The 92959-nt window shown below is 33.7% G+C and carries 110 protein-coding genes and 3 pseudogenes; 51 read left to right on the forward strand and 62 right to left on the reverse strand.

Annotation, left to right across the window (positions count from 1 at the left end):
- Positions 1-212: 212 nt before the first annotated feature.
- The 7 genes and pseudogenes from Bccel_RS28050 to Bccel_RS29395 form a co-directional block, all read right to left on the reverse strand.
- On the reverse strand, positions 213-830 hold the full coding sequence (locus Bccel_RS28050) for a hypothetical protein (protein ID WP_036946065.1): 618 nt from the start codon (positions 828-830) through the stop codon (positions 213-215).
- A pseudogene (locus Bccel_RS28055) lies at positions 808-1635 on the reverse strand (RHS repeat-associated core domain-containing protein); the annotation flags it as partial. The pseudogene Bccel_RS28055 and the gene Bccel_RS28050, both read right to left, overlap by 23 nt.
- Positions 1636-1715: 80 nt before the next feature.
- Positions 1716-2306 carry a cytochrome c family protein gene (locus Bccel_RS28060; protein ID WP_050753984.1) on the reverse strand — a complete coding sequence of 197 codons (591 nt, stop codon included), beginning with the start codon at positions 2304-2306 and terminating at the stop codon, positions 1716-1718.
- Positions 2307-2384: 78 nt separating this feature from the next.
- Entirely contained in the window at positions 2385-3623 is a 1239-nt protein-coding gene (locus tag Bccel_RS28065; RefSeq protein ID WP_050753985.1) for an IS110 family RNA-guided transposase, read from the reverse strand.
- Positions 3624-3868: 245 nt separating this feature from the next.
- Positions 3869-4213, reverse strand: coding sequence for a DUF2493 domain-containing protein (locus Bccel_RS28070; RefSeq protein ID WP_050753986.1), 345 nt, complete (start codon positions 4211-4213; stop codon positions 3869-3871).
- A 17-nt stretch (positions 4214-4230) separates the two neighbouring features.
- The gene (locus tag Bccel_RS30590) at positions 4231-4395 is read right to left on the reverse strand and encodes a hypothetical protein (RefSeq protein ID WP_160317771.1); all 165 of its coding nucleotides are present in this window, start codon (positions 4393-4395) and stop codon (positions 4231-4233) included.
- A gap of 6 nt (positions 4396-4401) precedes the next feature.
- On the reverse strand, positions 4402-4572 hold the full coding sequence (locus Bccel_RS29395) for a SymE family type I addiction module toxin (protein WP_082225177.1): 171 nt from the start codon (positions 4570-4572) through the stop codon (positions 4402-4404).
- A 1035-nt stretch (positions 4573-5607) separates the two neighbouring features.
- Between Bccel_RS29395 and Bccel_RS29400 the strand changes: the two genes are divergently transcribed.
- The 7 genes from Bccel_RS29400 (at position 5608) to Bccel_RS28095 (ending at position 9837) form a co-directional block, all read left to right on the forward strand.
- Positions 5608-5778, forward strand: coding sequence for a SymE family type I addiction module toxin (locus tag Bccel_RS29400; RefSeq protein ID WP_160317772.1), 171 nt, complete (start codon positions 5608-5610; stop codon positions 5776-5778).
- Positions 5779-5784: 6 nt separating this feature from the next.
- Entirely contained in the window at positions 5785-5949 is a 165-nt protein-coding gene (locus Bccel_RS30595) for a hypothetical protein (RefSeq protein ID WP_160317771.1), read from the forward strand.
- A 17-nt stretch (positions 5950-5966) separates the two neighbouring features.
- Positions 5967-6311, forward strand: a complete 345-nt coding sequence (locus Bccel_RS28075) for a DUF2493 domain-containing protein (RefSeq protein ID WP_050753986.1) — start codon at positions 5967-5969, stop codon at positions 6309-6311.
- Positions 6312-6554: 243 nt separating this feature from the next.
- Positions 6555-7793 carry an IS110 family RNA-guided transposase gene (locus Bccel_RS28080; protein WP_050753987.1) on the forward strand — a complete coding sequence of 413 codons (1239 nt, stop codon included), beginning with the start codon at positions 6555-6557 and terminating at the stop codon, positions 7791-7793.
- A gap of 78 nt (positions 7794-7871) precedes the next feature.
- Positions 7872-8462 carry a cytochrome c family protein gene (locus tag Bccel_RS28085; protein ID WP_050753984.1) on the forward strand — a complete coding sequence of 197 codons (591 nt, stop codon included), beginning with the start codon at positions 7872-7874 and terminating at the stop codon, positions 8460-8462.
- A gap of 74 nt (positions 8463-8536) precedes the next feature.
- The gene (locus tag Bccel_RS28090; protein WP_050753988.1) at positions 8537-9388 is read left to right on the forward strand and encodes an RHS repeat-associated core domain-containing protein; all 852 of its coding nucleotides are present in this window, start codon (positions 8537-8539) and stop codon (positions 9386-9388) included.
- A gap of 14 nt (positions 9389-9402) precedes the next feature.
- A complete protein-coding gene (locus tag Bccel_RS28095; protein ID WP_036945939.1) occupies positions 9403-9837 on the forward strand; it encodes a hypothetical protein in 435 nt (144 codons plus the stop codon).
- Between the two features lie 105 nt (positions 9838-9942).
- On the opposite strand, the gene Bccel_RS28100 is transcribed toward Bccel_RS28095, so the two are convergent.
- From Bccel_RS28100 to Bccel_RS28120, 5 genes are all read right to left on the reverse strand, one after another.
- Entirely contained in the window at positions 9943-11448 is a 1506-nt protein-coding gene (locus Bccel_RS28100; RefSeq protein WP_036945941.1) for a P-loop ATPase, Sll1717 family, read from the reverse strand.
- 372 nt (positions 11449-11820) lie between these two features.
- Positions 11821-12198, reverse strand: coding sequence for a hypothetical protein (locus Bccel_RS29955; RefSeq protein ID WP_152966117.1), 378 nt, complete (start codon positions 12196-12198; stop codon positions 11821-11823).
- Positions 12199-12334: 136 nt separating this feature from the next.
- Positions 12335-14755 carry an ATP-binding protein gene (locus tag Bccel_RS28110; RefSeq protein WP_036945805.1) on the reverse strand — a complete coding sequence of 807 codons (2421 nt, stop codon included), beginning with the start codon at positions 14753-14755 and terminating at the stop codon, positions 12335-12337.
- A complete protein-coding gene (locus Bccel_RS28115; RefSeq protein WP_036945803.1) occupies positions 14755-15552 on the reverse strand; it encodes an ABC-three component system middle component 1 in 798 nt (265 codons plus the stop codon). The genes Bccel_RS28110 and Bccel_RS28115 overlap by 1 nt, the downstream gene beginning before the upstream one ends.
- Positions 15549-17093 (reverse strand): ABC-three component system protein, encoded by a 1545-nt coding sequence (locus Bccel_RS28120; RefSeq protein ID WP_036945801.1) that lies wholly within the window; start codon positions 17091-17093, stop codon positions 15549-15551. Before Bccel_RS28120 ends, Bccel_RS28115 begins: the two co-directional genes overlap by 4 nt.
- Positions 17094-17800: 707 nt before the next feature.
- Between Bccel_RS28120 and Bccel_RS28125 the strand changes: the two genes are divergently transcribed.
- The gene (locus Bccel_RS28125; RefSeq protein WP_036945941.1) at positions 17801-19306 is read left to right on the forward strand and encodes a P-loop ATPase, Sll1717 family; all 1506 of its coding nucleotides are present in this window, start codon (positions 17801-17803) and stop codon (positions 19304-19306) included.
- Positions 19307-19411: 105 nt separating this feature from the next.
- On the opposite strand, the gene Bccel_RS28130 is transcribed toward Bccel_RS28125, so the two are convergent.
- The 7 genes from Bccel_RS28130 to Bccel_RS29405 all read right to left on the reverse strand — a co-directional run bounded on the left by Bccel_RS28130 (position 19412) and on the right by Bccel_RS29405 (position 23460).
- Positions 19412-19846 carry a hypothetical protein gene (locus tag Bccel_RS28130; RefSeq protein ID WP_036945939.1) on the reverse strand — a complete coding sequence of 145 codons (435 nt, stop codon included), beginning with the start codon at positions 19844-19846 and terminating at the stop codon, positions 19412-19414.
- 14 nt (positions 19847-19860) lie between these two features.
- Positions 19861-20712, reverse strand: coding sequence for an RHS repeat-associated core domain-containing protein (locus tag Bccel_RS28135; RefSeq protein WP_050753988.1), 852 nt, complete (start codon positions 20710-20712; stop codon positions 19861-19863).
- A gap of 106 nt (positions 20713-20818) precedes the next feature.
- Complete coding sequence (locus tag Bccel_RS28140) at positions 20819-21211, reverse strand: hypothetical protein (RefSeq protein ID WP_050753989.1); 393 nt, start codon at positions 21209-21211, stop codon at positions 20819-20821.
- 72 nt (positions 21212-21283) lie between these two features.
- Positions 21284-22522, reverse strand: coding sequence for an IS110 family RNA-guided transposase (locus Bccel_RS28145; RefSeq protein ID WP_050753990.1), 1239 nt, complete (start codon positions 22520-22522; stop codon positions 21284-21286).
- Between the two features lie 244 nt (positions 22523-22766).
- A complete protein-coding gene (locus tag Bccel_RS28150) occupies positions 22767-23111 on the reverse strand; it encodes a DUF2493 domain-containing protein (protein WP_050753991.1) in 345 nt (114 codons plus the stop codon).
- Positions 23077-23283, reverse strand: coding sequence for a hypothetical protein (locus Bccel_RS28155; protein ID WP_050753992.1), 207 nt, complete (start codon positions 23281-23283; stop codon positions 23077-23079). Before Bccel_RS28155 ends, Bccel_RS28150 begins: the two co-directional genes overlap by 35 nt.
- Before the next feature lie 6 nt (positions 23284-23289).
- A complete protein-coding gene (locus Bccel_RS29405; RefSeq protein ID WP_082225179.1) occupies positions 23290-23460 on the reverse strand; it encodes a SymE family type I addiction module toxin in 171 nt (56 codons plus the stop codon).
- Between the two features lie 1035 nt (positions 23461-24495).
- Here Bccel_RS29405 and Bccel_RS29410 point away from each other — a divergent pair.
- The 10 genes from Bccel_RS29410 (at position 24496) to Bccel_RS28195 (ending at position 30441) form a co-directional block, all read left to right on the forward strand.
- Complete coding sequence (locus tag Bccel_RS29410) at positions 24496-24666, forward strand: SymE family type I addiction module toxin (protein WP_160317773.1); 171 nt, start codon at positions 24496-24498, stop codon at positions 24664-24666.
- A gap of 6 nt (positions 24667-24672) precedes the next feature.
- On the forward strand, positions 24673-24879 hold the full coding sequence (locus Bccel_RS28160) for a hypothetical protein (RefSeq protein ID WP_050753992.1): 207 nt from the start codon (positions 24673-24675) through the stop codon (positions 24877-24879).
- The gene (locus Bccel_RS28165) at positions 24845-25189 is read left to right on the forward strand and encodes a DUF2493 domain-containing protein (protein WP_050753991.1); all 345 of its coding nucleotides are present in this window, start codon (positions 24845-24847) and stop codon (positions 25187-25189) included. The genes Bccel_RS28160 and Bccel_RS28165 overlap by 35 nt, the downstream gene beginning before the upstream one ends.
- A gap of 244 nt (positions 25190-25433) precedes the next feature.
- Positions 25434-26672 carry an IS110 family RNA-guided transposase gene (locus tag Bccel_RS28170; RefSeq protein ID WP_050753990.1) on the forward strand — a complete coding sequence of 413 codons (1239 nt, stop codon included), beginning with the start codon at positions 25434-25436 and terminating at the stop codon, positions 26670-26672.
- Positions 26673-26744: 72 nt separating this feature from the next.
- The gene (locus tag Bccel_RS28175; RefSeq protein WP_050753989.1) at positions 26745-27137 is read left to right on the forward strand and encodes a hypothetical protein; all 393 of its coding nucleotides are present in this window, start codon (positions 26745-26747) and stop codon (positions 27135-27137) included.
- 139 nt (positions 27138-27276) lie between these two features.
- Positions 27277-28068 carry an RHS repeat-associated core domain-containing protein gene (locus tag Bccel_RS32925; RefSeq protein WP_050753993.1) on the forward strand — a complete coding sequence of 264 codons (792 nt, stop codon included), beginning with the start codon at positions 27277-27279 and terminating at the stop codon, positions 28066-28068.
- A gap of 26 nt (positions 28069-28094) precedes the next feature.
- Positions 28095-28382: a hypothetical protein gene (locus Bccel_RS28185; RefSeq protein WP_036945861.1), complete on the forward strand. Its 288-nt coding sequence runs from the start codon at positions 28095-28097 to the stop codon at positions 28380-28382.
- 390 nt (positions 28383-28772) lie between these two features.
- On the forward strand, positions 28773-28937 hold the full coding sequence (locus tag Bccel_RS30600) for a hypothetical protein (protein WP_160317774.1): 165 nt from the start codon (positions 28773-28775) through the stop codon (positions 28935-28937).
- A 106-nt stretch (positions 28938-29043) separates the two neighbouring features.
- The gene (locus Bccel_RS28190) at positions 29044-29625 is read left to right on the forward strand and encodes an RDD family protein (RefSeq protein WP_050753994.1); all 582 of its coding nucleotides are present in this window, start codon (positions 29044-29046) and stop codon (positions 29623-29625) included.
- A gap of 432 nt (positions 29626-30057) precedes the next feature.
- Positions 30058-30441: a hypothetical protein gene (locus tag Bccel_RS28195; protein WP_036945863.1), complete on the forward strand. Its 384-nt coding sequence runs from the start codon at positions 30058-30060 to the stop codon at positions 30439-30441.
- 382 nt (positions 30442-30823) lie between these two features.
- Here Bccel_RS28195 and Bccel_RS28200 read toward each other — a convergent pair whose 3' ends face one another.
- On the reverse strand, positions 30824-31486 hold the full coding sequence (locus Bccel_RS28200) for a phosphoribosylanthranilate isomerase (RefSeq protein WP_036945865.1): 663 nt from the start codon (positions 31484-31486) through the stop codon (positions 30824-30826).
- The gene (locus Bccel_RS28205; protein ID WP_160317775.1) at positions 31458-31748 is read right to left on the reverse strand and encodes a hypothetical protein; all 291 of its coding nucleotides are present in this window, start codon (positions 31746-31748) and stop codon (positions 31458-31460) included. The genes Bccel_RS28200 and Bccel_RS28205 overlap by 29 nt, the downstream gene beginning before the upstream one ends.
- Before the next feature lie 314 nt (positions 31749-32062).
- On the opposite strand from Bccel_RS28205, the gene Bccel_RS28210 reads away from it, so the two are divergent.
- The 7 genes from Bccel_RS28210 (at position 32063) to Bccel_RS28240 (ending at position 39745) form a co-directional block, all read left to right on the forward strand.
- The gene (locus Bccel_RS28210; RefSeq protein WP_050753996.1) at positions 32063-32884 is read left to right on the forward strand and encodes a hypothetical protein; all 822 of its coding nucleotides are present in this window, start codon (positions 32063-32065) and stop codon (positions 32882-32884) included.
- A 3-nt stretch (positions 32885-32887) separates the two neighbouring features.
- Complete coding sequence (locus tag Bccel_RS28215) at positions 32888-35395, forward strand: DEAD/DEAH box helicase (RefSeq protein WP_036945729.1); 2508 nt, start codon at positions 32888-32890, stop codon at positions 35393-35395.
- A gap of 164 nt (positions 35396-35559) precedes the next feature.
- On the forward strand, positions 35560-36132 hold the full coding sequence (locus tag Bccel_RS28220; protein WP_036945730.1) for a hypothetical protein: 573 nt from the start codon (positions 35560-35562) through the stop codon (positions 36130-36132).
- A 9-nt stretch (positions 36133-36141) separates the two neighbouring features.
- Positions 36142-36963: an HAD family hydrolase gene (locus Bccel_RS28225; protein WP_036945731.1), complete on the forward strand. Its 822-nt coding sequence runs from the start codon at positions 36142-36144 to the stop codon at positions 36961-36963.
- A 46-nt stretch (positions 36964-37009) separates the two neighbouring features.
- The gene (locus Bccel_RS28230) at positions 37010-38032 is read left to right on the forward strand and encodes a phosphoribosyltransferase-like protein (RefSeq protein ID WP_036945733.1); all 1023 of its coding nucleotides are present in this window, start codon (positions 37010-37012) and stop codon (positions 38030-38032) included.
- Positions 38026-39111: a hypothetical protein gene (locus Bccel_RS28235; RefSeq protein ID WP_050753997.1), complete on the forward strand. Its 1086-nt coding sequence runs from the start codon at positions 38026-38028 to the stop codon at positions 39109-39111. The genes Bccel_RS28230 and Bccel_RS28235 overlap by 7 nt, the downstream gene beginning before the upstream one ends.
- Positions 39083-39745, forward strand: a complete 663-nt coding sequence (locus Bccel_RS28240) for a phosphoribosylanthranilate isomerase (protein WP_036945865.1) — start codon at positions 39083-39085, stop codon at positions 39743-39745. Before Bccel_RS28235 ends, Bccel_RS28240 begins: the two co-directional genes overlap by 29 nt.
- 382 nt (positions 39746-40127) lie before the next feature.
- On the opposite strand, the gene Bccel_RS28245 is transcribed toward Bccel_RS28240, so the two are convergent.
- The 12 genes from Bccel_RS28245 to Bccel_RS29420 all read right to left on the reverse strand — a co-directional run bounded on the left by Bccel_RS28245 (position 40128) and on the right by Bccel_RS29420 (position 46717).
- Positions 40128-40511, reverse strand: coding sequence for a hypothetical protein (locus tag Bccel_RS28245; RefSeq protein WP_036945863.1), 384 nt, complete (start codon positions 40509-40511; stop codon positions 40128-40130).
- Positions 40512-40943: 432 nt separating this feature from the next.
- Positions 40944-41342: an RDD family protein gene (locus tag Bccel_RS28250; protein WP_050753998.1), complete on the reverse strand. Its 399-nt coding sequence runs from the start codon at positions 41340-41342 to the stop codon at positions 40944-40946.
- Between the two features lie 11 nt (positions 41343-41353).
- Positions 41354-41524: a hypothetical protein gene (locus tag Bccel_RS30605; RefSeq protein ID WP_160317777.1), complete on the reverse strand. Its 171-nt coding sequence runs from the start codon at positions 41522-41524 to the stop codon at positions 41354-41356.
- Positions 41525-41630: 106 nt separating this feature from the next.
- Positions 41631-41795: a hypothetical protein gene (locus tag Bccel_RS30610; RefSeq protein ID WP_160317774.1), complete on the reverse strand. Its 165-nt coding sequence runs from the start codon at positions 41793-41795 to the stop codon at positions 41631-41633.
- Positions 41796-42185: 390 nt separating this feature from the next.
- Positions 42186-42473, reverse strand: a complete 288-nt coding sequence (locus Bccel_RS28255; protein ID WP_036945861.1) for a hypothetical protein — start codon at positions 42471-42473, stop codon at positions 42186-42188.
- A 26-nt stretch (positions 42474-42499) separates the two neighbouring features.
- Positions 42500-43291 (reverse strand): RHS repeat-associated core domain-containing protein, encoded by a 792-nt coding sequence (locus Bccel_RS32930; protein ID WP_050753993.1) that lies wholly within the window; start codon positions 43289-43291, stop codon positions 42500-42502.
- Positions 43292-43395: 104 nt separating this feature from the next.
- The gene (locus Bccel_RS28265; RefSeq protein ID WP_036946102.1) at positions 43396-43848 is read right to left on the reverse strand and encodes a DUF6210 family protein; all 453 of its coding nucleotides are present in this window, start codon (positions 43846-43848) and stop codon (positions 43396-43398) included.
- A gap of 68 nt (positions 43849-43916) precedes the next feature.
- Positions 43917-44363, reverse strand: coding sequence for a hypothetical protein (locus Bccel_RS28270; protein WP_036946104.1), 447 nt, complete (start codon positions 44361-44363; stop codon positions 43917-43919).
- A 93-nt stretch (positions 44364-44456) separates the two neighbouring features.
- Entirely contained in the window at positions 44457-45695 is a 1239-nt protein-coding gene (locus Bccel_RS28275) for an IS110 family RNA-guided transposase (RefSeq protein WP_050753999.1), read from the reverse strand.
- A 328-nt stretch (positions 45696-46023) separates the two neighbouring features.
- A complete protein-coding gene (locus tag Bccel_RS28280) occupies positions 46024-46368 on the reverse strand; it encodes a DUF2493 domain-containing protein (RefSeq protein WP_050754000.1) in 345 nt (114 codons plus the stop codon).
- Positions 46334-46540 carry a hypothetical protein gene (locus Bccel_RS28285; protein ID WP_050753992.1) on the reverse strand — a complete coding sequence of 69 codons (207 nt, stop codon included), beginning with the start codon at positions 46538-46540 and terminating at the stop codon, positions 46334-46336. Before Bccel_RS28285 ends, Bccel_RS28280 begins: the two co-directional genes overlap by 35 nt.
- A gap of 6 nt (positions 46541-46546) precedes the next feature.
- Positions 46547-46717, reverse strand: coding sequence for a SymE family type I addiction module toxin (locus Bccel_RS29420; RefSeq protein ID WP_082225181.1), 171 nt, complete (start codon positions 46715-46717; stop codon positions 46547-46549).
- A gap of 987 nt (positions 46718-47704) precedes the next feature.
- Here Bccel_RS29420 and Bccel_RS29425 point away from each other — a divergent pair.
- From Bccel_RS29425 to Bccel_RS28320, 8 genes are all read left to right on the forward strand, one after another.
- The gene (locus Bccel_RS29425) at positions 47705-47875 is read left to right on the forward strand and encodes a SymE family type I addiction module toxin (protein ID WP_081927302.1); all 171 of its coding nucleotides are present in this window, start codon (positions 47705-47707) and stop codon (positions 47873-47875) included.
- A 6-nt stretch (positions 47876-47881) separates the two neighbouring features.
- Positions 47882-48046: a hypothetical protein gene (locus Bccel_RS30615; RefSeq protein WP_160317778.1), complete on the forward strand. Its 165-nt coding sequence runs from the start codon at positions 47882-47884 to the stop codon at positions 48044-48046.
- Between the two features lie 115 nt (positions 48047-48161).
- The gene (locus Bccel_RS28295) at positions 48162-48407 is read left to right on the forward strand and encodes a hypothetical protein (RefSeq protein ID WP_050754002.1); all 246 of its coding nucleotides are present in this window, start codon (positions 48162-48164) and stop codon (positions 48405-48407) included.
- A 328-nt stretch (positions 48408-48735) separates the two neighbouring features.
- Positions 48736-49974: an IS110 family RNA-guided transposase gene (locus tag Bccel_RS28300; RefSeq protein WP_050753999.1), complete on the forward strand. Its 1239-nt coding sequence runs from the start codon at positions 48736-48738 to the stop codon at positions 49972-49974.
- 93 nt (positions 49975-50067) lie between these two features.
- A complete protein-coding gene (locus Bccel_RS28305) occupies positions 50068-50514 on the forward strand; it encodes a hypothetical protein (RefSeq protein WP_036946104.1) in 447 nt (148 codons plus the stop codon).
- 68 nt (positions 50515-50582) lie between these two features.
- The gene (locus Bccel_RS28310) at positions 50583-51035 is read left to right on the forward strand and encodes a DUF6210 family protein (RefSeq protein ID WP_036946102.1); all 453 of its coding nucleotides are present in this window, start codon (positions 50583-50585) and stop codon (positions 51033-51035) included.
- Positions 51036-51104: 69 nt separating this feature from the next.
- Entirely contained in the window at positions 51105-51842 is a 738-nt protein-coding gene (locus tag Bccel_RS28315) for a DUF4329 domain-containing protein (protein ID WP_050754003.1), read from the forward strand.
- A gap of 43 nt (positions 51843-51885) precedes the next feature.
- Positions 51886-52299 (forward strand): NTF2 fold immunity protein, encoded by a 414-nt coding sequence (locus Bccel_RS28320; protein WP_050754004.1) that lies wholly within the window; start codon positions 51886-51888, stop codon positions 52297-52299.
- Positions 52300-52722: 423 nt separating this feature from the next.
- Here the strand turns inward: Bccel_RS28320 and Bccel_RS28325 are convergent, their stop codons facing one another.
- The 3 genes from Bccel_RS28325 to Bccel_RS30620 all read right to left on the reverse strand — a co-directional run bounded on the left by Bccel_RS28325 (position 52723) and on the right by Bccel_RS30620 (position 54379).
- Positions 52723-53274, reverse strand: a complete 552-nt coding sequence (locus tag Bccel_RS28325; RefSeq protein WP_036945910.1) for a hypothetical protein — start codon at positions 53272-53274, stop codon at positions 52723-52725.
- A gap of 93 nt (positions 53275-53367) precedes the next feature.
- On the reverse strand, positions 53368-54042 hold the full coding sequence (locus tag Bccel_RS28330) for a hypothetical protein (RefSeq protein WP_036945912.1): 675 nt from the start codon (positions 54040-54042) through the stop codon (positions 53368-53370).
- A 163-nt stretch (positions 54043-54205) separates the two neighbouring features.
- A complete protein-coding gene (locus Bccel_RS30620) occupies positions 54206-54379 on the reverse strand; it encodes a hypothetical protein (protein ID WP_160317779.1) in 174 nt (57 codons plus the stop codon).
- 115 nt (positions 54380-54494) lie between these two features.
- Here Bccel_RS30620 and Bccel_RS30625 point away from each other — a divergent pair, with 115 nt between their 5' ends.
- The gene (locus Bccel_RS30625) at positions 54495-54641 is read left to right on the forward strand and encodes a hypothetical protein (protein ID WP_154673526.1); all 147 of its coding nucleotides are present in this window, start codon (positions 54495-54497) and stop codon (positions 54639-54641) included.
- Positions 54642-54921: 280 nt separating this feature from the next.
- Here the strand turns inward: Bccel_RS30625 and Bccel_RS28340 are convergent, their stop codons facing one another.
- The 4 genes from Bccel_RS28340 to Bccel_RS30630 all read right to left on the reverse strand — a co-directional run bounded on the left by Bccel_RS28340 (position 54922) and on the right by Bccel_RS30630 (position 60052).
- On the reverse strand, positions 54922-55821 hold the full coding sequence (locus Bccel_RS28340) for a nucleotidyltransferase family protein (RefSeq protein WP_050754006.1): 900 nt from the start codon (positions 55819-55821) through the stop codon (positions 54922-54924).
- A complete protein-coding gene (locus Bccel_RS28345) occupies positions 55811-57937 on the reverse strand; it encodes a pentapeptide repeat-containing protein (RefSeq protein ID WP_050754007.1) in 2127 nt (708 codons plus the stop codon). The genes Bccel_RS28340 and Bccel_RS28345 overlap by 11 nt, the downstream gene beginning before the upstream one ends.
- Before the next feature lie 139 nt (positions 57938-58076).
- Positions 58077-59375: a hypothetical protein gene (locus Bccel_RS28350; RefSeq protein ID WP_036945840.1), complete on the reverse strand. Its 1299-nt coding sequence runs from the start codon at positions 59373-59375 to the stop codon at positions 58077-58079.
- A gap of 530 nt (positions 59376-59905) precedes the next feature.
- Entirely contained in the window at positions 59906-60052 is a 147-nt protein-coding gene (locus tag Bccel_RS30630) for a hypothetical protein (RefSeq protein WP_154673526.1), read from the reverse strand.
- A gap of 115 nt (positions 60053-60167) precedes the next feature.
- Between Bccel_RS30630 and Bccel_RS30635 the strand changes: the two genes are divergently transcribed.
- The 3 genes from Bccel_RS30635 to Bccel_RS28365 all read left to right on the forward strand — a co-directional run bounded on the left by Bccel_RS30635 (position 60168) and on the right by Bccel_RS28365 (position 61824).
- The gene (locus tag Bccel_RS30635; RefSeq protein ID WP_160317779.1) at positions 60168-60341 is read left to right on the forward strand and encodes a hypothetical protein; all 174 of its coding nucleotides are present in this window, start codon (positions 60168-60170) and stop codon (positions 60339-60341) included.
- A 163-nt stretch (positions 60342-60504) separates the two neighbouring features.
- A complete protein-coding gene (locus Bccel_RS28360; protein ID WP_036945912.1) occupies positions 60505-61179 on the forward strand; it encodes a hypothetical protein in 675 nt (224 codons plus the stop codon).
- A gap of 93 nt (positions 61180-61272) precedes the next feature.
- Positions 61273-61824 carry a hypothetical protein gene (locus tag Bccel_RS28365; RefSeq protein ID WP_036945910.1) on the forward strand — a complete coding sequence of 184 codons (552 nt, stop codon included), beginning with the start codon at positions 61273-61275 and terminating at the stop codon, positions 61822-61824.
- A gap of 423 nt (positions 61825-62247) precedes the next feature.
- Here the strand turns inward: Bccel_RS28365 and Bccel_RS28370 are convergent, their stop codons facing one another.
- The 7 genes from Bccel_RS28370 to Bccel_RS29430 all read right to left on the reverse strand — a co-directional run bounded on the left by Bccel_RS28370 (position 62248) and on the right by Bccel_RS29430 (position 66447).
- Positions 62248-62661, reverse strand: a complete 414-nt coding sequence (locus Bccel_RS28370) for an NTF2 fold immunity protein (RefSeq protein ID WP_050754004.1) — start codon at positions 62659-62661, stop codon at positions 62248-62250.
- 43 nt (positions 62662-62704) lie between these two features.
- Positions 62705-63442, reverse strand: coding sequence for a DUF4329 domain-containing protein (locus Bccel_RS32935; RefSeq protein ID WP_050754003.1), 738 nt, complete (start codon positions 63440-63442; stop codon positions 62705-62707).
- A 98-nt stretch (positions 63443-63540) separates the two neighbouring features.
- Positions 63541-64158 carry a hypothetical protein gene (locus Bccel_RS28380; protein WP_036945738.1) on the reverse strand — a complete coding sequence of 206 codons (618 nt, stop codon included), beginning with the start codon at positions 64156-64158 and terminating at the stop codon, positions 63541-63543.
- Positions 64159-64256: 98 nt separating this feature from the next.
- Positions 64257-65495, reverse strand: coding sequence for an IS110 family RNA-guided transposase (locus tag Bccel_RS28385; RefSeq protein ID WP_050754009.1), 1239 nt, complete (start codon positions 65493-65495; stop codon positions 64257-64259).
- A gap of 248 nt (positions 65496-65743) precedes the next feature.
- The gene (locus Bccel_RS28390; RefSeq protein WP_050754010.1) at positions 65744-66088 is read right to left on the reverse strand and encodes an SLOG family protein; all 345 of its coding nucleotides are present in this window, start codon (positions 66086-66088) and stop codon (positions 65744-65746) included.
- Between the two features lie 17 nt (positions 66089-66105).
- The gene (locus Bccel_RS30640; protein WP_154673531.1) at positions 66106-66270 is read right to left on the reverse strand and encodes a hypothetical protein; all 165 of its coding nucleotides are present in this window, start codon (positions 66268-66270) and stop codon (positions 66106-66108) included.
- Between the two features lie 6 nt (positions 66271-66276).
- Complete coding sequence (locus Bccel_RS29430) at positions 66277-66447, reverse strand: SymE family type I addiction module toxin (protein ID WP_160317780.1); 171 nt, start codon at positions 66445-66447, stop codon at positions 66277-66279.
- A gap of 1025 nt (positions 66448-67472) precedes the next feature.
- Between Bccel_RS29430 and Bccel_RS29435 the strand changes: the two genes are divergently transcribed.
- The 6 genes from Bccel_RS29435 (at position 67473) to Bccel_RS28415 (ending at position 71573) form a co-directional block, all read left to right on the forward strand.
- The gene (locus Bccel_RS29435) at positions 67473-67643 is read left to right on the forward strand and encodes a SymE family type I addiction module toxin (protein ID WP_160317781.1); all 171 of its coding nucleotides are present in this window, start codon (positions 67473-67475) and stop codon (positions 67641-67643) included.
- A gap of 188 nt (positions 67644-67831) precedes the next feature.
- On the forward strand, positions 67832-68176 hold the full coding sequence (locus Bccel_RS28395; protein WP_050754011.1) for a DUF2493 domain-containing protein: 345 nt from the start codon (positions 67832-67834) through the stop codon (positions 68174-68176).
- Between the two features lie 248 nt (positions 68177-68424).
- Positions 68425-69663, forward strand: a complete 1239-nt coding sequence (locus Bccel_RS28400; protein ID WP_050754009.1) for an IS110 family RNA-guided transposase — start codon at positions 68425-68427, stop codon at positions 69661-69663.
- A 98-nt stretch (positions 69664-69761) separates the two neighbouring features.
- On the forward strand, positions 69762-70379 hold the full coding sequence (locus Bccel_RS28405; RefSeq protein ID WP_036945738.1) for a hypothetical protein: 618 nt from the start codon (positions 69762-69764) through the stop codon (positions 70377-70379).
- 98 nt (positions 70380-70477) lie between these two features.
- Complete coding sequence (locus tag Bccel_RS31085) at positions 70478-71278, forward strand: RHS repeat-associated core domain-containing protein (RefSeq protein ID WP_082225183.1); 801 nt, start codon at positions 70478-70480, stop codon at positions 71276-71278.
- Between the two features lie 16 nt (positions 71279-71294).
- Entirely contained in the window at positions 71295-71573 is a 279-nt protein-coding gene (locus Bccel_RS28415) for a hypothetical protein (protein ID WP_036945739.1), read from the forward strand.
- 119 nt (positions 71574-71692) lie between these two features.
- Here Bccel_RS28415 and Bccel_RS28420 read toward each other — a convergent pair whose 3' ends face one another.
- The 3 genes from Bccel_RS28420 to Bccel_RS28430 form a co-directional block, all read right to left on the reverse strand.
- On the reverse strand, positions 71693-72262 hold the full coding sequence (locus Bccel_RS28420) for a hypothetical protein (RefSeq protein ID WP_036945740.1): 570 nt from the start codon (positions 72260-72262) through the stop codon (positions 71693-71695).
- 14 nt (positions 72263-72276) lie between these two features.
- Entirely contained in the window at positions 72277-72921 is a 645-nt protein-coding gene (locus Bccel_RS28425) for a zinc metalloprotease (RefSeq protein WP_036945741.1), read from the reverse strand.
- A 563-nt stretch (positions 72922-73484) separates the two neighbouring features.
- Positions 73485-75008 carry an extracellular solute-binding protein gene (locus Bccel_RS28430; RefSeq protein WP_036945742.1) on the reverse strand — a complete coding sequence of 508 codons (1524 nt, stop codon included), beginning with the start codon at positions 75006-75008 and terminating at the stop codon, positions 73485-73487.
- Between the two features lie 795 nt (positions 75009-75803).
- On the opposite strand from Bccel_RS28430, the gene Bccel_RS28435 reads away from it, so the two are divergent.
- The 4 genes from Bccel_RS28435 (at position 75804) to Bccel_RS28440 (ending at position 80999) form a co-directional block, all read left to right on the forward strand.
- Positions 75804-78875, forward strand: coding sequence for a stalk domain-containing protein (locus tag Bccel_RS28435; RefSeq protein ID WP_050754012.1), 3072 nt, complete (start codon positions 75804-75806; stop codon positions 78873-78875).
- Between the two features lie 552 nt (positions 78876-79427).
- Positions 79428-79598, forward strand: a complete 171-nt coding sequence (locus Bccel_RS30645; protein ID WP_160317782.1) for a hypothetical protein — start codon at positions 79428-79430, stop codon at positions 79596-79598.
- A complete protein-coding gene (locus Bccel_RS32250) occupies positions 79585-79713 on the forward strand; it encodes a hypothetical protein (protein WP_276326232.1) in 129 nt (42 codons plus the stop codon). Before Bccel_RS30645 ends, Bccel_RS32250 begins: the two co-directional genes overlap by 14 nt.
- A 212-nt stretch (positions 79714-79925) precedes the next feature.
- The gene (locus Bccel_RS28440) at positions 79926-80999 is read left to right on the forward strand and encodes a hypothetical protein (protein ID WP_036946004.1); all 1074 of its coding nucleotides are present in this window, start codon (positions 79926-79928) and stop codon (positions 80997-80999) included.
- A 177-nt stretch (positions 81000-81176) separates the two neighbouring features.
- Here Bccel_RS28440 and Bccel_RS28445 read toward each other — a convergent pair whose 3' ends face one another.
- Complete coding sequence (locus tag Bccel_RS28445) at positions 81177-81527, reverse strand: hypothetical protein (protein WP_036946002.1); 351 nt, start codon at positions 81525-81527, stop codon at positions 81177-81179.
- A 117-nt stretch (positions 81528-81644) separates the two neighbouring features.
- Here Bccel_RS28445 and Bccel_RS28450 point away from each other — a divergent pair.
- Positions 81645-82715 (forward strand): annotated as a pseudogene (locus Bccel_RS28450) (IS256 family transposase); the annotation flags it as partial.
- Between the two features lie 24 nt (positions 82716-82739).
- Here the strand turns inward: Bccel_RS28450 and Bccel_RS28455 are convergent.
- From Bccel_RS28455 to Bccel_RS30650, 7 genes and pseudogenes are all read right to left on the reverse strand, one after another.
- Positions 82740-83771 (reverse strand): tyrosine-type recombinase/integrase, encoded by a 1032-nt coding sequence (locus Bccel_RS28455; protein ID WP_081927292.1) that lies wholly within the window; start codon positions 83769-83771, stop codon positions 82740-82742.
- Positions 83764-84720 (reverse strand): tyrosine-type recombinase/integrase, encoded by a 957-nt coding sequence (locus Bccel_RS28460; protein ID WP_050754013.1) that lies wholly within the window; start codon positions 84718-84720, stop codon positions 83764-83766. Before Bccel_RS28460 ends, Bccel_RS28455 begins: the two co-directional genes overlap by 8 nt.
- Positions 84717-85946 carry a tyrosine-type recombinase/integrase gene (locus Bccel_RS28465; protein ID WP_050754014.1) on the reverse strand — a complete coding sequence of 410 codons (1230 nt, stop codon included), beginning with the start codon at positions 85944-85946 and terminating at the stop codon, positions 84717-84719. Before Bccel_RS28465 ends, Bccel_RS28460 begins: the two co-directional genes overlap by 4 nt.
- Positions 85947-86012: 66 nt before the next feature.
- Positions 86013-87083 (reverse strand): annotated as a pseudogene (locus tag Bccel_RS28470) (IS256 family transposase); the annotation flags it as partial.
- A gap of 218 nt (positions 87084-87301) precedes the next feature.
- Positions 87302-89647, reverse strand: a complete 2346-nt coding sequence (locus Bccel_RS28475) for an HD domain-containing phosphohydrolase (protein ID WP_050754015.1) — start codon at positions 89645-89647, stop codon at positions 87302-87304.
- Positions 89648-89742: 95 nt separating this feature from the next.
- Positions 89743-90018 (reverse strand): hypothetical protein, encoded by a 276-nt coding sequence (locus Bccel_RS28480; protein ID WP_050754016.1) that lies wholly within the window; start codon positions 90016-90018, stop codon positions 89743-89745.
- A 409-nt stretch (positions 90019-90427) separates the two neighbouring features.
- The gene (locus Bccel_RS30650) at positions 90428-90565 is read right to left on the reverse strand and encodes a hypothetical protein (protein WP_154673522.1); all 138 of its coding nucleotides are present in this window, start codon (positions 90563-90565) and stop codon (positions 90428-90430) included.
- 236 nt (positions 90566-90801) lie between these two features.
- Between Bccel_RS30650 and Bccel_RS32940 the strand changes: the two genes are divergently transcribed.
- Both Bccel_RS32940 and Bccel_RS32945 read left to right on the forward strand, forming a co-directional pair.
- Positions 90802-91074 carry an RHS repeat-associated core domain-containing protein gene (locus Bccel_RS32940; RefSeq protein WP_050753818.1) on the forward strand — a complete coding sequence of 91 codons (273 nt, stop codon included), beginning with the start codon at positions 90802-90804 and terminating at the stop codon, positions 91072-91074.
- Positions 91046-91144 carry a hypothetical protein gene (locus Bccel_RS32945; RefSeq protein WP_276326233.1) on the forward strand — a complete coding sequence of 33 codons (99 nt, stop codon included), beginning with the start codon at positions 91046-91048 and terminating at the stop codon, positions 91142-91144. The genes Bccel_RS32940 and Bccel_RS32945 overlap by 29 nt, the downstream gene beginning before the upstream one ends.
- A 354-nt stretch (positions 91145-91498) precedes the next feature.
- Here the strand turns inward: Bccel_RS32945 and Bccel_RS31090 are convergent, their stop codons facing one another.
- The 4 genes from Bccel_RS31090 to Bccel_RS28500 are packed head-to-tail and all read right to left on the reverse strand — an operon-like array spanning position 91499 to position 92701.
- Positions 91499-91735 carry a glycine betaine ABC transporter substrate-binding protein gene (locus Bccel_RS31090; protein WP_201781989.1) on the reverse strand — a complete coding sequence of 79 codons (237 nt, stop codon included), beginning with the start codon at positions 91733-91735 and terminating at the stop codon, positions 91499-91501.
- Complete coding sequence (locus Bccel_RS32260; RefSeq protein WP_050754017.1) at positions 91663-91935, reverse strand: glycine betaine ABC transporter substrate-binding protein; 273 nt, start codon at positions 91933-91935, stop codon at positions 91663-91665. The genes Bccel_RS31090 and Bccel_RS32260 overlap by 73 nt, the downstream gene beginning before the upstream one ends.
- Before the next feature lie 2 nt (positions 91936-91937).
- Positions 91938-92120, reverse strand: a complete 183-nt coding sequence (locus Bccel_RS31100) for a hypothetical protein (protein WP_050754018.1) — start codon at positions 92118-92120, stop codon at positions 91938-91940.
- A gap of 20 nt (positions 92121-92140) precedes the next feature.
- A complete protein-coding gene (locus Bccel_RS28500) occupies positions 92141-92701 on the reverse strand; it encodes an ABC transporter permease (RefSeq protein WP_242857057.1) in 561 nt (186 codons plus the stop codon).
- Between the two features lie 43 nt (positions 92702-92744).
- Between Bccel_RS28500 and Bccel_RS32950 the strand changes: the two genes are divergently transcribed.
- On the forward strand, positions 92745-92959 hold a 215-nt coding region (locus Bccel_RS32950; RefSeq protein ID WP_242857058.1), incomplete at its 3' end, for a hypothetical protein.

Raw genomic sequence — 92959 nt, forward strand, 5'->3', positions numbered from 1 at the left:
TTTTATCGTATACTTTCCCTGCTCTGATGCTTAAGCCCACTCCGCAGCGACCAATCAGTTGCTTATAAGTGGCTAAAAAAGCTCTAAAGTAAGGCTACGTTAGCTTTTCTAAAGAATGGGGGCCCTTTGCCCGGGCTTCACTTCGTTAGCGACCTCAGAGAGGTTCCGAAAGAAAGGATGGGAAAAGCCCCAGCCTAGAAGTTGTTTCTATTTTATTTTAATTTTTCATCTCTTAATGCGTTAATATTTTTTTGACGTTCTTGCACCTTGTCGTCAGTCAATAATTTTTTTAATGTTGTCTTTTGCATTACTTCCATGATATTAAAAGGATTTTTTATGTGTCCCTTACAATACAGTAACCCTGTTGCTGCTGTAGATCTTGCAATTTTAGATAGATCATTAAGACAACTATTTCCAAATATTTCAAATATTTTATCGCTCGGACTAAATTCCATTAATTTTGTTAAAACTGTAATCCTGTGGCTTTCATCATTCGATTGTAAATTAGCAACAAAGATATCTAAATATTTTTCATCCTTTGAATAGGTGTATAAAGCTCTTGCTAATTCAATACTTCTACCGCTAGGGATGATACATTTAAGTAAAGAATTTTCAAGTTCATCTATTCCATTATATTTTCTGAGTTTAGGCAGGAATATGGAAACTCCGCTATCACCATCCTGAAAAGCTTTCCATATTATATCCTCAGCACTATCTCTTTCGTTATCATATATTTCATCTAAAGTATCGGGATTATATCCATCCATTTTCTGCATACCTGTAGCATTAACCTGATTTATTAAGTCATTATATGCTTGGCTTTGGGACATTGCAAAATACCTCCTCTACTTCAGTTACTAATCCTTCTTCTTGTCTTAGAGATACTATTGGTGCCTCTGTATTTTTCCATACATCACCAATCCCTTTTCCGTCTGGAAGATCAGGATGAACATATGCTACTTTTCCAGTAACACCATTAGCATATGCTGATGATACACTTTTCCACAGTGGTTGCTGATCGGTATCTAATCCTTTATCCCAAGTTGTAAATTTTTCTCCTAGCCACGTCCAGCCATTCAGTACTTTTCCACCTTGGGTATTTTCCATTATTGTCCCACCAATCATTTCTGCGTATCTTTCTGCAGCACCAATGTTTTTACTCCAGAAAACTGCACCATCTTTTGGTGATGAGAAATCAAAACATTTAGCAAAGCTATTAAAGTCTCGATCAAGTAATTTTTGAAAAGCTTTCTGTGCATCGGTTTCTGAAGCAAATATTCCTTTTGTTCTATCAAGGAACTGATCATATCCTTTCGCATCAAGTTCACTTAAGCTATCTCTATATGGATTGCTCTTTTCAGCACAATATCCGCTTGGGTCAGCATATTTTATAGGATTGTTGCTTACATATGCATATAGATTTAATCCGTCGCCTCTGTAAGTATCTTCTTGCGTGAACCTTCCAACAACTGGGTTGTAGAATCTCGCACGCAAATAATACTGCCCTGTAACCTGATCGTACTGTTCTCCGGCATACCTGAATCTATTCTGCACCTTCTCAACAGCCTCAACTGTATTACCAAATGCATCATACTGATACCGATTGACCACTGCACCAGTGCCGTCAACCAATGCAGTAACATCACCGTGGCCCTAATTAGGTAATATGTACTCTGTTATTGTGCTATTATCATAGAAGAAATTCATTAAGCTTATTAGTCTTCTTTTGTATCTTTCATTTTTGTAACCAATTCATCGAGGAGAATATCATTCTCAATATCTTTTGTTTTTGCTGCATCTGGGGCTGTTTGTTTAACTTTATTATCTTTTTCTATCTTAAATTTACCTTGGTAACAACCAAGTGCTTGGTAGTTTGTCTCTGTAACGACTGGCCCAATATATTTATATAAGAATAGCAAATAATGTTCAGAGGGCTTAATTACACTTACTCCATCTTGTGAAATTTCAAATCCATCTTTACTGATTCCACCTGATTCTAAAATATTCAAGATATCACTTTCTTTGACATTGCCTTTATGAACTTTTAAGACTTTTACCTTGGATGAAGTAAAAGTTACATGCTCATACTCGAAACTCTTTTGATCATTTGTAACTTCAGCTTCTATAATAATTTCTGATGCCTTTTTCAAATCTTTCAAATTATCGTATGATCGTACTAATGAAGAGCTATTATTGGCACTAATATTAGTTTGGCTTTTGGTTGTATCTGAATGGTTGGAACAAGCAATGAAAGTGAAGCATAAAACTGCTACTACTGATATTAAAACAACAATCTTTTTCTTCATTTAAATACACCCCTTGAATAATTTTCTCACGATAGCATATATAAAAGCCCTGTAAAAACAAGGCTCATATATATACTATCATGCATTTTCTGTTTTGGAAACTGTTGGTTTTATGTACTCTCTTTGATGAATCATCATTGAATAGATAACCTTTGCAATCTGCCTCATTACTGCGATTAAAGCCTGGCGCTTTGTTTTACCTTGTGATATCTTCTTATTATAATACTCCAGAAAGGTTTCATTTATCGGGCTTTTCTTATCCCTACCCCTACAGATATTCCTTGATGCTATGTCTCTAAATATCTCATAAAGCCTTCTATTACCTTGTTTATTCCTAAAGTTCTTGTCCTTATCGCCTGATGAACAGGCCACCGGACTAATTCCGCTATACCTACACATTTTATCGCTACTGGAAAACCTTCTAATATCACCTATTTCACTGATTAGCATTGCAGCAGTAATAGTATTAATTCCAGGCATTGTTTCAAGCCTGTAGGGAAATTGCTTCATATGCTTTTTTATCTCTGCCTCTATTACTTCCAGTTCCTCATTACAGTGCTTAATTTCCTTTATACAATGAGACACAATAAAATCCCGTGTTTCCTGATATTCCGTTGATGTATCTCCATCTTTTGCAACAAGCATCAATATCCTTTCTGCATGTTCAATTCCAAAAAATCCGCTGCTATGGATGGAGAGAAATTCCGCAAGCTCTTCTTTGGTAATGCCTCTAAGCTTTGACGGTGAGGGAAAGTTTTGAAAAAATTCCATTCCGGCCTTACAGTAAGTTACCGTAAAGAATTTAGGATAGCTTGGATAATGATGCGAAATGTAGCTGTGGACCTGATTTTTAGATGCAGCCCGTACCTTGACTATTGAATTACGCCGAGATACTAAAAGCTGCAAGGTCCAGCTATCATCATGAATTGATGCATCTGGAAGGGTATCCAATTGATTTAATAGAACCTTGGCAACACAGAACGCATCATGCCCGTCCGTTTTATGGGCTATAGCCTGATTACGCCTTTCTGTATAGGTTAGAGAAGCATCAACAGACTTTACAGTATAGCCGAGATTTAAAAGGAATATGGCAAAGTTCCTGCCGTTGCCTGAGGTGTCCTCTAGGCCGAAACATGGAGAAACACCACGTTTTAAATGGGATTTGACAAATTCAATAAGCTTTTCAAAGCCCTTTCTATTGTTCTCAAACCTGAGTTCTCCGAGCTTTTCAGTAAAGCAGTTGATAATGACTGCTACATGGGTACGCTTATGAATATCCACCCCAATAAAGAGTTTTCGCATTTTTGGATGTAACATTTTACATTCCCCCCTGTATTAAAATTTCAAGGTACAAACCTTGGCACAAAAGCACCCTTAATATCAGCGATAAGCCCCTAAAACAGAGACTCCGCAAACCCACGCCAACTATTTGCAAGGTACAAGCCCTATAAAATAAGAGCTTTTAACCTGGGAAAAACGGCAGCATTGTTATAACGAAATATGTAAAAATACATATCGCATGACCACGAACAGCCACATTATTCCCAGCTTAAAAACCCTTATCATCCGTATATCTTAAAGGGTATACCAGCATGTGAAGCCCTAATAATCATGTCACGAGTACCTTTGCTATTTGCCAAATCCTCATGAAATACCAAAAGTAAATCAGGCTTTTCCATCTTAAGCATCTGGGCGTTCCTGATAGGCCCGGCACTTTTGCCAAACCTCTGCCAGTCTGCCGGATACTCAATAAACCTGATGCCGCACTGACGAGCAGCACGGACAGCAAGAGTATCAGCACCCCGACACCCTCCGGCAATAAGCAAATCAATATCAAGACTTTTGACAACAGCTAGAATCTTCTGGTAATCCCTATAATAACGGCTTCCAGATACTAAAACCTTCATATGTAAAACCTCCAGATTTACTGAAAAAGCCTGTAAAAAATACAAGCCTTTGCACTAAAACCGAAAGCTGTAAACACAGCTATATCAATGCTTCCTGGAAATATACAGGATAAAAAATACCAATCGAAACTGGAAAACTGAGCTGCCATAATCTCTGGCAGCCCTATGTAAAAACCTCTCAAAATCCCTCATGCATCATCCTCACAATCTACAGGACGAATGGTAATAATACCCTGTGACACATCAATAACAACCCTGCATCCAACCTCAAAACCGTATGTAGCAAGCCACTCAGCCGAAACCACGATAGCAGGTGAATCATCCAGCCAATGACTCCTGACAGACGATAAAGCCACCATAAAAAAACACCTCCCAAATACTACTCATAGGCCTATGTAAGGAATATACCCTGCATAAGTCGGGGCAAATGCTACCGCTATATCAGCAACTATGTCAATGGGACTTTGATAAAAAAATAAATGAAAAAATGCTTTCTTCAGAGGGGCTTTAGAGAAGCTTTTTAAGAAGCTTCGTAGACTTCATCCGATATGACAGAAAAGACTGTTATCAGTCCTTTCTGTCATATCTCAAGTGTAAATTTCAAATAAATATATTTGAAATCTACACTTGATGAGTCTTAAAAGCCACTTCAAGAAACCTTGAAGAGTTCTTGCAGTTCTGCTGATCTCATGAGCTTCTGCAAAGACCGCCTGTAAGTACCAATAATGTCACATACGGATTGGCAAAAAAGACAACCTAAATGTCTTTTTGCCAATCCTAAAGCGATAAAAAATATAAACTGGAAATATTTTTTATCGCTTGTTGTCGCTTGCAAGAGTATCTGAACGCCACTACATAGCGGCTTACGGGTTATGCTTACACTACGAAGAGGCGTTGCTGTTGCTATAGAGAATCTTTTTTGACTCATACGGTTGCTGGAAAAACTTTTTATTGGTTTTTCCAGCAACCTAACGAAAAGCAGCAAATCTATGATTTGATACTTTTCGTGTATGTCTGTGTAAGCTGCTTACAAAGAGACTTTGAATGTGCTTATAAGATAAGCTTGAACCCGTAAGTCCCTCAAAAGCTTCTCCGACAGAGGCTTTTAAGTATCATTCAACTCCAGGTATGGCATTTATATTTGCCATACCTGGAGTTTCAGGAGAATGGGGTGACAAATAAAAAAGTCACTCCATTCTCCTGATGCGGGCTGCAAAGACCCTGATTAGTGCAGTATTAGGGACTTCGGAGAATTGCAGGGATAAGCATTTTTTCATTTATTTTTTTTCAAAGCCCATTGACATAGTTGCTGATATAGCGGTATCTTTTGCTCCAGCTTATGCAGGGGTATCTTCCTTCATAGGCTTATGAGTAGTATTTGGGAGGTGTTTTTTATGGTAGCTTTATCATCTGTCAAGAGTCATTGGCTTGATGATTCACCTGCTATCGTGGTTTCGGCTGAGTGGCTTGCTACATACGGTTTTGAGGTTGGATGCAGGGTTGTTATTGATGTGTCACAGGGTATTATTACCATTCGTCCTGTAGATTGTGAGGATGATGCATGAGGGATTTTGAGAGGTTTTTACATAGGGCTGCCAGAGATTATGGCAGCTCAGTTTTCCAGTTTCGATTGGTATTTTTTATCCTGTATATTTCCAGGAAGCATTGATATAGCTGTGTTTACAGCTTTCGGTTTTAGTGCAAAGGCTTGTATTTTTTACAGGCTTTTTCAGTAAATCTGGAGGTTTTACATATGAAGGTTTTAGTATCTGGAAGCCGTTATTATAGGGATTACCAGAAGATTCTAGCTGTTGTCAAAAGTCTTGATATTGATTTGCTTATTGCCGGAGGGTGTCGGGGTGCTGATACTCTTGCTGTCCGTGCTGCTCGTCAGTGCGGCATCAGGTTTATTGAGTATCCGGCAGACTGGCAGAGGTTTGGCAAAAGTGCCGGGCCTATCAGGAACGCCCAGATGCTTAAGATGGAAAAGCCTGATTTACTTTTGGTATTTCATGAGGATTTGGCAAATAGCAAAGGTACTCGTGACATGATTATTAGGGCTTCACATGCTGGTATACCCTTTAAGATATACGGATGATAAGGGTTTTTAAGCTGGGAATAATGTGGCTGTTCGTGGTCATGCGATATGTATTTACATATTTCGTTATAACAATGCTGCCGTTTTTCCCAGGTTAAAAGCTCTTATTTTATAGGGCTTGTACCTTGCAAATAGTTGGCGTGGGTTTGCGGAGTCTCTATTTTAGGGGCTTATCGCTGATATTAAGGGTGCTTTTGTGCCAAGGTTTGTACCTTGAAATTTTAATACAGGGGGGAATGTAAAGTGTTACATCCAAAAATGCGTAAACTCTTTATCGGGGTGGATATTCATAAGCGTACCCATGTGGCAGTGATAATTAACTGCTTTACTGAAAAGCTCGGAGAACTCAGGTTTGAGAATAACCGGAAGGGCTTTGAAAAGCTTATTGAATTTGTTAAATCCCATTTAAAACGTGGTATTTCTCCATGTTTCGGCCTAGAGGACACCTCAGGCAACGGCAGGAACTTTGCCAGATTCCTTTTAAATCTCGGTTATACTGTTAAATCTGTTGATGCTTCTCTAACCTATACAGAAAGGCGTAACCAGGCCATAGCTCACAAAACTGACGGGCATGATGCGTTTTGTGTTGCCAAGGTTCTATTAAATCAATTGGATACCCTTCCAGATGCATCAATTCATGATGATAGCTGGACTTTGCAGCTTTTAGTATCTCGGCGTAATTCAATCGTCAAGGTACGTGCTGCCTCTAAAAATCAGGTTCACAGCTACATTTCGCATCATTATCCAAGCTATCCTAAATTCTTTACGGTAACTTACTGTAAGGCTGGAATGGAATTTTTTCAAAACTTTCCCTCACCGTCAAAGCTTAAAGGCATTACCAAAGAAGAGCTTGCGGAATTTCTGTCCATTCATAGCAGTGGATTTTTTGGAATTGAACATGCAGAAAGGATATTGATGCTTGTTGCAAAGGATGGTGATACATTAACGGAATATCAGGAAACAAGGGACTTTATTGTATCTCATTGTATAAAGGAAATTAAGCACTGCAATGAAGAGCTGGAAGTAATAGAGGCTGAGATAAAAAAGCACATGAAGCAGTTTCCCTACCGGCTTGAAACCATGCCTGGAATTAATACAATAACTGCTGCAATGCTGATTAGTGAAATAGGTGATATCAGAAGGTTTTCCAGTAGCGATAAAATGTGTCGGTATAGTGGAATTAGTCCGGTTTCCTGTTCATCAGGTGATAAGGACAAAAACTTCAGGAATAAGCAGGGCAACAGGCGATTGTATGAGATATTCAGAGATATTGCATCAAGGAATATCTGTAGGGGTAGGGATAAGAAAAGCCCGATAAATGAAACTTTTCTGGAATATTATAATAAGAAGATATCACAGGGAAAAACTAAGCGACAGGCCTTAATCGCAGTAATGAGACAGATTGCAAAGGTTATCTATTCAATGATGATTCACCAAAGGGAGTACATAAAACCAACCATTTCCAAAACAGAAAATACATGATAGTATATATATGAGCCTTGTTTTTGCAGGGCTTTTATATATGCTATCGTGAGAAAATTATTCAAGGGGTGTATTTAAATGAAGAAAAAGATTGTTGTTTTAATATCAGTAGTAGCAGTTTTATGCTTCACTTTCATTGCTTGTTCCAACCATTCAGATACAACCAAAAGCCAAACTAATATTAGTGCCAATAATAGCTCTTCATTAGTACGATCATACGATAATTTGAAAGATTTGAAAAAGGCATCAGAAATTATTATAGAAGCTGAAGTTACAAATGATCAAAAGAGTTTCGAGTATGAGCATGTAACTTTTACTTCATCCAAGGTAAAAGTCTTAAAAGTTCATAAAGGCAATGTCAAAGAAAGTGATATCTTGAATATTTTAGAATCAGGTGGAATCAGTAAAGATGGATTTGAAATTTCACAAGATGGAGTAAGTGTAATTAAGCCCTCTGAACATTATTTGCTATTCTTATATAAATATATTGGGCCAGTCGTTACAGAGACAAACTACCAAGCACTTGGTTGTTACCAAGGTAAATTTAAGATAGAAAAAGATAATAAAGTTAAACAAACAGCCCCAGATGCAGCAAAAACAAAAGATATTGAGAATGATATTCTCCTCGATGAATTGGTTACAAAAATGAAAGATACAAAAGAAGACTAATAAGCTTAATGAATTTCTTCTATGATAATAGCACAATAACAGAGTACATATTACCTAATTAGGGCCACGGTGATGTGGTAGGTCTTACAGACGCAAGCGGTTCGCTTATTAACAAGTACCAGTATGATGCATTTGGTAATACAGTTGAAGCTGTTGAGAAGGTGCAGAATAGATTCCGGTATGCTGGAGAGCAGTATGATCAGGTTACAGGTCAGTACTATTTGCGTGCGAGATTCTATAACCCAGTGGTAGGAAGGTTTACACAAGAAGATACATATCGTGGAGATGGATTAAACCTCTACAGTTATGTTCAGAATAACCCTGTAAATTACTATGACCCAAGCGGATATTGTGCTGATAAGAGCAATCCTTTTGATAGATCAATGACCCGTGAACAATACAAAGCAAAAAAGAGCTACGAAAGGCTCTTGAAAAGGCATGGAATTGATTCACCTACAAAAAGAGCACAATTTTGGCAAGGTAAAGATAACTATCCAGGTATTGATAATTACAAGGATATTACATTGAAAAGGGGAAAAATAATATATGCAGGAGACCCAAGACCTACTGGGTATGGAACAACAGAATCTGCATTAAGGCGTACAGGAAACGATTCCCAAAAAATATTTGAAGGTTTGCAAGTTGGACCGTGGGATCCACCTGAAGACTTCATTCATTTATCTGGATATAAACAAACTCTGATGCCTTATGAAATGGTTGAAGATATTCCAGCAGCGTTTGGTATAACTAAAGCTAATCCGCATTTTGGAGATGGTGGATTACCTCAAGTTTACATAGCAAATTTTAATGAGTTGGTTGCAAGCGGAAAGATAAGACCAATTCCGGCTAAGAAAATACCTTTGAAAAATTGGTATATGAAGCCAGAAGATGTTAAGAAAGTTTATAGCAAAGTACCAAAACCCTAAATAGGAGGTTAATTATGCTGGATATAAATAATGGAGATTTAAAGTTATTGACCAATACAACTATAAATAAAAGCTTTACAGAACAAAAATTAAAATCAGATAATATAATAAATATGGTTCAAAGAACTTATGCCATTAATGGTTGGAACTATTATACTTTTAAACTTATCAATATAAATGGTTTGGATTTGATGTTAAAACTTACATTTAAAGATGATGTATTGGAATTTTGTTCACTCAAGCATTATGGCAGCTTTGAGGAAATTCCATTCGATACAGATAATGAAATAAAAAGATTACAAATCCATAATCAATGGTTAGAGAATATGCTGGGAAAACCTAGTGAAGGTGGAGAGTGGAGAGTACAATACAATTTTAAATGGGGAGAAGTTTCATCAGGATATAGTCCACAAACGCCTGAAAGTGCCATATATATTAAATGGATATAGAATGTAAGGCTGGGTTTTTCCCAGTCTTATTGTTTATCTGGAAACCGGCAGAGAATATCAGTGGGCCAGGAAGTTTTATCACCAATGTTGCCATCACATTATTATTTATGCAATATCTCGAAGCATTTTGATATTATTTTTAATTAAGAATACTATTTTAGGATCAATTACAATAAATTCCTTAGCACCACCAACTACTTGATCATTATCAATGATTAATCCATAATCCTTCATAATCTTAATATAGTTATTGGCAGACTGTGTGCTAAATTTAAATTCAGACACTAAATCTGTACTTTTAAAATGTACCTTACCTACTCGTAAGATTTTATTAATTATACTGATTATATCTTCTTTAGTACCTCTCTTAGATGGAAAAAGAGAATAATAATCATATTCTTTACAAAACTTAATTTTTGCTTTAATAATATTAGCTGAATCAAATTTATATGAGTTACTATTAGCAATCGACTGTTCATCATATACAGTAGAGAATAGTCTTATAAGGTCTCTAGGCGACTTATGTGCTAAATCAATTAAATAATTAATATCATTATTGTCTTCAATCAAATTATTTATATTAAAAGGCTTTACTAAAGAAAAATAATCTAACCTTTTTTGTAATATTGTTGATATATCACTATCAGTCCATGATATGTCTATAGGTTTAAACTTATCAAATCTTACTCCTTTTTCGTTTAGCTTTAACTTAACTTCTGTCCATATACTAAATACTATTGATAATTCCTTGAAATAAAGCAAATCAGTATCCTTTAATATTTGCTCAGTAAAATCTGCTATACGATTTATCCTTCCGTCTAAAGCTCTAAATTCATCAATTCTGTCGAAAAAAACGACTGTATTTTTAAAACCTGACTTTTTCACTAATGTTACAAGTTCAAGTAAAATGTCTTTTAGCAATGTATAATTTTCAAGGAATTGCTTTTCTTTTTCACATTGTGATAACTCCTCGATGCCCAGCTTTGGTAAGTAATTTTTATAAAAATCTTGGGAATAATTTTTGGGTAAATTTAAAGCCTTACATATTGCATCTGAGCCTATTTCCAAGCTTGAAGAAATTGCAATATTTATTGGTTTATTTAAAAAATTATTAAAAATATTTTTTAGAAAATTCTTGCTTTTATATCGAGTAACTTTATTATATGCGTTTTCAAATTCTCTTTTACTAATACTATTATAAAAATCCTTAATAAAAATAGCTAATTTTTCCTTATCGTATTTATCTAGAACTTTAAGTAATTGGGGATTTTTTGATAATGATACAACATAATTTTTAATTATATTCTTAATTATTAAAAGTATTAAGTATCTATCATTTTTATCTAAGGGGACACTATCGTAATTATCAATAATAATTGATAAAACATTTTTATTTGAAAGCTCTCTTTGAAGTTCTAAGATAAGAGCAGATTTTCCGCTGCCGCGTTCTCCGAAAATAAACCTGCTACTTCCGTTTGCTAAGTCTGTTACTAAAGTTTGAAAATATCTTGGTGGTAAATAAATCTCAGATAAATAATCAACTTCCTCTTCAGCTGAAAACCTTGAGAAAGGATTTTCCCTAAATCCTAAATTCTTATAAAGTTCTGGCATGATAAAATACCTCTTTAGTCTTTAGATTTATTAAATAAATCAAGTATAGTTTATATTATAATACAAATTGAGAATAATTGCATTTATTATTAACTATTAACATTCAATATCATCTAATTTAGAAATCTCCGAAGCTGCTTTAAAGCTACTCATGAAGTGAATCCCAGGTCTTTTGCCCCTCATTCTTTAGAAACGCTGATGGAGCCATACTTTAAGAATCCTCGAAGATGGCTTTTAAGTGTCTTGTAAAGTGTCTTCGAAAGGACTTGTAGAGCCAGAGCCGGAAGGGAATACGATTATAGTCATTATCGTATTTCTCTTCCGGCCCTGTAAGTAATTTTTTAGAACCGATAAAGTAGAAGTAACAATGTATCATTTTCCTACCGATTCTGTATTGCTACGTTTGCTATGGATAATAAGAAAAATAATAATTCCTGCTATAAACAAACCTGCAATTGTAAGCGATATCCAGAGTGGTACTGTGATGATAAACCTGATTACCCGTAATATAATGCTTACGAATGAGAACAAAACAACAAAGGTAATCAACCTTATCATCCAGTGTAATATAGAGCCGCTTGTTTTTCCACTAATTATATCATTCCTGTATAAAGATCCCACAATATTCCACGCCACGGAAAAAGCTATAAAGCCTACAATAGATATAGTTATATAGTTGTATAGAACATTGTCAAAGAGAGTATATCCATCTGTTAACCATTCAAAAATTGGCTTTAGTATTGTTTTCATTATTCTCATCAATCCTTTATAAGTATAATTCATCTTGTTTTACGGATAATGGGAAGTTGATATAAAGGTCATTTCCCAAAAATGATAAAACATTTATATCTATATAATGCTACCAGTTTATAGGTTGCATTTTAAATTAAAGATAAAGTTTTTCTTTTACATTAAATGATTGCCCTCTTAAATTATATTTCAAAAACTTATAGAGGATATAGTTTTCTTTATCCGTTTCATGAGTAGATAAAATTATTTGCTTATTAGAAAAGTCGTTACGCAAAACTTCTATAAGCGAAGAGATATTGATATCATCCATTGTTTGTACTGGATCATCTACAAGGATAAATCCAATATCATCTGTTGACTTCATTATATATTGTTTATTCATTGCAAAAAGAAACGCTAATACGAATCCAGAAAGTTGTCCAGAGCTAAATGTGTTGAGAATATCATGTTTTGCGTCGCCATTTGAAACAAAACGCATTTCATCTTTGCTAACAAAGACTCCCAGTCCATTTTGATAATCTTGCAATATTTTTCCTGAATATATTAACAATGGAACTCTCAGTTTTTTAAGTATTTGATTTTTATACTCATTTGTGGAATTTTGATATAAATCTTGAAGTTTTTCAAAATTTTCTCGAACAACTTCAAGCTGATGCTTTTTTAATATTTCTCTTTTAATTTCCTCTTTTAATACGTTTATTTCTGAGCTTTGTGAAAGTGAATATAAGTATTTAAGATATTTAATTTTGTTATCTACATACTCCTTGTTAATAATTCTTGTCTGTGAAATTGAGAATATATCTCTGTATTTTTGAGAAATATTATTAAATTCAAATTTGTCCATAACATTGATAAAGTCAGAATTAACGTAAGTCTTAAGATTTTTTTGTAGAATACGTCTGATTTCAAGTGATTTTTCGCTGTTTCCAAGATGAACCCAGGAATCCGTATTGTTCAGAAAAAAAGAGACTTTTTCTACAAATTTAACTCTTTCTTCATTTTGAATAAACTGATTGCTATTTGACAATAGTGTGTTTAGTTCGCGGATTTTTTCCTCATCAAAACTCTGTACAATTGATAGAATAACAGTTAAATCATTTTCTAGTTTATTGTGCAAAGAATTAATTAATGATTTTAGTTTTTGATATTCTGTATTTTTTTCTCCTGATAAACCATTGGAAAGATTTAAAAAGGCTTGATCTAAATCCTCTACATTTTCGTATTTATGATTGCAAAAAGGGCAATTAGGAGACACTTTATCAATCTCTTTTTTTATTTGATATAACTTTAATCTTGCTTTATCTAAACTGTTTAACATGTTTTCACGATTAGATAAGGTCTTCTTTGCATTATTAATAGAACCAACTATTTCTGTTACTTCTCCGATATCAGAGGATATCAAACTATCGTCAATAGTTTTCAGTTTAACTAAATCTTCCTCTTTATAAAAAGTTACATCTAATGAGTTTCTAAAAAAACTACTATGGTTGTATATATCGATTGTTTTGTTCCACTCAGAAATTAAGTGCGTAACTTTAGTTCTGTTTATTAGTCCATTTTCTATATATTGATGATAATTGACAAAATCAATAATAATTGCTTTACTATCGATTATTCTATTGATTTTTTCATTTTCTAAATAAGTGTCATAATCCGCTTTATTAATAGCAAAGTTATGTAGTGCTTGTATTTCTGAAATTGCGTAATGAAGATTTACAGACAATTCTCTAGATTCAAAATTTGGATTTTCTACATCCCAGCTTAACGGATCAGCATCAATGTTATAGTCTAATAATTGAGTGTACTCTACTTTTTCTGTTACTGAATCGATTTTTTGAATCTTAGATTTCAATTCTTTTACCTTTTTATTAATGCTTTCTGTACTTTCAGTAATTGCATCATTAACAAGGACATCTTTTTTTGATTTGCTTCCTCCGATTAATTTTTTTGTAATGTATTCTATATTTTTGTCAATATTTATAGTGTTTAATAGAACGTTCATGCTATCTTTACGATTACTTACAGAATTTTTTAAAAAATGGACGGATTCTGCTTGAGATACATAGTAATAGACATTAAAATGTTCCATTGAATACCTTAATTTTTCACATTTTTGCAACGAGGTTTTCCATTTATTTGAATTATTCAGGAAGGTATCGATTTCATCATCTGAATCTAATAAATCGTCGGTTACGCCATATTTTATTGAGTCTCCTATGGATAGTTTTTGGTTTTGATGGTCGATAACTGCCACAATTGTAAGGTTATTATTATTTTCATCAGTTAAAGTCAGAATTAGATTTCCATCTTTATTGGCTTCATTTAGCAAAATGTTTTTTCCTAAATTTATTCTGCCATCCTCGATGCTTGTTTGTAATCGTGTTATCTTTTTTGTAAAAATTAACTCTACAGCGTCAAAAAAAGTTGTTTTTCCAAACCCATTTGGTCCTGATAAGATAGTGGGGTTTTGACCTTGGTAGAAGATAAATTCATAGAATTTCTTGTTATCAAAACATTTAAAATTTCTTACTTTCAGTCGATTAATTGCATATGGCATTACATATTACCTCCAATTAAACGATTCAACTCATCATCCAGCTGTTTATCACTTAAAGTTGTGGCACACTCTAAATTCAATAGTTCTTCCAGAGAACAAACTTGATTTTGTATTGCTAAATGATAGTCCTTCAAGCCACTTTTGACTTTTTGGTGAATATCTTCTTCAATTGATAATGGTATTGGGTTGGCTTTAAAGCGATACTGCAAGAAAGGGAGTTTTGAAAAAAGACGAATAACTAATTCATAAACACTTCCAACGTTTTTTCTCTCTAATAGTTTATAATACTCATCTTCATTATCAGAAATATCACTTAATATAGTATTAATTTCACTTCCATAATTGTCGCTTATGATTTTATTTAAGGCATCAACTTGTGGTTTAGTGTATGGTATAATATATCTTTTAAAATAATTTGGTGATTCTTCTATCGCGTATACTAAGTTCCGATACCTCTCTAAATTTTCTAGATTATTAAATTGAAGCAAATAAATTGCTGAGGTGTTTTTATCTATCTGACTCGCTTCTTGGTTGTTATCAAAAGTGGCTTGAATTTTTGATTTTAAAGATTCATTTCTGCCCTTATCAACATTAGAATACTCTATTTCAAGAGTTTCTAAAGCTGTTTTCATAGCATCTTCATTTTTTTCAAATTCCTTGCAATCTATATTATATATTAAAAAATAACTTGCAATTTTTTTATCAGAATGCTTATAAAATCTTATATTCTTTGACTTAATCTTTTCTTCAGGAACATATTTATATTGGTTCAAGATAATTTCTATGGTTTCAGTCATTGACTTAACTCCTCCTTGGCTTTTTTTCTATCAATCAGCCGTAAGACTTTTGGTTTATTATAGTTTTTTTTAATTTTTTCAATAGAGTCTGTGGTTATACTTTCCAATTCTTTGTATTCGTTTTCACCAAACACCATGGTTTTTATACCATTGTACATAAAAGATTCTTCGTTTAATTGGTCAGTAATTAAAACATCATTTTCAAATATAAGAAGTTTATCTTCCAAAGAATTATTTATTTCTTTATCAAGTTGTTCTTGTAGCTCATAAGATTCTCCGCTAGAGTTAAGAGTTAACCTAAAAAACAAACCATTTTTTTGTGCTTGAATTAAATTGTTGCCTTCAAAAGATAAAAGTTCTATTTCTTTTAGTAAGTTGGTAAATAACCTGTTAATTAAATTATCGTCAGGCAAATTGTTTGGCTTTCCAACTTTAGGTTCTTTCAACATAAGCTTATATAAAAAGTTATGAATCTGATTATCTTTTATGATAGATATCGTATCCATCTGCCTGTACAAATTACATTTAAAGTTGTTCGCACAGTCGGAACATGATTCACATTGACATACGTTCTTGTTTTTGGTTGGAAATTTATCATAAGATTCAAGTATATTTTTCCAAAGCAAAAAGTACTGGTACTTTATAGAATTTGAATTAGTATGAAAGTCTTCCATCAGTATATTAAATATAGTTTCAAACTCAACATGGCAAACTTTATTAATATGAGTTTTCTCAATATAATCTTGTGATATTTTATTTTTTAATGCCAAAAGAACTTGGCCATATAAGAACTCCAAATATGCATCATCAATAAGCAAATTCCATTCAGGCTTCTTTATATTTAAAATTTCTTTAATGATTACATATGATGATTTTTTTATCTCTAAATCATTGTTAAACGATTCATCAAATTTTGACATAAGCTTATCATCTTTAATCAGTTTTCCTGTATCTTTTAATTTTTCACTATAAATAGAAAGTTCGGATTTTATATGCTCAACTGCTTTTCGAACGTTTTCTTCACAAACATCATATTTTTCCAGTTCGCAAACATATTTAATTATACTATATTTACTGCCTTTCGTTGATATTGGTAATATTTTTTCCAATATGATATATTTACTGTAGTCTTCTTCATTTATTCCGTCTTTACTTTTAATTTCTTTATCTAGATCACTCTGCAATGAATCTATCCAGTCAGAGGTGCTTTGTATAAAGTCATTTGGTAATTGTTTACTTGGCAAAATGTGAAAATATCCGTGTTCTGCTTCATATTGCAACAGTGAAATAATAAAAGAAAATTTATCACCTTTATCTAAATCAATGGCTCCACTTTTAACCTGATGTAGAGTTAAATACCTGTATCCATTCTTAATAGAGAAATCCTCAGCTCCCTCAATTTCCAGTATAAAGTTGTTAAGTGCTATATCATTATTATATAAAATTAAGTCTCTAATTTTTCGTAACACAACAAAAAGAGCAATATGTCCTTGATATTCATAACCTTCCCAAGAAGGAATAGCACTGAATGGGGAAATCAACAAATAAATCACCTACTATACCAAAAAATATTTTTTAATGCTTTCTAGGTTAAACGGACAGTTTGCATTAACTGCTATTTATTTTAGCACTACTAATTCTAAAGGGGTTGAGAAATTTCCTAATTATAGATAAAATGCACTTAAATATAAGTGCTATTAATTATTTCTAATATTAATTTTACATAAATAATCTTACTAAGTCTACATTTTTTTACATTAAACATAATACATTTTAGATAAATATAATATTCAAACGGCTCTAGGGTCTAAAAAAATGGGCAGAATTATACAAAGATTGTTCAGGTTGCATTTTCGCAGACACCTTAATCTTTACCTGTATAACATGTAATTTCTTCGAAGGTTCTAAAAATTACTTACAGGGCCGGAAGAGAAATACGATAATGACTATAATCGTATTCCCTTCCGGCTCTGGCTCTACAAGTCCTTTCGAAGACACTTTACAAGACACTTAAAAGCCATCTTCGAGGATTCTTAAAGTATGGCTCCATCAGCGTTTCTAAAGAATGAGGGGCAAAAGACCTGGGATTCACTTCATGAGTAGCTTTAAAGCAGCTTCGGAGATTTCTAAATTAGATGATATTGAATGTTAATAGTTAATAATAAATGCAATTATTCTCAATTTGTATTATAATATAAACTATACTTGATTTATTTAATAAATCTAAAGACTAAAGAGGTATTTTATCATGCCAGAACTTTATAAGAATTTAGGATTTAGGGAAAATCCTTTCTCAAGGTTTTCAGCTGAAGAGGAAGTTGATTATTTATCTGAGATTTATTTACCACCAAGATATTTTCAAACTTTAGTAACAGACTTAGCAAACGGAAGTAGCAGGTTTATTTTCGGAGAACGCGGCAGCGGAAAATCTGCTCTTATCTTAGAACTTCAAAGAGAGCTTTCAAATAAAAATGTTTTATCAATTATTATTGATAATTACGATAGTGTCCCCTTAGATAAAAATGATAGATACTTAATACTTTTAATAATTAAGAATATAATTAAAAATTATGTTGTATCATTATCAAAAAATCCCCAATTACTTAAAGTTCTAGATAAATACGATAAGGAAAAATTAGCTATTTTTATTAAGGATTTTTATAATAGTATTAGTAAAAGAGAATTTGAAAACGCATATAATAAAGTTACTCGATATAAAAGCAAGAATTTTCTAAAAAATATTTTTAATAATTTTTTAAATAAACCAATAAATATTGCAATTTCTTCAAGCTTGGAAATAGGCTCAGATGCAATATGTAAGGCTTTAAATTTACCCAAAAATTATTCCCAAGATTTTTATAAAAATTACTTACCAAAGCTGGGCATCGAGGAGTTATCACAATGTGAAAAAGAAAAGCAATTCCTTGAAAATTATACATTGCTAAAAGACATTTTACTTGAACTTGTAACATTAGTGAAAAAGTCAGGTTTTAAAAATACAGTCGTTTTTTTCGACAGAATTGATGAATTTAGAGCTTTAGACGGAAGGATAAATCGTATAGCAGATTTTACTGAGCAAATATTAAAGGATACTGATTTGCTTTATTTCAAGGAATTATCAATAGTATTTAGTATATGGACAGAAGTTAAGTTAAAGCTAAACGAAAAAGGAGTAAGATTTGATAAGTTTAAACCTATAGACATATCATGGACTGATAGTGATATATCAACAATATTACAAAAAAGGTTAGATTATTTTTCTTTAGTAAAGCCTTTTAATATAAATAATTTGATTGAAGACAATAATGATATTAATTATTTAATTGATTTAGCACATAAGTCGCCTAGAGACCTTATAAGACTATTCTCTACTGTATATGATGAACAGTCGATTGCTAATAGTAACTCATATAAATTTGATTCAGCTAATATTATTAAAGCAAAAATTAAGTTTTGTAAAGAATATGATTATTATTCTCTTTTTCCATCTAAGAGAGGTACTAAAGAAGATATAATCAGTATAATTAATAAAATCTTACGAGTAGGTAAGGTACATTTTAAAAGTACAGATTTAGTGTCTGAATTTAAATTTAGCACACAGTCTGCCAATAACTATATTAAGATTATGAAGGATTATGGATTAATCATTGATAATGATCAAGTAGTTGGTGGTGCTAAGGAATTTATTGTAATTGATCCTAAAATAGTATTCTTAATTAAAAATAATATCAAAATGCTTCGAGATATTGCATAAATAATAATGTGATGGCAACATTGGTGATAAAACTTCCTGGCCCACTGATATTCTCTGCCGGTTTCCAGATAAACAATAAGACTGGGAAAAACCCAGCCTTACATTCTATATCCATTTAATATATATGGCACTTTCAGGCGTTTGTGGACTATATCCTGATGAAACTTCTCCCCATTTAAAATTGTATTGTACTCTCCACTCTCCACCTTCACTAGGTTTTCCCAGCATATTCTCTAACCATTGATTATGGATTTGTAATCTTTTTATTTCATTATCTGTATCGAATGGAATTTCCTCAAAGCTGCCATAATGCTTGAGTGAACAAAATTCCAATACATCATCTTTAAATGTAAGTTTTAACATCAAATCCAAACCATTTATATTGATAAGTTTAAAAGTATAATAGTTCCAACCATTAATGGCATAAGTTCTTTGAACCATATTTATTATATTATCTGATTTTAATTTTTGTTCTGTAAAGCTTTTATTTATAGTTGTATTGGTCAATAACTTTAAATCTCCATTATTTATATCCAGCATAATTAACCTCCTATTTAGGGTTTTGGTACTTTGCTATAAACTTTCTTAACATCTTCTGGCTTCATATACCAATTTTTCAAAGGTATTTTCTTAGCCGGAATTGGTCTTATCTTTCCGCTTGCAACCAACTCATTAAAATTTGCTATGTAAACTTGAGGTAATCCACCATCTCCAAAATGCGGATTAGCTTTAGTTATACCAAACGCTGCTGGAATATCTTCAACCATTTCATAAGGCATCAGAGTTTGTTTATATCCAGATAAATGAATGAAGTCTTCAGGTGGATCCCACGGTCCAACTTGCAAACCTTCAAATATTTTTTGGGAATCGTTTCCTGTACGCCTTAATGCAGATTCTGTTGTTCCATACCCAGTAGGTCTTGGGTCTCCTGCATATATTATTTTTCCCCTTTTCAATGTAATATCCTTGTAATTATCAATACCTGGATAGTTATCTTTACCTTGCCAAAATTGTGCTCTTTTTGTAGGTGAATCAATTCCATGCCTTTTCAAGAGCCTTTCGTAGCTCTTTTTTGCTTTGTATTGTTCACGGGTCATTGATCTATCAAAAGGATTGCTCTTATCAGCACAATATCCGCTTGGGTCATAGTAATTTACAGGGTTATTCTGAACATAACTGTAGAGGTTTAATCCATCTCCACGATATGTATCTTCTTGTGTAAACCTTCCTACCACTGGGTTATAGAATCTCGCACGCAAATAGTACTGACCTGTAACCTGATCATACTGCTCTCCAGCATACCGGAATCTATTCTGCACCTTCTCAACAGCTTCAACTGTATTACCAAATGCATCATACTGGTACTTGTTAATAAGCGAACCGCTTGCGTCTGTAAGACCTACCACATCACCGTGGCCTTAATTAGGTAATATTTAGCTATATTTTTTATAGCACTTCTTTATGGTGCTATTTCTTCTATAATATAATGACTTTCTATTCTCTTTTAATTCTTTAAAATTCTCTCTTTCTAAAAGATGTAATGAAAAAATCAACCAAGAATAATCCATATGTAGCAAAAAAACTAATTCCTAAAAATCTTACAATAATGACTTCCATGCTTTGTGAAGAAATATCTAATATCTTATAAATTAAAATGGCAACAATTAAAGCAATATAGTTTATTAGCTGCAAAATAACCATCCATATTGTTACTTTAACTTTAATAACATGCAAAAATAGAAATGTTGATAACCAACGATTTAATCTAATTATGCAAGTGGTTCTTGCACTATCATATTTGCAAGAACTTCTCCAAGCACCTAGTATTGATAGCACAAATATACTAACAAATATACTCAAAATTAATTCAAAACCATGTAAGTTGTGCAAATGTGTCTTATCCATAAGGAACCTCGTTTTAATTCTCACGATAGCATATATAAAAGCCCTGTAATAACAAGGCTCATATATATACTATCATGCATTTTCTGTTTTGGAAATGGTTGGTTTTATGTACTCCCTTTGGTTAATCATCATTGAATAGATAACCTTTGCAATCTGCCTCATTACTGCGATTAAGGCCTGGCGTTTTGTTTTCCCTTGTGATATCTTCTTATTATAATACTCAAGAAAGGTTTCATTTATAGGGCTTTTCTTATCCCTTCCCCTGCAAATATTCCTTGATGCAATATCTCTAAATATCTCATACAATCGCCTGTTGCCCTGCTTATTCCTAAAGTTCTTGTCCTTATCTCCTGATGAACAGGCCACCGGACTAATTCCAGAATACCGACACATTTTATCGCTACTGGAAAACCTTCTGATATCACCTATTTCACTAATCAGCATTGCAGCAGTTATAGTATTAATTCCAGGCATTGTTTCAAGCTTATACGGAAATTGCTTCATGTGCTTTTTAATCTCAGCCTCTATTACTTCCAGCTCTTCATTACAATGCTTAATTTCCTTTATGCAATGAGATACAATAAAATCCCTTGTTTCCTGATATTCCGTTGATGTATCGCCATCTTTTGCAACAAGCATCAATATCCTTTCTGCATGTTCAATTCCAAAAAATCCGCTGCTATGGATGGAGAGAAATTCCGCAAGCTCTTCTTTTGTAATGCCTTTTAACTTTGACGGTGAGGGAAAGTTTTGAAAGAATTCCATTCCGGCTTTACAGTAAGTTACCGTAAAGTATTTGGTATAGCTTGGATAATGATGCGAAATGTAGCTGTGAACCTGATTTTTAGAGGCAGCCCGTACCTTGACTATTGAATTACGCCGAGATACTAAAAGCTGCAAAGTCCAGCTATCATCATGAATTGATGCATCTGGAAGGGTATCCAATTGATTTAATAGAACCTTGGCAACACAAAAGGCATCATGCCCATCCGTTTTGTGAGCTATGGCCTGATTACGCCTTTCTGTATAGGTTAGAGAAGCATCAACAGATTTTACAGTATAACCGAGATTTAAAAGGAATATGGCAAAGTTCCTGCCGTTGCCTGAGGTGTCCTCTAGGCCGAAACATGGAGTAATACCACGTTTTAAATGGGATTTAACAAATTCAATAAGCTTTTCAAAGCCCTTTTTGTTGTTCTCAAACCTGAGTTCTCCGAGCTTTTCAGTAAAGCAGTTAATGATTACTGCCACATGGGTACGCTTATGAATATCCACTCCCACGAACAATTTACGCATTTTTGGATGTAACATTTTACATTCCCCCTATATTAAAATTTCAAGGTACAAACCTTGGCACAAAAGCACCCTTAATATCAGCGATAAGTCCCTAAAACAGGGACTCCGCAAACCCACGCCAACTATTTGCAAGGTACAAGCCCTATAAGATAAGAGCTTTTAACCTGGGAAAAACGGCAGCATTGTTATAACGAAATATGTAAAAATACATATCGCATGACCACGAACAGCCACATTATTCCCAGCTTAAAAACCCTTATCATCCGTATATCTTAAAGGGTATACCAGCATGTGAAGCCCTAATAATCATGTCACGAGTACCTTTGCTTTTTGCCAAATCCTCATGAAATACCAAAAGTAAATCAGGCTTTTCCATCTTAAGCATCTGTGCGTTCCTGATAGGCCCGGCACTTTTGCCAAACCTCTGCCAGTCTGCCGGATACTCAATAAACCTGACACCGCACTGACGAGCAGCACGAACAGCAAGCGTATCAGCACCCCTACACCCTCCGGCAATAAGCAAATCAATATTAAGACTTTTGACAACAGCTAAAATCTTCTGGTAATCCCTATAATAACGGCTTCCAGATACTAAAACCTTCATATGTAAAACCTCCAGATTTACTGAAAAAGCCTGTAAAAATACAAGCCTTTGCACTAAAGCCGGAAGCTGCTATATCAATGCTTCCTGAAAATATACAGGATAAAAAACACCAATCGAAACTGGTAAACAGAGCTGCCATAATCTCTGGCAGCCCTATGTAAGAACCTCTCAAAATCCCTCATGCTTCATCCTCACAATCTACAGGACGAATGGTAATAATACCCTGTGACACATCAATAACAACCCTGCACCCAACCTCAAAACCGAATGTAGCAAGCCACTCAGCCGAAACCACAATAGCAGGCGAATCATCAAGCCAATGACTCTTGACAGATGATAAAGCCACCATAAAAAACACCTCCACAAATACTACTCATAGGCCTATGTAAGGAAGATACCCCTGCATAAGCTGGAGCAAAAGATACCGCTATATCAGCAACTATGTCAATGGCTTTGAAAAAAAAATAAATGAAAAAATGCTTATCCCTGCAATTCTCCGAAGTCCCTAATACTGAACTAATCAGGGTCTTTGCAGCCCGCATCAGGAGAATGGGGTGACTTTTTTATTTGTCACCCTATTCTCCTGAAACTCCAGGTATGGCAAATATAAATGCCATACCTGGAGTTGAATGATACTTAAAAGCCTCTGTCGGAGAAGCTTTTGAGCAGCTTACTGGTTCAAACTAATCTTATAAGCACCTTCAAAGATTCTTTCTAAGCAGCTTACACAGACACATACACGAAAAGTATCAAATCATAGATTTGCTGCTTTTCGTTAGGCTGCTGGAAAAACTAATAAAAAGTTTTTCCAGCAGCCGTATGAGTCTTAAAAGTTTCTTGAAGTATCTGCAACGCCCCTCCGTAGTAAGATCATAACCCGTAAGCTACCCTGTAGCTGCACTCAGAGACTCTTGTAAGTGACAACAAGCGATAAAAAATATCATTAAATTATATTTTTTATCGCTTTAGGATTGGCAAAAAGACATGCAGCTGTCTTTTTTGCCAATCCGTATGTGACATTATTGGTACTTACAGGGGGCTTTGTAGAAGCTCATGAGATCAGCAGAACTGCAAGAACTCTTCAAGGCTTCTTGAAGTGGCTTTTAAGACTCATCAAGTGTAGATTTCAAATATATTTATTTGAAATCTACACTTGAGATATGACAGAAAGGACTGATAACAGTCTTTTCTGTCATATCGGATGAAATCTACGAAGCCTCTTAAAAAGCTTCTCTAAAGCCCCTCTGAAGAAAGCATTTTTTCATTTATTTTTTTATCAAAGTCCCATTGACATAGTTGCTGATATAGCGGTAGTATTTGCCCCGACTTATGCAGGGTATATTCCTTACATAGGCCTATGAGTAGTATTTGGGAGGTGTTTTTTATGGTAGCTTTATCATCTGTCAGGAGTCATTGGCTTGATGATTCACCTGCTATTGTGGTGTCAGCTGAGTGGCTTGCTACATTCGGTTTTGAGGTTGGGTGCAGGGTTGTTATTGATGTGTCACAGGGTATTATTACCATTCGTCCTGTAGATTGTGAGGATGAAGCATGAGGGATTTTGAGAGGTTCTTACATAGGGCTGCCAGAGATTATGGCAGCTCTGTTTACCAGTTTCGATTGGTGTTTTTTATCCTGTATATTTTCAGGAAGCATTGATATAGCAGCTTCCGGCTTTAGTGCAAAGGCTTGTATTTTTACAGGCTTTTTCAGTAAATCTGGAGGTTTTACATATGAAGGTTTTAGTATCTGGAAGCCGTTATTATAGGGATTACCAGAAGATTTTAGCTGTTGTCAAAAGTCTTAATATTGATTTGCTTATTGCCGGAGGGTGTAGGGGTGCTGATACGCTTGCTGTTCGTGCTGCTCGTCAGTGCGGTGTCAGGTTTATTGAGTATCCGGCAGACTGGCAGAGGTTTGGCAAAAGTGCCGGGCCTATCAGGAACGCACAGATGCTTAAGATGGAAAAGCCTGATTTACTTTTGGTATTTCATGAGGATTTGGCAAAAAGCAAAGGTACTCGTGACATGATTATTAGGGCTTCACATGCTGGTATACCCTTTAAGATATACGGATGATAAGGGTTTTTAAGCTGGGAATAATGTGGCTGTTCGTGGTCATGCGATATGTATTTTTACATATTTCGTTATAACAATGCTGCCGTTTTTCCCAGGTTAAAAGCTCTTATCTTATAGGGCTTGTACCTTGCAAATAGTTGGCGTGGGTTTGCGGAGTCCCTGTTTTAGGGACTTATCGCTGATATTAAGGGTGCTTTTGTGCCAAGGTTTGTACCTTGAAATTTTAATATAGGGGGAATGTAAAATGTTACATCCAAAAATGCGTAAATTGTTCGTGGGAGTGGATATTCATAAGCGTACCCATGTGGCAGTAATCATTAACTGCTTTACTGAAAAGCTCGGAGAACTCAGGTTTGAGAACAACAAAAAGGGCTTTGAAAAGCTTATTGAATTTGTTAAATCCCATTTAAAACGTGGTATTACTCCATGTTTCGGCCTAGAGGACACCTCAGGCAACGGCAGGAACTTTGCCATATTCCTTTTAAATCTCGGTTATACTGTAAAATCTGTTGATGCTTCTCTAACCTATACAGAAAGGCGTAATCAGGCCATAGCTCACAAAACGGATGGGCATGATGCCTTTTGTGTTGCCAAGGTTCTATTAAATCAATTGGATACCCTTCCAGATGCATCAATTCATGATGATAGCTGGACTTTGCAGCTTTTAGTATCTCGGCGTAATTCAATAGTCAAGGTACGGGCTGCCTCTAAAAATCAGGTTCACAGCTACATTTCGCATCATTATCCAAGCTATACCAAATACTTTACGGTAACTTACTGTAAAGCCGGAATGGAATTCTTTCAAAACTTTCCCTCACCGTCAAAGTTAAAAGGCATTACAAAAGAAGAGCTTGCGGAATTTCTCTCCATCCATAGCAGCGGATTTTTTGGAATTGAACATGCAGAAAGGATATTGATGCTTGTTGCAAAAGATGGCGATACATCAACGGAATATCAGGAAACAAGGGATTTTATTGTATCTCATTGCATAAAGGAAATTAAGCATTGTAATGAAGAGCTGGAAGTAATAGAGGCTGAGATTAAAAAGCACATGAAGCAATTTCCGTATAAGCTTGAAACAATGCCTGGAATTAATACTATAACTGCTGCAATGCTGATTAGTGAAATAGGTGATATCAGAAGGTTTTCCAGTAGCGATAAAATGTGTCGGTATTCTGGAATTAGTCCGGTGGCCTGTTCATCAGGAGATAAGGACAAGAACTTTAGGAATAAGCAGGGCAACAGGCGATTGTATGAGATATTTAGAGATATTGCATCAAGGAATATTTGCAGGGGAAGGGATAAGAAAAGCCCTATAAATGAAACCTTTCTTGAGTATTATAATAAGAAGATATCACAAGGGAAAACAAAACGCCAGGCCTTAATCGCAGTAATGAGGCAGATTGCAAAGGTTATCTATTCAATGATGATTAACCAAAGGGAGTACATAAAACCAACCATTTCCAAAACAGAAAATGCATGATAGTATATATATGAGCCTTGTTATTACAGGGCTTTTATATATGCTATCGTGAGAATTAAAACGAGGTTCCTTATGGATAAGACACATTTGCACAACTTACATGGTTTTGAATTAATTTTGAGTATATTTGTTAGTATATTTGTGCTATCAATACTAGGTGCTTGGAGAAGTTCTTGCAAATATGATAGTGCAAGAACCACTTGCATAATTAGATTAAATCGTTGGTTATCAACATTTCTATTTTTGCATGTTATTAAAGTTAAAGTAACAATATGGATGGTTATTTTGCAGCTAATAAACTATATTGCTTTAATTGTTGCCATTTTAATTTATAAGATATTAGATATTTCTTCACAAAGCATGGAAGTCATTATTGTAAGATTTTTAGGAATTAGTTTTTTTGCTACATATGGATTATTCTTGGTTGATTTTTTCATTACATCTTTTAGAAAGAGAGAATTTTAAAGAATTAAAAGAGAATAGAAAGTCATTATATTATAGAAGAAATAGCACCATAAAGAAGTGCTATAAAAAATATAGCTAAATATTACCTAATTAAGGCCACGGTGATGTAGTAGGGCTTGTTGATGCAGCAGGAAGTGTAGTGAATAAGTATCAATATGATGCATTTGGTAATACAGTTGAAGCTGTTGAGAAAGTACATAATAGATTCCGTTATGCCGGAGAGCAGTATGATCAGGTTACCGGACAGTATTATTTGCGTGCCAGGTTCTACAACCCAGTTGTGGGAAGGTTCACACAAGAGGACACATACAGAGGCGATGGATTAAACCTTTATGCATATGTAAGTAACAACCCTGTAAATTATATTGACCCAAGTGGATATTGTGCGGCAAAGAGTAATCTTTTTGAAAGAGGCTATAATCCTAAACCTGGCGAAAGGTCCATGACTAAAGCTCAATGGAAAGAGCAGTATCGTAAACAACGATTAGAAAAGCCAAAAGCATTTGGAAAATACTCTACTGCTATTGATGATAAGGTAACTGTTATTGAGAAGCAAAGCTTACCTGAGTGGATGAAACCCACATTTACAGATAGTGAATATAGAACAGTAGTTACCAATGAGGATATTATACTTTACAGGGTATATGGTGGAAAAGCTAAAGACACAGGAGCTTTTGTTACTACTGCACCTGCTGGAAATAGAATTCAAGCTAAAATTGATAGTGCATTATTACCGGAATGGGGCGGTTCAAAAGAATTCGAAGCAAAAATATTAGTTCCCAAAGGTACAGTATTGAATATTGGTAAAATTGCTCCGCAAACTATTAAATCTACAGGTACGGTCTTAAAAGGTGGAGATGATCAAATTCTATTACCGCAAAATTGGCCTAAAGATTGGATCATAGGCTCTAGGTCAGTACCGAGTGCATAAAATTATGAAAATGGAAGTGTATTATAATGAAACCAGAGAAAATTAATGATTTAATAGATCAAATAAACAAAGTAATTCTGATACTTGAAGAGGATTTCAAAAAAAATAATGAACCTATGGTTGAACTGATTATAAAACGATATAAAAATGCCAAAGATATGCTGGAAAATACCCCGCAAGAAAGCCTAAAAAGAGTATTATTCAAAATTGATGGTGGAGTAAGAGCATATCTGGAAGTTTCAAGTGATTATATGAATCCGTTACTGGATGAATTGCACAAGGCAGAAAAGCTATTAGACGAATTTTTTAGTTGAAATTAAGGCTGGGTTTTCCCAGCCTTTTTAATCGCTGGAAATCAGCAGAGAATATCAGCGGTGCAGAACAACTTTTGCGATGTAAAAAGTGAATACAGGGGGTAAAAGTCATAAATGAATTTCACATATGGTTAATTTTTAGAGAAAAATTGAAACCTTGACTCACACCTTAATATTGTGTCACCGCATATCCGGCTTTTCTTATAAAATAATAAGCTCTGAGTTTGGACTGATAACCTTATGTCCATTTTCGCCTAACCGTTGTGATACTAACATTTAATTACTGTATATCATCCGTTGAAAAAATTATTAGGATGATATATGCTTTAATAGATAATGTTAGTTTTTTACTAATAACATGGTCTATATTGCTACTATGGGGAAACAATTATGAATACTGTTTATTTTATTGGAGCACTTATATTTGCTGTAGTTGTATGGATGATAATTATAAGATTGTTTATGACATTTATGAACTTTATAGGTGAAAATATAGGGTTATGGGAATTTTTTAAATATTTATTTCTAAAAATTAAAAAAATAATTAAGAAATAAAATCATTTCTGGAAACCAGCAGAGAATATCAGGGGTGCAAAAGACCTATTTTTCTATAGAGTTATATAATTTATAATATGATTAAGTAAAATTTGGGAGGTTTTCTATGAATGAATCAAAAAAGTGTCCTATCTGTAAATTGATCAATCCAGAAGAAGCTGTATTATGTGATTGTGGTTATAATTTTGAGCTTAATAAAGTAGATAGAAATAGTAATTTAGGCTCATTAAAGACTAAATATGCAGGTTTTTTTCTTAGAGTACTTGCATATTTTATAGATGTTATTCCTATGATGGTTTTATTAATTTTGTTTTTCCTTATATTCACTGATATTAAGGATGCTTTTATTAAATACTTAGATAACCCGCGTGACTTTCAAGCAAGACAAGATTTTTTATTTAACTATCGTAACAAAATTAGAGATATTTCAACTTTGATTTTTATAGTTTATTCTATAATATTTGAAGCATCGCCATTTCAAGGAACATTAGGTAAAGTACTATTGAAAATTAAAGTTTCAAATATTGATGGCAGTAGAATAACAATTGGAAAGTCTGTCATAAGAAATATATTTAAGCTTGTATCAGGATTTATTATTTGTATTGGCTTAATTATGGTTGCAATAACCAAGAATAAACAAGGCTTACATGATATTGTGGCAAAAACTGTAGTCTTAAAAAATAAATAAGTTCATTTTACAGTTTGATGTGGAGAAAAGAATATTAGTGATCTGGAAACCAGCAGAGAATATCAGGGGTGCAACCTGATCCGTCAGAATATATTTGAGTGACAAAACAAGGTATTGATAAAAGCAAAAAGAAATGATATTATGAAAAAAATGTAAAATTTATGGTAAAATCGTTGCACCAATTAATACTACTGATTCAAAATACAATTTAATATTTATATGAATGCATCTTTTACCATAAAGATTTATGGTTTAGGTGGTGAATAATGACCATTTCAAGTGACGGAGCAACCTCAGCTAAAAATTCCATGATATTTATAGTTTTACAAAGGCTTTTTCCAAATGTTGAATATTGACATTTTATGTCGTATAATAGAATCGTGCTTAAATAAATTAATAATTGATTAGCAAATTCAAAATGGGGGAGCATCAATGGAGTCAAGTGTTTCTAAGGGAAGAAATCTGGTGTTTGCAGCTATGGGCATAATCATTGGGATTTCTATGGTTACAATTTTTTTCAATCTAATAACGGGAGTGCATCAGAGTTTTGTAGTTCAGTTTATAAGGTTCGTCCTAACATGTGGATTATGTTATCTGGTGTATAGTGGAGTAAGTTGGGCAAGATGGGTATGCGTAATATTGATGGGAATTGCATGTTTTTTAGGTCTTTCCGGAGTGCCGTCAATAATTGACAATCCGTTGCTTGGATTAGTGTCATTTCTGTATTTTGCAGCGTATCTAACTGTTATTTTACTGTTATTAATACCTAAAAGCGTAGGAGAATATTTTGAGTCCCTTGAACTAAAAAATCATTAGATAAGTCATGATTTATGGTTGAAAAATTCTTCGGTAAATCAACACCAGTGTGTAGTGCTAGATGCACATAATGCAAAATGCAAATTAACAATTAACAAACTTCTTGAGTCGGTTGGAAATACAAGTAGCTTCAAAGCTGCTGACATAGCGAGTCTGTGGAAAAGCGGTCCCCCTATCTTTTAGAACGGCTTTTGAAGGCAATCTATAAGAATCTTTGAAGAGACTTTAATGAAATGCAGAGCTACTTACAGAGTCAGGACAGAAAAGTTATACAATAATCACTTTATTGTATAACTTTTCTGTCCTTGTAGGTAAGAGCATTAGATTCGGCGAAAATGTCAAGGGTTGCACACTATAACGACGTTCACATGTTGCCCTTGCCTCATAAGTTACAACTTTTTACTGCCTCAACGAAAGCTTTTATTCTTTTAGGGTCTTTATGATGCTTTAAATCAGGATCTGATGATTCAACGCCACTTTGTACGTCAACAGCAAAAGGTCTGGTAAGTCCAATAACACTTACAACATTTTCTGGTGTTAATCCTCCAGCAACAAAATAGGGTATACCTTTTACGACTGAGGATACTTTTGCTAATGATTCTCTATCAGAAAGCACACCTGTTCCCCCACGCATTGAGCTATCAAAAAGCAAAAAGTCGGAAACTTTCGAAATTGATTGTAAAGATTCTGCAATCAAGCTCCTTGTTTCTATAACAGAAATAATTTTAATTGAAGAACCATTGGCACGCAATTTTTCCTTGAATTTAACTATATTATGTTGAGCTGTTTGGAAATGCATTTGAACACAATTCCACTCAAATTGCAAACACATTTCCAACAATTTATCAAGATTAGATTCTTTCGTAACTAACACAAGCGAAAGCCCCGGTGCAGCCTGCTTTATTGATTGAAAAATACCTAGTTTTTCATTTGTAATAGGAGCCCAAATTTGATGTAAACCAAGGAAATCAACACCTTCTTGTGCACAAAAAGCTGCAACTTCAGGCGTCCTAACATCACAAATCTTCACTTTTACTTTTTCCATTATAATCCTCCAAATTCACTTCATATATACTTAGATTACCAATACCTAATGAATAAACAGATGTGTATTGAAAACCCTTTGTATGGCATATTTCGATTTCCACATCTATCCCTAATTCTTTTGATAATCGTTCTATTCTTTTTAAGGCATAGTATGCAACTGGCAATATTATTTTGGGGCTAAACGGGGCTACTAAGTATAATTGTCCCTTCGTATAGGCATGTTTTTCTAATTTTGCTATTTCAACATCTATTTGTGTCAACAATCTACGTATCCCATCCATCAATGAACAGTAGTATTTTATTTCACTTTCATGTGAATTCAAAAGTGTTTGGTTAGCCCTCATGATTTCAAGGGAATCTAGTCTTTGGTACTTGAACCATGGAAAACTTAAATAGGAAATATAAAATATACAAAAATAACATAATTAGAAGGAATTTATAGATATATGTAGAATTATGTAACTTAATGTTTAATTGTTTTATATATACCGTTTGGTAGAGTAAAGAATATACGTACATAATAAACCAATATTGTATAAACTTTAAACAAATAAAGTTTGGAGTGAAGTTTAATATGGATGGTGTGAAGATAAACAAAAGTGATAACTGCTATAAAGTAAGAATCACAAAGCTCACTGATGATTTAAAACAATTAATAAGAGAAAAATTGACAAATATATGTTATGGTTCTGTTAGAGCAAAAGAGGACCCAAATTTTTATTCTTATAAATCTACTTTAGTTAACTTTTTTGAAAGATATGATGACAAATTTGCCAAGCAGAAGAAAGGAATAATAGGTGAATTAATAGCACATGTGTTATTAACTAATAGCTTCAAGCAACTAAATACTGCTTCAGTTTTCTTTAATAAGGAAGAAAAGAGTATGAGAAAAGGATTTGATATTGTTGTTTATGATAAAACACTTAACTCAATGTTTTATTGTGAAGTTAAATCAGGTGAATGTTGCCAAAATAAGAAAAATTGCAATTATAATCGTCAAAAATGTGATAATAAGTCCAATATAAAAAATAAAAGTTTATTAGCTAAAGCAAAATCAGATATACATAATAGGTTGATTGACAAGTCTAGGATTATTTGGGAAGGTGCACTTATTGATATTAATCTTACTACACCAAATAAAGTAAGGAATAAGTTACAGGCTTTGTTGAAAACTGATTATTCCCAGTGTGAAGAACAAAAAGACTATAAGAAAAGTGTAATACTAATATCTGTATTATATGAAGAAAAAGGCAATGCAAGTATTTCAAGCATAAAAGAGTTTTTTGAATCATTAAAGAAAGAAAATTTATTTGAAAATTCAATAATCCTTTCAATACAAAAGAATACATATAAAACAATTGAAGACTTTTTGAGACAAGAAATGTTGGGGGTGTAAGTCATGCCAAATGATATTACTATCCGAAAATTTAAAAAAGATATTAGAAATACTAGCTTTTTGGAATTATATAAATCATTATTTTTAGATAATTCAGCAAGAACCTGGAATTCGCAAGAAATTTCTGTTATATTTAAACTTGCAATAATGCTTATTAATTATGGGGATGAAATAACTTACAAATTAGGCTATAGATTAATTTTAAGATATTGTAATGCAGTAAAAGATTATAGCATTCTTTATGATTTTACAATAGCAAATGACTATATCCCAATATCAAAGTTTATAGAAACCCAATATTTAAATTCATATACAAAAGATGATACTTTTAATTCTCTAATCTTATCTGCATATAAAGAAAATTTCAGAAAAGATGATATATACATAACAAAAGGTCAGAAACATCTTATTGATTTTTCAAACAATACAGAAGGTGATTTTGTAATTGTAGCACCAACATCTTATGGTAAATCGGATATAATAATTAACATGATTAATAAATATATAAATAAAAAAATTTGTATAATTGTTCCTACAAAAGCATTGCTGTCTCAGACAAAAAAAAGAGTCTTATCAAAAATTAATCAAATAAATAAATTTGGAAAAGTTATTATTCATCCTGATATGTATAATGGTGACGATAAATTTATTGCGATTCTTACACAGGAAAGATTACTTAGGTTATTACAAAAAAATCAAGATTTATCTCTAGATGTTGTATTAGTTGATGAAGCACATTCTTTGCTAGAAAGCACTTCAAGATCTAATCTTTTAGCATATGTTCTCATAATTCTCAAAAAAAGGAATATTAATGTTGACATAAGATATTTTACACCTTTTCTTATTGATCCAGATAATTTAAAAATTCCCTACATAAATAGTACTAAATTTAAAAGTATAAAGACCAATGAATCTCTAAAAGTTGAGAATTACTACTTTGTCGAAAATAACAAAGTTGATACAAATATCTATTTATATGATCAATTTTTGGATGAGTTTTTTCTTAAGCAAAAGATAGATTTAGGAACAGATGTTGAGTTAGTTGAACATTTGTCTGGTAATAAAAACATTATTTATTTAAATAAAACTAAAAAACTTGAATACGTTGCTAGTAAAATAAGTGATATACAGGGTTTAATTGAAAATGATGAAATTAATAAAATCTGTGAAAATATCGCTGATTATATTAATAAAGATTATAAACTAATAAAATGCTTGAAAAAGGGGGTACTGTATCATCATGGTGTTATGCCGGATTTAATAAGGTCATATGTCGAGAATGTATTTGCAAAATTCGATGATGTTAAATATGTAGTAACAAGTTCAACCTTACTTGAAGGAGTTAATATTCCAGCAGAAAGACTATTTATTCTTGACAATAGGAAGGGTTTATCTAATCTTACTGAGTCGCAGTTTAAAAACCTAGTTGGAAGAGTATGCAGATTTAAAGATATTTTTGATAAGGAAAAAGGAAGTCTTCAATTACTAGAGCCATCTATTTATATTTTTAAAGGAGAATACACTTCGAATAGAGCAAATATATCAGATTTTATACAAAAATGTGCTAAAGAAGATAGGATTATAAAAGATAATAAGGAAAATTTGTTACTTCAAAATGAAGATGAAATAAAGAATTTTTCAGAAGAAGAGAAAGAGGATTTTATTCGAGTGGTTGAGTGTTTAGAGAATATTGAACCTAACTCAGTTAAAGGAATTAATAGTATTAATTATGCAAAGACTCGCATTGGTAAGTTATGTTATCTAAATAATATAACTGAATTTGATATTATTAGTAATGAAGATTCATTAAATGATAGCTTGCATAATGCTGCCCTCAAAACACCATTTACAACTACTGATACACTGATCTCAGCAATAGTTAGCATTTTTTTGAATGAAAATGTAGAATTTAAAAAAAGGGATGAGAATTTATTAAGATTAAGGCATAAGGATGCCCAAAATTTTTATTCTATGATGCTATCATGGAGAGCAGAGGGAAGTTCATATAAGATGATGATTAGCAGATTCTTGGGATATTGGAAAAAAGCTGAAGATAAAACCATCTACGTTGGAAGAAGGTGGGGGGAAATAAAACGAAATGATGATGATTTTTATGAATTGTATGTAGATATATCATCTAAAACAAAAGAGGAAAAAATCAATTTAGCAATTCTTAGAATTAAAGAAGAGCAAGATTTTGTGGATAATTCACTTATGAAATTCATTGAGGTTATTAATGATTTAGGTATGATTGAAAAGACATTTTATGAACAAATCAAATATGGAAGTGATGACCCATATATGATTATTTTACTGAAAAATGGATTTTCAATAGAATTAGCAAAGTATATACTTGAGAAAGAATTTAATAGCTATGTTAATATAGACATTAAAAGTGAAACAATAAATATAGAACCCCAAATTATTAGTAGAATTAAAAATATGAATATAAATGGGATTTTAGCATTTGAATTAGAATATCATATTAGTACTTTTAAACAAGGAAAATAAAACATATAGCCTAAAATTATAATGGGCATGGACAGACTCTTGCAAAAACTATTTATATATAGAACCTTAGCAACAACTCCTAAAAAGCAAGGAATTTAATGGTAGCTATTGGTATGTAGAAATCGGAGATTAGAATAATTGTACTATTAAAAGGGAGGCTAAAAATGGACAATTCTAAAATAAAGCCTGAAAACATAATTGTAATGAAAGTAGGCCCTCATAGCAATATGTCACTGTCCGAAATTATTAAAACAAAGCAGGAGGAAGAAACTATTCATGGAGTTCATTACTGGGGGTATTCAGGTGTCTTATGCCAGCCCAAGAAAGCTCAGGAGTTTTGTCGTTGGAGTTTAAGTGTAAGTAATCAAGCTCCAAGGCTAATACTTATTGAAACACAAAGCTCTTACATTTCTAATATCGGAGCAATTAACTATTTCTCATCAAACGGAAATGATTTTGAGGCTTTTTCTGGTCCGGTTCAGCTACAGGGTGCCCAATTTGCCTTTGTTTCACGAAAGTTGAAGAAAGTTGAAAATTTTGCACTGGATGATTATCTTGTAGTTGGTGGCAAAAATGATGGAAAACCTCTATCACTTCATCTTAGATATAGAGTAAATAAGTCTTTTGCCAGAATTAAGCCCTGCAACTTTATGGATAATAAAGGAGATACAGTCCCCCAAATTACTGTATTAGAGGCTGAACTTGTTTATCCATATGCGATTTGGCTAGAGAGTTAAGGAATTAGTATGTTACAGAAAGCGTTAATTCTAGACCTAGATAACACTCTTTATAGTTGGATGGACACCTTCGCTCCAAGCTTTCAGGCACAATTAAGTTTTTTGGTAAAAAAACTTATGATTAAGGAAGATATCATTTTGAGGGCCTTTAAAACTGTGTTCAAAAAATATGGCTCAGTTGAAATACCTGATGCTGTTAGTGAATTGAATATATGGAATCAAGTCAATCTCGCAGATGATGAAGTAGATAAGATTCAGAAACTTGCTCAAAGAATATTTTTAACAACATGGGAAAAAAATTTTCATCTATATCCAAATGTTGAATCTACTTTACAGTGGGCTAAAAAAAATAAGATTTTGATTTTTGGATTATCCGATGCTTTTGCATACTGGGTAGAATACAGACTAAAATGTTTGAATGTCCTTAAATATTTTGATTCTATTTACTCAAGAAATAATGATATTATCATGCATTCATTATCAGTCAGGGAGTTTCAACAAAACGCAGTAATAACAACTTTGACAACTAACGAGCTTAAGCCAAATACAATTGTTATTGATAGAATAATTAACTTTTACAAAATTGGCAAGGAACATATTTATATGATTGGAGATAGCCTTGAAAAGGATATTTCCACAGCCCAACGTGCTGGTGTTCAAGATGTTTGGGCGAAATATGGTACGAGATATAATAGAGAAAGTGGAAAGATATTAAGATCAATAACACCATGGACTAAAAAAAGGCAAGATTTAAATAAATACTCGCATATCCAAATTACACCAACCTATATCATTAATGATTTTGGTGAGATTAAACAAATTTTAAGTTAGATATTAGACATGAATAGGAATTTTAATTGAATAAGGGGAGTTATTAATGTGGAAAGAATTCGAAATCAATCCTAAATTTCTTGATGATGAAAACATAATTGCAAAGTTACATCTTGTTGCACAGCTAGAAAAAAGTGATCCATACGCTTCAAAAGATACTAACAACACACCATTAATTGAGCGAATTCGAGAAGCATTAGTTTATGTGCCAAAAGAATATCAACAGTATGTTTTAGCTGTGTTTGCAAATGTGATTTACCTACCCAAAAAGTTTTCACACTCTGTGTTATGGTATTTGCTAGATCAAGTCTTAGCAAAATATGATACATCTAAAAATAATTTTGTGCAACAGAGCCTTTTCCTTGAAGTGGACCCCACTGGAATGATTAATAATTTTATTCGTTATAATAATATCCCAGGGCGTTTAGACAAAGGCACTTTTCAACGAACCCAACAGGTTAGTCCTTTCGTTAAAACAGCAAATAAATTTCTTGATGGTTATAGTTTTCCTGGGGAAGAGAATGTACTCCCTTGGCTGGATAAGAAATTTTGGGTCATATTAACTGATAATGCTTTGAGCGGTACGTCTTTGTGTTCTGATCTAGAACGGCTAATTGAATTAACAAAAAAAGCAAATAAAAACCCAGAATTTATTATTCTTGCAAGAGCACTTACTTCTACTGCAAAAAAGGAAATTGAGAAATTGAAAATTTCCAAATTATCAATTGAGACAGGACTTTTCCTTGATGAGAAGTATGTCATTTCTGAAGAAACAAAAGATAAGTGTTGTTTATTCAAGAATGTTGATACAAAAGATGGGGTTTTAGCAGCCTGCAAATGGCTAGCTGATTCAGATATTTATAAATACGACAAGAACATAGAAGATCATAAGTCAAATAGTGGGGATGATCTCCGTTACGGGTTTAAAAAATGTGGATTAACACTGGTCGCTTCAGAGAATTGTCCTTCAAACTCTCTACCATTACTATGGTATAGAAATTATAATCTATATGAAGCACCATTTCCTCGTGTACTTTCTCGAATAGGAGGTGAAAAAAAATCATGTTAAAGGAGATTGGACTTATACAATTAATAGAAGAGGCATCAAGGATTCCCTTAGTTGTAGTTATTTGTCCTAATTATGAAGAAAGGTCAATTCACTTCATAAAAGAAATTGTATCAAATAGCGATAAAGCGACTATTTACCCTGTAGTTCTGTATTTACAAAATCGTAATAATAATAATGAACTTTTGGATGGACTGAAAGATCGGTACTATAATGAACTACGCCAAGATATTCATATTGATAACATTTATATAAAGATAGATTTTCCCGATAATTATTCTGCGACCGCAATAGAGGCCAAATTAAAAAAAAGACTGAAAACATATTTTAATAATGTGAAAAAATTTAATGTTTTAATTGATATTACTTCTATGCCAGGACAATTAATATTTACACTATGCGATATACATCGAAAACTCATTGAAGAAAACACCTTTGGAATTAATAAAGTTTTGTTTTCGTATGTCTCACCAAATAGTCATTCCACAGTTCAGTATGCTCAAGATGTTGGAATGCTCTATAGCTTTTTCTCAGAACAACCCTTAGAAATAAATGAGGATAGATCTGTCTGTTCCATAATCTTTCCAAGTCGTTCAGGACATGAGGGCAAGCTTTTATTAGATTATTTGAACTCAAGATTAATAGAGCATCGTACCAATATTTTCTTTTCAATTGATTCGAATGATTATCTAGATTCCCTTGAAATCATGAGGGCTAACCAAACACTTTTGAATTCACATGAAAGTGAAATAAAATACTACTGTTCATTGATGGATGGGATACGTAGATTGTTGACACAAATAGATGTTGAAATAGCAAAATTAAAAAAACATGCCTATACAAAGGGACAATTATACTTAGTAGCCCCGTTTAGCCCCAAAATAATATTGCCAGTTGCATACTATGCCTTAAAAAGAATAGAACGATTATCAAAAGAATTAGGGATAGATGTGGAAATCGAAATATGCCATACAAAGGGTTTTCAATACACATCTGTTTATTCATTAGGTATTGGTAATCTAAGTATATATGAAGTGAATTTGGAGGATTATAATGGAAAAAGTAAAAGTGAAGATTTGTGATGTTAGGACGCCTGAAGTTGCAGCTTTTTGTGCACAAGAAGGTGTTGATTTCCTTGGTTTACATCAAATTTGGGCTCCTATTACAAATGAAAAACTAGGTATTTTTCAATCAATAAAGCAGGCTGCACCGGGGCTTTCGCTTGTGTTAGTTACGAAAGAATCTAATCTTGATAAATTGTTGGAAATGTGTTTGCAATTTGAGTGGAATTGTGTTCAAATGCATTTCCAAACAGCTCAACATAATATAGTTAAATTCAAGGAAAAATTGCGTGCCAATGGTTCTTCAATTAAAATTATTTCTGTTATAGAAACAAGGAGCTTGATTGCAGAATCTTTACAATCAATTTCGAAAGTTTCCGACTTTTTGCTTTTTGATAGCTCAATGCGTGGGGGAACAGGTGTGCTTTCTGATAGAGAATCATTAGCAAAAGTATCCTCAGTCGTAAAAGGTATACCCTATTTTGTTGCTGGAGGATTAACACCAGAAAATGTTGTAAGTGTTATTGGACTTACCAGACCTTTTGCTGTTGACGTACAAAGTGGCGTTGAATCATCAGATCCTGATTTAAAGCATCATAAAGACCCTAAAAGAATAAAAGCTTTCGTTGAGGCAGTAAAAAGTTGTAACTTATGAGGCAAGGGCAACATGTGAACGTCGTTATAGTGTGCAACCCTTGACATTTTCGCCGAATCTAATGCTCTTACCTACAAGGACAGAAAAGTTATACAATAAAGTGATTATTGTATAACTTTTCTGTCCTGACTCTGTAAGTAGCTCTGCATTTCATTAAAGTCTCTTCAAAGATTCTTATAGATTGCCTTCAAAAGCCGTTCTAAAAGATAGGGGGACCGCTTTTCCACAGACTCGCTATGTCAGCAGCTTTGAAGCTACTTGTATTTCCAACCGACTCAAGAAGTTTGTTAATTGTTAATTTGCATTTTGCATTATGTGCATCTAGCACTACACACTGGTGTTGATTTACCGAAGAATTTTTCAACCATAAATCATGACTTATCTAATGATTTTTTAGTTCAAGGGACTCAAAATATTCTCCTACGCTTTTAGGTATTAATAACAGTAAAATAACAGTTAGATACGCTGCAAAATACAGAAATGACACTAATCCAAGCAACGGATTGTCAATTATTGACGGCACTCCGGAAAGACCTAAAAAACATGCAATTCCCATCAATATTACGCATACCCATCTTGCCCAACTTACTCCACTATACACCAGATAACATAATCCACATGTTAGGACGAACCTTATAAACTGAACTACAAAACTCTGATGCACTCCCGTTATTAGATTGAAAAAAATTGTAACCATAGAAATCCCAATGATTATGCCCATAGCTGCAAACACCAGATTTCTTCCCTTAGAAACACTTGACTCCATTGATGCTCCCCCATTTTGAATTTGCTAATCAATTATTAATTTATTTAAGCACGATTCTATTATACGACATAAAATGTCAATATTCAACATTTGGAAAAAGCCTTTGTAAAACTATAAATATCATGGAATTTTTAGCTGAGGTTGCTCCGTCACTTGAAATGGTCATTATTCACCACCTAAACCATAAATCTTTATGGTAAAAGATGCATTCATATAAATATTAAATTGTATTTTGAATCAGTAGTATTAATTGGTGCAACGATTTTACCATAAATTTTACATTTTTTTCATAATATCATTTCTTTTTGCTTTTATCAATACCTTGTTTTGTCACTCAAATATATTCTGACGGATCAGGTTGCACCCCTGATATTCTCTGCTGGTTTCCAGATCACTAATATTCTTTTCTCCACATCAAACTGTAAAATGAACTTATTTATTTTTTAAGACTACAGTTTTTGCCACAATATCATGTAAGCCTTGTTTATTCTTGGTTATTGCAACCATAATTAAGCCAATACAAATAATAAATCCTGATACAAGCTTAAATATATTTCTTATGACAGACTTTCCAATTGTTATTCTACTGCCATCAATATTTGAAACTTTAATTTTCAATAGTACTTTACCTAATGTTCCTTGAAATGGCGATGCTTCAAATATTATAGAATAAACTATAAAAATCAAAGTTGAAATATCTCTAATTTTGTTACGATAGTTAAATAAAAAATCTTGTCTTGCTTGAAAGTCACGCGGGTTATCTAAGTATTTAATAAAAGCATCCTTAATATCAGTGAATATAAGGAAAAACAAAATTAATAAAACCATCATAGGAATAACATCTATAAAATATGCAAGTACTCTAAGAAAAAACCTGCATATTTAGTCTTTAATGAGCCTAAATTACTATTTCTATCTACTTTATTAAGCTCAAAATTATAACCACAATCACATAATACAGCTTCTTCTGGATTGATCAATTTACAGATAGGACACTTTTTTGATTCATTCATAGAAAACCTCCCAAATTTTACTTAATCATATTATAAATTATATAACTCTATAGAAAAATAGGTCTTTTGCACCCCTGATATTCTCTGCTGGTTTCCAGAAATGATTTTATTTCTTAATTATTTTTTTAATTTTTAGAAATAAATATTTAAAAAATTCCCATAACCCTATATTTTCACCTATAAAGTTCATAAATGTCATAAACAATCTTATAATTATCATCCATACAACTACAGCAAATATAAGTGCTCCAATAAAATAAACAGTATTCATAATTGTTTCCCCATAGTAGCAATATAGACCATGTTATTAGTAAAAAACTAACATTATCTATTAAAGCATATATCATCCTAATAATTTTTTCAACGGATGATATACAGTAATTAAATGTTAGTATCACAACGGTTAGGCGAAAATGGACATAAGGTTATCAGTCCAAACTCAGAGCTTATTATTTTATAAGAAAAGCCGGATATGCGGTGACACAATATTAAGGTGTGAGTCAAGGTTTCAATTTTTCTCTAAAAATTAACCATATGTGAAATTCATTTATGACTTTTACCCCCTGTATTCACTTTTTACATCGCAAAAGTTGTTCTGCACCGCTGATATTCTCTGCTGATTTCCAGCGATTAAAAAGGCTGGGAAAACCCAGCCTTAATTTCAACTAAAAAATTCGTCTAATAGCTTTTCTGCCTTGTGCAATTCATCCAGTAACGGATTCATATAATCACTTGAAACTTCCAGATATGCTCTTACTCCACCATCAATTTTGAATAATACTCTTTTTAGGCTTTCTTGCGGGGTATTTTCCAGCATATCTTTGGCATTTTTATATCGTTTTATAATCAGTTCAACCATAGGTTCATTATTTTTTTTGAAATCCTCTTCAAGTATCAGAATTACTTTGTTTATTTGATCTATTAAATCATTAATTTTCTCTGGTTTCATTATAATACACTTCCATTTTCATAATTTTATGCACTCGGTACTGACCTAGAGCCTATGATCCAATCTTTAGGCCAATTTTGCGGTAATAGAATTTGATCATCTCCACCTTTTAAGACCGTACCTGTAGATTTAATAGTTTGCGGAGCAATTTTACCAATATTCAATACTGTACCTTTGGGAACTAATATTTTTGCTTCGAATTCTTTTGAACCGCCCCATTCCGGTAATAATGCACTATCAATTTTAGCTTGAATTCTATTTCCAGCAGGTGCAGTAGTAACAAAAGCTCCTGTGTCTTTAGCTTTTCCACCATATACCCTGTAAAGTATAATATCCTCATTGGTAACTACTGTTCTATATTCACTATCTGTAAATGTGGGTTTCATCCACTCAGGTAAGCTTTGCTTCTCAATAACAGTTACCTTATCATCAATAGCAGTAGAGTATTTTCCAAATGCTTTTGGCTTTTCTAATCGTTGTTTACGATACTGCTCTTTCCATTGAGCTTTAGTCATGGACCTTTCGCCAGGTTTAGGATTATAGCCTCTTTCAAAAAGATTACTCTTTGCCGCACAATATCCACTTGGGTCAATATAATTTACAGGGTTGTTACTTACATATGCATAAAGGTTTAATCCATCGCCTCTGTATGTGTCCTCTTGTGTGAACCTTCCCACAACTGGGTTGTAGAACCTGGCACGCAAATAATACTGTCCGGTAACCTGATCATACTGCTCTCCGGCATAACGGAATCTATTATGTACTTTCTCAACAGCTTCAACTGTATTACCAAATGCATCATATTGATACTTATTCACTACACACTTCCTGCTGCATCAACAAGCCCTACTACATCACCGTGGCCTTAATTAGGTAATATTCAGTTGTATTTTTTATAGCACTTTGTTAGGGTGGTGCTATATTAATCGCTATTATTCCAAGTAAGAACACCTTTACATCGACCAAATCCTCTAAACTCATAAGTAGGATAAATATCTTCACCTTTTTCTTCAATATCTTTAACTAATTCTTCATTAGGTGATATATCTACATAAATCCAAGCCTCAACTGATTCATCCAATTTATCTCTATCAACTGAAAGCATACGTGTAGCACTACGATTCCATAGTATTTTATTGATTTCATCAGCATCACTTTCAGTCAATCTAATCTTATTTATTGTAAATTCAGCAAGGCTTTTTAAAATATCTCCTAAATCATCAAATATCACAGTTAATATCCCTTCCTCATTTTTTTGAAGGCAAGAGTTACCAGCAGTTTGATTATCATAAATTACACCCGAATCACAAATTATTATTAAAGCTAGTTGATCAAGTCCATAAAGGCAAACCCTTTTTTTATTATCTTGCACCATAATAAACCTCCGATAATTTTATTTCAGGTACATATCTACTATTTATACAAGATACTCATTCTAAAATATTAAAGAGCAGGTGGCATAAAAGCTATACATATATATGGTACAATACTTAAGAAAGTCATGCCTAAGATAATTAGCATCTTATATCCACCACTAATCCCAGACTTACTTAATATAATTCTACCAATAAAAAGATTTACCAACGCTTCAACTATTAAAAAAGTTATTACCTCTTGTTTAAATGTAAGAAATAAATGCTTGTCTTTCATTATATTAATAGCCATAACTGATATTGGATAGCACATTAGAGAAGTAAAGCTAATTATAAAAGAGTTTCTCAATCGCTTAAACTCTTCGTCTAAGTGCTTTTTTATTAATGAAAACACAAAAAAGTTAATCACAAAATAGGTTGTAAATATAAATAAAAACAAAGGTATAAAGTAAATCAGCATCCAATAGTTTGTACTTTCACCATCAGCTAATCTTGAAATAAGAAATAAATGATTCATTTGGATTATCCTCGCTCAAATAAAAGAACCTATAATGGCTCACATGACAGCATATATAAAAGCCCTGTAAAAACAAGGCTCATATATATACTATCATGCATTTTCTGTTTTGGAAACTGTTGGTTTTATGTACTCCCTTTGATGAATCATCATTGAATAGATAACCTTTGCAATCTGCCTCATTACTGCGATTAAGGCCTGGCGTTTTGTTTTCCCTTGTGATATCTTCTTATTATAATACTCCAGAAAAGTTTCATTTATTGGGCTTTTCTTATCCCTACCCCTACAGATATTCCTTGATGCAATATCCCTGAATATCTCATACAATCGCCTGTTTCCCTGCTTATTCCTAAAGTTCTTGTCCTTATCACCTGATGAACAGGCAACCGGGCTTATTCCGGAATACCGACACATTTTATCGCTACTGGAAAACCTCCTGATATCACCAATCTCACTAATCAGCATTGCAGCGGTTATTGTATTAATTCCAGGCATTGTTTCAAGCTTATACGGAAATTGCTTCATGTGCTTTTTAATCTCAGCCTCTATTACTTCCAGCTCTTCATTACAATGCTTAATTTCCTTTATGCAATGAGATACAATAAAATCCCTTGTTTCCTGATATTCCGTTGATGTATCGCCATCTTTTGCAACAAGCATCAATATCCTTTCTGCATGTTCAATTCCAAAAAATCCGCTGCTATGGATGGAGAGAAATTCCGCAAGCTCTTCTTTTGTAATGCCTTTTAACTTTGACGGTGAGGGAAAGTTTTGAAAGAATTCCATTCCGGCCTTACAGTAAGTTACCGTAAAGAATTTGGTATAGCTTGGATAATGATGCGAAATGTAGCTGTGAACCTGATTTTTAGAGGCAGCCCGTACCTTGACTATTGAATTACGCCGAGATACTAAAAGCTGCAAAGTCCAGCTATCATCATGAATTGATGCATCTGGAAGGGTATCCAATTGATTTAATAGAACCTTGGCAACACAGAACGCATCATGACCGTCAGTTTTATGAGCTATAGCCTGATTACGCCTTTCTGTATAGGTTAGAGAAGCATCAACAGACTTTACAGTATAGCCGAGATTTAAAAGGAATATAGCAAAGTTCCTGCCGTTGCCTGAGGTGTCTTCTAGGCCGAAACATGGAGAAATACCACGTTTTAAATGGGATTTGACAAATTCAATAAGCTTTTCAAAGCCCTTTTTGTTGTTCTCAAACCTGAGTTCTCCGAGCTTTTCAGTAAAGCAGTTAATGATCACTGCCACATGGGTACGCTTATGAATATCCACCCCCACGAACAATTTACGCATTTTTGGATGTAACACTTTACATTCCCCCCTATATTAAAATTTCAAGGTACAAACCTTGGCACAAAAGCACCCTTAATATCAACGATAAGCCCCTAAAACAGGGACTCCGCAAACCCACGCCAACTATTTGCAAGGTACAAGCCCTATAAACCAAAATCACAATGTGATTTTGCAACATTGATCGTTGTCGTGAGAAAATATGGTGTAGCATACAACATATTTTCCTAGACATAATAAGAGCTTTTAACCTGGGAAAAACGGCAGCATTGTTATAACGAAATATGTAAAAATACATATCGCATGACCACGAACAGCCACATTATTCCCAGCTTAAAAACCCTTATCATTCGTATATCTTAAAGGGTATACCAGCATGTGAAGCCCTTAAAATCATGTCACGAGTACCTTTGCTTTTTGCCAAATCCTCATGAAATACCAAAAGTAAATCAGGCTTTTCCATCTTAAGCATCTGGGCGTTCCTGATAGGCCCGGCACTTTTGCCAAACCTCTTCCAGTCTGCCGGATGCTCAATAAACCTGATACCGCACTGACGAGCAGCACGAACAGCAAGCGTATCAGCACCCCGACACCCTCCGGCAATAAGCAAATCAATATCAAGACTTTTGACAATAGATAAAATCTTCTGGTAATCCCTATAATAACGGCTTCCAGATACTAAAACCTTCATATGTAAAACCTCCAGATTTACTGAAAAAGCCTGTAAAGATACAAGCCTTTGCACTAAAGCCGGAAGCTGCTATATCAATGCTTCCTGAAAATATACAGGATAAAAAACACCAATCGAAACTGGTAAACAGAGCTGCCATAATCTCTGGCAGCCCTATGTAAGAACCTCTCAAAATCCCTCATGCTTCATCCTCACAATCTACAGGACGAATGGTAATAATACCCTGTGACACATCAATAACAACCCTGCATCCAACCTCAAAACCGTATGTAGCAAGCCACTCAGCCGAAACCACGATAGCAGGAGAATCATCAAGCCAATGGCTCCTGACAGATGATAAAGCTACCATAAAAATACACCTCCCAAATACTACTCATGAGCCTATGAAGGAAGATACCCTGCATAAGCTGGAGCAAAAGATACCGCTATATCAGCAACTATGTCAATGGCTTTGAAAAAAAATAAATGAAAAAATGCTTATCCCTGCAATTCTCCGAAGTTCCTAATACTGCACTAATCAGGGTCTTTGCAGCCCGCATCAGGAGAATGGCATTTATATTTGCCATACCTGGAGTTGAATGATACTTAAAAGCCTCTACCGGAGAAGCTTCAGGAAAGCTCACGGGTTCAAGCTGATCTTATAAGCACATTCAAAGCCTCTTTGTAAGCAGCTTACACAGACACATACACGAAAAGTATCAAATCATAGATTTGCTGCTTTTCGTTAGGTTGCTGGAAAAACCAATAAAAAGTTTTTCCAGCAACCGTATGAGTCAAAAAAGATTCTCTATAGCAACAGCAACGCCTCTTCGTAGTGTAAGCATAACCCGTAAGCCGCTATGTAGCGGCGTTCAGAGACTCTTGCAAGCGACAACAAGCGATAAAAAATATTCCCAGTTTATATTTTTTATCGCTTTAGGATTGGCAAAAAGACATTTAGGTTGTCTTTTTTGCCAATCCGTATGTGACATTATTGGTACTTACAGGCGGTCTTTGTAGAAGCTCATGAGATCAGCAGAACTCCAAGAACTCTTCAAGGCCCCTTGCAGTGTCTTGTAAGACTCATCAAGTGTAGATTTCAAATAAATATATTTGAAATCTACACTTGAGATATGACAGAAAGGACTGATAACAGTCTTTTCTGTCATATCGGAAGAAGTCTACGTAGTCTCTTAAAAAGCTTCCCTAAAGCTCCTCTAAAGAAAGTATTTTTTCTTTTATTTTTTTATCAAAGTCCCATTGACATAGGCCTGGTATAGCGGTAGCATTTGCCCCGACTTATGCAGGGTATCTTCCTACATAGGCTTATGAGTAGTATTTGTGGAGGTGTTTTTTTATGGTAGCTTTATCATCTGTCAGGAGTCATTGGCTGGATGATTCACCTGCTATTGTGGTATCAGCTGAGTGGCTTGCTACATTTGGCTTTGAGGTTGGGTGCAGGGTTGTTATTGATGTGTCACAGGGTATTATTACCATTCGTCCTGTAGATTGTGAGGATGAGATATGAGGGATTTTGAAAGGTTTTTACATAGGGCTGCCAGAGATTATGGCAGCTCAGTCTTCCAGTTTCGTTTGGTGTTTTTTATCCTGTATATTTTCAAAAAGCATTGATATAGCTATATTTGCAGCTTGCGGCTTTAGTGCAAAGGCTTGTATTTTTTACAGGCTTTTTCAGTAAATCTGGAGGTTTTACATATGAAGGTTTTAGTATCTGGAAGCCGTTATTATAGGGATTACCAGAAGATTTTATCTATTGTCAAAAGTCTTGATATTGATTTGCTTATTGCCGGAGGGTGTCGGGTGCTGATACGCTTGCTGTTCGTGCTGCTCGTCAGTGCGGTATCAGGTTTATTGAGCATCCGGCAGACTGGAAGAGGTTTGGCAAAAGTGCCGGGCCTATCAGGAACGCCCAGATGCTTAAGATGGAAAAGCCTGATTTACTTTTGGTATTTCATGAGGATTTGGCAAAAAGCAAAGGTACTCGTGACATGATTTTAAGGGCTTCACATGCTGGTATACCCTTTAAGATATACGAATGATAAGGGTTTTTAAGCTGGGAATAATGTGGCTGTTCGTGGTCATGCGATATGTATTTTTACATATTTCGTTATAACAATGCTGCCGTTTTTCCCAGGTTAAAAGCTCTTATTATGTCTAGGAAAATATGTTGTATGCTACACCATATTTTCTCACGACAACGATCAATGTTGCAAAATCACATTGTGATTTTGGTTTATAGGGCTTGTACCTTGCAAATAGTTGGCGTGGGTTTGCGGAGTCCCTGTTTTAGGGGCTTATCGTTGATATTAAGGGTGCTTTTGTGCCAAGGTTTGTACCTTGAAATTTTAATATAGGGGGGAATGTAAAGTGTTACATCCAAAAATGCGTAAATTGTTCGTGGGGGTGGATATTCATAAGCGTACCCATGTGGCAGTGATCATTAACTGCTTTACTGAAAAGCTCGGAGAACTCAGGTTTGAGAACAACAAAAAGGGCTTTGAAAAGCTTATTGAATTTGTCAAATCCCATTTAAAACGTGGTATTTCTCCATGTTTCGGCCTAGAAGACACCTCAGGCAACGGCAGGAACTTTGCTATATTCCTTTTAAATCTCGGCTATACTGTAAAGTCTGTTGATGCTTCTCTAACCTATACAGAAAGGCGTAATCAGGCTATAGCTCATAAAACTGACGGTCATGATGCGTTCTGTGTTGCCAAGGTTCTATTAAATCAATTGGATACCCTTCCAGATGCATCAATTCATGATGATAGCTGGACTTTGCAGCTTTTAGTATCTCGGCGTAATTCAATAGTCAAGGTACGGGCTGCCTCTAAAAATCAGGTTCACAGCTACATTTCGCATCATTATCCAAGCTATACCAAATTCTTTACGGTAACTTACTGTAAGGCCGGAATGGAATTCTTTCAAAACTTTCCCTCACCGTCAAAGTTAAAAGGCATTACAAAAGAAGAGCTTGCGGAATTTCTCTCCATCCATAGCAGCGGATTTTTTGGAATTGAACATGCAGAAAGGATATTGATGCTTGTTGCAAAAGATGGCGATACATCAACGGAATATCAGGAAACAAGGGATTTTATTGTATCTCATTGCATAAAGGAAATTAAGCATTGTAATGAAGAGCTGGAAGTAATAGAGGCTGAGATTAAAAAGCACATGAAGCAATTTCCGTATAAGCTTGAAACAATGCCTGGAATTAATACAATAACCGCTGCAATGCTGATTAGTGAGATTGGTGATATCAGGAGGTTTTCCAGTAGCGATAAAATGTGTCGGTATTCCGGAATAAGCCCGGTTGCCTGTTCATCAGGTGATAAGGACAAGAACTTTAGGAATAAGCAGGGAAACAGGCGATTGTATGAGATATTCAGGGATATTGCATCAAGGAATATCTGTAGGGGTAGGGATAAGAAAAGCCCAATAAATGAAACTTTTCTGGAGTATTATAATAAGAAGATATCACAAGGGAAAACAAAACGCCAGGCCTTAATCGCAGTAATGAGGCAGATTGCAAAGGTTATCTATTCAATGATGATTCATCAAAGGGAGTACATAAAACCAACAGTTTCCAAAACAGAAAATGCATGATAGTATATATATGAGCCTTGTTTTTACAGGGCTTTTATATATGCTGTCATGTGAGCCATTATAGGTTCTTTTATTTGAGCGAGGATAATCCAAATGAATCATTTATTTCTTATTTCAAGATTAGCTGATGGTGAAAGTACAAACTATTGGATGCTGATTTACTTTATACCTTTGTTTTTATTTATATTTACAACCTATTTTGTGATTAACTTTTTTGTGTTTTCATTAATAAAAAAGCACTTAGACGAAGAGTTTAAGCGATTGAGAAACTCTTTTATAATTAGCTTTACTTCTCTAATGTGCTATCCAATATCAGTTATGGCTATTAATATAATGAAAGACAAGCATTTATTTCTTACATTTAAACAAGAGGTAATAACTTTTTTAATAGTTGAAGCGTTGGTAAATCTTTTTATTGGTAGAATTATATTAAGTAAGTCTGGGATTAGTGGTGGATATAAGATGCTAATTATCTTAGGCATGACTTTCTTAAGTATTGTACCATATATATGTATAGCTTTTATGCCACCTGCTCTTTAATATTTTAGAATGAGTATCTTGTATAAATAGTAGATATGTACCTGAAATAAAATTATCGGAGGTTTATTATGGTGCAAGATAATAAAAAAAGGGTTTGCCTTTATGGACTTGATCAACTAGCTTTAATAATAATTTGTGATTCGGGTGTAATTTATGATAATCAAACTGCTGGTAACTCTTGCCTTCAAAAAAATGAGGAAGGGATATTAACTGTGATATTTGATGATTTAGGAGATATTTTAAAAAGCCTTGCTGAATTTACAATAAATAAGATTAGATTGACTGAAAGTGATGCTGATGAAATCAATAAAATACTATGGAATCGTAGTGCTACACGTATGCTTTCAGTTGATAGAGATAAATTGGATGAATCAGTTGAGGCTTGGATTTATGTAGATATATCACCTAATGAAGAATTAGTTAAAGATATTGAAGAAAAAGGTGAAGATATTTATCCTACTTATGAGTTTAGAGGATTTGGTCGATGTAAAGGTGTTCTTACTTGGAATAATAGCGATTAATATAGCACCACCCTAACAAAGTGCTATAAAAAATACAACTGAATATTACCTAATTAAGGCCACGGTGATGTGACAGCATTGGTTGATGCAGCAGGAAGTGTTGTTAATCGGTACCAGTATGATGCATTTGGTAATACGGTTGAAGCTGTAGAGAAGGTGCAGAATAGATTCAGGTATGCTGGTGAGCAGTATGATCAGGTTACAGGACAGTATTATTTGCGTGCAAGGTTTTATAATCCGGTTGTGGGACGGTTTACACAAGAAGACACATATCGTGGAGATGGATTAAACCTGTACAGCTATGTGCAGAACAACCCAATCAAATATATTGACCCAAGTGGCTATAGCAGTTGTTTGGCTAAAGGAAACATATTTACAAGAGCTAAAAACAAAATTTTGGGAAGACATGACAGCATAGACGATGCAGCGATGCACTTTGGTAAAAAACACAATAAAGGTTCAATAAAGGATAACAGAGAATATGTTTCAGTTGTATATGAAAAGAAGGTTGGAAGCAAAACAATGTATAAATATGTACCTATAAAAAAAGGTGGTGCAGCATCTGCCACTGTTCCAAAACCACCAAAAGGAACAACAGTTGTTGGTATTCTTCATACACATGGAGCTTATGATGCAAGATATGATAATGAGAATTTTTCGCCAGCTGACAAAAACGCAGCAAGAGGTTATAATGCACCAATATATGTAGCAACGCCAAATGGAGCATTAAAGAAATATGATCCATCAACCAATACTGTAAGTGTGCTGTCAACTTCAATGCCCAAAGACCCTAATGCAGTACCTTAAGCACTTACGCAATACAATAAAATTAGTGAGATGAGTGGTTATTATGATTAAAAAATATTTCTTCGTTCCAATACTTTTTGTAATGCTTTGTTTAACAGCATGTGGAAATATTAATGAAAAAGGAGACATTCAAATGACATCGATTAAAAATGAATCAGTACAGCCTAATGACAATATAGAAAAGTTAACAGAAAAATATGAGATTGGAAATAATATTGTACCGAAATTTGACATTGTTAAGGATAAGGAAACTGCTATTAAGTTGGCAGAGGATATTTTGTTACCCATTTATGGGAATGAGATTAATGATAAAAAGCCCTTTGAAGCAACTTATGATGAGGAATTTAAAGCCTGGGTTGTTAGTGGTACACTTGGCAAAAATTTTATTGGTGGAGTTCCAAATGTAATAATTCAAAAAAGTGATGGAAAAGTGCTTGCTGTGTGGCATACAAAATAATTTGAGCTGGAGAAATCCAGCTTTTTTAATTTCCTGGAAAGCCATTAAGGAATATCAGAGGTGCAGATTGTACCAACTATTCCAACATAATGATTTTACCAGGGCACTCTGATTTCTACATGATCAAAATCAACACTTATGGCTCTTTCAGTCTCTCAGAATACAAGTATAAACAAGCATTCCTTCGGAGTCTCTCTGAGGTCGCTAACAGAGTGAAGCCCGGGCAAAGGGCCCCCATTCTTTAGAAAAGCTAACGTAGCCTTACTTTAGAGCTTTTTGAGCCACTTATAAGCAGCTGATTGATTGCTACGGAGTGGGCTTAAAGCATCAGAGCAGGGGAAGTATACGATAGAAGTTTCATTGTATACTTCCCCTGCTCCTGAAGCTTATTTCATGAGGCTTTGCAGAATCAACACGTTATAATTATTCCTTGGTGGGAACTACATTATATCCAAAATATTCTCCAGTTTCTGCATCATATAGTTCTGTGACTGTAACATTTTTTACAAGTCCACTCTCACCTTTTTGTTTTTGCTCTTCACTAATAGGAATTTGAACACCATTTGGACGTTTTGTCTTTACTATCCAAAGCATCCTCTTCGGAGAGAGCATTGTTATTTCATCAGTTTTTTTACCTTCCATTTTGCAGTAATCTTCATATTTCATTGCCTTAGCCATTACAAGTTCTACATTTTCTTTCTTATATTTCACCGTATCAATTTTTTTATTAATATCATAATAACTATCTGTTGGTATCTTCTCGTTATCTTTATATACAGGTTCTGGATTTAAAACAGGTGATGGCATTATCATCCCTTTTTTATCTTCTCTCAGCACTTGTGTATCTTTCTCCACTCCCCAAGATGGTCTAATTTTGCTTTCATCATATTTAGATATAGTGGAAGCTGCTAATACCAATGAAACTGAAGCAATCAATGACACAGAAGTAACCATTGCAATAAACTTCTTGTTCATACTCTTTTATCCTCCTTAATATTTGTTTTTATAATTATATTTTTATATATTAAATATTATATTACATATACAAGTAGGTAAATAGTCAAAATATTAATCAGTACTAGAAAAAATAGAAGTTGGCATGACATCCCAATTTACTATATATCCTACCCACGGTACAGTAATCCATGTAGGGTCGTTTACTGACCAATAACTCCAGGTATTATTTTTGCAATATTGGAATGAGTTTTCATTCCAAACATCAGATGTATTATTTAAATGCCCTGAATACAAACCTATTTCAATACCACTCTGTACACAAGTAGATGTACAGGAAAAAGATCCTCTATCAACATAGTCAATATATACATTCCAGCTTGAGGAACTAGTGCGTTGAATTTGATAAGTATGGTTTGTACCTGTAGCAGTTGAAGGGCCTGTAATATTATAAGAACTAAAACTAACAAAATTCCCATTACTATCATATTTCGTATACGACCTAAAAAATCCGTTTACATAATTTCCGTTCTCATATCCATTCCTAAATCCAGTACAAATTGTGCTATTTGTAGGGCCAACATGGACCCATTGAGCATGTGCGATAATTTCACCACCTGCTATTGCACTTAGTGGTCTAGTAATAGCTTGATAAAAAGAACCTGTGACATTAGCACCAGAATTAATATTATTAATTGCATAGCCTTTATCAGCTGAAGCTATAACTGCAGATGTAATAAAAGTAAAGCTTAAAATCAACATACTAAATAGTATTCTTAACTTACTCATTAGTATAAGCCTCCTTATGTATTTTATATTTTATCCAATTACTTACTAAATAGAACTTAAACTCTGTGTTTGTATAACTTTAATTGTAAAACAATGAATTTGTAATGTACATTACCATTTTATTATAACTTATATCTACTTCAAATTTTGTAGAATTTTGTCATTATGCGGAAATTATTATGTTAATATATAAACCTAGTATTATCCATGTAATTAAAATCATATCACGAGTACCTTTGCTTTTTACCAAATCCTCATGAAAAACTAATATCAAATCAGGCTTTTCCATCTTAAGCATCTGGGCGTTCCTTATAGTCTTGGCACTGATACTCAACATACCTGATTCCACACTGAAGAGCATGGAATTTTGGGATAATTTCGCTGAATCTCTTTTGATGTTTTGATGTATTATCACTATTTATATATAATTGATTTTGAGAGGTTTTTACAGAGTGCTGCCAGAGATTATGGTAGCTCAGTTTATCAGTTTAGATTGGTATTTTTCATCCTGTATATTTTCAAGAAGCATTGATATAGCTGTATTTGCAGTTTCTGGCTTTAGTGCAAAGGCTTGTATTGTTTACAGGCTTTTTCAGTAAATCTGAATGTTCTACATATGAAGGTTTTAGTGTAATTTTAAGATTACTTGAAGAAACCTTACGGAGCAAAACCTGGGAAAACAAATCCCCTCCATCTTTTAGAAAGGCTGACGGAGGTGGGCTTTAGAATCTTTGCAATCGCTTTCAAGTTCAAGGATAGTTCCTTTGGGTTTGTCTTGCAGCGTCAGGACAGGGAAAATGTACTGCAAAAGCTTTTATGGTACATTTTCCCTGTCCTTGTGAAAATTTTATACAGCCGTTCGGCACTTTCAGCTTGGAGTTAATTTGAGTCAACAAATTCTTCTTTTACAAGAGCAGGAGTAAGTTTATCAATTTCAGCATCTTTTATAAACAATATATTAGCAATATAAACCAGATTATTAAGGTTTATAGGAATAGAAGCATGTTTATCTATAATTTTTGAAAATAGTTCTTCCTTGTCAATTTTAAAAAAACATTTTGCAATATTTATATTGTTATTAAAATACTCCTTAACAGAGTCGCTTAGATTATAATCATACAGTCTTAATCTAAATTTATTCTTTAGCATTTGTATCCAATTCTTTTTCTGATAGTGTTTATATGCGAGTTCATCAAAGAGTGTCAAAATAGACCAATCACATGTTTCAAGAGTTGCAACTATTCCGTTCAAAATTCTTGACTGATCAGGATAATCAGTCCATTCTTCCTTACATTTATATCTCATATCATGTTCTATTTCGTGCCAACCTTCAGAAAAAACTGTTCTTATTTGTACTTCAAAAGTATTATCAATAGGAAATTGATTTAAAATGCTTTCAAAGATTATTTTATATTGATTTGGTAATCTAAAAATTAAATTAATTCTACTAGGTTTAAAAGTAGATGAATCTGGGGTATCAATTGTTTCATCGACAAACTCAAATAATTTTTTTAATAATTTAATACACAAAATGATATCATCATTAAAGTAAACTACTATTCTGAAACCAATTAAATCCTGCATTTTCCTTTTATTACTATAATTTTTGTTCAGAAGTTTCTCATATGTAGAGCTCCCATTTTTAATTCGACTAAATAACCTATAAAAAAGTCCTAGACTATTTAGTTCTTTTGAAATATCTTTTTCAAGGTCTTTGATTAAAGATGGGTTATAACCATCAATAATTTCTTTTATTTTTTCAAATTCACTATTTCCCATTTATATCTCCTTCTCCGGAAGATAATATATTCCGGACTTCACCTATATATTCATAGTTTAAATATACTAATTCACCTTGTTTTTCTAGTATTCCTTTTCTTCTAAGACTTTCTATAGCATTTTCCACACTGTAATATTGTTTTGTAGGTACTCCTGCAAATAATGTTCTGTAAGCTCTATTTGGCTGAGCATTTGCTCTACCTTTTTGCCAAAATTGTTGTAATACTATTTTTTCATAGTAGTAATCATCATCAGAAGTCACAAAATCTTTGGTTTTCAATGGGCTAATATCATCGCCAAAACAATTTGAAAAGATTAACTTGCGGTCTTCTTGTGTATCATTTAAAATTGTGCAATCATAAAATCTACAATCTATAAATATACAACTATAAAAAGATGACTTTCTTATTTCTATTTTATTAAATATACATTGACTAAATGTACATCCAGTAAAAGAAAATCCATCAGGAAATATGAAATTTTTAAAAGTTACCGAATAAAAGCTTGCATCTTTGTGATTACTTGATAATTGGTTGTTAAGTTTTATGTCTATTTCTATTTGTTCTTGGGAATGTAACATCAATGTAATAGGCTTTAATTTCAAATATAATTTTACTTTTTCATCAGCACTTCGTGCACTATAAGCAGTACAGGCTAAATCTATATATTTATAGTCTATAAGCCAATCATTTTTTAATTTGCAAATGCATTCTCCAATTAACAGACCAAATATAAAGTCATTAATAAACCCTATCTTATTTGTATTTTTGCTTGTGCCAACCCTATCAAGAAGTGCATGTCTTGCTAAAGTTGATGCGATATCCTCAGCTTTTTGACTTAATCCTTGTGGATACCTTGAACGTAAAACATTAATTAGGTTTCTATTTTTTACCAAAATTATATCCTTTATAAAATCCCTATCTTCTGAAGTTATATCCAATTCAACCATTTCATATACCAATTTTATGAAAATTTCTAGCTGTTCTTCAACAGTAAAGTGTATATCCTGCCTTTCCTTTTCCCTCTCTAAAAGCATGATTAAATAATCCTTGATAACTTCTTCTGAATCTTTACAATAGTTATTAAATTTATCGCAACTCATATTTCTTAAATGTGCCAATAAGACAGGGTTTCCAAAACTCTCATATGGAATATTTTGATATTTTAGTATTTCTATCTTTTCAGTGCCAAGCCAATCTTTTATGTTAGGCTCATGCAGAATTAACCTAGTAACCTTGAATCTATTCTCTCTACCCTCTACCCAGTTATTAAATTTATCTCCATTAAATATTGCACTTTTGCGTGATGTAAGAATAATTTTTGTATTATGAGTAAGTAAATCACCTATAGTATCTAACATTGATTCCATATCATCAAAAGACTTTGAATGCTTATCATGTAATTTGTTATCCATATCAACTGACTTTGATATTAATTCATCAAAACCATCTATTATGACTGGTATACGTCCCTCAGCCATTTCGTAAGTAACTAAATCTGATTTTAGATGATGAAAAAGTCTATCTATTTCATCAAGTAAAACATATTTGAAAACAGCAGCTTTCCTGTTCCTTGATAGCTCTGTAAAAATAGGTATCCCATCACTATCTGAAGTGACTAACTCTTTTAGTAATTCGTATGCTGTACATGTTTTCCCATACCCTGCTGCGGCTTCTAATATTACTAAATGGGGACCATTAGAGTTAATTATACTTAAAATTTTAGATACAACACTATCGGTCTGTTCCTTGCCATCAAAAAAATAATTGCAGCTAATATATGAATAATCAAACTTCAATCTGATATTTTGGTTCTGACAATATTTATAGTATTCACCTTTAAGTTTGTCTCTTGTTCGTAAAACTGAAAAAAAACCTTTAAATAATTGTGCATGTACTTCTTCAATATCAGTATAATATGAATTTTTACATGAGAAACCAGCTTCTTGGTACCGCACAATAATATCAGAAACATCGATTCCTTCTTCTAAAGTAACTATTTCCGCATTGTTAAAATACCCATTTGTATGTGTATAGACTATAGCATCTGCGTATTGGTTACTTTTTTTAAAATCATATCTTTCATATAGCTTATCTAATTTATCTACATTAATCATATTGCACCCCTGTAACTAAAAGTTTGCGTTAAACTATTTTGCCAAATCATACATCTTTTCAGGAAACAAAAACATAAATACCCACCTGTTGTATTCAAATCCTTACGAATTCTAAACAAAGCATAATATTACTACTTATTTAATCAAGTTTTAAATATTCAATTAACTGATACCCGCTAACAATAACCCATTGTACATCATTATCTCCATTAATAACATTGTCACCTTGGATTAGCATGCGAAATACTGTTTGTTTCTTTAGTTGTATGCCTTGATAATAGATTTCTAATGAAATACCAATTTGAGTAATTGCTGGAGCTTCGTCATTAATACTTGTTATTTCATAATTAATTAGTTCTTTATTCTTAAATATGATTCTCATTTCACGTGCTACCTGCGAGTTTTGCTTGGATTTTATTGGCAAGTAAGCATACTTTGCCATATATCCATAGTTACGCATTTGCCAATACTCTAAAAACTCAACAGCAAATTTTTCGGGTGAGAATGCTTGTAGTTTTGAAGAATTTATGTTTTTGTATTGATTGCTTTCTATGACTAAACTTCTAGGCTTCCAGTTTTTAATTCTATCTTTAAATTTATTACTTTGTTCCAATTTATCAAAAGAATCTTTTAAATCTCCTAATTGCTGCATAAATGTTTTTTTAGGTTGAGGCTCAGGTGCTGTCTTTTTACCATTCATTATATCCCGTCCCCAATCTAAAACTGCTGCTAAGCAACACCAGCATTTTGCTGCTACATATATATTGTCAAAGTTCAAATCTCTTCCATGCATTATTCCATTTCTATATGGCATTGTAATTTGTTCTGTATTAGTTTTTTTTCTAGAACTATTAAATATCTGTTTTAGTGCTGTGAGTCCGGAATAATGTCCTGCAATACTATCCCAAGATGTTAAATCTGTTTTTTCTGCAAAAAAGCCTGTTTCTTTAGAAATATCATTGACTAATCCATCAATTACCATTAGCAATAATGGAACACATGCATAATAATGCTTTTCAACATATTCATCTAATGCATTTAATGAAAGCTGTCTTCTAGCTCTAAATGCTTCAATAGATGCACCTCTGGAAATAATAAACCTAATATTATCTTCTATGTAATAATTAAGTATTTCCTCTTCAGCTTCTTTGAATTTACCTTGTTTTGCATATTCAATAGCTTTTTTCATCACTTCAACATTAAAACCTTCGTATGCTATCCAACCATGTTTAGAAAAAAATCCATTAAAGTCATCTGGAAGTGTTGTAAGTATTTCCAGTTGATTCCTTAATCCACTTAATTCTTTGAATTCTTCCTTTTTGAAAACTCCTAGAAATTTTCCAAATGTAATTAATGAATTCATGCTATCCATTTCTTCTTTTAACTTTTTTGTAGATGGGTTATCCTTTATAGGTTTCTTATTATTGTTGTAAGTCACTTTTTGTCACCTCCAACTTTGTAATTTGAGATTGAAAAAATATTTCACGTAATAAATAGCATTATTTAAAAAACTTGTCGATAAAAAAAGTAATTTCTGGTTGTATAATATCATAAGTGGTAGAATAAAACAATAAATCTTCTACTTTATACAAGTATTAAATAGTTAGGTTATCCCTGAAGTCTCTTCTTAAGGGGCTTTTTGGTTTTCTTGAATAGTAGAAAGAATAAGCAGTAATATATTTGGGGTAAGAAAAGCTGAAAGTGCCGAGCGGCTGTATAAAATTTTCACAAGGACAGGGAAAATGTACCATAAAAGCTTTTGCAGTACATTTTCCCTGTCCTGACGCTGCAAGACAAACCCAAAGGAACTATCCTTGAACTTGAAAGCGATTGCAAAGATTCTAAAGCCCACCTCCGTCAGCCTTTCTAAAAGATGGAGGGGATTTGTTTTCCCAGGTTTTGCTCCGTAAGGTTTCTTCAAGTAATCTTAAAATTACACTAAAACCTTCATATGTAGAACATTCAGATTTACTGAAAAAGCCTGTAAACAATACAAGCCTTTGCACTAAAGCCAGAAACTGCAAATACAGCTATATCAATGCTTCTTGAAAATATACAGGATGAAAAATACCAATCTAAACTGATAAACTGAGCTACCATAATCTCTGGCAGCACTCTGTAAAAACCTCTCAAAATCAATTATATATAAATAGTGATAATACATCAAAACATCAAAAGAGATTCAGCGAAATTATCCCAAAATTCCATGCTCTTCAGTGTGGAATCAGGTATGTTGAGTATCAGTGCCAAGACTATAAGGAACGCCCAGATGCTTAAGATGGAAAAGCCTGATTTGATATTAGTTTTTCATGAGGATTTGGTAAAAAGCAAAGGTACTCGTGATATGATTTTAATTACATGGATAATACTAGGTTTATATATTAACATAATAATTTCCGCATAATGACAAAATTCTACAAAATTTGAAGTAGATATAAGTTATAATAAAATGGTAATGTACATTACAAATTCATTGTTTTACAATTAAAGTTATACAAACACAGAGTTTAAGTTCTATTTAGTAAGTAATTGGATAAAATATAAAATACATAAGGAGGCTTATACTAATGAGTAAGTTAAGAATACTATTTAGTATGTTGATTTTAAGCTTTACTTTTATTACATCTGCAGTTATAGCTTCAGCTGATAAAGGCTATGCAATTAATAATATTAATTCTGGTGCTAATGTCACAGGTTCTTTTTATCAAGCTATTACTAGACCACTAAGTGCAATAGCAGGTGGTGAAATTATCGCACATGCTCAATGGGTCCATGTTGGCCCTACAAATAGCACAATTTGTACTGGATTTAGGAATGGATATGAGAACGGAAATTATGTAAACGGATTTTTTAGGTCGTATACGAAATATGATAGTAATGGGAATTTTGTTAGTTTTAGTTCTTATAATATTACAGGCCCTTCAACTGCTACAGGTACAAACCATACTTATCAAATTCAACGCACTAGTTCCTCAAGCTGGAATGTATATATTGACTATGTTGATAGAGGATCTTTTTCCTGTACATCTACTTGTGTACAGAGTGGTATTGAAATAGGTTTGTATTCAGGGCATTTAAATAATACATCTGATGTTTGGAATGAAAACTCATTCCAATATTGCAAAAATAATACCTGGAGTTATTGGTCAGTAAACGACCCTACATGGATTACTGTACCGTGGGTAGGATATATAGTAAATTGGGATGTCATGCCAACTTCTATTTTTTCTAGTACTGATTAATATTTTGACTATTTACCTACTTGTATATGTAATATAATATTTAATATATAAAAATATAATTATAAAAACAAATATTAAGGAGGATAAAAGAGTATGAACAAGAAGTTTATTGCAATGGTTACTTCTGTGTCATTGATTGCTTCAGTTTCATTGGTATTAGCAGCTTCCACTATATCTAAATATGATGAAAGCAAAATTAGACCATCTTGGGGAGTGGAGAAAGATACACAAGTGCTGAGAGAAGATAAAAAAGGGATGATAATGCCATCACCTGTTTTAAATCCAGAACCTGTATATAAAGATAACGAGAAGATACCAACAGATAGTTATTATGATATTAATAAAAAAATTGATACGGTGAAATATAAGAAAGAAAATGTAGAACTTGTAATGGCTAAGGCAATGAAATATGAAGATTACTGCAAAATGGAAGGTAAAAAAACTGATGAAATAACAATGCTCTCTCCGAAGAGGATGCTTTGGATAGTAAAGACAAAACGTCCAAATGGTGTTCAAATTCCTATTAGTGAAGAGCAAAAACAAAAAGGTGAGAGTGGACTTGTAAAAAATGTTACAGTCACAGAACTATATGATGCAGAAACTGGAGAATATTTTGGATATAATGTAGTTCCCACCAAGGAATAATTATAACGTGTTGATTCTGCAAAGCCTCATGAAATAAGCTTCAGGAGCAGGGGAAGTATACAATGAAACTTCTATCGTATACTTCCCCTGCTCTGATGCTTTAAGCCCACTCCGTAGCAATCAATCAGCTGCTTATAAGTGGCTCAAAAAGCTCTAAAGTAAGGCTACGTTAGCTTTTCTAAAGAATGGGGGCCCTTTGCCCGGGCTTCACTCTGTTAGCGACCTCAGAGAGACTCCGAAGGAATGCTTGTTTATACTTGTATTCTGAGAGACTGAAAGAGCCATAAGTGTTGATTTTGATCATGTAGAAATCAGAGTGCCCTGGTAAAATCATTATGTTGGAATAGTTGGTACAATCTGCACCTCTGATATTCCTTAATGGCTTTCCAGGAAATTAAAAAAGCTGGATTTCTCCAGCTCAAATTATTTTGTATGCCACACAGCAAGCACTTTTCCATCACTTTTTTGAATTATTACATTTGGAACTCCACCAATAAAATTTTTGCCAAGTGTACCACTAACAACCCAGGCTTTAAATTCCTCATCATAAGTTGCTTCAAAGGGCTTTTTATCATTAATCTCATTCCCATAAATGGGTAACAAAATATCCTCTGCCAACTTAATAGCAGTTTCCTTATCCTTAACAATGTCAAATTTCGGTACAATATTATTTCCAATCTCATATTTTTCTGTTAACTTTTCTATATTGTCATTAGGCTGTACTGATTCATTTTTAATCGATGTCATTTGAATGTCTCCTTTTTCATTAATATTTCCACATGCTGTTAAACAAAGCATTACAAAAAGTATTGGAACGAAGAAATATTTTTTAATCATAATAACCACTCATCTCACTAATTTTATTGTATTGCGTAAGTGCTTAAGGTACTGCATTAGGGTCTTTGGGCATTGAAGTTGACAGCACACTTACAGTATTGGTTGATGGATCATATTTCTTTAATGCTCCATTTGGCGTTGCTACATATATTGGTGCATTATAACCTCTTGCTGCGTTTTTGTCAGCTGGCGAAAAATTCTCATTATCATATCTTGCATCATAAGCTCCATGTGTATGAAGAATACCAACAACTGTTGTTCCTTTTGGTGGTTTTGGAACAGTGGCAGATGCTGCACCACCTTTTTTTATAGGTACATATTTATACATTGTTTTGCTTCCAACCTTCTTTTCATATACAACTGAAACATATTCTCTGTTATCCTTTATTGAACCTTTATTGTGTTTTTTACCAAAGTGCATCGCTGCATCGTCTATGCTGTCATGTCTTCCCAAAATTTTGTTTTTAGCTCTTGTAAATATGTTTCCTTTAGCCAAACAACTGCTATAGCCACTTGGGTCAATATATTTGATTGGGTTGTTCTGCACATAGCTGTACAGGTTTAATCCATCTCCACGATATGTGTCTTCTTGTGTAAACCGTCCCACAACCGGATTATAAAACCTTGCACGCAAATAATACTGTCCTGTAACCTGATCATACTGCTCACCAGCATACCTGAATCTATTCTGCACCTTCTCTACAGCTTCAACCGTATTACCAAATGCATCATACTGGTACCGATTAACAACACTTCCTGCTGCATCAACCAATGCTGTCACATCACCGTGGCCCTAATTAGGTAATATGTACATTGTTATGGTGCTATTTATTATAGAAGAAACTCATTTTTAAACAATGGAACGTTCATACTCCTACCTCACTTGTTTTCTTTTAATATTAACCAGTAACTGAATAATTGAGTAAACCCAAAACTGAAGGCATAAGATATTATCAACGCTACCACTGCAAGTGCGATATTTTGGATACTTTCAGATTGTTTATCCATAAAAGCCTTAAATATAATACCACCAATTAATGCCACTACTCCAATCACTGTATACTTAGGAAGTCCTGATTTATCTTTGTATACTCCTCTGTTAATATTGTATCTATAATACAATATTAAAATAACAACTGTTATATAGCCGATACCTCCAAGTATTAAGTAAAATGCATTTTCAATTAATGCTATTTTATATAGTACTTCATAGAATATCCAAAAAAACATTATTGAATATACTATTGTAGAAACACCAAAATATAAGACAAATACTTGACTAAATTTATGACATTTAAAATAATACAATACAATTCCCCAAAATGGTAAGCCGATACATACTGCTATTATTGCTGTAATAAAGGATGCTCCCAACTTTTCATTGGCAGTAAATTTTGTACCATACATAATAAATGAAAATCCCCAATCAAGCATCACACATAAAAGTAATAAATCTTTAAATTCCTTTTTATCTTGTTTTATAGTACTATTAATCACCTTGAGACACCCACCCTGTTACCTAAATGCATTTGTTATTGCAACTCATGACAGCATATATAAAAGCCCTGTAAAAAACAAGGCTCATATATATACTATCATGCATTTTCTGTTTTGGAAACTGTTGGTTTTATGTACTCCCTTTGGTGAATCATCATTGAATAGATAACCTTTGTAATCTGCCTCATTACTGCAATTAAGGCCTGACGCTTTGTTTTTCCCTGTGATATCTTCTTATTATAATACTCAAGAAAAGTATCATTTATCGGGCTTTTCTTGTCCCTACCTCTACAGATATTCCTTGAAGCAATATCCCTGAATATCTCATACAATCGCCTGTTGCCCTGTTTATTCCTAAAGTTCTTGTCCTTATCACCTGATGAACAGGCCACCGGACTAATTCCGCTGTACCGACACATTTTATCGCTACTTGAAAACCTTCTGATATCTCCAATTTCACTAATCAGCATTGCAGCGGTTATTGTATTAATTCCGGGCATGGTTTCAAGCTTATAAGGAAATTGCTTCATATGCTTTTTAATCTCAGCCTCTATTACTTCCAGTTCTTCATTACAGTGCTTAATTTCCTTTATACAATGAGACACAATAAAGTCCCTTGTTTCCTGATATTCCGTTGATGTGTCGCCATCCTTTTCAACCAGTTTTAATATCTTTTCAGCATGTTCAATTCCAAAAAATCCGCTGCTATGGATGGATAGAAATTCTGCAAGCTCTTCCTTGGTAATGCCTCTTAACTTTGATGGCGAGGGAAAGTTTTGAAAGAATTCCATTCCGGCCTTACAGTAAGTTACCGTAAAGAATTTGGGATAGCTTGGATAATGATGCGATATGTAGCTGTGAACCTGATTTTTAGATGCAGCCCGCACCTTGACTATTGAATTACGTCGAGATACTAAAAGCTGCAGGGTCCAGCTATCATCATGAATTGATGCATCTGGAAGGGTATCCAATTGATTTAATAGAACCTTGGCAACACAAAAGGCATCGTGCCCGTCTGTTTTATGGGATATAGCCTGATTACGCCTTTCTGTATAGGTTAGTGAAGCATCAACAGATTTAACAGTATAGCCGAGATTCAAAAGAAATCTGGTAAAGTTCCTGCCGTTACTTGCTGTATCCTCTAAGCCGAAACATGGAGTAATACCACGTTTTAAATGGGATTTGACAAATTCAATAAGCTTTTCAAAGCCCTTCTTGTTGTTCTCAAACCTAAGTTCTCCGAGCTTTTCAGTAAAGCAGTTAATTATGACTGCTACATGGGTACGCTTATGAATATCCACCCCAATAAATAATTTTTTCATCTTTGGATGCAACATTTTACATTCCCTCCTGTATTAAAATTTCAAGGTACAAACCTTGGCACAAAAGCACCCCTAATATCCAACGATAAGCCGCTAAAATAGAGACTCCGCAAACCCACGCCAACTATTTGCAAGGTATAATAAGCTCTATAAAAATAAGAGCTTTTAACCTGGGAAGAAGGGCAGCATTATTATAACGAAATATGTAAAACATACCGCATGACCACGAACAGCCACATTATTCCCAGCTTAAAAACCCTCATTCAGCCGTATATCTTAAGGGGTATACCAGCATGTGAAACCCTTGAAATCATGTCACGGGTCCCCTTGCTTTTTGCCAAATCCTCATGAAATACCAATACCAAATCAGGCTTTTCCAAATCCAACATAGCCTGGTTCCTGCGAGGCCCGGCACTTTTGCCAAACCTCTGCCAGTCTGCCGGATACTCAATATACCTGATACTGCACTGATGGGCAGCACGGACAGCAAGAGTATCAGCACCCCGACACCCTCCGGCAATAAGTAAATCAATATCAAGACTTTTGACAACAGCCAAAATCTTCTGATAATCCCTATAAAAACGGCTTCCAGATACTAGAACCTTCATATATGAAACCTCCAGTTTTACTGAAAAAGCCTGTAAAAAATACAAGCCTTTGCACTAAAGCCGGAAGCTGCAAAAGCAGCTATATCAACGCTTCTTGAAAATATACAGGATGGAAAACACCAACCGAAACTGATAGGCTGAGCTGCCATACTCTCTGGCAGCCCTATGCAAAAACCTCTCAAAATCCCTCATGCATCATCCTCACAATCCACAGGACGAATGGTAATAATACCCTGTGATACATCAATAACAACCCTGCATCCAACCTCAAAGCCGAATGTGGCAAGCCACTCAGCTGACACCACAATAGCCGGTGAATCATCAAGCCAATGACTCCTGACAGACGATAAAGCTACCATAAAAAACACCTCCCAAATACTACTCGTGAGCCTATGTAGGAAGATACCCTGCATAAGCCGGGACAAATGCTACCGCTATATCATGTCTATGTCAACGGGACTTTGACAAAAAAAGATAAGGAAAAATGCTTTGCTCCAAAGAAGGCTTTTTAGAGACTACGTAGGCTACATCCGATATGGTGGGAAGGACTGTTACCAGTACTTCCCATCATATCTCAAGTGAAAAACTCAAAAATATGTATTTAAGGTTTTCACTTGATGTCGCTTATGAGCCACTGTAAGAGGACTTGTAGAGTCCTTGTAGTCCTTCTGTCATTCTCATGGGCCTCTACAAAGACACCAGTTAGCACCAAAAATGTCACATGCGGATTGGGAAAAAGACAATCACATGTCTTTTTCCCAATCCTAAAGCGATAAAAAAATAATTGCAAAATATTTTTTATCGCTTGTTGACACTTATAAGAGTCTCTGAGAGCTTCTAAAAAGCGGCTTTAGGGTTATACCTTCACCACGAAGCGGCTTTTAAAGCTGCTGCAAAGAATCTTTTTAGACTCATACGGCTGCTGGAAAAACTTAAATTTATTTTTCCAGCAGCCTAACAAGAAGTGTCAAAAACCTACTTTTTGATACTTCTTGTGTATGTGTCTTGCGTAAGTTGCTTACAAAGAGGCTTTTAAGGTTCTTATAAGTTTAGTCTGAACCCGTAAGCAACCCGAAAGCTACTCTGGCAGAGGCTTTTAAGTAACATTCAAATCCAGGTATGGCAAATATAAAAGCCATACCTGGATTTTCAAGAGAATGGGGTGACTATTTCATTTGTTACCCCATTCTCTTGATGTGTGCTACAAAGGCTCTGATAAGTGCAGTATTAGCAGCTTCGCAGAATTACCAGAGGTAAGCATTTTTTCTTATCTTTTTTTGCAAAGCCCATTGACATAGGCATGGTATAGCGGTATCTTTTGCTCCAGCTTATGCAGGGGTATCTCCTACATAGGCTCATGAGTGGTATTTGGGAGGTGTTTTTTATGGTAGCTTTATCATCTGTCAGGAGTCATTGGTTGGATGATTCACCTGCTATCGTGGTGTCGGCTGAGTGGCTTGCTACATTCGGCTTTGAGGTTGGATGCAGGGTTGTTATTGATGTTTCACAGGGTATTATTACTATTCGTCCTGTAGATTGCAAGGATGATGCATGAGGGATTTTGAGAGATTTTTACATAGGTCTGCCAGAGATTACGGCAGCTCAGTCTATCAGTTTCGGTTAGTGTTTTTCATTCTGTATATTTTCAAGAAGCATTGATATAGCTGTGCTTACAGTTTCCGGCTTTAGTGCAAAGGCTTGTATTCTTTACAGGCTTTTTCAGTAAAACTGGAGGTTTCACATATGAAGGTTTTAGTATCTGGAAGCCGTTTTTATAGGGATTACCAGAAGATTTTAGCTGTTGTCAAAAGTCTTGATATTGATTTACTTATTGCCGGAGGGTGTCGGGGTGCCGATACGCTTGCTGTTCGTGCTGCCCGTCAGTGCGGTATCAGGTATGTTGAGTATCCGGCAGACTGGCAGAGGTTTGGGAAAAGTGCCGGACCTCGCAGGAACCAGGCTATGTTGGATTTGGAAAAGCCTGATTTGGTATTGGTATTTCATGAGGATTTGGCAAAAAGCAAGGGGACCCGTGACATGATTTCAAGGGTTTCACATGCTGGTATACCCCTTAAGATATACGGCTGAATGAGGGTTTTTAAGCTGGGAATAATGTGGCTGTTCGTGGTCATGCGGTATGTTTTACATATTTCGTTATAATAATGCTGCCCTTCTTCCCAGGTTAAAAGCTCTTATTTTTATAGAGCTTATTATACCTTGCAAATAGTTGGCGTGGGTTTGCGGAGTCTCTATTTTAGCGGCTTATCGTTGGATATTAGGGGTGCTTTTGTGCCAAGGTTTGTACCTTGAAATTTTAATACAGGAGGGAATGTAAAATGTTGCATCCAAAGATGAAAAAATTATTTATTGGGGTGGATATTCATAAGCGTACCCATGTAGCAGTCATAATTAACTGCTTTACTGAAAAGCTCGGAGAACTTAGGTTTGAGAACAACAAGAAGGGCTTTGAAAAGCTTATTGAATTTGTCAAATCCCATTTAAAACGTGGTATTACTCCATGTTTCGGCTTAGAGGATACAGCAAGTAACGGCAGGAACTTTACCAGATTTCTTTTGAATCTCGGCTATACTGTTAAATCTGTTGATGCTTCACTAACCTATACAGAAAGGCGTAATCAGGCTATATCCCATAAAACAGACGGGCACGATGCCTTTTGTGTTGCCAAGGTTCTATTAAATCAATTGGATACCCTTCCAGATGCATCAATTCATGATGATAGCTGGACCCTGCAGCTTTTAGTATCTCGACGTAATTCAATAGTCAAGGTGCGGGCTGCATCTAAAAATCAGGTTCACAGCTACATATCGCATCATTATCCAAGCTATCCCAAATTCTTTACGGTAACTTACTGTAAGGCCGGAATGGAATTCTTTCAAAACTTTCCCTCGCCATCAAAGTTAAGAGGCATTACCAAGGAAGAGCTTGCAGAATTTCTATCCATCCATAGCAGCGGATTTTTTGGAATTGAACATGCTGAAAAGATATTAAAACTGGTTGAAAAGGATGGCGACACATCAACGGAATATCAGGAAACAAGGGACTTTATTGTGTCTCATTGTATAAAGGAAATTAAGCACTGTAATGAAGAACTGGAAGTAATAGAGGCTGAGATTAAAAAGCATATGAAGCAATTTCCTTATAAGCTTGAAACCATGCCCGGAATTAATACAATAACCGCTGCAATGCTGATTAGTGAAATTGGAGATATCAGAAGGTTTTCAAGTAGCGATAAAATGTGTCGGTACAGCGGAATTAGTCCGGTGGCCTGTTCATCAGGTGATAAGGACAAGAACTTTAGGAATAAACAGGGCAACAGGCGATTGTATGAGATATTCAGGGATATTGCTTCAAGGAATATCTGTAGAGGTAGGGACAAGAAAAGCCCGATAAATGATACTTTTCTTGAGTATTATAATAAGAAGATATCACAGGGAAAAACAAAGCGTCAGGCCTTAATTGCAGTAATGAGGCAGATTACAAAGGTTATCTATTCAATGATGATTCACCAAAGGGAGTACATAAAACCAACAGTTTCCAAAACAGAAAATGCATGATAGTATATATATGAGCCTTGTTTTTTACAGGGCTTTTATATATGCTGTCATGAGTTGCAATAACAAATGCATTTAGGTAACAGGGTGGGTGTCTCAAGGTGATTAATAGTACTATAAAACAAGATAAAAAGGAATTTAAAGATTTATTACTTTTATGTGTGATGCTTGATTGGGGATTTTCATTTATTATGTATGGTACAAAATTTACTGCCAATGAAAAGTTGGGAGCATCCTTTATTACAGCAATAATAGCAGTATGTATCGGCTTACCATTTTGGGGAATTGTATTGTATTATTTTAAATGTCATAAATTTAGTCAAGTATTTGTCTTATATTTTGGTGTTTCTACAATAGTATATTCAATAATGTTTTTTTGGATATTCTATGAAGTACTATATAAAATAGCATTAATTGAAAATGCATTTTACTTAATACTTGGAGGTATCGGCTATATAACAGTTGTTATTTTAATATTGTATTATAGATACAATATTAACAGAGGAGTATACAAAGATAAATCAGGACTTCCTAAGTATACAGTGATTGGAGTAGTGGCATTAATTGGTGGTATTATATTTAAGGCTTTTATGGATAAACAATCTGAAAGTATCCAAAATATCGCACTTGCAGTGGTAGCGTTGATAATATCTTATGCCTTCAGTTTTGGGTTTACTCAATTATTCAGTTACTGGTTAATATTAAAAGAAAACAAGTGAGGTAGGAGTATGAACGTTCCATTGTTTAAAAATGAGTTTCTTCTATAATAAATAGCACCATAACAATGTACATATTACCTAATTAGGGCCACGGTGATGTGACTGCATTGGTGGATGGTAAAGGGGATGTAGTGAATCGGTATCAGTATGATGCATTTGGTAATACAGTTGAAGCTGTTGAGAAGGTGCAGAATAGATTCAGGTATGCTGGGGAGCAGTATGATCAGGTTACAGGCCAGTACTACCTTAGAGCCAGATTCTATAACCCAGTTGTAGGAAGGTTTACGCAGGAAGACCCGTATCATGGAGATGGATTAAACCTATACAGCTACGTACAGAATAACCCTGTTAACTATATTGACCCATCCGGTAACTGCAGTGAGAAATCAAACCTTTGGAATGATTTCCAAAGGTCGAAGAAAGGACAGTTTAAATCAAGAAAAGAGGCTGCTGCTGAATATAAACGGCTTATGTCTTTAACACAATTGCAGCATGAAGCAAGTTCTGGAGCTGTTCTTAAAGTTACTCCAGGCAAGACAACAACAATACTTGGAACGTTTGCAAAGGATACTGGAAAAATCGTAAATGAGCTGGGTAATATTAAGACAAAGAACTTTGGCCCTAGAAAAGATTACTTTAATGTTTTAAATGTACCAGATGAGTTGTATGTAAACCCAACACAATTCTGGAATGAATACAATCAGCCTTGGCTAGACAATGCTATAGCAAGAAATGATGTAATTATTATGTCTACAAAACCAGAAGCTAAGGTTGGAAGCTTATTCAGAAAGAATGCTTCAGGTAAAATAGAATTATCAGGTTTCGGAAAAGAATACACACATCTACGGAAAAATGGATATGTATTTGACCCTAAAACAAATCAAATGATTAAAAAATAAATGGAGTGTGCTTAAAATGTCAAATTCAGAGGATGCAAAGAAGTATAATGAGGACCTTGATAAACTTTTGAAGGAAACAAAAATATTTACTAGGGAGCTATTCGAAAAGTTCTATGATGCATATTCTTACGATACTCCAACAACACACAATTGGCTTATTAATAAGTTGAAAATCATTAAAGAACGCCTTGAACAAGGCGATACTTTGCCAGTTGAGAATAGTAAAATTACATTAAATAAGGATAACTTTTTAGACTGGGTTGAATTAGAGTTTCCAGGTTGTACAGACATGTAATTAAATAATGCACATATAAGTTATTAAAAGGCTGGATGTTTCCCAGCCTTTTTCGTATAATTTGCCTGGTAACCCATTCAGGAATATCAGAGGGCCCTTTTAGAACAAAATTTTAGTCATCAGTCTTTAAATTTGGCAATAAAATCGTCTTTTTTAATTTTTTGTTTAGTCTTAACTGATACCAATTCTTGATTAGATTCATCTAATTTATATATACCTTGAGAAAAACTCGTTAATCCATAAGAACCTGTTAACGAAGATTCTCCCTTTATTTTGTATAATGAAAGCATATATTCCTTCCCTGTTTCTATTGTAATACTTGAGGCTGGTATTACTAGGTCAATGCTTTTTGGCGGTTTTTCATTATTTTTTATTCCCTCTAGAACATCAACCTCATATATTTCAATTGGGGCAGTAATATCCACTTTTTCATTATTTGAAGTTGTGGATACTTTCTTAGTTGCTTTTTCTTTTAATCCTTTTACTTTTGCTCTGACAATTAAATCAGAAACTTGTTTTAATTTCTCATCAGAAAATAATTCCTCTGAAAAGTTATATTTGATGGTTTTTTCTGTACTAGGTTCAGTTCCTTGGGGTTTATTAGTTCTATTAAAATTTATCATATACACACTTACTGTTGCGATAACTAAAGTAATAGTAAGCACTGAAAGTAATTTTATCTTTCTCATATTTTCACTCTCCTTTAATTGATTAAGCTAGCAATCTCTAATTTTGCATCTTTGTCCTCAACTTGCAATGTTCTTAGATAATAGCTGCATGGTAAATAATTCCCACCTAAACCATATTCACTATAGCCATACATAGTTGCTACTTGAGTTACACTAGTCCAATAATATGGACCATATCCCCAATTATAATCACCAATACCAATAACATGACCTAATTCATGTGTTGCAATACCTTGTCTATCTTTATATGAAAAACTATCACCGCTTCCCCATGTCTGATTTGTGTTGAATATTACATCAAAGTTTTCAATTATTTCTCCAGACATAAGCAATGGAGTAGCAGCATTAACGCTAATAGGATATCCAACATTAGTTACATCAGCATATGTAACAGTATTTTTATTATCACCTACATCTACACTACCAGTATGATCGGTAGAATTCCTGTAAATTTTCACATTGCCAGAAGCATTATTCCATGTTATTCTTGCATTTTCAACTACTGTCCTCCACGTGGAACTGAGGGATGAATGGTATGAATAATATATACTACGACTTTTGGGAATACCTTCTATTTCATACGCACTTACATTAATCGAAAAGCAAGTAGTAAATATAAATATCATTGCAAAACTAATGACGTTTTTAAAAAGCTTCATTTTTTTCTCTCCTCATTAATAATTCAAGCAAAGCATTCCTATTTCGAGTGTTACAAAAAAATGCATTACTCCTTTCATCTCTAAATTGCATCCAAAAAGAAACGACTTTGCAAGTTGGACTATTATAGCATAAAATATAACAAATTTGCAATATTATTTAATCATGATTTACATTATATTTACATACCAGTTATATTTAGGTGTAATATTTCATAAATCGACATTATTGTTGCATAAAAACTTTTGATAAAAATCAACTACAACTATTGAATTATGCTGAGATAATCTTTTTCATGTTTGTAATTCATTTGATGAGTTACTTGATTTAGTAAGCTACATATAAATTAGCATATGATCAATATTTAAGCTCTTTAAATATTAAATCAGGTGAAATTATGAAATAGCATAAATAAGGCTATTTTAATAGTCTATTCTTTTCTGGAAACCAGCAGAGAATATCAGGGGTCCAAAATATGCTTGCTAGTAAATATTAAACGTGGTCTTATTTTTACATTAAAAAGAAACGCCGGATTTCTCCGGCATTTGGCATCAAGATTCGTCATCTACTCAACAGTTACATCCTTCAAACCTGTTTTAACCTTATCTTTAAATGTTTTAATCATATCATTTTTTGTCTTAATCTTGCCTGCAAGATATGATCTCATGCAATCAATATAAAAGTTCTCTATAGTATCATCATACTTTGTTTGAATAGTACCTTTTATATCTTTGAGTAATGGTTCATAAAATTTATATAAGTCTGTATCCATTATGTTACTTTCTTCTGGTGCACCTTCAGAAATAACTTGGAGATTATTTGGAAAATCCTGATTATCATAAGCCCAATTACTCATCCAATCCTTATCAGTTGTAATGCATTTTAAAAAACTCCATGCAATATCTTGCATATCGGACTTACTGTATATACCAAACCATGTTCCTCCCCAGAAGTAGGGATATGTAGGTTTAGCTAATCCCCATCTATCACCTTCTCTTGACTTTACATCATTTGATCCTATTATCCAAGGAATCCCCCAATAAGGACATAACCACATTAAAGCCTTTTCATCACTACCGATAGCAGACATCCAGCTTGGTGACCACTGATCTAAACTCGCTTCATATTTATTATTTCTTAGTGTCTTGGCAAAATCTATGAAATCCAGCATCTTTTGATCAATTGTTAATTTATCATTAACTACCCAACTCTTACTACGTCCACCGATAAACATCTTAAGTGGCTCTTCAAAAGTTGGAAATAGGGAAACCTTTCCTCCACTTTTTTCTTTCAACGTCTTTGCAGCTAATAACATTTTTTCTGGTGTTGAAACCATATCCGTTATTTTTGTAGAATCATCAGTTCCAAGATACTTTCGAGCAGCAGCTTTTTTAAAAGCTAAAGCACCTGGAGCTCCTTGAAATGATAATGCTTTAAGTAATCCATTATTATCTGTTCCTACCTGAATTGTATATGGTATCATGTTATGTACATTGTTTTTTGCCTTTTCACTCAGGTCAGCATATGCATTAGGCATATTAACAAATTTTTTAGCGAAAGCAGATTCTACTGCAAAAACATCTGGAGCACCAGAACCCGCTCTTATAGCGGCAGTAAGTTTATTCTGATACTGTTGGTCTTTATCCGGTATAACCGATAGAGCAATTTTTATGTCAGGATGTATTTCATTAAATAACTTTACAATATTTGGGCTCTCGTCCTTATTAAAATGCCACAATGTAAGTTCTCTTGCTTCATTTGTATTTTCTTCATGCACAACTGTTTCATCTTTATCGGTTGAAAGCATAACTGCTTGATTATAACTATCCCATTCTACTTCAAATCCAGAAAGACCAGCTACAGCTCTTAGTGGCAAGTAAGTTCTACCATTAATAATCACAGGAGAAATTTTGGAGCCATTGGTATCTGTTAATATCTTCTGCTCATTGTTCAAATATATTTTTATATTGTCATTAACAGTTGCCTCGATTTTCCTCACGGTATCATAGCTCCATACAATGCTAATGGCAGCTACACTGGTAATTGATACTGCAAAAATTCCAATTAAAATTTTATAAATTCTTTTCATCACAAAACCTCCCTATTATTTTACTTAAATTAAGTGTAATCTATTTGGAAACCTAAAATATCTGCATAATTATAACATTATATCTAAAAAATCTCTACTATACATAAAAATAAGCTACGATATTCCTCCTAATATGTTTGATTCTATCTCCTTGTATCACCATATATAAAGGGCTTTGTTGAATTTATGCAAAAACCACCAAGGGAAAAATTATGAATTCAAAGCCGATTTATAGAAGCTGATGTTCCGAGTCTTGGGAAAAACAATTCCCCCTCAACATTTAGAAATGCTGGCGAAGCATTACTTTTGAGTCTATAAAGGGACTTTAAGTAACTGAAAAGCTGCTGCTTAGAAGTCTTGCAGAGTCAGGCCCAGATAAAGTATATGGATAAGCGTTCAACCATATACTTTATCTGGGCCACTTTAAGCGACTTTGAAGAAATTCCAGTCTTGGTAGACAAAAAGAAATATAGCGTATATAATTCTCAAAATCACTAAAGAACATCAACGATTCAGACTGCATTGTTTTACCATTATCCCCTTGCAATAACGCATTTTCTGATCCATTTATTAGCTGTTGATTGTGTGTGACGAATATATTGACTGATGGAAATTAATTGCTGACAAGTGGATTAAATGCATATTATAAATAACTCTATAATCTCTATAACATAAAGACTTTTCAAGTTCGCAATATAAGTGGTATAATTTTCATGACTTAGCAAAAGACCATTTGATTAACACTTATTTTGCACTCATTTTACAATAACTAACATTATACTAGGTGGAATAGTAATGCAAAAACAATTAAGAATTTTAAACCTACTTGTATTGATTATAATAACTTTTTCAGCTATACTGATCAATTCGCCAATTAGTAAGGCAGAAAAAAATGACAACCTTGGATTTATTAAGACCGCAAAAGACGTTGGATTAAAAGCCGATGGCACATTGTGGTCAATACCCCAAGAGGATGATCAGAAGTATTTAAAACTGGCTGAAGGCTATAAGGATATTGATTCAGATAAATATGATGATGCATATATTGGACTAAAAAAAGACGGTACTCTTTTAGTGTGGGGCAAAAACACCATGGGACAGTTTGCTGAAAGTACACTTGATGAAAGCAACAAGCCCATAAAGATTATGGACAATGTTAAAGCCATTTCGGGTTTATCTGCATTAAAAAACGATGGATCTGTTTGGGCATGGGGTGGTAATGTTTTTCATGATAGTGAATCCAAGGTGAATAAGCCTATGTTTTTGTATAAGGGAGCTACAGCAATTTCATATGGCAGTGTATGCATATATCTGATAGATAAAAAATCCACCTTGTATGCTATTAGAAATTATTACTGTGGTGCCCCGCTAAGTAAGGGTAATAAGGTTAAGATATCTGATAATGTTAAAAATGTTGCCAGCAACTACTATATCACAAATGACAATAACTTATGGGGGATTAACATATCAGAAAAAGATACAAATCCTGATCCCAATATATCAGAAAGTATCTATGATTTTTCCAAAAGATTAGTTTTAAAAGATGTTGTTTATGTTGACTCTAATGAAGATTCAGAAATTTCCTATTTAAACAGAAATGGAACAAGCTGTGCAATAAAATTTGATGGTAGTTTATGGGCATGGGGTATGGATTTTATATGGTCTGGTGGAAAATGTAATTACCAATTACCACAAAAGTTAATGAACAATGTCAAATATGCTAGTTGTGGATTCCATAATATTCAGATAATAAAAAAAGACGGGTCTGTATGTTATTTTGGTCTTAAATCACCAAAGAGCATATATTCATTACCAATAGTAGCTGATAAGAATGTATCAAAGGTATATGAGAATTTTTCATGGATACTCACAAAAGATGACACCCTAATGTGGAAAACACATATAGGATACGAAGGTAAAAACAGAGTTTTAACTAAAAATGCTTCGCAAAATGTAGAGTGGAATGGGAATAAGGCAACAATAAAAAATCCTGACGGCACAAGTTGGGAATATGAATTAAATAATATTGTAGATTCTTATAGTGTTAATATGTTTAATGGTGATTTTAAAAAACGATTTGGGAGAATTGCTATAAAAAATGATAACACACTTTGGCAGGAAAATTCTAAATTATTCGGTAATTCTGATTATGTAAAAATTAATATAGATGCAACAAACATCAAATCTATTTATTCACATTATGGTAGTCGGTTATATATTCTTTATAATGATAATTCATTGTGGGTTAGCTTTGGGAAATCGGTTGGGGAAGATGAAGAGGATAGCTTAGAAACTCAGCCCCTTGAATATCAACCACCAGTTAAACTGGCAGATGATGTGAAGGATCTTAATGTTACTGAATATTACACTTTTGCCATAACAAATAACGGTGCATTATATGGCTGGTTTTTTACGTCCTATATCCCAGGACAAGATATTCCAGGGAAAAAAATAATGGATGATGTTGACTCCTTTGATAACAACACCCATATACTAGATATAATTAAAAAAGATAAGTCTCATTGGAATTTAATGTGTCCTATCATTGAAAAGTATGAGGAAAACGAGAAATTTAATGAGGAGATTGCACAAAATGCCCATAAAGATATAAATAATATGGAAGACATTAAAATCAATAGCTACAATTACTACATAAAATCAAATGGAGATCTTTGGGTCAGAGGATACGGTGATGATACTTTTGTTAGCTGTTTTGGTGATAAAATTATGCTTAATTTTGGGAAAGTATTGGACAATGTTGTCCGAGTGGAACATGATTCTATCTATAATAGGGGGTTAGCTCTTTGTAATGATGGTTCCCTTTGGGAATACGGAATGGTTACTAAATATGATTATAATAAATCGCCAGAAACGATAAAGGCAGATATAAAGCCACGGAAAGTAATGGAAGATGTTAAAGATTTTAAAATTAGCCAAAATTCATGTGCAGCAGTAAAAAATGATGGAAGTTTGTATGTGTGGGGTGACAACAAAGCTGGTCAACTTGGCAACGGAAACACAAAATATGTTGAAAAGCCTGAGAAAATTTTGGATAATGTAGATAAAGTTTATATAAACTATTATTCAATGAATGCATTGAATAAAGATGGAACACTTATGAGCTGGGGATGTGGAAATGATTTGTTTCGCGAAAAACCATTTACGTATAATCCTATTACAATTTCATCCTCCGAAAATAAAATATCAAGTACCCATTTTGAATCTGTTGGCCTAGGTGAAGATATACAGGTTTTTGTCAAGGTCAATGATAGCAGGTTTACTAAAAGTGCAAAGCTTGTTTTAGAAAATGGAGATGTTATTCTTCTTGATAAAAGCAATAGATGTTATTTTACTGGCAAAATCACCAGGACTAAAAGTGAAGGCATTCTAAAATATCATATTGTTGCATCAGATGGAAAAGATAATGAAATAAAATCAAGTGAGTATAAAGTACAAATATTAAGTAATAAAATGGTCCTTCTTGATGCTACGAATGGAGAATTTGCAGTAAAGGATTTTAAAGTTTTTGTAGATGGGAATAGAATATTATCTGATTATCAACCTCTTATTTTATTAAAAAATGGAAGAACCTTATTCCCAGTTCGTGCAATGTCAAGCCTATTAAAAGCAGATATAAAATGGGATGGATCTACCAAATCTATTAATGTAACTAAAGATGACAACAAAATTTCTTTCAAGATCGGAAGCAAAGAGATACTGGTAAATGATAAAAAAGAAACTATTGATATACCTGCAATAATTGTTGAGGATATGACAATGTTGCCTTTAAGATCATTATGTGAACTGCTTGGTGCAAAAGTGTCGATTGATTCAGAAAATCAATCTATACTTATAAGAACTAAGTGATATATTTTTCAAATAGTTTTATAATAAATAGATAATAACATTTTAAATAATGAAATTGAATCATCATGTCGTATGCGATAAATTTCTTTTTCTGACTTCTAAGACTGGAATTTCTTCAAAGTCGCTTAAAGTGGCCCAGATAAAGTATATGGTTGAACGCTTATCCATATACTTTATCTGGGCCTGACTCTGCAAGACTTCTAAGCAGCAGCTTTTCAGTTACTTAAAGTCCCTTTATAGACTCAAAAGTAATGCTTCGCCAGCATTTCTAAATGTTGAGGGGGAATTGTTTTTCCCAAGACTCGGAACATCAGCTTCTATAAATCGGCTTTGAATTCATAATTTTTCCCTTGGTGGTTTTTGCATAAATTCAACAAAGCCCTTTATATATGGTGATACAAGGAGATAGAATCAAACATATTAGGAGGAATATCGTAGCTTATTTTTATGTATAGTAGAGATTTTTTAGATATAATGTTATAATTATGCAGATATTTTAGGTTTCCAAATAGATTACACTTAATTTAAGTAAAATAATAGGGAGGTTTTGTGATGAAAAGAATTTATAAAATTTTAATTGGAATTTTTGCAGTATCAATTACCAGTGTAGCTGCCATTAGCATTGTATGGAGCTATGATACCGTGAGGAAAATCGAGGCAACTGTTAATGACAATATAAAAATATATTTGAACAATGATGGTTATGGAATTGCAAGAGACTGAAAAATGGAATGTAGACGGAGTAAGAAGTTCTACAGAATGGAAAAGAATTCTTGAACTATCTGATGAAATTAAAAAAATAATAGAACAAAAAAACACTCATATGGAAAGCCATTAGAGAATATCAGGAGTCCAAGTATAGGCACTTTACATCATTACTTATACTAGGTTAGCACAAAGAAAAAAGAAAGTGTGTATTATTAATAGTTTATGTTTTATATTTTTATTCTGTCAAACTCGTGATTAAAATAAAAAGGTTTTTTGACGATGATTTTTATATAATATGCTCAAGAAAACAAGGCATAAAGATGCAGGAGGTGCGGATAAAAAATGTATAAATTATTTGGAATACTCTTTTTATCAGTGATTTGTATTATGCTAAATGCTTGTAATGTAAAAGAAAAGCATAGTGCTATATCAACAAATAATAAGAATGAAAATTCTAGTATGTTTGTTCCAGAAAAAACAAAAGAAAGTTCAACATCCACTTTAGATAAGGAAATTAACACCCCTACGATTAATACTCCAAGAAATACATTATCTGAAAATAAGAACAATGTCAAAGATAAAATAATAGATGATACTTCAAAATGGAATCATCCGACAAGAGATGTATTTGAGAAATACTCATACCATGTAGACAAATTAGAATTTCTTAAGGATGGAGTATATCCCGTTTTTTATATAAGTATTAATGATATTGTGCATAATTGTATGGAAATTAACAGTTTGGATTTTATAAATGAACTTGCGAAAGCAAATGGATTTTGGAGTTTTGAGATCATCACTAAGGAAGAACAAGTAAATCAGCCATATGAATATTCATTTTTTGTTAATAAGCTTAAGGTTATATGTGATAATCATTATAAGCGAGTGGAAAAGTTTTATGAATATATAAAGCGTAATGAGAAAGAAGAAATTTATGAAAACATATTAACTGAAGATACCACTATTAGAGATCAGAGCCAGTTTGAATTGGTATATAAAGGATTTAAAATAAATAAAAATACAACCGTTGATGAAGTAATAAAAAAAATCGGAACAGGAACAGCTGATGAATCTAATAACTATGGGTATATTGGTGTATCCGGTGATGTACATTATGCCCGTATGTCATACCCAAAGGATATCCCTATATTTGATATTGTTACTACCGGAGGAGATAGATTTGCAAACGGATCAATAGCATACCTGGATATTACAGATACAAAAGATCGTTTGGTAAATAAAGGCAATACATATGATGAATTATTTGAATGTTATGGTGGACCAAACTGGATTGTATATAAAAATGGAATGTTGTATAAATGTAAAGTTTTCTCTAAAAATGGTTATAAAGAATACTTGGAGTTTGATTTCTCAGAAAACCAGAAAATTGAGAGAGTACTGATCTGCTACAGATAAAACATTAATATATAGATTTGTGATTAGATAGTTTTATTAGTTAAACTATGATTTTATCAGCATTTGTTAGCAATGCAATAATGTCTTGGAAACAAGCAGAGAATATCAAAGGGCCAAAGAATCTTAACAAATCCGTTATTCTATCAATATTCGGTTAATTGCTTATTCACAAGCATGTTATTCTTTTAAATTCTTTTTTAGAGAAGGAACAAAATGCCTAGGGTTTGATTTTAATTCAAGAAGTATTGGTAGTGTACCTAAAAAAGCCATGAAAAACGTCAAGATTAGATTAGACTTTGTAGCCTTTAAAAATTCACTATTTGAAAATAGATTATGTAAGTTTTCTCCAGTGATAGGGATTCCATTTTGCACGAATAATAACAGTATAATAATAGGTTGTGCAATAGCAATTGCAATAATAACCGAAAAAGAAATTATCCATTTTGTCCAAGCTCCGAGTTGTCCTTTAAAAAAATAGTATCCTTTTAATGCACAAAAGCCCATTATTAATGCCAAAGCTGCGTACATTTTCTCTAAAAACAGTTGAGCTAAAATGAGGATGTATCAAATTTTGTGTATGGAAAGATTAAGTAGTCTCCTTCTTGGCAAGAATTAGTAATAATTAATGTCAAGGAGGAGACTTTTATGTCAACACTAACAAAAGAGCAGGTTAAAGCAATCGTTCAGGGAAATAATTTCCAAAGTGTTTCGGATGTAAGTGCTTATTTGAAAGATATTTTTAGAGATGTAATCCAAGAACTATTAGAGGCAGAACTTGAAGTAAATCTTGGATATTCTAAGGAAGAACCAAACAAAAAGAATACAGATAACAGCAGGAATGGCTACACCCCAAAGACTTTAAAAAGTGAGTTTGGAGAAGTAGAAATACAGGTTCCAAGAGACCGTAAAGGGGAGTTCCAACCAAAAATTGTTCCTAAATACCAGAGAAATGTTACAGGCATTGAAGATAAAGTTATATCACTATATGCAAGTGGTATGTCTACCAGAGATATTAGTAAGCAGGTTGAAGAACTCTATGGTATTGATTTTTCTGCTGAAATGGTAAGTAGAATTACAGACCGTATTGTACCTGAAATAAAAGAATGGCAACAAAGACCTTTAGAGAGCATATACTCTTTTGTTTTTTTAGACGCCATTCACTACAAGGTAAGGGATGACGGACGAATAGTAAACCGTGCGGCATATGTAGTACTTGGAGTTACTGTTGATGGAAGTAAGGATGTTTTGGGTATTTGGATTGGAGATAATGAGTCATCAAAGTTTTGGCTTGGTGTTCTAAATGACTTAAAGAACAGAGGTGTAAAGGATGTTTTAATCTTTTGTGTAGATGGCCTTACTGGGCTTAGAGACGCTATAAATGCAGCATATCCAAAAGCAGAAGTTCAGCGTTGTATAATTCATCAGTTGCGTAATTCATTTAAATACGTATCCTATAAAGATGCCAAGGAGTTCAGCAGTGATTTTAAAGAAGTGTATCAAGCTATAAACGAGGATGTTGCCTTAGAAAAGCTTTACGAACTAAAGGAAAAGTGGGGTAAGGAATATCCATTTGCAATAAGAAGTTGGGAGAACAACTGGGATGTATTGAGTCCATTTTATAAATTTTCGGAAGAGGTACGGAAAATAATCTACACAACTTATACCGAAAAAATAATTATGCCGATATTTTATGAAATCCCAGCAAATAAAAGGATAACAGAAAAAATATCGGCATAGTTTTTATAGCCTATAAAGTTGTTTTAATACTGTCTCATCCTTCCATAGCTTTTCTTCCGAACCAGAGGGATTGGCCTTTTCAATAGCATCAGCCAATGTTTTCAGAGTTGCAAATGCATAGAAACCGCTGGTGGTTGAAATGCTTTCATGCCCTAGAATCTGCTGGATATATGACAAAGGACATCCAGCCTGATACAGATCCATTGCCCTGGTTTTTCTTAACATATGAAAGTGAATCTTTTCTGGCATCGCAATAGTGCACCTGCTTGCGTCAGCGTATTTTTTCAATAGGTCCTGCATTGTATCGTCAGAAAGATAATGCTGTACTCCATGTGTTGTAGCATAAAACAAGGGTGTATCCATCTTTATCATTGGATGGAATTCTTTTAGGTATGTTTTCAGATGTTCGATAGTTTTACTCATCAGTGGCACGTTTCTATACTTTGAACCTTTTCCTAAGATAGTCACATATGGAACTTCTGCATCTAAGTGAAGAGATGATACCGTCAAATTTATAAGTTCACTAACACGCAATCCGGCATCATAACCGAGTATCATAATCATTCGATTTCTTCGACCGAGCTTTGTGTCAACAGGCGATGCTGCCAGAAGTGTCTTAAGCTGCCCATCCTCAAAGTATTCTATTTCATTTTTAGGCACAGTAAGTCCTTTTACCGCTTTCGCATTTAGATAAATCGCAGTGATATCTATTGCTTCTTCAGATGCATAAGCGAGCAATGCCCGGATTGCAGTCATTTGGAGATTACATGTTTTTTCACTCAACCGTTGGGAATCTTTCATAAATAACAGATAATTTTTAAGGTTATTTTTATTAAAGTCTTGATAGCATATGCCTGCTCTTTTAATAGATTTTTCTTTTTCCAGAAAATCAATATATCTATTGAGTGACCGCCTATAGACGTCTATGGTATTCAAACTCTTTTTACGAATATTTGGAAGTTCATTGTTTAGATATTCAGATGCACTGTTCCAAAAAAAACTACTGTCTTGATCTGCTGTTGCTTTTTTATTCATAAGCATTGACCTCCGGTAATAACCCCTCAAATAAGGATGATTTTTTTACTATTGCATCATAAATATCAGGAACAAGGTGGAAATAGTAAAGTGTATTTTCTATATCTTGATGTCCCATATATTTCATCAAGTATGGGATCATTACATTTATGTCTCTTCCTTCCCTAAGCCAGCGGTTCATGTTAGCATAGGCAAAATGGTGTCGGAAATCGTAAGCTCTTACGCTCACGCCATCGCATTTTTTCTTCGGAAAGGCTGTATACCAGATTTTCAAAAAGTTCTTCTGAAATGTGTTAGCACCATAAGGGGTATCTTCTCGTGAAGGAAAGAAAAAAGTTCTGTCAGGAAAGAGATGATTCATTGTTGCGTCATAGATCAGAAGATAATCAGACAATTCCTGTGAAATAAAAAGTCGTCTACTTTTTGGACCTTTGGATTGAAGGATGTCAATATAGTTTTCTGCCAGATGTACATTTTCAGTTTTTAGGGTTCTGGCCTCTTTACAGCGTAGACCACAGCAATAAAGTAATCTATACATTGCAGGCAACACGATATGCCTTTTAGGGACATGGCAATCGTATTGGAGACTGTCACACTCAATGAAAAAAGCTTCAATCTCACCATCTGTAAATAAATATGGTTGGACAGGCGTCGGTAGTGAAACTTTTCCTTGAGGAATTACATATGCAGATGTGTATCCCAAACCAATAAGATATCTTGAGAATTCTCTGAGAGCAGCCGCTATGTTATATAGACTTCCTGGAGTAGTTGCATATCTACTTAAAAATGTATTTACAGTATCTTTGTCGGGTATGTTTTCAGCAGGAGAATGTCTGTCTGAAAAATCAAGATATTTATTCAGATGATATCCCGCAGTAGCATAGACATACCCATTCCGTGTTTTGTATTCTAAAAATTCTTTTATCAAATCGGATAGTGTTTTATTCATTTGCGTACACCTCCGGGAAGAGGAAGGGTACAGGCTGCCATTGTTGTTTCGTTTGTTGATAGATATACAGATACAATATTCTGATCAGTATGGCCAAGAACTGCAGAGATATTAGTCATGGAAACTCCAGACCTGAGCATAACAGAAGCTGCATTATGCCTTGTCATTCGACTGCCAGAAACTCTTCCTTCGTTAGATATACCAGCTAATGCTTCCATTTTTAAGAGTACACTTCTGATTGAAGAACCTTCTCCATTTAAGCGTGTGAACGGTGCCAACTCTCTAACAAAAAGATATTTGGAATTACATTCGGGTCGTTCATTCAGTATGTAATCAACAATGGTATTGCCATAAGATTTTCGAAGCGGGATATTTAATGCCATCCCTGTTTTTTGTTGCCTTATATAGATTACATCTTTATTCCAATCAATATCAGTAAGTTTGATATTACAGATATCTACTGCCCTCAATCCTGTTTCTAACAGTAACAGACAAATAGCTTTATCACGTTTAGTAAGATTGCCACCTGATAGTATTTCGTTTATAGCACTGGTTTCTGATTCTCTATATATTTCTATTATCCTGTGCTCACGAGGAAGCCGGGTCGGAAGCTCCATTATAAGATGCTTTATATCAGGATGGAGAGAAAGGAATCTTTTAAGGCCTGACAGACCGCTTGCAATAGTAGTTGGTTTAAAGTAGCCATGTTCATAAAGATATAAGATGAAATTTCTGATATCACCAGAACTCAACTCATTGATTGACCGATAAGATTTTTCTTCACAATAGATTAAAAGATATGCAACAATTCTCTTGTAAGTATAGATAGTATTAGGCTGAAGCTGATTCTCTTTTAAAATCATAGCGAATCTATTAAACTCATTTTTTAATGTTTCTGTCTGTATACCATCACTTGCAGATTTCCCATTTTTTCTTGAAGTATTCACTTCACCATCAGAAATATAAGATTTGATAAGATTTACCACCCTGATTCGTTGGCGTTCTTTAAGAACAGAGTATTTGCCAGTATACTTGTTTTTGTTGTCACTGAGGTATTCCTGAAATAATTTATCTGAAGGTTCAGAAATCCCCTTGTTTTGTGCGAGTGAATTTACAACATGAAATTTCTTTTGGTACCGCAGAAGAGTCTCAGTGCTATATTCCTTTTCTTTTAGAGATTCTAATGTAAGACGTAGAACTTCTTCTAATTTAGTTTCTTCTGGCATTATAATGCACCTCCCTTTAAGATGAAGATACATTATATAGAAAAACTATGCCGATATTTTTTCTGGTATCCTTTTATTTTCTGGGATTTCATAAAATATCGGCATAATTATTTTTTCGGTATAAGTTGTGTAGATTATTTTCCGTACCTCTTCCGAAAATTTATAAAATGGACTCAATACATCCCAGTTGTTCTCCCAACTTCTTATTGCAAATGGATATTCCTTACCCCACTTTTCCTTTAGTTCGTAAAGCTTTTCTAAGGCAACATCCTCGTTTATAGCTTGATACACTTCTTTAAAATCACTGCTGAACTCCTTGGCATCTTTATAGGATACGTATTTAAATGAATTACGCAACTGATGAATTATACAACGCTGAACTTCTGCTTTTGGATATGCTGCATTTATAGCGTCTCTAAGCCCAGTAAGGCCATCTACACAAAAGATTAAAACATCCTTTACACCTCTGTTCTTTAAGTCATTTAGAACACCAAGCCAAAACTTTGATGACTCATTATCTCCAATCCAAATACCCAAAACATCCTTACTTCCATCAACAGTAACTCCAAGTACTACATATGCCGCACGGTTTACTATTCGTCCGTCATCCCTTACCTTGTAGTGAATGGCGTCTAAAAAAACAAAAGAGTATATGCTCTCTAAAGGTCTTTGTTGCCATTCTTTTATTTCAGGTACAATACGGTCTGTAATTCTACTTACCATTTCAGCAGAAAAATCAATACCATAGAGTTCTTCAACCTGCTTACTAATATCTCTGGTAGACATACCACTTGCATATAGTGATATAACTTTATCTTCAATGCCTGTAACATTTCTCTGGTATTTAGGAACAATTTTTGGTTGGAACTCCCCTTTACGGTCTCTTGGAACCTGTATTTCTACTTCTCCAAACTCACTTTTTAAAGTCTTTGGGGTGTAGCCATTCCTGCTGTTATCTGTATTCTTTTTGTTTGGTTCTTCCTTAGAATATCCAAGATTTACTTCAAGTTCTGCCTCTAATAGTTCTTGGATTACATCTCTAAAAATATCTTTCAAATAAGCACTTACATCCGAAACACTTTGGAAATTATTTCCCTGAACGATTGCTTTAACCTGCTCTTTTGTTAGTGTTGACATAAAAGTCTCCTCCTTGACATTAATTATTACTAATTCTTGCCAAGAAGGAGACTACTTAATCTTTCCATACACAAAATTTGATACATCCTCAAACGCAACTGCAAAAAAGCTTACCTTCATAATTTTTGAAGATAAGCTTTATCAACTTAAAGTGTTGGTATTATAAACATGTACATCTGGATAGATTTAATTTTAAAGTGAATATCTATAGTATATTTTTAGCCAATAGTCACTGACTCATTTTGGATAGCCTCAACATATTTATTTTTTATTTCAATGAATTCACTGAGATTTTCAAAAAATACGTCAACCAATTGAGGATCAAAATGCTTTCCTCTTTCATTTTTTATTAATTCCAATATTCGATCCATTTCCCAGGCTTTCTTATATACACGATCACTGGCCAGTGCATCAAACACATCTGCCAAAGCTAAAATTCTTCCATAAATACTTATTTCCTCTCCTTTTAATCCTCTTGGATACCCCGTACCGTCATATTTCTCGTGATGCTCATAGGCGATTATAGAGGCAAGCTTCAACATTTTTCTATTTGATTTATTAATCATATTGTATCCGATTTCTACATGGTTTTTGATAATTTCATATTCTTGCGGAGTAAGTTTTCCGGGCTTATTTAAAATTTCATCCGCTATAGCTATCTTTCCTATATCATGCATGGGCGAAACAAGTTTTAACATATTGGCTTCTTCCTGAGAAAAGCCAATCTTTATGGCTAGTAAATAGGAGTATTCCGCCACTCTTTTCACATGATACCCTGTTTCTCTTGAACGGGCTTCTGCTGCTTCTCCCAGCGTATATATCATTTCGCTCTGGGTCTCATTAATCTCTTCGTTAAGCTTTAAAATGTCTCTAATCGAATGATTTAAAAGAAGCAGTGTTTTGGTTCTGGATAAAAGTTCTTTTTTATCAAAAGGTTTATTAACATAATCATTAGCCCCAGCCTCAAATCCTGCAACTAAATCTTTGGGCTGATTTTTAGCAGTGAGCATTAACACAGGGAGTTCAAAAAGGTTAAATTTTTCTCTAATTTTTTTACATACATCATATCCTGACATTTTGGGCATCATAATATCCAAAAAAACTAGGTCATATTCCCTTTCATTTAAAATTTCCAATGCTTCAATTCCGCTTTCTGCAAAAGATACATGATAGTGCTCTAATGATAAGTGGTTAAACAAAACCTGTCTGTTTACTTTTTCATCATCTACCACAAGAACTCGATATTCTGCTTCCTCATAAGGAACTTCGAAAAAATTGGTTATAATAGCACTTTCTTCATATTCAAACTTTGTTAGTAATTGGGGTTCCAATGGAATGTTTTGCGACTTTTGGCCTACAGGTAGCGTAAAACCAAATTTTGAGCCTACTCCAAGCTCTGAATCTACCCATATTGTGCCTCCATGGATCTCAACCAGTTGTTTTGAAATGGCAAGTCCGAGTCCAGTACCCCCATATTTTCTTTCAATAGAGCTGTCTACCTGTTCGAAGGATTTAAATATGTCCAAGCACTTTTCTTTTGGAATCCCAATCCCTGTATCTTCAATATATATAAAAATCCACTCATCTTTTTGTTCCGCTCTGATCTTAACGTAACCTTCACTGGTAAATTTGATGGCATTTCCTAATAAATTAAACAAAATTTGCTGAACCCTGTTTTCATCGGCAAAAGCACAAGGGATATCATCGGGAATTTCATTTTTCAACGCAATATTTCTTGTAGATGTCAGTGATTTTAAAATGTTTAAAACCATCTCAGAAGCCTGCTTTAAGTCAATATTTTTACTGGATATTGCAATATCGTTGCTTTTTAGCTTTGAGAAGTCAAGGATATCATTGATAAGACTGGAAAGTCTCTTGCTACTGGAAATAATCATATTGAGATTCTCTTTCATTTTGGGGTTGGGTTCCCCCGCCACACCGTCAACCAATGATTCAGTGAGGCCAATAATACTATTGATGGGTGTTCGAAGCTCATGTGAAACATTTGCTAAAAACTCATCTTTTAGTTTATCCAACTGTTTCAATCTTAGAACAAAGTTATTAAAATTATCAACTACTTGTCCGATTTCATCCTTTGAACTGATTTTTATTGAAGTGGATAATCCGCTATCATTATTGGCAAGACTTCTAAATGCCAGGATTACATCCCTGATTGGCGTATATACTACTCTTAAGGAAATTATAAATACGATAATAAGCATTGCAATTGACATTACATTTGAATACACAATTTTTTGCATTTGTTTTGAATATGTTTCTCTTAATTCATTTTGAAATAATTCTATCTTTTCTTTATATATTTCACTTGATATTTGGTTATTATTGTTAATGTTTTGGTCTACCGTTAATCGAATTGAAGATACGATAGTTAAACATGTTATTGTGAGTTGAAGGATAATAGCCATAGGAATAATTATCGAAATACTAAAAAATTTCATTTTATAATTTATATATCCCTTACCTTGGTGAACCCCCAGCTCAGATGTTTCTTTTTCAAGATAATATATTAGTATAAATGTTAATGAAATACAAAGAAAAAACAACTGAGGAAGCCCTCCTAAAAGGACAATTGCAGCACTATATTGTTGTTTATTACCCGAAAGGAAAGTTGAAAATAACCCCACAGTATTATACACTATCAAAAATACAATAAAAAGTTTTCAATGAATTTTATATTATTTCTTGCTACTTGTTTAAGATTTTCTTGTTTTGAATCCAAGTATTTTATGATGGGTGTTAGTTTGTAATTAATCACGGTAGAACCTAGTATAGAAAATACCAGTATGTATATAAAAACCGCGATGGGGATATTTGTTAGACTTTCACCTTGCAATATAGAAGTACTAAATCCAAAAAATGGACAAACCAAAACAGAAAAGAACAAAATGAAGTTTATTTTTTTTCTTAAACTCATTCGAAATCCTCCCTAATTTTTACATATGAAGAACAGCCAAAGCAAACAGTATCTAAAATTACATGAAGTGCATGATTAGATCAATGCCGTATAATACGAAGACTCTATACACTTTTAATATCGGATAAATTCTAGTTTTATTAATATATATATAGAGTTAGTTCATGATGATATTTTTGGTATTTTTCTCTGTTGGACTTCTGTATTATTTTTGCCAAACTATTTAATAAGCTTAAGACACGATTTCCCATCCTTTAGCATGATTATACTATTTCCGTACCAGGTGGATTCATCCAATTGGGTAACAATAAGAATGGTAATGCTTTTTATGTTGATTTCCCTTAACAGCTCAAGAATCTCTGTGCCGGTTTTACTGTCCAGATTACCAATAGGCTATCTACTAGGATCATTAATTAAAGCTGCTAAGGCTTTCCTTTACTCTATTTCCGATCATTCCTTGGTCATGTGATTTTTTCAATGCAAAATCCCTACTGTATCCAACAATTCTAACGAGGAATATACTTTTCCATGTGAACATTGAAGACACCGGATGCCTCTCTTGAAAAAATGATACTTATGAACATCACTATTGCTACCTTTGGGACGAAAATCCAATGCAATTCACGTATGTCGAAATTCACAGCGTCCCTCTCTACTTGCACCGCGAAATTGTCTTCACTTTATAAGGCCAAACTAGCCGTTTAAGGCAGACCTCAGCTTCTTTTATGATTTGTAGGAACAACTCATTGATAGAATGATTCCATACCTGGGTGTTTGCTGCCATTGTTGGACACATCCGTTCTTTTGTCTATTATACAAGCTTTCTATGTGTCCATCAAATTGGATGTACTCCAGTATCAGTATGATGCATTTGGTAATACAGTTGAAGCTGTTGAGAAAGTACAGAATAGATTTAGGTATGCTGGGGAACAGTTTGACTCTGTGACTGGTCAATACTACCTTAGCACAAGATTCTATAACCCAGTTGTAGGAAGGTTCACACAAGAACACCTTCAGAAGAGACGGAATGAATCTTTATTCATATGTTCGAAATAATCCGATTAAATATGTCGATCCTACAGGACATTGGGCGATGCTGTTCATAGAGGAGTTACTGAAAGTATAGCATCTAACATTATTAGAAAATCCAACATTAATTACACCATTCATATACATTAAAATTTCTTTTATAAATGAATTAAAGGAGCATTAAGCTCCTATATAAATCAAGGTATATGTTTATCAATTAATTAAGTTCCAGCATTTTGTCCACCTTATCTTTATTTTTATCAATCCATGCTTTTGCAACATCTTCAGGGGAGATTCATTATCGATTTCAACTATCATTTTTTCAATTTCACTTACATCAATGTTCCACTTGCTTAAAAATTATACGCTTCAGGTGCTTTGTTTTTTATTTGTTATTTGTAAGTACGTGTACTTCTGATGTTTTGAAAAATCCTTTGGGTCTTTTAATACTTCAGTTGGTATTTAACAAACATGGGGTGGGGACGCAGCCAAGGCAAATAACGGGTTTTTTGCTTGCGATTAATTTTGATGCCTGAGCCAGCATTGCACCTTCACTTGATGCAACATACTCCAAATCCAAGCCGTATGCCTTGATCATCTCTTTTGATGTCATAGTCATGCCGGCCCCTTCTTCAATACCATATATCTTTTTGTCAAAAAGGCTTTCTTTTCCCTTAATATCCGCCACTGAATCAATACTTCAACATAGGTAGGAACCACCCAACCTAATTCCCCGTTTGGATAACTTACAGATACATCATCAATGGTTCTGCCGAATGTATTCATATAATTTTTGTGCATGTCCGGCAGCCAGGAATCCATGAAAATATCTATATCACCTTTTGATAACCTGCATAGACACCCCAGCGTCTGCACTGATTTCTTCAACTTTATATCCCATATTTACCAAAAATAGACTTTGCTATTTTGGTAGGAGGTACAGTGCTTGACCAAGGTGTTACACCCATTGTCAGCGTTATGTTTTTGGGAGAGGCGGCATTATTGCTGCCGCATCCTATTGAAGAACATATAATTAAAAAAGACATAATGAAAATTTTGATAAATTTTAACATAGAAATTCTCCTTGTATTTATTACTTTTTTTGTCCCAGTCCCTGGGTTATCCTGTCGAGAATAATTGCAAGAACTACAATTCCCAAACCGCCAACCAGACCTTTACCAACATTAACGCTTGATATTCCTGAAAGAACCAGTGAACCAAGGCCTGGAGCGCCTATCATTGAGGCAATGACTGCCATTGAAAGTGCCAGCATGATAGTTTGATTGATTCCTGCCATAATGGTTGGGATAGCCAATGGCAGTTGAACTTTTAGTAGTAATTGTTTTTGTGTGGCACCAAAGGCTTGAGCAGCTTCCATAACATCGTTGGGAATCTGTCTTATACCAAGGTTTGTCATACGTACCGACGGAGGTGTTGCAAATATAAAAGTAGAAATAACCGCTGGAACGTTTCCAAGCCCGAATAGGAGTATGGCTGGAATTAAATATACAAAACTTGGCAAAGTCTGCATGAAGTCCAGAATAGGTCGCACTATGCGGTCAACTGTTTTGGATTTGGAAGTTATAATACCTATAGGAATGCCAACAATAATTGAAAGGATTGTGGCAACAACTACCACTGATAATGTCTGCATAGCTTCCCGCCATATATCAACGGAGCCTAAATAGAGAAAGCCTATGGCGGAGAATAACGCAACCCATCTGCCTGCAAATTTCCAAGCCAAAATGATAATTATGATTGCCATCAATTCCGGAGGTATTTTGGTGAAAATATTGGTGATTAAATCTATAAATCCACCTATTATATCGCTAATACTGTTAAAGAAATCACCCAAAGTAGGTATGAGCCAATCATTAACAAATATATTGGTCCATTTTCAACAGGTAAATTA

The organism is Pseudobacteroides cellulosolvens ATCC 35603 = DSM 2933 (assembly GCF_001262605.1).
In the GTDB taxonomy this organism is placed as follows: domain Bacteria; phylum Bacillota; class Clostridia; order Acetivibrionales; family DSM-2933; genus Pseudobacteroides; species Pseudobacteroides cellulosolvens.

Coding starts and splice junctions, on each gene's coding strand:
- Bccel_RS28050 (WP_036946065.1), bottom strand. CDS start 830: ATGTCCCAAAGCCAAGCATATAATGACTTAATAAATCAGGTTAATGCT.
- Bccel_RS28060 (WP_050753984.1), bottom strand. CDS start 2,306: ATGAAGAAAAAGATTGTTGTTTTAATATCAGTAGTAGCAGTTTTATGC.
- Bccel_RS28065 (WP_050753985.1), bottom strand. CDS start 3,623: ATGTTACATCCAAAAATGCGAAAACTCTTTATTGGGGTGGATATTCAT.
- Bccel_RS28070 (WP_050753986.1), bottom strand. CDS start 4,213: ATGAAGGTTTTAGTATCTGGAAGCCGTTATTATAGGGATTACCAGAAG.
- Bccel_RS29395 (WP_082225177.1), bottom strand. CDS start 4,572: ATGGTGGCTTTATCGTCTGTCAGGAGTCATTGGCTGGATGATTCACCT.
- Bccel_RS29400 (WP_160317772.1), top strand. CDS start 5,608: ATGGTAGCTTTATCATCTGTCAAGAGTCATTGGCTTGATGATTCACCT.
- Bccel_RS28075 (WP_050753986.1), top strand. CDS start 5,967: ATGAAGGTTTTAGTATCTGGAAGCCGTTATTATAGGGATTACCAGAAG.
- Bccel_RS28085 (WP_050753984.1), top strand. CDS start 7,872: ATGAAGAAAAAGATTGTTGTTTTAATATCAGTAGTAGCAGTTTTATGC.
- Bccel_RS28095 (WP_036945939.1), top strand. CDS start 9,403: ATGCTGGATATAAATAATGGAGATTTAAAGTTATTGACCAATACAACT.
- Bccel_RS28100 (WP_036945941.1), bottom strand. CDS start 11,448: ATGCCAGAACTTTATAAGAATTTAGGATTTAGGGAAAATCCTTTCTCA.
- Bccel_RS29955 (WP_152966117.1), bottom strand. CDS start 12,198: ATGAAAACAATACTAAAGCCAATTTTTGAATGGTTAACAGATGGATAT.
- Bccel_RS28110 (WP_036945805.1), bottom strand. CDS start 14,755: ATGCCATATGCAATTAATCGACTGAAAGTAAGAAATTTTAAATGTTTT.
- Bccel_RS28115 (WP_036945803.1), bottom strand. CDS start 15,552: ATGACTGAAACCATAGAAATTATCTTGAACCAATATAAATATGTTCCT.
- Bccel_RS28125 (WP_036945941.1), top strand. CDS start 17,801: ATGCCAGAACTTTATAAGAATTTAGGATTTAGGGAAAATCCTTTCTCA.
- Bccel_RS28130 (WP_036945939.1), bottom strand. CDS start 19,846: ATGCTGGATATAAATAATGGAGATTTAAAGTTATTGACCAATACAACT.
- Bccel_RS28140 (WP_050753989.1), bottom strand. CDS start 21,211: ATGGATAAGACACATTTGCACAACTTACATGGTTTTGAATTAATTTTG.
- Bccel_RS28145 (WP_050753990.1), bottom strand. CDS start 22,522: ATGTTACATCCAAAAATGCGTAAATTGTTCGTGGGAGTGGATATTCAT.
- Bccel_RS28150 (WP_050753991.1), bottom strand. CDS start 23,111: ATGAAGGTTTTAGTATCTGGAAGCCGTTATTATAGGGATTACCAGAAG.
- Bccel_RS29405 (WP_082225179.1), bottom strand. CDS start 23,460: ATGGTGGCTTTATCATCTGTCAAGAGTCATTGGCTTGATGATTCGCCT.
- Bccel_RS29410 (WP_160317773.1), top strand. CDS start 24,496: ATGGTAGCTTTATCATCTGTCAGGAGTCATTGGCTTGATGATTCACCT.
- Bccel_RS28165 (WP_050753991.1), top strand. CDS start 24,845: ATGAAGGTTTTAGTATCTGGAAGCCGTTATTATAGGGATTACCAGAAG.
- Bccel_RS28170 (WP_050753990.1), top strand. CDS start 25,434: ATGTTACATCCAAAAATGCGTAAATTGTTCGTGGGAGTGGATATTCAT.
- Bccel_RS28175 (WP_050753989.1), top strand. CDS start 26,745: ATGGATAAGACACATTTGCACAACTTACATGGTTTTGAATTAATTTTG.
- Bccel_RS28185 (WP_036945861.1), top strand. CDS start 28,095: ATGAAACCAGAGAAAATTAATGATTTAATAGATCAAATAAACAAAGTA.
- Bccel_RS30600 (WP_160317774.1), top strand. CDS start 28,773: ATGAATACTGTTTATTTTATTGGAGCACTTATATTTGCTGTAGTTGTA.
- Bccel_RS28190 (WP_050753994.1), top strand. CDS start 29,044: ATGAATGAATCAAAAAAGTGTCCTATCTGTAAATTGATCAATCCAGAA.
- Bccel_RS28195 (WP_036945863.1), top strand. CDS start 30,058: ATGGAGTCAAGTGTTTCTAAGGGAAGAAATCTGGTGTTTGCAGCTATG.
- Bccel_RS28200 (WP_036945865.1), bottom strand. CDS start 31,486: ATGGAAAAAGTAAAAGTGAAGATTTGTGATGTTAGGACGCCTGAAGTT.
- Bccel_RS28210 (WP_050753996.1), top strand. CDS start 32,063: ATGGATGGTGTGAAGATAAACAAAAGTGATAACTGCTATAAAGTAAGA.
- Bccel_RS28215 (WP_036945729.1), top strand. CDS start 32,888: ATGCCAAATGATATTACTATCCGAAAATTTAAAAAAGATATTAGAAAT.
- Bccel_RS28220 (WP_036945730.1), top strand. CDS start 35,560: ATGGACAATTCTAAAATAAAGCCTGAAAACATAATTGTAATGAAAGTA.
- Bccel_RS28225 (WP_036945731.1), top strand. CDS start 36,142: ATGTTACAGAAAGCGTTAATTCTAGACCTAGATAACACTCTTTATAGT.
- Bccel_RS28230 (WP_036945733.1), top strand. CDS start 37,010: ATGTGGAAAGAATTCGAAATCAATCCTAAATTTCTTGATGATGAAAAC.
- Bccel_RS28235 (WP_050753997.1), top strand. CDS start 38,026: ATGTTAAAGGAGATTGGACTTATACAATTAATAGAAGAGGCATCAAGG.
- Bccel_RS28240 (WP_036945865.1), top strand. CDS start 39,083: ATGGAAAAAGTAAAAGTGAAGATTTGTGATGTTAGGACGCCTGAAGTT.
- Bccel_RS28245 (WP_036945863.1), bottom strand. CDS start 40,511: ATGGAGTCAAGTGTTTCTAAGGGAAGAAATCTGGTGTTTGCAGCTATG.
- Bccel_RS28250 (WP_050753998.1), bottom strand. CDS start 41,342: ATGATGGTTTTATTAATTTTGTTTTTCCTTATATTCACTGATATTAAG.
- Bccel_RS30605 (WP_160317777.1), bottom strand. CDS start 41,524: ATGAATGAATCAAAAAAGTGTCCTATCTGTAAATTGATCAATCCAGAA.
- Bccel_RS30610 (WP_160317774.1), bottom strand. CDS start 41,795: ATGAATACTGTTTATTTTATTGGAGCACTTATATTTGCTGTAGTTGTA.
- Bccel_RS28255 (WP_036945861.1), bottom strand. CDS start 42,473: ATGAAACCAGAGAAAATTAATGATTTAATAGATCAAATAAACAAAGTA.
- Bccel_RS28265 (WP_036946102.1), bottom strand. CDS start 43,848: ATGGTGCAAGATAATAAAAAAAGGGTTTGCCTTTATGGACTTGATCAA.
- Bccel_RS28270 (WP_036946104.1), bottom strand. CDS start 44,363: ATGAATCATTTATTTCTTATTTCAAGATTAGCTGATGGTGAAAGTACA.
- Bccel_RS28280 (WP_050754000.1), bottom strand. CDS start 46,368: ATGAAGGTTTTAGTATCTGGAAGCCGTTATTATAGGGATTACCAGAAG.
- Bccel_RS29420 (WP_082225181.1), bottom strand. CDS start 46,717: ATGGTAGCTTTATCATCTGTCAGGAGCCATTGGCTTGATGATTCTCCT.
- Bccel_RS29425 (WP_081927302.1), top strand. CDS start 47,705: ATGGTAGCTTTATCATCTGTCAGGAGTCATTGGCTGGATGATTCACCT.
- Bccel_RS28305 (WP_036946104.1), top strand. CDS start 50,068: ATGAATCATTTATTTCTTATTTCAAGATTAGCTGATGGTGAAAGTACA.
- Bccel_RS28310 (WP_036946102.1), top strand. CDS start 50,583: ATGGTGCAAGATAATAAAAAAAGGGTTTGCCTTTATGGACTTGATCAA.
- Bccel_RS28320 (WP_050754004.1), top strand. CDS start 51,886: ATGATTAAAAAATATTTCTTCGTTCCAATACTTTTTGTAATGCTTTGT.
- Bccel_RS28325 (WP_036945910.1), bottom strand. CDS start 53,274: ATGAACAAGAAGTTTATTGCAATGGTTACTTCTGTGTCATTGATTGCT.
- Bccel_RS28330 (WP_036945912.1), bottom strand. CDS start 54,042: ATGAGTAAGTTAAGAATACTATTTAGTATGTTGATTTTAAGCTTTACT.
- Bccel_RS30620 (WP_160317779.1), bottom strand. CDS start 54,379: ATGTTGAGTATCAGTGCCAAGACTATAAGGAACGCCCAGATGCTTAAG.
- Bccel_RS28340 (WP_050754006.1), bottom strand. CDS start 55,821: ATGGGAAATAGTGAATTTGAAAAAATAAAAGAAATTATTGATGGTTAT.
- Bccel_RS28345 (WP_050754007.1), bottom strand. CDS start 57,937: ATGATTAATGTAGATAAATTAGATAAGCTATATGAAAGATATGATTTT.
- Bccel_RS30635 (WP_160317779.1), top strand. CDS start 60,168: ATGTTGAGTATCAGTGCCAAGACTATAAGGAACGCCCAGATGCTTAAG.
- Bccel_RS28360 (WP_036945912.1), top strand. CDS start 60,505: ATGAGTAAGTTAAGAATACTATTTAGTATGTTGATTTTAAGCTTTACT.
- Bccel_RS28365 (WP_036945910.1), top strand. CDS start 61,273: ATGAACAAGAAGTTTATTGCAATGGTTACTTCTGTGTCATTGATTGCT.
- Bccel_RS28370 (WP_050754004.1), bottom strand. CDS start 62,661: ATGATTAAAAAATATTTCTTCGTTCCAATACTTTTTGTAATGCTTTGT.
- Bccel_RS28385 (WP_050754009.1), bottom strand. CDS start 65,495: ATGTTGCATCCAAAGATGAAAAAATTATTTATTGGGGTGGATATTCAT.
- Bccel_RS28390 (WP_050754010.1), bottom strand. CDS start 66,088: ATGAAGGTTCTAGTATCTGGAAGCCGTTTTTATAGGGATTATCAGAAG.
- Bccel_RS29430 (WP_160317780.1), bottom strand. CDS start 66,447: ATGGTAGCTTTATCGTCTGTCAGGAGTCATTGGCTTGATGATTCACCG.
- Bccel_RS29435 (WP_160317781.1), top strand. CDS start 67,473: ATGGTAGCTTTATCATCTGTCAGGAGTCATTGGTTGGATGATTCACCT.
- Bccel_RS28395 (WP_050754011.1), top strand. CDS start 67,832: ATGAAGGTTTTAGTATCTGGAAGCCGTTTTTATAGGGATTACCAGAAG.
- Bccel_RS28400 (WP_050754009.1), top strand. CDS start 68,425: ATGTTGCATCCAAAGATGAAAAAATTATTTATTGGGGTGGATATTCAT.
- Bccel_RS28415 (WP_036945739.1), top strand. CDS start 71,295: ATGTCAAATTCAGAGGATGCAAAGAAGTATAATGAGGACCTTGATAAA.
- Bccel_RS28420 (WP_036945740.1), bottom strand. CDS start 72,262: ATGAGAAAGATAAAATTACTTTCAGTGCTTACTATTACTTTAGTTATC.
- Bccel_RS28425 (WP_036945741.1), bottom strand. CDS start 72,921: ATGAAGCTTTTTAAAAACGTCATTAGTTTTGCAATGATATTTATATTT.
- Bccel_RS28430 (WP_036945742.1), bottom strand. CDS start 75,008: ATGAAAAGAATTTATAAAATTTTAATTGGAATTTTTGCAGTATCAATT.
- Bccel_RS28435 (WP_050754012.1), top strand. CDS start 75,804: ATGCAAAAACAATTAAGAATTTTAAACCTACTTGTATTGATTATAATA.
- Bccel_RS30645 (WP_160317782.1), top strand. CDS start 79,428: ATGAAAAGAATTTATAAAATTTTAATTGGAATTTTTGCAGTATCAATT.
- Bccel_RS28440 (WP_036946004.1), top strand. CDS start 79,926: ATGTATAAATTATTTGGAATACTCTTTTTATCAGTGATTTGTATTATG.
- Bccel_RS28445 (WP_036946002.1), bottom strand. CDS start 81,527: ATGTACGCAGCTTTGGCATTAATAATGGGCTTTTGTGCATTAAAAGGA.
- Bccel_RS28455 (WP_081927292.1), bottom strand. CDS start 83,771: ATGAATAAAAAAGCAACAGCAGATCAAGACAGTAGTTTTTTTTGGAAC.
- Bccel_RS28460 (WP_050754013.1), bottom strand. CDS start 84,720: ATGAATAAAACACTATCCGATTTGATAAAAGAATTTTTAGAATACAAA.
- Bccel_RS28465 (WP_050754014.1), bottom strand. CDS start 85,946: ATGCCAGAAGAAACTAAATTAGAAGAAGTTCTACGTCTTACATTAGAA.
- Bccel_RS28480 (WP_050754016.1), bottom strand. CDS start 90,018: ATGAGTTTAAGAAAAAAAATAAACTTCATTTTGTTCTTTTCTGTTTTG.
- Bccel_RS32945 (WP_276326233.1), top strand. CDS start 91,046: ATGAATCTTTATTCATATGTTCGAAATAATCCGATTAAATATGTCGAT.
- Bccel_RS31100 (WP_050754018.1), bottom strand. CDS start 92,120: ATGTTAAAATTTATCAAAATTTTCATTATGTCTTTTTTAATTATATGT.
- Bccel_RS28500 (WP_242857057.1), bottom strand. CDS start 92,701: ATGCAGACATTATCAGTGGTAGTTGTTGCCACAATCCTTTCAATTATT.